Annotated in this window: 112 protein-coding genes, 1 pseudogene and 1 riboswitch (2 of these 114 cut by a window edge); of the genes and pseudogenes, 32 read left to right on the top strand and 81 right to left on the bottom strand. The window is 72.7% G+C overall.

All coding sequences use genetic code 11. The features are described from left to right. Both ACIO9K_RS15210 and ACIO9K_RS15205 read right to left on the bottom strand, forming a co-directional pair. Positions 1 to 531: the start of a hypothetical protein gene (locus ACIO9K_RS15210; protein WP_400329987.1), read on the bottom strand. It extends 2076 nt beyond the left edge of the window; 531 of the gene's 2607 nt are visible here — the first part of the coding sequence; the start codon lies at positions 529 to 531; its stop codon lies beyond the left edge, outside the window. A gap of 760 nt (positions 532 to 1291) precedes the next feature. After that, positions 1292 to 2110, bottom strand: a complete 819-nt coding sequence (locus tag ACIO9K_RS15205; RefSeq protein ID WP_363585919.1) for an SAM-dependent methyltransferase — start codon at positions 2108 to 2110, stop codon at positions 1292 to 1294. Between the two features lie 422 nt (positions 2111 to 2532). On the opposite strand from ACIO9K_RS15205, the gene ACIO9K_RS15200 reads away from it, so the two are divergent. Both ACIO9K_RS15200 and ACIO9K_RS15195 read left to right on the top strand, forming a co-directional pair. Beyond that, the gene (locus tag ACIO9K_RS15200) at positions 2533 to 3093 is read left to right on the top strand and encodes an RNA polymerase sigma factor (RefSeq protein WP_400329983.1); all 561 of its coding nucleotides are present in this window, start codon (positions 2533 to 2535) and stop codon (positions 3091 to 3093) included. Further along, a complete protein-coding gene (locus tag ACIO9K_RS15195) occupies positions 3090 to 3752 on the top strand; it encodes a hypothetical protein (RefSeq protein WP_363585917.1) in 663 nt (220 codons plus the stop codon). The genes ACIO9K_RS15200 and ACIO9K_RS15195 overlap by 4 nt, the downstream gene beginning before the upstream one ends. Before the next feature lie 25 nt (positions 3753 to 3777). Here the strand turns inward: ACIO9K_RS15195 and ACIO9K_RS15190 are convergent, their stop codons facing one another. Further along, entirely contained in the window at positions 3778 to 4737 is a 960-nt protein-coding gene (locus ACIO9K_RS15190; RefSeq protein WP_363618363.1) for a pirin family protein, read from the bottom strand. Positions 4738 to 4938: 201 nt separating this feature from the next. Further along, positions 4939 to 5622 carry a ribulose-phosphate 3-epimerase gene (gene rpe, locus ACIO9K_RS15185; protein WP_350887277.1) on the bottom strand — a complete coding sequence of 228 codons (684 nt, stop codon included), beginning with the start codon at positions 5620 to 5622 and terminating at the stop codon, positions 4939 to 4941. Positions 5623 to 5886: 264 nt separating this feature from the next. On the opposite strand from rpe, the gene ACIO9K_RS15180 reads away from it, so the two are divergent. After that, positions 5887 to 6738 (top strand): SCO6745 family protein, encoded by an 852-nt coding sequence (locus tag ACIO9K_RS15180; protein WP_363583215.1) that lies wholly within the window; start codon positions 5887 to 5889, stop codon positions 6736 to 6738. Between the two features lie 66 nt (positions 6739 to 6804). Here the strand turns inward: ACIO9K_RS15180 and ACIO9K_RS15175 are convergent, their stop codons facing one another. The 3 genes from ACIO9K_RS15175 to ACIO9K_RS15165 form a co-directional block, all read right to left on the bottom strand. Then, positions 6805 to 7596, bottom strand: coding sequence for a C39 family peptidase (locus ACIO9K_RS15175; RefSeq protein WP_400329977.1), 792 nt, complete (start codon positions 7594 to 7596; stop codon positions 6805 to 6807). A 69-nt stretch (positions 7597 to 7665) separates the two neighbouring features. Further along, positions 7666 to 8274: a DUF4188 domain-containing protein gene (locus ACIO9K_RS15170; protein ID WP_363618503.1), complete on the bottom strand. Its 609-nt coding sequence runs from the start codon at positions 8272 to 8274 to the stop codon at positions 7666 to 7668. 112 nt (positions 8275 to 8386) lie between these two features. After that, entirely contained in the window at positions 8387 to 9025 is a 639-nt protein-coding gene (locus ACIO9K_RS15165; RefSeq protein ID WP_400329974.1) for a TetR/AcrR family transcriptional regulator, read from the bottom strand. 88 nt (positions 9026 to 9113) lie between these two features. Here ACIO9K_RS15165 and ACIO9K_RS15160 point away from each other — a divergent pair, with 88 nt between their 5' ends. Beyond that, complete coding sequence (locus ACIO9K_RS15160; protein ID WP_363618357.1) at positions 9114 to 9572, top strand: hypothetical protein; 459 nt, start codon at positions 9114 to 9116, stop codon at positions 9570 to 9572. Positions 9573 to 9589: 17 nt separating this feature from the next. On the opposite strand, the gene ACIO9K_RS15155 is transcribed toward ACIO9K_RS15160, so the two are convergent. Beyond that, on the bottom strand, positions 9590 to 10306 hold the full coding sequence (locus ACIO9K_RS15155; protein WP_363583207.1) for a cyclic nucleotide-binding domain-containing protein: 717 nt from the start codon (positions 10304 to 10306) through the stop codon (positions 9590 to 9592). Positions 10307 to 10543: 237 nt separating this feature from the next. Between ACIO9K_RS15155 and ACIO9K_RS15150 the strand changes: the two genes are divergently transcribed. From ACIO9K_RS15150 to ACIO9K_RS15130, 5 genes are all read left to right on the top strand, one after another. Continuing rightward, on the top strand, positions 10544 to 11323 hold the full coding sequence (locus ACIO9K_RS15150; protein ID WP_400329970.1) for a hypothetical protein: 780 nt from the start codon (positions 10544 to 10546) through the stop codon (positions 11321 to 11323). Continuing rightward, a complete protein-coding gene (locus ACIO9K_RS15145) occupies positions 11314 to 12066 on the top strand; it encodes a hypothetical protein (RefSeq protein WP_363618355.1) in 753 nt (250 codons plus the stop codon). The genes ACIO9K_RS15150 and ACIO9K_RS15145 overlap by 10 nt, the downstream gene beginning before the upstream one ends. Further along, entirely contained in the window at positions 12063 to 12359 is a 297-nt protein-coding gene (locus tag ACIO9K_RS15140; protein WP_363583201.1) for a DNA-binding protein, read from the top strand. The genes ACIO9K_RS15145 and ACIO9K_RS15140 overlap by 4 nt, the downstream gene beginning before the upstream one ends. Continuing rightward, positions 12356 to 13393 carry a hypothetical protein gene (locus ACIO9K_RS15135; RefSeq protein WP_400329965.1) on the top strand — a complete coding sequence of 346 codons (1038 nt, stop codon included), beginning with the start codon at positions 12356 to 12358 and terminating at the stop codon, positions 13391 to 13393. The genes ACIO9K_RS15140 and ACIO9K_RS15135 overlap by 4 nt, the downstream gene beginning before the upstream one ends. A gap of 74 nt (positions 13394 to 13467) precedes the next feature. Then, entirely contained in the window at positions 13468 to 17691 is a 4224-nt protein-coding gene (locus ACIO9K_RS15130) for a hypothetical protein (protein WP_400329962.1), read from the top strand. A gap of 70 nt (positions 17692 to 17761) precedes the next feature. Here ACIO9K_RS15130 and ACIO9K_RS15125 read toward each other — a convergent pair whose 3' ends face one another. From ACIO9K_RS15125 to ACIO9K_RS15115, 3 genes are all read right to left on the bottom strand, one after another. Further along, a complete protein-coding gene (locus tag ACIO9K_RS15125) occupies positions 17762 to 18748 on the bottom strand; it encodes an aldo/keto reductase (protein WP_400329959.1) in 987 nt (328 codons plus the stop codon). 147 nt (positions 18749 to 18895) lie between these two features. Continuing rightward, positions 18896 to 19717: an ABC transporter permease gene (locus ACIO9K_RS15120; RefSeq protein ID WP_350887249.1), complete on the bottom strand. Its 822-nt coding sequence runs from the start codon at positions 19715 to 19717 to the stop codon at positions 18896 to 18898. Further along, positions 19717 to 20688, bottom strand: coding sequence for an ATP-binding cassette domain-containing protein (locus tag ACIO9K_RS15115; RefSeq protein ID WP_400329956.1), 972 nt, complete (start codon positions 20686 to 20688; stop codon positions 19717 to 19719). Before ACIO9K_RS15115 ends, ACIO9K_RS15120 begins: the two co-directional genes overlap by 1 nt. Before the next feature lie 100 nt (positions 20689 to 20788). On the opposite strand from ACIO9K_RS15115, the gene ACIO9K_RS15110 reads away from it, so the two are divergent. Further along, a complete protein-coding gene (locus tag ACIO9K_RS15110; RefSeq protein ID WP_363583190.1) occupies positions 20789 to 21523 on the top strand; it encodes a TetR/AcrR family transcriptional regulator C-terminal domain-containing protein in 735 nt (244 codons plus the stop codon). 21 nt (positions 21524 to 21544) lie between these two features. On the opposite strand, the gene ACIO9K_RS15105 is transcribed toward ACIO9K_RS15110, so the two are convergent. The 4 genes from ACIO9K_RS15105 to ACIO9K_RS15090 form a co-directional block, all read right to left on the bottom strand. Continuing rightward, positions 21545 to 22993 (bottom strand): pyridoxal-phosphate dependent enzyme, encoded by a 1449-nt coding sequence (locus ACIO9K_RS15105; protein ID WP_400329953.1) that lies wholly within the window; start codon positions 22991 to 22993, stop codon positions 21545 to 21547. A gap of 240 nt (positions 22994 to 23233) precedes the next feature. Further along, positions 23234 to 23974 (bottom strand): hypothetical protein, encoded by a 741-nt coding sequence (locus tag ACIO9K_RS15100; protein ID WP_400329950.1) that lies wholly within the window; start codon positions 23972 to 23974, stop codon positions 23234 to 23236. An 18-nt stretch (positions 23975 to 23992) separates the two neighbouring features. Next, entirely contained in the window at positions 23993 to 24184 is a 192-nt protein-coding gene (locus ACIO9K_RS15095) for a hypothetical protein (RefSeq protein ID WP_350887235.1), read from the bottom strand. Next, positions 24181 to 24624, bottom strand: a complete 444-nt coding sequence (locus ACIO9K_RS15090; protein WP_400329946.1) for an ATP-binding protein — start codon at positions 24622 to 24624, stop codon at positions 24181 to 24183. The genes ACIO9K_RS15095 and ACIO9K_RS15090 overlap by 4 nt, the downstream gene beginning before the upstream one ends. Positions 24625 to 24797: 173 nt before the next feature. On the opposite strand from ACIO9K_RS15090, the gene ACIO9K_RS15085 reads away from it, so the two are divergent. The 5 genes from ACIO9K_RS15085 to ACIO9K_RS15065 all read left to right on the top strand — a co-directional run bounded on the left by ACIO9K_RS15085 (position 24798) and on the right by ACIO9K_RS15065 (position 29566). Beyond that, the gene (locus tag ACIO9K_RS15085) at positions 24798 to 25658 is read left to right on the top strand and encodes a helix-turn-helix domain-containing protein (protein ID WP_400329943.1); all 861 of its coding nucleotides are present in this window, start codon (positions 24798 to 24800) and stop codon (positions 25656 to 25658) included. After that, complete coding sequence (locus tag ACIO9K_RS15080) at positions 25655 to 25888, top strand: DUF397 domain-containing protein (protein ID WP_400329940.1); 234 nt, start codon at positions 25655 to 25657, stop codon at positions 25886 to 25888. The genes ACIO9K_RS15085 and ACIO9K_RS15080 overlap by 4 nt, the downstream gene beginning before the upstream one ends. 206 nt (positions 25889 to 26094) lie before the next feature. Beyond that, a complete protein-coding gene (locus tag ACIO9K_RS15075) occupies positions 26095 to 27618 on the top strand; it encodes a glycosyl hydrolase family 18 protein (RefSeq protein WP_400329937.1) in 1524 nt (507 codons plus the stop codon). 188 nt (positions 27619 to 27806) lie between these two features. Next, positions 27807 to 28949, top strand: coding sequence for a serine hydrolase domain-containing protein (locus ACIO9K_RS15070; protein WP_400329934.1), 1143 nt, complete (start codon positions 27807 to 27809; stop codon positions 28947 to 28949). After that, positions 28937 to 29566, top strand: a complete 630-nt coding sequence (locus ACIO9K_RS15065) for a hypothetical protein (RefSeq protein ID WP_400329931.1) — start codon at positions 28937 to 28939, stop codon at positions 29564 to 29566. Before ACIO9K_RS15070 ends, ACIO9K_RS15065 begins: the two co-directional genes overlap by 13 nt. A gap of 78 nt (positions 29567 to 29644) precedes the next feature. On the opposite strand, the gene ACIO9K_RS15060 is transcribed toward ACIO9K_RS15065, so the two are convergent. Beyond that, a complete protein-coding gene (locus ACIO9K_RS15060) occupies positions 29645 to 30454 on the bottom strand; it encodes an alpha/beta fold hydrolase (protein ID WP_400329928.1) in 810 nt (269 codons plus the stop codon). 145 nt (positions 30455 to 30599) lie between these two features. Next, positions 30600 to 32114 carry a PQQ-binding-like beta-propeller repeat protein gene (locus ACIO9K_RS15055; protein ID WP_400329925.1) on the bottom strand — a complete coding sequence of 505 codons (1515 nt, stop codon included), beginning with the start codon at positions 32112 to 32114 and terminating at the stop codon, positions 30600 to 30602. A gap of 171 nt (positions 32115 to 32285) precedes the next feature. On the opposite strand from ACIO9K_RS15055, the gene ACIO9K_RS15050 reads away from it, so the two are divergent. The 6 genes from ACIO9K_RS15050 to ACIO9K_RS15025 all read left to right on the top strand — a co-directional run bounded on the left by ACIO9K_RS15050 (position 32286) and on the right by ACIO9K_RS15025 (position 36771). Further along, complete coding sequence (locus ACIO9K_RS15050; protein WP_400329922.1) at positions 32286 to 33743, top strand: serine/threonine-protein kinase; 1458 nt, start codon at positions 32286 to 32288, stop codon at positions 33741 to 33743. Positions 33744 to 33933: 190 nt separating this feature from the next. Further along, entirely contained in the window at positions 33934 to 34635 is a 702-nt protein-coding gene (locus tag ACIO9K_RS15045; protein ID WP_400329919.1) for an alpha/beta hydrolase, read from the top strand. 84 nt (positions 34636 to 34719) lie between these two features. Then, positions 34720 to 35073, top strand: a complete 354-nt coding sequence (locus ACIO9K_RS15040; RefSeq protein ID WP_363583164.1) for a DUF6204 family protein — start codon at positions 34720 to 34722, stop codon at positions 35071 to 35073. Positions 35074 to 35145: 72 nt separating this feature from the next. Further along, positions 35146 to 35679, top strand: coding sequence for a MarR family winged helix-turn-helix transcriptional regulator (locus ACIO9K_RS15035; RefSeq protein ID WP_400329915.1), 534 nt, complete (start codon positions 35146 to 35148; stop codon positions 35677 to 35679). A 152-nt stretch (positions 35680 to 35831) separates the two neighbouring features. Next, the gene (locus ACIO9K_RS15030) at positions 35832 to 36164 is read left to right on the top strand and encodes a sulfurtransferase TusA family protein (protein WP_400329912.1); all 333 of its coding nucleotides are present in this window, start codon (positions 35832 to 35834) and stop codon (positions 36162 to 36164) included. A gap of 136 nt (positions 36165 to 36300) precedes the next feature. After that, positions 36301 to 36771: a hypothetical protein gene (locus ACIO9K_RS15025; protein ID WP_363618307.1), complete on the top strand. Its 471-nt coding sequence runs from the start codon at positions 36301 to 36303 to the stop codon at positions 36769 to 36771. Between the two features lie 68 nt (positions 36772 to 36839). Here the strand turns inward: ACIO9K_RS15025 and ACIO9K_RS15020 are convergent, their stop codons facing one another. From ACIO9K_RS15020 to def, 3 genes are all read right to left on the bottom strand, one after another. Next, positions 36840 to 38273, bottom strand: coding sequence for a transcription antitermination factor NusB (locus tag ACIO9K_RS15020; RefSeq protein ID WP_363618305.1), 1434 nt, complete (start codon positions 38271 to 38273; stop codon positions 36840 to 36842). Positions 38274 to 38341: 68 nt separating this feature from the next. Then, positions 38342 to 39286, bottom strand: a complete 945-nt coding sequence (gene fmt / locus ACIO9K_RS15015) for a methionyl-tRNA formyltransferase (RefSeq protein ID WP_363583154.1) — start codon at positions 39284 to 39286, stop codon at positions 38342 to 38344. A 40-nt stretch (positions 39287 to 39326) separates the two neighbouring features. Further along, positions 39327 to 39872: a peptide deformylase gene (gene def, locus ACIO9K_RS15010; protein ID WP_063346750.1), complete on the bottom strand. Its 546-nt coding sequence runs from the start codon at positions 39870 to 39872 to the stop codon at positions 39327 to 39329. Between the two features lie 312 nt (positions 39873 to 40184). Between def and ACIO9K_RS15005 the strand changes: the two are divergent. Further along, positions 40185 to 40530, top strand: a pseudogene (locus tag ACIO9K_RS15005) (hypothetical protein); the annotation flags it as partial. 357 nt (positions 40531 to 40887) lie between these two features. Here the strand turns inward: ACIO9K_RS15005 and ACIO9K_RS15000 are convergent. The 14 genes from ACIO9K_RS15000 to pyrR form a co-directional block, all read right to left on the bottom strand. Next, the gene (locus tag ACIO9K_RS15000) at positions 40888 to 42984 is read right to left on the bottom strand and encodes a primosomal protein N' (protein ID WP_363618303.1); all 2097 of its coding nucleotides are present in this window, start codon (positions 42982 to 42984) and stop codon (positions 40888 to 40890) included. A gap of 94 nt (positions 42985 to 43078) precedes the next feature. Continuing rightward, the gene (metK, locus tag ACIO9K_RS14995; protein WP_350877833.1) at positions 43079 to 44287 is read right to left on the bottom strand and encodes a methionine adenosyltransferase; all 1209 of its coding nucleotides are present in this window, start codon (positions 44285 to 44287) and stop codon (positions 43079 to 43081) included. Between the two features lie 150 nt (positions 44288 to 44437). Further along, a complete protein-coding gene (gene coaBC / locus ACIO9K_RS14990; protein WP_063346753.1) occupies positions 44438 to 45685 on the bottom strand; it encodes a bifunctional phosphopantothenoylcysteine decarboxylase/phosphopantothenate--cysteine ligase CoaBC in 1248 nt (415 codons plus the stop codon). Between the two features lie 151 nt (positions 45686 to 45836). Next, positions 45837 to 46103: a DNA-directed RNA polymerase subunit omega gene (rpoZ, locus tag ACIO9K_RS14985; protein ID WP_030240625.1), complete on the bottom strand. Its 267-nt coding sequence runs from the start codon at positions 46101 to 46103 to the stop codon at positions 45837 to 45839. 37 nt (positions 46104 to 46140) lie between these two features. Further along, positions 46141 to 46698, bottom strand: coding sequence for a guanylate kinase (gmk, locus tag ACIO9K_RS14980; RefSeq protein ID WP_400329905.1), 558 nt, complete (start codon positions 46696 to 46698; stop codon positions 46141 to 46143). 48 nt (positions 46699 to 46746) lie between these two features. Beyond that, positions 46747 to 47073: an integration host factor, actinobacterial type gene (gene mihF, locus ACIO9K_RS14975; protein ID WP_063346755.1), complete on the bottom strand. Its 327-nt coding sequence runs from the start codon at positions 47071 to 47073 to the stop codon at positions 46747 to 46749. 365 nt (positions 47074 to 47438) lie between these two features. Further along, complete coding sequence (pyrF, locus tag ACIO9K_RS14970; RefSeq protein WP_350877835.1) at positions 47439 to 48272, bottom strand: orotidine-5'-phosphate decarboxylase; 834 nt, start codon at positions 48270 to 48272, stop codon at positions 47439 to 47441. 101 nt (positions 48273 to 48373) lie between these two features. After that, positions 48374 to 49489 (bottom strand): quinone-dependent dihydroorotate dehydrogenase, encoded by a 1116-nt coding sequence (locus ACIO9K_RS14965; protein WP_400329901.1) that lies wholly within the window; start codon positions 49487 to 49489, stop codon positions 48374 to 48376. A gap of 106 nt (positions 49490 to 49595) precedes the next feature. Beyond that, positions 49596 to 52904, bottom strand: a complete 3309-nt coding sequence (gene carB / locus ACIO9K_RS14960) for a carbamoyl-phosphate synthase large subunit (RefSeq protein ID WP_363618297.1) — start codon at positions 52902 to 52904, stop codon at positions 49596 to 49598. After that, positions 52897 to 54114, bottom strand: coding sequence for a glutamine-hydrolyzing carbamoyl-phosphate synthase small subunit (gene carA / locus ACIO9K_RS14955; protein ID WP_363583144.1), 1218 nt, complete (start codon positions 54112 to 54114; stop codon positions 52897 to 52899). The genes carB and carA overlap by 8 nt, the downstream gene beginning before the upstream one ends. Continuing rightward, positions 54111 to 54677 carry a hypothetical protein gene (locus ACIO9K_RS14950; RefSeq protein ID WP_363618295.1) on the bottom strand — a complete coding sequence of 189 codons (567 nt, stop codon included), beginning with the start codon at positions 54675 to 54677 and terminating at the stop codon, positions 54111 to 54113. Before ACIO9K_RS14950 ends, carA begins: the two co-directional genes overlap by 4 nt. Beyond that, the gene (locus ACIO9K_RS14945; protein ID WP_363618293.1) at positions 54674 to 55978 is read right to left on the bottom strand and encodes a dihydroorotase; all 1305 of its coding nucleotides are present in this window, start codon (positions 55976 to 55978) and stop codon (positions 54674 to 54676) included. Before ACIO9K_RS14945 ends, ACIO9K_RS14950 begins: the two co-directional genes overlap by 4 nt. Then, positions 55975 to 56949 (bottom strand): aspartate carbamoyltransferase catalytic subunit, encoded by a 975-nt coding sequence (locus ACIO9K_RS14940; RefSeq protein ID WP_363583140.1) that lies wholly within the window; start codon positions 56947 to 56949, stop codon positions 55975 to 55977. Before ACIO9K_RS14940 ends, ACIO9K_RS14945 begins: the two co-directional genes overlap by 4 nt. Before the next feature lie 5 nt (positions 56950 to 56954). Further along, positions 56955 to 57602 (bottom strand): bifunctional pyr operon transcriptional regulator/uracil phosphoribosyltransferase PyrR, encoded by a 648-nt coding sequence (gene pyrR, locus ACIO9K_RS14935; RefSeq protein WP_363372728.1) that lies wholly within the window; start codon positions 57600 to 57602, stop codon positions 56955 to 56957. Positions 57603 to 57930: 328 nt separating this feature from the next. On the opposite strand from pyrR, the gene ACIO9K_RS14930 reads away from it, so the two are divergent. Then, positions 57931 to 58434: a transcriptional regulator gene (locus ACIO9K_RS14930; RefSeq protein WP_031072501.1), complete on the top strand. Its 504-nt coding sequence runs from the start codon at positions 57931 to 57933 to the stop codon at positions 58432 to 58434. Positions 58435 to 58558: 124 nt separating this feature from the next. Here the strand turns inward: ACIO9K_RS14930 and ACIO9K_RS14925 are convergent, their stop codons facing one another. From ACIO9K_RS14925 to rpmB, 10 genes are all read right to left on the bottom strand, one after another. Further along, positions 58559 to 59500, bottom strand: a complete 942-nt coding sequence (locus tag ACIO9K_RS14925; RefSeq protein WP_363618289.1) for a hypothetical protein — start codon at positions 59498 to 59500, stop codon at positions 58559 to 58561. A 220-nt stretch (positions 59501 to 59720) separates the two neighbouring features. Beyond that, a complete protein-coding gene (locus ACIO9K_RS14920) occupies positions 59721 to 60548 on the bottom strand; it encodes a thioesterase family protein (RefSeq protein WP_363618287.1) in 828 nt (275 codons plus the stop codon). Positions 60549 to 60707: 159 nt separating this feature from the next. After that, positions 60708 to 61145, bottom strand: a complete 438-nt coding sequence (nusB, locus tag ACIO9K_RS14915; protein ID WP_063346766.1) for a transcription antitermination factor NusB — start codon at positions 61143 to 61145, stop codon at positions 60708 to 60710. A 4-nt stretch (positions 61146 to 61149) separates the two neighbouring features. Further along, positions 61150 to 61713 (bottom strand): elongation factor P, encoded by a 564-nt coding sequence (gene efp / locus ACIO9K_RS14910; protein ID WP_350877845.1) that lies wholly within the window; start codon positions 61711 to 61713, stop codon positions 61150 to 61152. 79 nt (positions 61714 to 61792) lie between these two features. Next, positions 61793 to 62899, bottom strand: a complete 1107-nt coding sequence (locus ACIO9K_RS14905) for an aminopeptidase P family protein (protein ID WP_363618285.1) — start codon at positions 62897 to 62899, stop codon at positions 61793 to 61795. A 90-nt stretch (positions 62900 to 62989) separates the two neighbouring features. Continuing rightward, complete coding sequence (gene rpmF, locus ACIO9K_RS14900; RefSeq protein ID WP_063346769.1) at positions 62990 to 63163, bottom strand: 50S ribosomal protein L32; 174 nt, start codon at positions 63161 to 63163, stop codon at positions 62990 to 62992. Between the two features lie 54 nt (positions 63164 to 63217). Further along, positions 63218 to 63454 carry a 30S ribosomal protein S18 gene (gene rpsR / locus ACIO9K_RS14895; protein WP_363618284.1) on the bottom strand — a complete coding sequence of 79 codons (237 nt, stop codon included), beginning with the start codon at positions 63452 to 63454 and terminating at the stop codon, positions 63218 to 63220. Between the two features lie 12 nt (positions 63455 to 63466). Beyond that, on the bottom strand, positions 63467 to 64633 hold the full coding sequence (locus tag ACIO9K_RS14890; protein WP_400329889.1) for a CobW family GTP-binding protein: 1167 nt from the start codon (positions 64631 to 64633) through the stop codon (positions 63467 to 63469). A gap of 5 nt (positions 64634 to 64638) precedes the next feature. Beyond that, entirely contained in the window at positions 64639 to 64944 is a 306-nt protein-coding gene (gene rpsN, locus ACIO9K_RS14885) for a 30S ribosomal protein S14 (protein WP_363583126.1), read from the bottom strand. Further along, on the bottom strand, positions 64944 to 65180 hold the full coding sequence (gene rpmB / locus ACIO9K_RS14880; protein ID WP_350877850.1) for a 50S ribosomal protein L28: 237 nt from the start codon (positions 65178 to 65180) through the stop codon (positions 64944 to 64946). The genes rpsN and rpmB overlap by 1 nt, the downstream gene beginning before the upstream one ends. A gap of 125 nt (positions 65181 to 65305) precedes the next feature. Between rpmB and rpmG the strand changes: the two genes are divergently transcribed. Further along, a complete protein-coding gene (rpmG, locus tag ACIO9K_RS14875) occupies positions 65306 to 65470 on the top strand; it encodes a 50S ribosomal protein L33 (protein WP_400329882.1) in 165 nt (54 codons plus the stop codon). A gap of 112 nt (positions 65471 to 65582) precedes the next feature. Here rpmG and ACIO9K_RS14870 read toward each other — a convergent pair whose 3' ends face one another. Beyond that, positions 65583 to 66698, bottom strand: a complete 1116-nt coding sequence (locus ACIO9K_RS14870) for a HoxN/HupN/NixA family nickel/cobalt transporter (protein ID WP_400329879.1) — start codon at positions 66696 to 66698, stop codon at positions 65583 to 65585. A 29-nt stretch (positions 66699 to 66727) separates the two neighbouring features. Beyond that, a riboswitch (cobalamin riboswitch) is annotated at positions 66728 to 66942 on the bottom strand. Between the two features lie 81 nt (positions 66943 to 67023). Here ACIO9K_RS14870 and ACIO9K_RS14865 point away from each other — a divergent pair. Then, entirely contained in the window at positions 67024 to 67407 is a 384-nt protein-coding gene (locus ACIO9K_RS14865; RefSeq protein ID WP_363618278.1) for a metalloregulator ArsR/SmtB family transcription factor, read from the top strand. 65 nt (positions 67408 to 67472) lie between these two features. On the opposite strand, the gene ACIO9K_RS14860 is transcribed toward ACIO9K_RS14865, so the two are convergent. The 8 genes from ACIO9K_RS14860 to mltG (ACIO9K_RS14825) all read right to left on the bottom strand — a co-directional run bounded on the left by ACIO9K_RS14860 (position 67473) and on the right by mltG (ACIO9K_RS14825) (position 75088). Beyond that, complete coding sequence (locus tag ACIO9K_RS14860) at positions 67473 to 68282, bottom strand: DNA-formamidopyrimidine glycosylase family protein (RefSeq protein ID WP_363618276.1); 810 nt, start codon at positions 68280 to 68282, stop codon at positions 67473 to 67475. 80 nt (positions 68283 to 68362) lie between these two features. Beyond that, entirely contained in the window at positions 68363 to 69217 is an 855-nt protein-coding gene (locus tag ACIO9K_RS14855; protein ID WP_400329875.1) for an AAA family ATPase, read from the bottom strand. 79 nt (positions 69218 to 69296) lie between these two features. Next, complete coding sequence (gene aroQ / locus ACIO9K_RS14850) at positions 69297 to 69725, bottom strand: type II 3-dehydroquinate dehydratase (RefSeq protein ID WP_063350970.1); 429 nt, start codon at positions 69723 to 69725, stop codon at positions 69297 to 69299. A gap of 8 nt (positions 69726 to 69733) precedes the next feature. Continuing rightward, positions 69734 to 70843, bottom strand: a complete 1110-nt coding sequence (gene aroB / locus ACIO9K_RS14845) for a 3-dehydroquinate synthase (RefSeq protein ID WP_363583114.1) — start codon at positions 70841 to 70843, stop codon at positions 69734 to 69736. Then, on the bottom strand, positions 70836 to 71357 hold the full coding sequence (locus tag ACIO9K_RS14840) for a shikimate kinase (RefSeq protein WP_350877857.1): 522 nt from the start codon (positions 71355 to 71357) through the stop codon (positions 70836 to 70838). Before ACIO9K_RS14840 ends, aroB begins: the two co-directional genes overlap by 8 nt. Continuing rightward, positions 71354 to 72538, bottom strand: coding sequence for a chorismate synthase (gene aroC, locus ACIO9K_RS14835; protein ID WP_350877858.1), 1185 nt, complete (start codon positions 72536 to 72538; stop codon positions 71354 to 71356). Before aroC ends, ACIO9K_RS14840 begins: the two co-directional genes overlap by 4 nt. A 209-nt stretch (positions 72539 to 72747) precedes the next feature. Continuing rightward, positions 72748 to 73578 carry a shikimate dehydrogenase gene (locus ACIO9K_RS14830; protein ID WP_400329870.1) on the bottom strand — a complete coding sequence of 277 codons (831 nt, stop codon included), beginning with the start codon at positions 73576 to 73578 and terminating at the stop codon, positions 72748 to 72750. Positions 73579 to 73612: 34 nt separating this feature from the next. Beyond that, complete coding sequence (gene mltG / locus ACIO9K_RS14825) at positions 73613 to 75088, bottom strand: endolytic transglycosylase MltG (protein ID WP_400329867.1); 1476 nt, start codon at positions 75086 to 75088, stop codon at positions 73613 to 73615. A gap of 6 nt (positions 75089 to 75094) precedes the next feature. On the opposite strand from mltG (ACIO9K_RS14825), the gene ACIO9K_RS14820 reads away from it, so the two are divergent. Further along, the gene (locus ACIO9K_RS14820; RefSeq protein WP_400329864.1) at positions 75095 to 75568 is read left to right on the top strand and encodes a hypothetical protein; all 474 of its coding nucleotides are present in this window, start codon (positions 75095 to 75097) and stop codon (positions 75566 to 75568) included. 160 nt (positions 75569 to 75728) lie between these two features. On the opposite strand, the gene mltG (ACIO9K_RS14815) is transcribed toward ACIO9K_RS14820, so the two are convergent. The 5 genes from mltG (ACIO9K_RS14815) to ACIO9K_RS14795 all read right to left on the bottom strand — a co-directional run bounded on the left by mltG (ACIO9K_RS14815) (position 75729) and on the right by ACIO9K_RS14795 (position 81176). Next, positions 75729 to 76997 (bottom strand): endolytic transglycosylase MltG, encoded by a 1269-nt coding sequence (gene mltG, locus ACIO9K_RS14815; RefSeq protein WP_400329861.1) that lies wholly within the window; start codon positions 76995 to 76997, stop codon positions 75729 to 75731. A 94-nt stretch (positions 76998 to 77091) separates the two neighbouring features. After that, positions 77092 to 77562 carry a Holliday junction resolvase RuvX gene (ruvX, locus tag ACIO9K_RS14810; protein WP_244293307.1) on the bottom strand — a complete coding sequence of 157 codons (471 nt, stop codon included), beginning with the start codon at positions 77560 to 77562 and terminating at the stop codon, positions 77092 to 77094. 17 nt (positions 77563 to 77579) lie between these two features. Then, complete coding sequence (gene alaS, locus ACIO9K_RS14805; RefSeq protein ID WP_363618264.1) at positions 77580 to 80249, bottom strand: alanine--tRNA ligase; 2670 nt, start codon at positions 80247 to 80249, stop codon at positions 77580 to 77582. After that, positions 80249 to 80692, bottom strand: coding sequence for a DUF6167 family protein (locus ACIO9K_RS14800; protein ID WP_363583102.1), 444 nt, complete (start codon positions 80690 to 80692; stop codon positions 80249 to 80251). The genes alaS and ACIO9K_RS14800 overlap by 1 nt, the downstream gene beginning before the upstream one ends. Positions 80693 to 80696: 4 nt before the next feature. Next, positions 80697 to 81176 carry a DUF948 domain-containing protein gene (locus tag ACIO9K_RS14795; RefSeq protein WP_363583100.1) on the bottom strand — a complete coding sequence of 160 codons (480 nt, stop codon included), beginning with the start codon at positions 81174 to 81176 and terminating at the stop codon, positions 80697 to 80699. Between the two features lie 252 nt (positions 81177 to 81428). On the opposite strand from ACIO9K_RS14795, the gene ACIO9K_RS14790 reads away from it, so the two are divergent. Continuing rightward, the gene (locus ACIO9K_RS14790; RefSeq protein ID WP_400329856.1) at positions 81429 to 83657 is read left to right on the top strand and encodes an ATP-binding protein; all 2229 of its coding nucleotides are present in this window, start codon (positions 81429 to 81431) and stop codon (positions 83655 to 83657) included. A 56-nt stretch (positions 83658 to 83713) separates the two neighbouring features. Further along, entirely contained in the window at positions 83714 to 84034 is a 321-nt protein-coding gene (locus tag ACIO9K_RS14785) for a tetratricopeptide repeat protein (RefSeq protein WP_380377234.1), read from the top strand. A gap of 110 nt (positions 84035 to 84144) precedes the next feature. Here the strand turns inward: ACIO9K_RS14785 and rpsD are convergent, their stop codons facing one another. The 3 genes from rpsD to ppk2 form a co-directional block, all read right to left on the bottom strand. After that, the gene (rpsD, locus tag ACIO9K_RS14780) at positions 84145 to 84759 is read right to left on the bottom strand and encodes a 30S ribosomal protein S4 (protein ID WP_063346792.1); all 615 of its coding nucleotides are present in this window, start codon (positions 84757 to 84759) and stop codon (positions 84145 to 84147) included. 324 nt (positions 84760 to 85083) lie between these two features. Beyond that, on the bottom strand, positions 85084 to 86433 hold the full coding sequence (locus tag ACIO9K_RS14775) for a replication-associated recombination protein A (RefSeq protein WP_363583096.1): 1350 nt from the start codon (positions 86431 to 86433) through the stop codon (positions 85084 to 85086). Between the two features lie 49 nt (positions 86434 to 86482). Continuing rightward, positions 86483 to 87322 carry a polyphosphate kinase 2 gene (gene ppk2 / locus ACIO9K_RS14770; protein ID WP_363618260.1) on the bottom strand — a complete coding sequence of 280 codons (840 nt, stop codon included), beginning with the start codon at positions 87320 to 87322 and terminating at the stop codon, positions 86483 to 86485. Positions 87323 to 87531: 209 nt separating this feature from the next. On the opposite strand from ppk2, the gene ACIO9K_RS14765 reads away from it, so the two are divergent. Continuing rightward, positions 87532 to 88518: a LysR family transcriptional regulator gene (locus ACIO9K_RS14765; RefSeq protein WP_400329851.1), complete on the top strand. Its 987-nt coding sequence runs from the start codon at positions 87532 to 87534 to the stop codon at positions 88516 to 88518. A 4-nt stretch (positions 88519 to 88522) separates the two neighbouring features. On the opposite strand, the gene ACIO9K_RS14760 is transcribed toward ACIO9K_RS14765, so the two are convergent. From ACIO9K_RS14760 to ACIO9K_RS14745, 4 genes are all read right to left on the bottom strand, one after another. Further along, positions 88523 to 89032 carry an N-acetyltransferase gene (locus ACIO9K_RS14760; protein ID WP_363618256.1) on the bottom strand — a complete coding sequence of 170 codons (510 nt, stop codon included), beginning with the start codon at positions 89030 to 89032 and terminating at the stop codon, positions 88523 to 88525. A 92-nt stretch (positions 89033 to 89124) separates the two neighbouring features. Then, positions 89125 to 90906 (bottom strand): aspartate--tRNA ligase, encoded by a 1782-nt coding sequence (aspS, locus tag ACIO9K_RS14755; RefSeq protein ID WP_363618254.1) that lies wholly within the window; start codon positions 90904 to 90906, stop codon positions 89125 to 89127. Then, a complete protein-coding gene (hisS, locus tag ACIO9K_RS14750) occupies positions 90903 to 92165 on the bottom strand; it encodes a histidine--tRNA ligase (protein ID WP_350877873.1) in 1263 nt (420 codons plus the stop codon). The genes aspS and hisS overlap by 4 nt, the downstream gene beginning before the upstream one ends. Positions 92166 to 92176: 11 nt before the next feature. Further along, positions 92177 to 92884: an MBL fold metallo-hydrolase gene (locus ACIO9K_RS14745; protein ID WP_063346799.1), complete on the bottom strand. Its 708-nt coding sequence runs from the start codon at positions 92882 to 92884 to the stop codon at positions 92177 to 92179. A gap of 274 nt (positions 92885 to 93158) precedes the next feature. On the opposite strand from ACIO9K_RS14745, the gene ACIO9K_RS14740 reads away from it, so the two are divergent. Next, positions 93159 to 94001 carry a peptidylprolyl isomerase gene (locus tag ACIO9K_RS14740; protein WP_363618250.1) on the top strand — a complete coding sequence of 281 codons (843 nt, stop codon included), beginning with the start codon at positions 93159 to 93161 and terminating at the stop codon, positions 93999 to 94001. 263 nt (positions 94002 to 94264) lie between these two features. Then, positions 94265 to 95494, top strand: coding sequence for a DUF349 domain-containing protein (locus ACIO9K_RS14735; RefSeq protein ID WP_363618248.1), 1230 nt, complete (start codon positions 94265 to 94267; stop codon positions 95492 to 95494). Positions 95495 to 95556: 62 nt separating this feature from the next. Here the strand turns inward: ACIO9K_RS14735 and ACIO9K_RS14730 are convergent, their stop codons facing one another. From ACIO9K_RS14730 to pgsA, 16 genes are all read right to left on the bottom strand, one after another. Next, positions 95557 to 97974, bottom strand: a complete 2418-nt coding sequence (locus ACIO9K_RS14730) for a RelA/SpoT family protein (RefSeq protein WP_400330135.1) — start codon at positions 97972 to 97974, stop codon at positions 95557 to 95559. A 190-nt stretch (positions 97975 to 98164) separates the two neighbouring features. Continuing rightward, positions 98165 to 98716, bottom strand: a complete 552-nt coding sequence (locus tag ACIO9K_RS14725; protein ID WP_363618246.1) for an adenine phosphoribosyltransferase — start codon at positions 98714 to 98716, stop codon at positions 98165 to 98167. Between the two features lie 25 nt (positions 98717 to 98741). Further along, positions 98742 to 99839: a protein translocase subunit SecF gene (secF, locus tag ACIO9K_RS14720; protein WP_400329844.1), complete on the bottom strand. Its 1098-nt coding sequence runs from the start codon at positions 99837 to 99839 to the stop codon at positions 98742 to 98744. Positions 99840 to 99843: 4 nt separating this feature from the next. Beyond that, positions 99844 to 101634, bottom strand: a complete 1791-nt coding sequence (gene secD / locus ACIO9K_RS14715; protein WP_400329841.1) for a protein translocase subunit SecD — start codon at positions 101632 to 101634, stop codon at positions 99844 to 99846. A gap of 146 nt (positions 101635 to 101780) precedes the next feature. Beyond that, complete coding sequence (yajC, locus tag ACIO9K_RS14710; protein WP_363583076.1) at positions 101781 to 102188, bottom strand: preprotein translocase subunit YajC; 408 nt, start codon at positions 102186 to 102188, stop codon at positions 101781 to 101783. A 259-nt stretch (positions 102189 to 102447) separates the two neighbouring features. Then, the gene (gene ruvB / locus ACIO9K_RS14705; RefSeq protein ID WP_363618242.1) at positions 102448 to 103524 is read right to left on the bottom strand and encodes a Holliday junction branch migration DNA helicase RuvB; all 1077 of its coding nucleotides are present in this window, start codon (positions 103522 to 103524) and stop codon (positions 102448 to 102450) included. 46 nt (positions 103525 to 103570) lie between these two features. Continuing rightward, a complete protein-coding gene (gene ruvA / locus ACIO9K_RS14700; RefSeq protein ID WP_063346808.1) occupies positions 103571 to 104182 on the bottom strand; it encodes a Holliday junction branch migration protein RuvA in 612 nt (203 codons plus the stop codon). Beyond that, the gene (ruvC, locus tag ACIO9K_RS14695; protein WP_363618240.1) at positions 104179 to 104721 is read right to left on the bottom strand and encodes a crossover junction endodeoxyribonuclease RuvC; all 543 of its coding nucleotides are present in this window, start codon (positions 104719 to 104721) and stop codon (positions 104179 to 104181) included. Before ruvC ends, ruvA begins: the two co-directional genes overlap by 4 nt. A gap of 165 nt (positions 104722 to 104886) precedes the next feature. Next, a complete protein-coding gene (locus ACIO9K_RS14690) occupies positions 104887 to 105645 on the bottom strand; it encodes a YebC/PmpR family DNA-binding transcriptional regulator (protein WP_363583070.1) in 759 nt (252 codons plus the stop codon). A gap of 80 nt (positions 105646 to 105725) precedes the next feature. After that, a complete protein-coding gene (gene pdxT, locus ACIO9K_RS14685) occupies positions 105726 to 106343 on the bottom strand; it encodes a pyridoxal 5'-phosphate synthase glutaminase subunit PdxT (protein ID WP_063350971.1) in 618 nt (205 codons plus the stop codon). Between the two features lie 90 nt (positions 106344 to 106433). Then, positions 106434 to 107345 carry a pyridoxal 5'-phosphate synthase lyase subunit PdxS gene (gene pdxS / locus ACIO9K_RS14680; protein ID WP_063346811.1) on the bottom strand — a complete coding sequence of 304 codons (912 nt, stop codon included), beginning with the start codon at positions 107343 to 107345 and terminating at the stop codon, positions 106434 to 106436. A gap of 128 nt (positions 107346 to 107473) precedes the next feature. Further along, positions 107474 to 107974: a hypothetical protein gene (locus tag ACIO9K_RS14675; protein WP_363618497.1), complete on the bottom strand. Its 501-nt coding sequence runs from the start codon at positions 107972 to 107974 to the stop codon at positions 107474 to 107476. Between the two features lie 74 nt (positions 107975 to 108048). Continuing rightward, positions 108049 to 108414 carry an isomerase gene (locus ACIO9K_RS14670; RefSeq protein ID WP_363583066.1) on the bottom strand — a complete coding sequence of 122 codons (366 nt, stop codon included), beginning with the start codon at positions 108412 to 108414 and terminating at the stop codon, positions 108049 to 108051. Between the two features lie 84 nt (positions 108415 to 108498). Further along, entirely contained in the window at positions 108499 to 109683 is a 1185-nt protein-coding gene (locus ACIO9K_RS14665) for a glycosyltransferase family 4 protein (protein ID WP_363583064.1), read from the bottom strand. A gap of 40 nt (positions 109684 to 109723) precedes the next feature. Next, a complete protein-coding gene (locus tag ACIO9K_RS14660) occupies positions 109724 to 110710 on the bottom strand; it encodes a phosphatidylinositol mannoside acyltransferase (RefSeq protein ID WP_400329832.1) in 987 nt (328 codons plus the stop codon). A gap of 16 nt (positions 110711 to 110726) precedes the next feature. After that, positions 110727 to 111374: a phosphatidylinositol phosphate synthase gene (pgsA, locus tag ACIO9K_RS14655; protein ID WP_363583060.1), complete on the bottom strand. Its 648-nt coding sequence runs from the start codon at positions 111372 to 111374 to the stop codon at positions 110727 to 110729. Positions 111375 to 111629: 255 nt separating this feature from the next. Between pgsA and ACIO9K_RS14650 the strand changes: the two genes are divergently transcribed. After that, positions 111630 to 112713, top strand: the 5' portion of a protein-coding gene (locus ACIO9K_RS14650) for an elongation factor G-like protein EF-G2 (RefSeq protein WP_400329828.1). The gene runs 965 nt beyond the window's last position; the window shows 1084 of its 2049 coding nt (coding positions 1-1084); it begins with the start codon at positions 111630 to 111632; its stop codon lies beyond the right edge, outside the window.

Genomic DNA, 112713 nt, shown 5'->3' with positions numbered 1-112713 from the left:
ACCTCCCAGACCACCCGGGTCGACCTGCTTCACGGCCTCCGCGATCTGGTCGCCCAGCGCGATGCTCCGCGAGGCGCGCCGCAGCGCCGGCGAGGCGTCCAGGAACTCCTGCAAGGCCTCGCCGGGGTGAGCGCGAGCCCAGTAGGAGGCCAGGGCCAGGTCGAAGGCCGGCCAACGGCTCCCCAACTGGCCCAGGGCGGCCCTCAGACGCAGCAACAGGCTCTCGATGTCGCCGGCGCCCTCCTCCGAGAGGTCGATCCGCACGGTCACCACGTCGTCGCGCTCCTTCTCCCGCGCTTCGGCGAGGAGGCGGCGCTCCAGCTCGTGGGAGAGCGTCGTCTTGCCTATGCCACCCACGCCGTAGAAGGTCAGCACATTGCGGCGGCCCTGCCCGCGGTCCACGACCGGCGAGACCTCGGCCTCGTCCAGCATCCGGTGAAGCTCGTCGACCGACCGGGCGAATGCGGCCACTTCGTCGACCCGGTTGGTGAAGACCTGCTGAGCCGTGACGGTGGACGAAAGGCCGCTCATGAATGCAGCCCTCAGGTTCACCCGTGCCATGCGGCCTCCAGACGTGCGTCGAGCCACGGTCGGTTCGGCGGCATCTCCCGCGACAGGATGCCGTGCTGAAATCTTGTCAGTGATTGCTGCGGCGCCACAATCTCGTCCATGGGGTTTTCAGACGGCCGACCCCGCGCGTTCCTCGGCCACGACGACGGGGCGCGGCGGGGCCTCGGGGAGGCTCCCCGAGCGTGTCTCGACCTGCGTGGCGTGCCGCATCCGCCGACTGGTCGATCCGTTGGGGTGCGGCGTCGAGGAGTTACGGTTCGTCAAGGAGCCTGATACCGGCGCCATATGCCGTACGCGTCGGACTGGATCGTGGCGCTCGCACTCCCGGAGTGGGACCGTCCGATTCCGGCAGGAGTGCCTTTCCCGGGCGTGCGACCCGATGACCACGCCGGCCGTGGAGGAGATCGTCACGCCGCCGTTGCGGCTCGCGGGCGAGCCGCAACGGCCCGCCTCGGGGCAGGTCGCGGCGCGCGTGACGTACCTGGGCGCGTGGTGATCCGCCGCGTCCGACGGCTGGTCCGCCTCGTGGTGCCGGACCGCAAGGGCCTGTCACTGGCCTGGAGCACGATCAGGGGGCGCAAGGGCGGCTTCGTCGGCTCCTTCGTCGCGATCGCCGCGGGCTCGGCGGTGATCACCGCCTGCGGGATCCTGCTGATGTCCGGGCTTGAACATCCGGGCTTCGAAGCTGCCAGACTGGAAGCTGCCGGACTGGGAGGACGGCTCAGGGGCGGATGGCGACGGCCCCGTAGCAGGAGGCCGCTGCGTCGGTGATGTGCTCGGTGTCGTCCGCAGGCGCCGCCGGGTGCCAGCGCGGAGTGGCCGCGACGCCCGGCTCCAGGAGGTTCCAGCCGGTGAAGAACTGCGCGAACTCGTCACGGGTGCAGGCGGCGACGGGGGTTCCCGCGGCGGTGTAGACCTGGATGAGCCGGGCGGTCTCCTCGGCGGCGAAGTCCTGCGTGAAGTGGCTGACCACCAGCGCGGAACCGCTGGGCAGTTGTGCCTTGAGGCCTTCGGTGATCCGCTGGGCCTCGAACGGCACGAAGTGCAGCAGGGCGTTCATGCTGAGCGCGATCGGCTGGGTGAAGTCCAGGATCGCCCGGGCCGAGTCCAACAGGTCTCCGGGCTCGCGCACATCGGCCTGCACGTAGGCGGTGACGCCCTGCTCGGTACCGCGCAGGAGCGCCTGCGCGTGGAGGAGCACGATCGGGTCGTTGTCGGCGTAGACGACCTTGGCGTCCGGTGCGACCGACTGCGCGACCTCGTGCAGGTTCGGCGAGGTGGGGATCCCGGTGCCGATGTCGAGGAACTGCCGGATCCCGGCCTCGGCGAGCAGTTGCGTCGACCGGCGCATGAAGGCACGGTTGGCGCGCGCGGCGGAGCGGGCGTAGGGGAAGACCGCCAGGGCCCGGCCGGCGGCCTCACGGTCGGCGGGGAAGTTCGTCGTGCCGCCGAGGTAGTAGTCGTACATCCGTGCCGAGTGGGCCAGGTGTATGTCGAGGTTGACCTCTACGTCGTCGGTCCTGGCGGTGCCGTCCGTCATGCGTTCCCCCTGATACGTCATCGACTCGCCCTGCGCAGGACAGGACCGATCCGCGCCCGCGCCACAGTGGCGAGCGGTGGCGGACCCTGGCGCGGCCCCTTCCACTATGCCCACACGCCCGAACGGCCAAGCAAGGGCCGCCACCGGTGACGACGCGACCGTGAAGCAGGACGACCGAATCAGAGCATGTAGTGACTCACTCTGACCATGTTCCGCACGGTATCTCCATCATCCGCCGCACCTTATGTCTGATCTCGAAACACCTTGTCGCGGTTTAACATCTCGGCATCCAATCCGCCTTAATGTTCCTACCAGGGAAGCGAGTTCCCACTGTGACCGCCGCACGGCCGTGGGGCTCAGCCACGGTCGACGGCCCGCGCCGGACGGCAGCCGACAGGCGTGCCGCAGGGGAGGAATGGGACGTGACCGAGAGCGACTGGGTGGTCGGAGACCGGGACCGCCTGACGTTCGACGCGTTCTGCGACACGCACGAGGGGGCGTGGACCGGGTTCGCCCGCGCGCGCCTTCGCGACGACACCGCCGCACACAGAGCGGTGGAGATCGCGAAGGTCCGCGTGTGGAAGGAGTGGCCGCGCATCCTGCGGGAGAAGATCCCACCGTTCCACGCCTGGACGATCCTCAAGGAGGAGATCGGCGCCACCCTGGCGGAACTGATGATGAACGGCGAGCCGCTGCCCACCCAGGCGAGCGTCCCCGGGTGGGTCTACGCCGTGCGGATCGCCGCCGAGCGGGCGCAGCACCTGATGGAGACCGGGGGCACTCACGAGCAACTGTACGTCGCGCTGCGGCGGTTGTCCGAGCGGCGGCACGACGTGATCGTGCTGCGCTACCTGCTCGACCTGCCGGACGAGCAGATCGCCGACTGCCTGGGGACGACCGAGGCCAACGTCCGTTCGACCGCGAGCCAGGCTCTCGACCGTCTGGCCGCGGCGCTCGGCGGCCGACGCGGGGAGAGCCGGTGAGCACCGAGCACGACCGGGCCCTGCACCCGAACATGGCCGGCATCCACCTGCCCACCCGGGCCCCCCGGCCGCAGCCAGGGGGCACGGGCGTCTCCTGGGAGCGGCTGCTGACCGCCCCGAGTCCGCTGTCCTCCGAGCACAAGCAGGCGGCCCACGAACTCGACCTCGCCGCGTCCCTGGTCCTCTCGATGCCGTCCGCCGCGGCCTCCCTGGGCCTCCTCGTCAACGCCGAGCAGATCCACCCCGAGGGCGCCCTCGTCCTCGGCGCGCTGCTGTACGTCGCGGGCCATCGCGACGGCGCCCAGTTCTGGTGGCAGTTCGCGGCCGGCGGCGGTTCCTACACCTCCGCGTCGTTCCTGAGCCTGTTGCACCGCAGCCTCGGGGAGTTCCTGGACGCGGAAGTCTGGCGCCAACAGGCCGAAGCACTGGCCACCAACCCCCGCCCGCCACAGCGCGTCCTGAGCACTCCTCACGCACTGCTGCCGGCCCAGGTGCTCACCGACATCCTCGCCCGGTGCCACTACGGCCTCGACGTGAAGCTGCCCCCCCGCCTCGCGGCCGTCATCCACCAACTCCCCGTCGCCGGCGACGACCCCGAGTACGGCGAACTCCCCCAGATGAGCAGCACCCTCGTCCGCGACCTCACCGACGAACGCTAGCGACCGCGAACCCCGTCTCCCCGCCTCAGCGCACGCGCCCCCGCGCCTTCAGCGGAAGGGCGGGGAGCTCCGGAGCCCGCAGCCGGTCGCCGGCGTAGCCGTGGACGTCACCGAAGCGGGCGGTGGACATCCAGTCCTCGCGGGCCCGGGTGATCTCCTCACCGGACCGGCCGATGAAGTTCCACCACATGAGGATCTGCTCGTCGAAGGGTTCGCCGCCGAGGAGGAGGACGGCGGCGTCGGTGCGGGCGTGGAGGGGGAGTTCGGGGCGGCCGCAGCCGAGGTAGAGCATGGAGCCGGGTTCGACGCGGACACCGTCGACGTCGACGCTGCCGGACATGGAGAGGACGGCGTACTCGAAGTCGGGGACGAGCGGGAGCTTGAGGTCGGCGCCCTCGGTGAGGGCGAGGTCGGCGCCGACGAGGGGGGTGTAGGCGGTGCCGGGCGAGGTGGCGGTGTCGAGGGTGCCGAGGATGACGGTGCCGTGCAGGCCGGGGGCGGTGACGACGGGCAGGTCGGCGTGGTGCTCGAAGGTGGGGGCGGTGTGCCGGTGGGCGTCCGGGAGGGCGACCCAGAGCTGGGCGCCGTGCAGGTAGCGGGCGTGCGGGCGCGGGGATTCCTCGGAGTGGGAGATCGCCCGGCCGGAGGTCATCAGGCCCAGTTCGTACGGGCGGACGGTCTGGAGGCTGCCGAGGCTGTCGCGGTGCAGCACCTCGCCCTGGTGGAGCCAGCTGACCGTCTGGAGGCCCATGTGGGGGTGGGGCGGGACCTGCATGCCGGGTTCGTCGGCGATGTCGTCGGGTCCGTAGTGGTCGACGAAACACCAGGCGCCGACCATCCGGCGGCCCAGATTGGGGAGCAGTCGGCGGACCATCGTGCTCTCGCCGAGCTGGACCTGGCGTCCGGTCAGCAGGTCCTTGACCGGTCCGGTGTCGGCCTCGCGGCCGCAGGTGGTCGGGGAGGGCTTGCGGTCGAGGTTGCTCATGTGCGGTTCCACCACCGTGCGGAGAGGGGCCGGGCGAGGGGCGTTCGCCAACGATCATCCCTGACGACCGCCGGATCCTCCACCCCTCGCCGGGCGGGGCCAGGCCGGGCCGGGCCCCTGAACGGCCCGGCCCCTGAACAGCCCCGTCTCTGAACGGTCCCGCCCCTGAACGGCTCCGCCTCTGAACGGCTCCGCCCGGGCTCAGTGCCCGCAGGCCCACCAGGCGTCCGCCGAGGCCTTGGTCGCGAGCTCCCGCAGCTTGCGCACGGCCTCGGCCGGGTCCTCGGCCCCGTACACCGCCGAGCCGGCCACGAACACGTCGGCGCCGGCCTCGGCGCAGCGCTCGATGGTGGCGGCGGAGACGCCGCCGTCGACCTGGAGCCACAGTTCCAGGTCGTGCTTGGCGATCAGCTCCCGGGTGCGGCGGATCTTCGGCAGCATGATGTCGAGGAACGCCTGGCCGCCGAAGCCGGGCTCGACGGTCATGATCAGCAGCATGTCGAGCTCGGGCAGCAGGTCCTCGTACGGCTCGATGGGCGTGCCCGGCTTGAGGGCCATGGAGGCGCGGGCGCCCTTGGCGCGGATCTCGCGGGCGAGGCGGACGGGCGCGGCGGCGGCCTCGACGTGGAAGGTGACGGAGCCGGCGCCGGCCTCGACGTACTGGGGGGCCCAGCGGTCCGGGTCCTCGATCATCAGGTGGCAGTCGAGCGGGATGTCGGTGGCGCGGGCGAGCGACTCGACGATCGGGATGCCGAGGGTGAGGTTGGGGACGAAGTGGTTGTCCATCACGTCGACGTGCAGCCAGTCCGAGCCCCTGACGGCCTCGGCCTCGTCGGCGAGCCGGGCGAAGTCCGCGGACAGGATGCTGGGGTTGATCTGCGCCATTACCGACTACCTTCACACGAGGGTTCACTGGAGGGCTGCGGCGTCCCGGGAGCGGGCACCTCGTCCCATCATCTCGCGCCGCCGCCCCGCCGGGCGCACACCGGGACCTCCCCGTGACCGTCATCACACCCGGTGCGGGATTACCGTGGCCGCCGCCGTGGTCATCAGCACTGAAGCGGCCCGCGCGCGCCCGATCCGTCGGCGCCCGCCGAGCCGCCCCGTCCGGCCGGGTTCGCCCCGCCCCTCTCCGAGGAAGGTCCTTCGATGGCCGATCTCGTCCACCCCGCCCGTGCCCTGTGGTGGCTCTTCGAACCGGTGCACTCCGTCACCTACTTCCTGCCCGAGAGCCGCGAGGCCTACGAGGCGGCCGGACTGCACGGCGGCTGGCGCGGCTACTTCGCCAGCCGGTCGGCACCGCTGGGTGCGGTGGACGCGCCGCCGGTGATCGCCGCGTTCTTCAGCTTCTCCCCGGCGATGGTCGAGCGCGCGCTGCCGGAGGTGTGGACGCACGCCAGCCCGGAGGAGGCGCTGGCCGCCCGGCTGAAGGGCTCGGCGGGGGCGCTGGCCCGGCTGCTGGAGCACGTGGACCCGGCGCAGGTCGAACTGGTGGTGGAGGCCCTGGAGCGGGCCGCTGGCCGGCTCGACTGCGTCGGCCGGGTGCTGGCCGCCGCCAACGCCGCGCTGCCCCGCCCCTCCGGCCTGTACGAACGGCTGTGGCAGGCCGCCACGGTGATGCGCGAGCACCGCGGGGACGGCCACGTGGCGGCCCTGGTGGCGGCCGGCCTGGACGGCTGCGAGGCGCTGGTGGTCCGGTGCGCGATGGACGTCCGGCGCGAGATGCTCCAGCCGATGCGCGGCTGGACGGACGAGGAGTGGGACGCGGCCGCGGCGCGCCTGGTCGAGCGGGGCTGGCTGACCACGGCGGGCTCGGTGACCGAACTCGGCCGGATCCGGCACCAGTCCCTGGAGGCCGCCACCGACCTGGCCGCCGCACGGGTCTGGGAGGACTACCCGCGCGCCGAACTCGACCGCCTGGCCGCCGCGTTGAAGCCGATATCGGCGCTCTGTCGCAGCCAGCTCCCGGTCAACCCGGCCGGCCTGCCGGACAACCCCTGATCAGCCCCCGATCGGCCCCCGATCAGCTCCTGATCAGGGGCTGATGAGGTCCCGACCAGCCGCCGGTCAGCTCCCGACCGGTTGCTGGTCGGGAACCGATCGGGCGCCACCCGCGCCACCCGTGCCCGGCGGGCCGAGGACGATCCCCCGCCCGGCGTAGAAGCGCTCGAACGACCGCCACGGCACGTGCGCGAAGGACTGCGACTCCCCCGGGAATCCGGACGGGTTGTGGATCACCACCGCCGTGTCCGTGGCGCCCACCACCAGCACCAGGTGTCCGCCCCGCCGCACCGGTGCCGGACCGGCCGGCTCCCGGATCGCGGGATGCACCGACACCATCACCAGCCGCCCGCCGGCCACCTCGGCCGCCAGCTCCGCGGGCGCCAACTCCCTTGCCTGTGCGGCCAGTCCCCACCGCCGCCGGACGTAGTCGGCGAACGGCGTGTGGATCAGTCCGCGCAGGCTCTCGCCGTCCCGGACGTAGGCCCCCGCCGCCACGCACTCCCCGGCCAGCGTGAGCGCCGGCGGCGCCAGGCCCCACCAGTGGTCGAGCGCCATCCGCAGGCAGGCCACCCCGCACAGCCGCCACGACCACCACGCGTACTCCTCCGGGGTGGCCGCACCGGACTGCCCCCACCGAGGGTCCTCGGCCGCGTCGACCTGCCCGTCGATGATCACCCGCACCAGTTCGGCCGATTCCCACTGCGCGTGGTACGGCACCTCGTGCACCACCGGCCCGCCCGTGGGTGCGCCGCCCGTCTGTGCGCCCGCCGGTGCTCCGGTCGATGCGCCGGTCGGCGCGCCCGCCCGTACACCTCTCGGCGTGCCCGCCGGCATCCCGCCCTGCTCCTCCGCCATCCCCCGACGCTCTCACGCCGCGGCGCCCGGGCCGACCCGCGACACTCCCTGAGCGCCCGGTGAGCACCCCTACTCGGGCACGCGCTCCCCCGAGACCTCCTTCAAGCCCTCCTTCGAGCCGCCCTGCGGGCCTTCCTTCGCGCCCTCCTGGCGACCCTCCTTCGAGCCGCCCTGCGGGCCCTCCCCCGACCGGTAGGCCAGCCGCTGCGACGCGCGGCGCCCGCGCGCCTCGAGCGGCAGGGAGCCGGTGGCGCCCGCGAGACCGAACGGCGGCATGTCGAAGTAGATCGACTCGTACCCGCCCTCCGGCACCACGTACGTCTCGTGCCACAGCCCGACGTGCCGACGGGCCTTCCCCTCCCGCAGTTTGCGGTTGACGATGCCCCAGACGCTGTGGTGGAAGCCGTCCGGCGCGCTCGCGTAGCCGTACAGCTTCTCCTTCGACTCCCAGTACTGGACGACGTAGTACGTGCGCGGCGAGGCGGTGAGCAGGATCCGCCCGCGCAGGCCGCGTTCGGGGCTGCGCCCCAGTTCGTACAGCATCCGGAACATCGCGAACATCACCGGGCCCCAGTGGTGGACGGCCCAGAAGCGGTTGATCCGCATGCCGATCAGCAGCACCACGGTGTCGCCGGTGGCGCCCGCGGTGGTGTAGCCCGGCGTCGGCTTGGCGAACATCGATCGGACGAACGTCGTTCCCATGGACATCTCAGCCTCCCGCACCCCATGTAATCGGTGATTACATCAGGGCCGGGAAACCCGGTCAAGGCTCACTGCACGCACAAATCGGTTACTGCGAAGGAAGGTTGGCGATTCCCTGGCCGAAGGTGTCGAGCACCTTCCCGGCCAGATCCTCCGCCTCCTCCTCCGGCAGGTAGCCGTCCACGATCATCTGCGCCAGCCCGAACACCAGCGCCTGCCCGGCCAGCCCCATCAGCCCCGGATCCCCCGGGCGCAACCGGCCCGCCTCCTGGTCCGCCACGATCAGACCGGTGAACGCCCTGTCCATGCCGTCCAGTTGATCCCGCAGCTCCGGCTCCCGCGAGGCCACGAACACCCGCGAACGCACCAGATCGAACCGGTGCGGATGGTGCAGCGCGTACCGGACGAACCCGAGCCCGACCGCCCGCATCACCGACCCCCCGGCCGACCCCCCGGCCGGATCCACTGCCGCCACCGCCGCCACCTCGGCCTCCTGGCACCGCGCGAAGTCCGCCAGCACCCGGTCCGCCAGCGCCGTCAACAACGCCTGCCGGTCCGCGAAGTGGCGAAACGGCGCCCCCGCCGACACCCCGGCCCGCCGCGCCACCTCCCGCATGCTCACCTTCTCCTGCCCGTACTCGTCCAGCAGCTCGAACGCCGCGGCGACCAGCGCCTCCGGCAGCGATCCGTGGTGGTACGAGCTACGCCCGCCAGGCCGTTCCGTCATGCCTGCCTTGCTACCACAGCAGGCCGCCCCACCAGGAAACCTTCACCCCACCGATCGGAGCCCCATGCCCACGCCCGCACCTACGCCCATGCCCGTGCCCACGCCGGCCCCCACCCCCCAACCTGCCTCCCGCGCCGCCGCCTTCGCCGCCGCCTACGCCCTCCTCCGCGCCTCCGCCACCCTCGCCGACCACTGGATCCAGACCGACCACCAGGCCGGCACCAAGGGCCGGCCCACCCCGGCCGGCCGCCGCGCCTGCACCGCACACGTCGCCGCCTACACCGCCACCCAGGCCGCCGCCCTCCTCCTCGGCACCCGCGCCCTCGGCCTCCGCCCCAAACCCCGCCGCCTCCTCGCCGCCCTCGCGCTGTCCGCCGCCACCCACTACCTCGCCGACCGCCGCGAACCCCTCCGCCGGGCGGCCGACTTCACCCGGCGGGGAGACTTCGTGCGGCTCGCCGACCACGGCATGAACGGCGCCTACCTCCTGGACCAGGCCTGGCACCACGTGTTCGAGACCGGCGCCGCCCTGATCGCCGCGACGTGACAACGACCGTCAACCGCTCACGACAGTCCGCCGAGCCGCGCGGCGGCCGCGCGCAGACCCTCGGGGTCCTCGACCACGAGCCGCCCCCGCCGACCGGCCAGCGTCCCGCCGAACGGCGTCACCGACACGACCTGCCGCACCTGCTTGGCGCCGATGCCCAGGCAACTTGCGAGATCCCTTTGGACAACCGGAAGTTGGACGTCATTCGCCACACTCCGCGTAATCCCCTCCTCGTGGTCGAGCAGCGGCACAAGGACCCATGCGACCCGAGCCCGGTTGTCGCCGGGCTGCGCCAGCATCTGGGCCTCCCAGTGTCGGCCGGCGATGTACGACGAGATCGCCAAGCCGTAGTCGCGCTGGAAACCGGGGCTCCGAAACGTCTCCCCGGGCACAATCGCCACCTCACAGTCGGTGTACGCCGTCACCGTGGCCGTCCGCACGCCGAAACCGAGCACGGCGAGGTCCCCGATGAGGTCGCCGCCACGCCGGAAGGCGAGCAGCCGCTTACCCGCACCGGCACGACCCCCGATCTGGTCGACCCTCACCACACCTCTGATCACGACGATCACGAAGGCGCCCACGTCGCCCTGCCCCACCAGCTTCCGGCCCGCCGGAAGCTTCCTCCGCTCGGTGCCCTTGAGGACGCCGTTCCACGCGGCCGGGCCCACGAGCGCCTGAAAGGTCCGGTTCGGGCCCATGAGCAGCCCCGACGAGGAGTTGTTGCACAAGTTCATGGCGGGAGATTAGGGGAGCGATCGCCAACCAAGGCCCGGGTAGGACGAGTTGGCGCGTGAGGCGCGATCCGCCCGGCACCGGCTGCTACCCTGCCGCGCCCCTTCGCCGGCCACGAACCAGGTGTGGCGCAGGACACACCGCTAAGGGGTCGCGGGCCCCCTAATCCTCGCCGGCCGACCGCAGACTCTTCGTCGTCAGCCCGGCGACCGCCGAACCTTGCGTTCCTGGAGACCGCCATGCCCGAACCCCCGTCACTCCCCGGCATCGTCAGTCGGCCCCTGCCGCCGCTCTCCGGCCTGCTCTGCGTCGACCTGAAGGGCTTCACCAGTTTGCCCGGCGCCGTCCACGCACCGGTCAGTGCCTACCTTGAGGAGATCCTGGACGCCGCCCTCACCGCTGCCGGCCTCGACGACCTCCGGACCACAAAGCGGTTCCCCGTCAACTCCGGCGACGGGGTCACGTTCGGCTTCGATCCCACACTGCTGGGATTCGTCGTCCACCCCTTCCTCGACCGCCTCGACGAGAAGCTCGCCAAGCACAACGCCGATTCGGGCCACGTCCGACTGCGGATGCGGGTCAGCGTCCACTCCGGCCACGTGGCGCCCGAAGGCGTACCCGGCGAGGGGAACGGGCCTGCGAGGAACGAACTGCACCGACTGCTCGACTCCCAGGAGGTCAAGGCCGTCCTGGCCAAGGCCAGTGAGGAGACGACGCACCTGGTGGCGATCGTCTCCGACCGGGTGTACGAGGACGCGGTCGTGTCCCGGCACACCGGCCTGCACCCCGACCGGTTCCGCCGCATCCTGGCGACCGTCCCCGACAAGGAGTTCGCCCGTCGGGCGTGGCTGTACATCCCCACCCCCTCAGGCAACCTCCTCATCGCCCCCGACAGCGCCCCACACCAGCCGCCCAGGGAAGTCGGAAGGCTTTCCCGAGCGATCAACCGCTTTCACTCGGCGCTCAAGCCCTACATCGACCCGCACCGTTCGACTGGAGGAACCGGCCCATGGCTCTGATCACGTACAACAGTGTGCTCGACGTCATCCACCAGCGGGTGACCAGCGCCGCCCATTTGCGGCCGAACGCTCTCCAGGTCGAGGTCGGCGGAGCAACCCGCCTCCTCGAGCTGCCGCAGGCGCGCGCAGCCCTGTACGAGCAGCCGGTTGACGAGTCGCTGCGCCGCGAGATCTGGCGTCGTGCCGTCGCACTCGCTCAGCACGACTCGCTGGCCATGGCCATCGGCTCGACGGAGGTAGCCGGGTGGGTCGAGGCCGTGGTCTGGCTCGCCCTGCCTCGGCTTCAGCGGGTCGCCCGCCAGGCCTCGGCCCGGCTGGGCGCGGACCGGCGCGATGTCGAATCCGAGGTCATGCTCGCCCTGATCGAACGGCTGGCCGAGGTCTCCCCGGACGACCCCGACGTCGGCCCGCAGCTGCTCAAGGCTGCGGGCCGCCGGGGATGGGACTTCGCCCGCCGCTCGGCCTCGGGCGGACGGCCGGTCGAGGACATCGTCGCGGTGGCCGACGCCCGCACCTCGGAGTCGGCCGAGGACCTGTGGGATCTCGCGATCACCCCGCCGGACCGCCCGGACGGCCTGACCGCACCGCTGCGCCTCTCCTCCCGCTCGGCGATCGAGGGCGCGCGGCTCGGCGAACTCGCCGACCACCTCGGCCTGCGCGAGGTCGTCCAGCACGCCCATCGGCGCCGCCGGGGCCCGCGGCTCGGGACGCTCCCCCTCCGCCCGGCGGGGGCCGACCGATGACCACCCACGCCCAGGGGGCACTCACCTTCCCCGAGCTGTTCGGGCTCCCGCTGGCCGTCGACCTGCGGACCGCCGCGCGCGCGTTCGGCATCTGTCTGGGCACCGCTTACAACCTCGTTCACCGCGGAGTCTTCCCCTGCCCGGTGGTCCGCGCCGGGCACCGCTACCGGGTGCCCACCGTCGGACTGCTCAGCGCCCTCGGCATCGATGAACTCCCCATCTATGAGGATGACTTGTCCCACCTGACAATTGCGCCACCGCTCCCGGGGCTCAGCTGGAAGGACCTCGCATGATCGCTGCGGCCACGGTACCCAAGCCCAGTGTCCCGGAGCCTTCCCAGGGCCACCTGACCTGTGTCGTGATCGGTCCCGCCGGGGACCGCAACGCGTACGACGCCGGCCTGGAGGTCTACCAGCGGATCGTCCGCCCCGCCTGTACCGCCCTCGGTCTCCGGCCACTCCGCTCGGACCCTGCCCAGCCGGACGAGCTGCGCTACCGGCAGGTACTCGGGGCCGACATCGTCATCGCCGACGTGACCGACGGCAGGCCGTCCGTCATGTACGAGCTCGGTCTGCGCCACACCACCGGGCGGCCCACCCTCCAGATCGGTGAACGCAATCGGCAACCGCCCGGCCTTCCACGCACTGGCAGGGTCGTGTTCGAGCGATCCGAGACCGGTCTCGCACACGCCCGCCGGGATCTCCAGGGCGCACTGGCCCGAGCCCTCCGGGACGGCTTCACGCCGTTCCTCCCCGTGCGGATCCTGCTCGGCCTCCGTTCCCGGCAGGAGCCGACGCCGACCGCCGTCACCACCCCGACCGACCTCTTCGCCACGTTCCAGACGACCATGCCCCCACTGACCGAGGGCCTCAAGGCGGTCACCGGGCTGGTGAACGACATCGCCGCGCTCGCCGAGGAGCTCGTGCCGGACCTGGCCACCGCACCGGACGGCACGGCAGCCGAACGCCTCAGCACCGCGATCGCCCGCCCCGCCGTGGAACTCAGGTCCTGCGCTGCGGAGTTCGCCGCGCTGATTCCCGACATCGATGCCGCCGTACACACCGCGCTCAGCAGACTCGACCACCACCCGCAGACCCGCGACAACATCCAGAACCGTGACGTCGCACGCCAGCTCACCGACATGTCCCGGTTCGCCCGCGAGGCTCTCGAAACCCTCCGGCTCCTCCGCATCACCCTGGACTGGCTCACCACCACCGCTCCCACTCTCCACGGGCCGGGCCGAGACATCGCCGCCGCGCTCGACCTCGTCACCGATGCGATGGCCCAGGTCGAGACCTGGGACCGCATCGCCCGTTCTCTGGCGTGACCTGAGGCGCGGGGGCCGTCGGTTCCCCGCGCCGTCCCCCTCCACAGGCCAAGCTCCGCGGAAAGGACTGCGAATTGCCTCTCGGAGTAGATCTCACCCGGCTCCGTAGCGACCTCGGGGCCGCACCGGCCCAGGTGTTCGAGAAGCTCTGCGTCCATCTCTTCCCCGCGATCCTCGAACGCGACTTCGCCCCCGCCATCGCCGGGACGCTGCTGGCTCTCCGGCCCCCGGACGGCGGACTGGAGGCCTGCGCGCGGCTCGCGGACGGTCGGATGGTCGGGATCCAGGCGAAGTACCACGGAAAACTGAGCTCCGCACTCGGTGCCGTGGACGAGTCCGTCAAATCGGCCCTCACCCACCACCCTGACCTCACCGACCTCCTGGTCTTCCTCCCGCAGGACCTCACCGCCGGGGGAGGCGCCGCACCTGGCACGAAGCAGTGGCGGGCGGCGGCCGAGCGGTGGGCGGCGCAGGTCGACCGTGCGCGCCCCGGTGCGCCCATGCGGTTCCTCGCCTACACCAGAAGCGATATCGAGCGCGCCCTCGTATCGCTCGCCGAGGAGGCCATTCCGGCGTACTTCGACCCCGCCTACCTGCGGCTGTCCGACCTTCACCGGCACGCCGTGGCCGCCGCCCGCACCGTTCGCCGCCATCGGGGGCGGGTCGACATCCAGCCTCCGCCGCTCGCCACCTTCCTGTCCGACGCCCTCGCCGAGCTCGACGACCCTTCGGCACTCGCGAACCGGCTTGCCGAGACCGCATCCGTCCTTCGGGTATGGGACGGCTGGCGCCCGGCGCTCGACGACCTGCCCGCACCGTCCGCCGGTCCGGCAGCGCAGGCCGGCCGGAGATGGACCCGTTCCGACAGCGACCGCGCCCTCTGCGCCGAACAGCTGGACGCGACCGCGAACCTGCTCAACACGGAGAGCCGAACCGACCCGCAGTCCGTTCGCAGACAGATCGACCAGGTGCTCCGACTCTGCGGCCGGGTGACCGGGAGCATCACCGCCATGTACGACGAGCTGCTGGCCGCCGTGTGCGCCGCCAAGCCGTTCGACTCGCTCCCGTACGTGCAACGCGATTCCGCGGGCCGTCTGCTCGCCGCGCTCGACGACCTCCAGACCTGCGGGCACCGGCTCCGGACCGTATGCGACGACCCCGCCCTCGCGGCCCGACAGACCGGCGCCCTCCTCGTCGGAGGCGGTTGGGGAACCGGCAAGTCCTACGGGCTGGGCGGCTGGGTCCAGGAACGCATCACGGACGGCGCGCCCACGGCCTTCGTCTGTGGACACGAGTTCGGTCCGGACGAGGCTTTCGAGGCCCAACTCCCCCTTCGGGTCTCACCCGGCACCCGGGCCCACGGCCTGCGCGACCTGCTCGCGGCCCTCCAACAACAGGCCCTGCTGACCGGCCGTCGCGCCGTGCTCGCAATCGACGCGTTGAACGAGGCCCGCTGCCTGCACGGGGACGTCCGGACGGCGTTCGCCTCCCTGGCCGAACTGGTGCGGTGCTACCCACTGGTGACTCTGGTCGGCACCGTCCGGATGGACACCCGACCGGCCGGCCCCGTGGGCACCTCGGAGGCGGCCGGCACCCTGGTCCATGGCTTCCTCTGGAATCCCGGGATCTCCCGCCCAGGCCAGGCCTGGCGGGTGTACCAGGACATGTACGGGCTCCCGGAACTGCTGCTCCCGCCAGACGTCTCCGAACTGCGCCGACCGCTGATGCTCGCCGTGCTGGCCTGGTGTCTGCACCGCTCCCCTCAGCCGGCCCCCGGGCCGATCGTCACACCGACCGTCGGCGACCTCTTCCAGTCCTGGCTGCTCATCCTCGACGGCGACTACGCCGCACACCTGGACGAGGCGCACGCGCTCCGCGCCGGTCCGTCGCCGGCCCCGCCGCCCCTGGTCACCCTCGCCTGCGAGGTCCTGTCCGAACGGGTCGGCGAGGAGGGCACCCTCGAATACCGCGCCGCCTGCCAAGCCCTGTCAGACACACCCGGATTGAGCGATCCGGCCGTGCTCCTGCGCTGGCTGGAGAACGCGGGCGTACTGGCCCTGGATCCGAACACCCGGCGCGTCCGCTTCGCGATCCAGCGGTTCGCCGAACACGTCCGAGCCGTGAACCTGCTTCGTGGCCGACGTCCCTCCAGGGCCGTCGCCCGGATCGTTCACGCGGTGCACCGGGCGCGCGACGGCGATCCGGAGTCCGGCCAACGTGCCGACCATCAGAGGATGCTGGAGGCGCTGGCGGGTGCGGCACCGCATGTCGTCGAGGGCGCCGAGCTGTCGGACCTGGTGCCCCGTCGACATCGGTCCCTCGTCGCGGGCGCGGTTCTGGAGTCACTGGAGGGCCGGGACCCGAAGCGGGCCGGCCGCTCATCCCGGGCCTTCCTGATCCGGCAGCTCCGCGACCCCGGGCCCGCCCCGAGTGCGCTGTACTCCATCCTGGTGAACGCGACCTGCCACAAGCACCCGCTGGGCGTGGAGTTCCTGCAGGATCAGCTGACCGCCTGGCGCCGTAGCCGGTTTGAGCGCCGATTCGCGGGGCCCATCGTCGACCTCCTCGCCGATCCGAACGGAATCGCCCTTCTCCGCAGGCTCGTCCACTGGGCCGAATCCATCGGCCCTCGGGGCGACGCAGTGGTCGAAGAGGTCACCTCGCTGCTGCTCTGGCTCTCCGGCGTCGGCCACCACAGCTTCCGCGACGCCTGCATTCGCACGGCGGCGGACCTCTGGGTGAACCGGCCGGAACTGATCGGCCGACAGCTCACCCGATCGGGCCACCACCGGGACGAACTCGTGGCGGAGGCGACTTGGCTCGCCGCATACGGGGCCCTCGCCCGCAGCTCGCCCACGGGCTCGGACCACCGGATCACGGATCCGATCACAGCTGCGATCACGCGTGCGATCGCTCGGCCGCACCTGCGCATCCACGACGCGGTCCTCTCCGTCCGGGGGGTGCTCCGCCCGGACGCCATCGCAGACAGCACCTTCCCCGCCGTCCCTCTGCGCCGCCCGCGTGTAGCGGTCCTCCCCTTCGGAAGCCGAATCATCGCGCGGGCGGCCTCGACGCTCTCCTGGTGTCCGTTCGAGGAAGAAAGCCCGAGGCCCCGTCAGTCCTGGCTGGCCTCTCGGGCGTGGTTCCTCACCCTCGGACTGCCCAGCCGACTTCTCCACAGAACCGACGCCGGGGAGTTCGACACCTCCAGCCCCGCCGTGGCCAAGGCCCTCCAGCGTGCTCAACAGGAGTGGTTCGCCGAACAGGCCACCCGTGTCCTGCAGACGGCGTCCCCGCCGGATCCGGAAGAACAGGAGGAGGCCCGATACTGTCGGCGCGCCGTCGATCCGACCCTTGGCGCAGGGTGGAGGACCCAGCTCAACACCTCTGCACGATCAGGGAACTGGTGGACACCGCCGTTCTCGGCCGCCGAGGCGGTGGCCTCGACGGTCGGACCTCCGGCATCTCTGGCAGAGGTGCTCATCCGATCCGATCCCAACGGCGCACCATGGCTGCTGCTCAACGGTCTCCACCACCTGCGCAGCGACGAGGACCAGCCGAAGGAGGACCTGCCACGCCTGCATCTACCGCCACACATCATCCGCCCCACCGACTCCTGGCGGCGTGCCTCGCCCGCGCACCGGATCCCCCGGATCCCTCCCGTGCTGCGGGTCGAGTCACACCTGGTGCCACGGAGCGCACTCAGCGGGGCGTTGACGCAGGGCGACGGCGTGCCGAGGCGGCTGCGGCCTCTGGAGAACTGGCCGGGCCAGAGCTTCCTGGCGGAGTACTACACCCGACCCGAGTTCGGCGTGCCGCGCGTCGACTGGTCCGTCCCACTGCCGACCGTCGTCAATCACCCGGGGAGCCACGCCGGACCGCCGGCGTACGGGCGCTTCGCCGACCCGGTCTCCCAGCCCGTCCCAAGCCGCCGGCTCACGGAGGCGCTCAGGGGTCACTGGACCGGCCACCATCTGGACTTCACCGACCCGTCCACCGGTGACCTCCTACTGACCGATCCCGGGTTCGCCGGCGGAGGGCCCAACGCCATCCTCCTCGCAGGATCCGCCGTCGACCGCCTGCCCGGGGACGACAACGTGCTGCTCTGGGCCGTGACGCTGGTCGACCCAGGTGAGGCGCGGGCAGCGAGCTGGTCGTCGTACTGCGTCCTCGACTCGGGTTCGGTCCACACACTGCCGTGCCCCGGGCCATCGACTAACCGGAGGGTACCGGCGACGAGATGGCCGCAGCTGGGCCTGACCGACTGGCCCGACGCCTCCTCGAACGGCGCCGGTTGACCTCGCCGATGTCCTGCCCCGCTGTCCTGCCCCGGTCGTACCGCCGGGGCAGGACAGCGCCCGTGCGCGGCTACCAGGCGTAGTCCTCCGGGGCCGGCTGGTGGCCGGGGAAGAGTTCGTCGAGACGGTCGAGGGTCTTCTGGTCGAGCTTCAGGTCGAGGGCGGCGACGGCGGCGTCGAGGTGGGCGGGGGTGCGGGGGCCGATGATGGGGGCGGTGACGGCGGGGCGGGTGAGGAGCCAGGCGAGGGCGAGGTCGGCGGGCTCGGTGCCGAGGTCGGCGGCGAGGTCCTCGTAGGCCTGGAGGCGGTCGCGGTGGGTGGCGAGGAGTGCGTCGGCCTGGGGCAGGGCGCCGCGGACGCGGGTGCCTTCGCGTTCCTTGCGGAGGATGCCGCCGAGGAGGCCGCCGCGCAGCGGGGACCAGGGCAGCAGGCCGAGGCCGTAGTGCTGGAGGGCGGGGATGACCTCCAGTTCGATGGTGCGGTCGAGGAGGTTGTAGAGCGACTGTTCGCTCACCAGGCCGAGGAAGTGCCGGGAGCGGGCGGCCTCCTGGGCCTGGGCGAGGTGCCAGCCGGCGAAGTTGCTGGAGCCGACGTAGATGATCTTGCCCTGGGCGACCAGGACCTCCATCGCCTGCCAGATCTCCTCCCAGGGCGTGTCCCGGTCGATGTGGTGCATCTGGTAGAGGTCGATGTGGTCGGTGTTCAGGCGCCGCAGGCTGGCCTCGACGGCGCGGCGGATGGCGAGGGCGGAGAGCTTGCCCTCGTTGGGCCAGTCGCCCATCGCCCCGTACACCTTGGTGGCGAGGACGGTGCGTTCGCGGCGGCCGCCGCCCTGGGCGAACCAGCGGCCGATGATCTCCTCGGTCCGGCCCCTGAGGTTGCCCTCGCTGTCGCGGCCGTAGGCGTTGGCGGTGTCGAAGAAGTTGATGCCCCGCTCGTGGGCGGTGTCCATGATGCGGTGGGCCTCGGACTCCTCGGTGTGGGGGCCGAAGTTCATGGTGCCCAGGCAGAGTCGGGAGACGGTCAGGCCGGTGCGGCCGAGGTGGGTGTACTCCATGGCGCCCACCTTCGGCCGTACCGGCGTCGGTGTCCAGCACATTCCGTCAGACGAAACAGGCGAACGAACGGACGGACCGACAGACTGACGGACTGACGGACTGACAGACGGACGGACGGACGGACGAACGAACAGCCGACCGCCCGCTCAGCGTCCGTGCGTGGCGAACTTCCGTACGGCGAGCGGCACGCAGAGCGCGAGCAGCAGTCCGCTCCAGAGCAGCGCGACGAGGACGGCGTGCTGCATGGGCCAGGCGTCGCCGGCCGCCGAGGGGTTGCCGAAGAGTTCGCGGCAGGCCTGGACGACGGCGCTGACCGGGTTCCAGTCGGCGACGACCCGCAGCCACCCGGGCATGCCGCCGGTGGGGACGTAGGCGTTGGTGACCATCGCGATCGGGAAGACCGCGACGGAGAGTTGCCCGGCGGCGTCCTCCTTGCCGATGGCCAGGCCGAGGCAGGTGCCGACCCAGGTCATCACGAAGCGGAAGAGCAGCAGCAGGGCGAACGCGCCCGCCGCGTCCCCGGCGCCCTCGCGCACGCGCCAGCCGGCGGCGAGGCCGACGAGCGCGAGGAGGGTCAGGACGACGACGCTGACCAGCAGGTCGGCGAGGGTCTGCCCGAGCAGCAGTCCGGTGCGGGAGACGGGCATGGAGCGCAGCCGGTCGGTGATGCCGCGGCCGACGTCGCGGGCGGCGCCGACCATGGTCACCATGACGCCGTTGGTGGCGACCATGGCGAACAGGCCGGGCATCAGGAACTCGCGGTAGTCGCCGCCGCCCGGGATCCGCATGGCGCTGCCGAAGACGTACCCGAAGACCACCACCATGATCACGGGGACGCCCAGCGAGGCGGCCAACAGGCCGGGCGAGTGGCGGTAGTTGAGGAGGATGCGGAGCATCGACGTCCAGGTGTCGACGGCCAGCCGGGCGGGGCGGGACGGCATCGGCGCGGGGGCGTACACGGCGGCCATCAGGCGGCCCTCCTCAGGGTTTCGGCGGATTCGCGGGTGAGCGCGAGGAACACGTCGTCCAGCGAGGGGGCCCGTACGGCGGCGTCCTCGGCGGTGATCCCGACGGTGTCCAACTCCCGTACCAGCGAGGGCAGCAGGACGGACACGCCGGGCTGGGTCAGCACCGTCACGGTCCGTTCGGCCGCGTCCACGTGCGCGTCGCCGCCCGAGAGGGTGGACAGCACCACGGCGGCGGCGGCGAGTTGGGCCGGGTCGGCGAGGGTGACGGACAGCTGACTGCCGATCGCGGCCTTGAGCCGGGCCGGTGGGCCGGTGGCGATGGCGGCGCCGTGATCGACGACGACGATGTCGTCGGCGAGCCGGTCGGCCTCCTCCAGGTACTGGGTGGTGAGCAGCACGGTGGTGCCCCCGTCGGCCAACTCCTTGACGGTGTCCCAGATTTCCTGACGGCTGCGCGGGTCGAGCCCGGTGGTCGGCTCGTCGAGGAAGAGCACCGGGGGGCTGGTGACCAGGCTGGCGATGAGGTCGAGGCGTCGGCGCATGCCGCCGGAGTAGGTGCGGACGAGCCGGTCGCCGGCCTCGGTGAGGTCGAAGCGTTCGAGCAGTTCGTCGGCGCGGGCACGGGCGCGGCGGGCGCCGAGGCGGTGCAGCCGGCCGAACAGGTGGAGGTTGTCGCGCCCGGTGATGCCCTCGTCGACGGCGGCGTACTGCCCGGCGAGGCCGATGGCCCGGCGGACGTCCTCGGCGGCGCTGACGACGTCGTGGCCGGCGACGCTGACGGTGCCCCGGTCGGGGGCGACGAGGGTGGCGAGGACGCGGACGGCGGTGGTCTTGCCGGCGCCGTTGGGGCCGAGCAACCCGCAGACGGTGCCGGCGGGAACGGCGAGGTCGAGGCCGCGGAGGGCCTCGGTGGTCCCGAATCGCTTCTCCACGCCTGCCATCTCGATGGCGGGTCGGGCGGTGTCGGACATGGCTCTGCCCCTTCTCTAGGTACAGCATACGTAGAAGCGTGGGTCAGATGCTACTACGTACGTCGTACGTATCTAAGATGGGGGGCGAGGTGATCACCCAGTGCCGTCCAACGAACCCCCCAGCACCAGCGAGCGCCCGGCCGCCCCCGAGGCGCCCGAACTGATCTGGCTGCGCCCCGAACGCACCGGCCGCGGACCGAAACCGGCCCACAGCCGGACGTCCATCGCCGCCGCGGCCGTCGAGATCGCCGACGCGGAGGGCCTGGACGCCGCCTCCATGCGCCGGGTCGCGGCCGCCCTCGGGGCGGGCACCATGTCGCTCTACAACTACGTGCCGAAGAAGGAGCACCTGCTCGACCTCATGCTCGACGCCGTCACCGCCGAGTACGAGCTGCCGGCCGCGCCGAGCGGCGACGTCCGCGCCGACCTGGCGGCGCTCGCCCGCCAGCAACTCGCCATCTTCCGCCGCCACCCCTGGCTGCCGGCCCTGGTGCTCGCCCGCCCGGGCATCGGCCCCAACGCCCTGCGCTACACCGACCACTTCCTCGCCGTCACCGCCTCCACCGGCCTGGACGGCGGCGCCCGGATGGAGGCCATGGCCCTGTTCAACGGCTTCGTCTGCCAGTACGCCCAGTACGAGCAGACGGCGGCCTCAGGCGCCAAGTGGCAGGCGGAGCTGGTCGGTTACCTCACCCGGGCCGCCATGAGCGGCGAATACCCGCACCTGGCCCAGGCGTTCGCGGCGTCCGGACCGCCCTCCGATCCGGACGCCGCCTTCGACCGCTCGCTGGACCGGGTGATCACGGCCATCCTGGCCCCGCCGACGCCCCGCTGAGCCCGCCGAACGGCCCCGCCCTCAGGCCCCGCCCCCAAGCCGCGCCCGCGACAGCACCGCCACCGCCCGCCCGTCGACCAGCACCAACACGGCCTCGTGCGCGCCCCCCAGCGCCGCCCGCGCCTCGGCCGGCGACTGCCCGACGCCCACCGCCGGCAGCGCCGGCCCGAGCAGTGCGCCCAACGGACCACCCGGCGAATCACCCGGCGAATCACCCGACGGACCACCCAACGGATCGCCCGGCTTGGCACTGCCGTCCGCGAGCGCCGCCGCCAGCACCGCCCGCGACACCGAGCCGACCACCTCCGTCGCGCTCACCCCGTACGGCCTCGCCGCCCGCGCCAGCACCACCGGCGCCACCCCGCCGGGCACGGCACGCAGCGCCTCCAGTGCCTCGCCGACCGTCGCGCCGGCGTCGACCGCGACCAGCGGGCCGGCCCCGGCGAGCAGCGACCGAAGGCTGTTCGCCGCCTCCGACCCCGATTCCGCCTCCAGGAAGCCCCACTGCCGCATCCAGTCGTCGCTGTGCACCTTGGACAGGTACGAGCGCCCGGAGTCCGGCAGCAGCACCACCACCAGGTCGTCCGGCCCGAGCCGCCGCGCGACCCGCAGCGCCGCCGCCACCGCCGTGCCCGAGGAAGGACCGGCCAGGATGCCCTCCTCGCGGGCGAGCCGACGGGCCGTCAGCAGCGACTCGCGGTCCGGGATGCGCTCGAAGGCGTCCACCACCTCCGACCGGTAGGCCTGCGGCCAGCGGTCCTCGACGGTGCCGGGGTGGAGGAAGTGCCCGATGCTCTCGACGAACCACGGGCTGCCGTCCCCGCCCCCGTACATCGAGGACTCCGGGTCCGCGCCGACCACGGTCACGGAGCCGCCGGACACCTGCTGGAGGTACCCGCCGGTGCCGGTGACGGTCCCGCCGGTGCCGACGCCCGCGACGAAGTGGGTCACCCGGCCGCCGGTCTGCTCCCAGATCTCGGGACCGGTGGTGCGCACATGGGCGTCAGGATTGGCCAGGTTGTCGTACTGGTTGGCGAGCCAGGCGCCGGGGATCTCCTCCACCAGCCGCTGCACGACGTTGAACAGGTGCGCCGGGTCCTCGGCGGGCACGGCCGTCGGGGCGAGCACCACCTCGGCGCCGTACGCCCGCAGGATGTCGGACTTCTCGGGCGCCGACTTGTCGGACACCCCGGCGATCACCCGGTAGCCGCGCTGCCGCCCGACGATGGCCAGCCCGATGCCGGTGTTGCCGGAGGTCGCCTCGACGATCGTCCCGCCCGGCCGCAGCAGGCCGTCCCGCTCGGCGGCCAGCACCATGGACAGCGCGGCGCGGTCCTTGACGCTGCCTCCGATGTTGAGGAACTCGGCCTTGGCGTAGATCGGCGCGGGCAGCCCGGCGCCGAGCCGGGCGAGGCGGAACAGCGGTGTCCCGCCGATCGCGTCGAGTACGGATTCGTGCACTGCGGCCATCACGGCCTCCTTCGATCGGTGTCCGCCCGAGCCTGCCCGAACGCGCGGTCAGATAGTCGCTGGCAGCCCCGGATCGTCGAGGCCGGGCACGCGAGGGTTCTCGACCGTAAAGGGGCGCGAACAAAGGCGCGTGGTACCTCTTGCGCGCCCCTCGGATTTGCCGCGCTCCAAAGTGCGCAACGGTGCGGCCCGCGCCCGCCCCACCGATCGGGGTGTGTGCGGAGAGTGATCGGCGCGCGATCAGATCAGCGGGTCGAAGAGGTCGCGCCCCCAGTGGCCGAGCCAGGACGCGGTGGTGGACCACCGGCCCTGACCTTCCACACCTTCCGTGGACTCGTCGTACGGCAGCACGGCGGTCGGGGCGAGCCAGCCCTCCCCCGGGTCGATGCGGACCCGCAGCAGCTTGAGCGGCTTGCGCAGGGCGACGAACATCCGCAGGTCGTCGGTGTGGGGGCAGTGGGTCTCGTAACGGTCGTGGACGGTACGGCAGATGGACTTGATGTCGGTGTCCGCGAGCAGGAGGTAGCGGCTGCCGGGGCCGAGGTTGACGCAGAGGCGGCGGCGGGCGGTGTCGCGGTCCGGGTACGGCAGGTTCTGGTGGTTGTCGACATGCAGGCCGAGGCACAGGCCGTTCTCGGGCAACCGGTGGGTGACCAGTTCGCCGGGCGGGTCGTCGGCCTCGTCCAGGGCGACGTGCAGCGGATCGCCGAGGAGGCCGACGAGCGCGGCGACGGTGTGGACGTCGGTGACGGTCCCGGGGAGGCGGAAGAACTCGACCAGGCCGCTGTCCTTGGTGAAGGAGCCCGGCGTGTAGCGCTCGGGGTGGTCCTCGGGGAGCGGGGACCAGTCGCCGGCGGGGACGACGGCTCCGTTCTCGTAGTCGGGCTCGCCGTGGACTCTGCGGACGTTGCCGATGTCGCAGCGGGCGCGGAGGGCCGCCGGGTCGCGGAAGGCGATGGCGGCGGGGTGCATGGTCGTCATGGGGTGAGCGGCCTCGGTTCAGTCGTTGTCGTCGTCGGAGTTGTCGCTGTGGCGGTTGATGCCGGTCATCAGGGCGGCGGCCAGGGTGGTCCACCAGACGACGTCGGCGGTGGCCGGCTCGCGCGGCGGAACGAGGTCCGAGGCGAAGCAGGCGAGGGCGAGGCTGGCGGCGGTGATCGCAGCCGTGGTGGCGAGCTTGATGACGCTCAACTTTCGGGCGAGGGAACGTTGCTGTTCGCGGTACGGAGGACGCGCGCCCAGACGCGCTTGCCCGTGCCGCACCGCGCGATCACCCCGAAGTCGACGGCGAGCCGGCGGGCGAGTTCGATCCCACGGCCGCACTCGTTGAAACGGCCCGGACGCCGCTCCAGGAGCGGGAGGTCGCTGCGGGGGTCCCAGACTTCGAGGCGGCAGTCGCCGTCGAACTCCTGGAGGTAGAGCCGGACTTCGCCGTCGCCGTGACAGGCGTGGACGACGGCGTTGGTCACGAACTCGGAGGCGATGAGGACGAGGTCGTCGACCGGGCCACCGGCCCAGCCCCAGGAGGTGAGCTGGTCACGGACCAGGCGGCGGGCGGTACGGACCGAGGTCTCGTGCTCGGTGAGGGTGGTCTCCCAGGTTCGGAGGACCGGGTTACGCAAGGTGGACATGAGTCACCCCACACCTTCAGTGGCGTGTTCGTGCGGTCACAGTGAGTGTGGGGCCTCGAAATTCGAAAACGCAACCTCAATGCCAAATAAATTAATTGATCATGGTTTGGGCTTGAGCCCAGGCCTACGAACTGGCGAGACTGGACCCCACACATCGCAGGGAGGGGCGCCACTTGAGCAAGGACCTATCGGCCATCAGGCAGATCCGCCTTGGCGACGAACTGCGCGCCTGGCGGCTGGAGAACAACAGAACGCTCACCGACATGACGGCCGGCCTCAAGGGGTGGAGTCCCGGTCGGCTCAGCAGAATCGAACGAGCCCTACAGCCAATCAGTGCGGCCGACCTGGCCACGCTGCTTGACCACGCCGGGGTTACTGGTCAGGAGCGGGAGGATCTCGAAGCGTTCCTCGGTTCCGGACCTCCGAAGCAGTGGTGGCGCGACCTTGACTACTCCGAGACGATCACGCCGGCGTTCGCCGAGTACATCGCCCTCGAAGCCGACGCTTCACGCATGCTGAACTACTTTCCCTCAGCGTTCCCTGGCTTGGTCCAGACAATGGACTACGCCAAGGAGATGATCGCCGCTGGAGTTGACGCTCCGAACGAGGAGCTGATCGAGGCCGGAGCCGAGGTCCGCGTGCTCCGCCAACGGCGCCTGACCGATGAGCCGACTCTCGACTACGACGCCTACTTCGGCGAAGTCGCACTGCTCGTTGCTGGAGACCCAGAAGTGCTGATCGGCCAGATCAAGCACGCCATCAAGGTAGCCAAATACCCGAACGTCTCACTGCGCATGGTGCCGTTGAGCGCAGGACGACCCGGAATCCTGGCGTCAGGCGTCACGGTCATGCGATTCCCGGACGATCCCGACAACGGCTTCGTCTTCGTTGAAGCCGTCGGCGGTATGCTCCCGCGTAGAGCGGGACGCGAAGTGCGCCGAGCCGAAAGGGCGTTTGCCCGAGTCAAGCGGTGCTCGCTGTCTCCGGAAGACACCATCGCCGCCCTTGAACGCAAGTTGGAAGAGTTGACGTGAGCAACAGGCACGACCCCTACGATCACAACCCCGCCGACGCCGACTGGACCAAGTCCCCCTTCTCCGCAGAAGGCAACGGCGACTGCGTGATCATCGCGCGCTTCGACAACGGTGACGTCTGGCTCGGCGACGACAAGAACCCCGGCCACCCCCACCTCGCCTTCGACCAGGCCGAATGGACCGCCTTCGTCCAGGCCATCGAAGCCCGCGACCCCCGCTTCACCGCCTGACCACCCACCGCCCCGCACCACCCTGCGCCGCTCACCGCATGCCCTGCGGTGAGCGGCGTCGGCATTACCGCTCATCTGATCGACCGTCAACCAGTTCGTCCGAACCGCCCCACACGCACAGCTCCCGCCATTACGCTCCCAAGCGTGATCACGCCCGGCGTCGATCCGGGCGCATTCCGTCATCCCCACCACAGGGAGCGCATGCCATGAGCGAGCTGGTGTACCCGTCCGACCCCGGCCTCAACGGCCAGGCGGTGGACGCGGCCGAGCGCACGTACGAGATGAACGGCTTCGACCCGGCGCGGGAGGACTCGAAGCTCTCCTTCACCCCCTGCCGGGTCGCCAAGCCCGCCTTCAACACCTACCGGCGCAGCGGCGAGCAGACCGTGTCCGGCTTCCTGGACACCACCTGGGCCTACGACAGCCGCCTGACCGACGACAGCGGAGGCCCCACCGGCGGGCCGGGCGCGGACGTCACCCGGCTGGAGGCCGCGAACGGCGCCTTCGACGAGATCGTGGTCGGCCTGGTCGGCCTCGTCGGCGGCCGGGGCAGCCTGGGGCCCGCCACCGCCCAGGCCGCCCAGGACTTCGGCATCGCCGCCTCCGAGCGCGGCGCCGTGACCTTCATCGACGCCTGGAGCGCGGCGGCCGCCTACCTCGGCTACGGGTTCGACGGCTGGGTCTCCAACGACTACCAGGACCTGTTCACCCAGCAGCAGGCCCAGGGCCTGCTGGGCGCCGCCCGTCGTCTCAAGGAGCGCAACCCGGACCTCGCGGTCGGACTGCACATCGGCGGCTGGGACCTGAGCGAGGCCTTCCACGCCATCGCGCAGGAGCCCGCCTCCCGGCGGAGGTTCGCCCAGTCCGTGGTACGGATCTTCCGCGCCTTCCCGATGTTCTCCACCCTCCACCTGGACTGGCGCTGGCCCGGCTCGGCCGGCGCCCCGGAGGCCGGGTACGGCCCGGAGGACGCCGGGAACTTCGCCGAGCTCATCCGCGAGACCAGGGCCGCGCTGTCCGCCGCCGACCGGAGCGCGACGATCGCCGTCGCGGTGCCGGCCTCCGCCGCCCAACTGGACGCGATGAACGTCCCGCTCCTGGTCGAGGCCGGCGCCGACCGGCTGGACCTGATGTCCTTCGACTTCTTCGGCAGCCCCTGGTCCGCCGGGCTCGGGCACCACACCTCGCTGCGCCGCGACCCGAGCAGCAGCCAGACGGACTGCGTCGACAACGCCGTCACCCACCTGATCGAGCACGCCGGCGTGGCCCCGCACCGCATCCACCTCGGCTACGCCACCACCACCCGCAACGCCAAGCGGGCCCGGCTCACCCGCAGCTCGCCCCTGCGCGGCACGTACGACACCGCGTCGGGCCAGACGGTCGGCTCCTTCGCACCCGGCACGAGCACCTACGCCGACGTGCTGCGCAACTACCTCGACCTGGAGCAGGGCGAGGGCCGCAACGGCTTCGAGCTGTACACGGACATCTCCGCCGACGCCGACTACCTCCACAACCCGAGCACCGGCGTCTTCCTCTCCCTCGACACCCCGCGCTCCGTCCGCGCCAAGGCCGAGTACGCCCGCGCCCGGGGCCTCGGCGGCCTGTTCGCCGAGCACGCCGAGGCCGACCCCGGCGTGCTCACCAACGCCGCCCGCGAGGGCCTGGGGCACACCGCCACCGCGACGGCCGTCGACATGAAGCCCCTCTACGTCAGCGGCCGCAGTCAGTAGCCCGCCCCCCTGGTGGAGTGGGAAGTCGGCCGGCCCGACTTCCCACTCAAGCCTCGTGACTCCCCCTGCCCCGTAGGACCCGGCCTACGAAAACCCCTCGTCGCGACCGCCCCGACGCCGTACCGTGGTCCGGTCGACGATCTTGGGGTCAGCGGCTCCACGTGAACGAAGGAACGGGGCGGAACACCATGCAGCAGTACCAGGGCTGGACCGACGAACGGTTCGGCGCCGTGGCGGACGTCTTCGCCCGCAACTTCGACGAGTTCCCCGAACTCGGCGCCGCCGTCACGGTGTTCTCCGGCGGCCGCAAGGTGGTCGAGCTGTGGGGCGGGACGGCCGACGAACGCACCGGCCGGGCCTGGACGCAGGACACCCTCGTCCCGGTCTTCTCCTGCGCCAAGGGTGCGGTGAGCATCAGCGCCCACCTGCTCGCCCAGCAGGGCCGCCTCGACCTCGACGCGCCGATCGCCCGCTACTGGCCCGAGTTCGCCCGCCACGGCAAGCAGGACATCACCACCCGCATGGTCCTCGGCCACCGCGCGGGCATCCCGGCCCTGGACGCGGTGCTCTCCTTCGAGGAGATCGCCGGCTGGGCTCCCGTCGTCCGCGCGATCGAGGCCCAGGAGCCGCTCTGGGAGCCCGGCACGGCCTACGAGTACCACGGCCACGTCCTGGGCTTCGCGGTCGGCGAGGTGATCCGCCGGATCACCGGGCTCACGCCGGGCGAGTTCCTCCGCAAGGAGATCGCCGAACCGCTCGGCCTGCCGGTCCGGATCGGCCTGTCGGAGAGCGAACTCCCGCGCCTGGCCCGGCTGGTGGAGGCGGAGGGTCGCCGTCCGATGCCCGGCCCGGAGCACCTGCTGACCCGGATCGTGACGATGAACGGCGCCCTGGTCTTCCCCGGCCTGGACGTGCCGCACGGCTGGAACGACCCGGCCCTGCACGCGATCGAGCTGCCCGGCGCGGGCGCGGTCGCCTCCGCCACCGGGCTGGCGGGGCTGTACGCGGCGGCCGCCACCGGCCTGGACGGCGGCCCGCGCCTGCTCTCGCACGAGACCGTCACCGACGCGGTGCGCGAAGTCTCCTCCGGCGCGGGCTTCCTGGGCTTCGACATGGGCGCCCGCTGGGGTTCCGGCCTGCTGCTCGACTCCCCCGCCTTCCGCCCGCTGCTGGGCGCGCGCAGCTTCGGCAACGACGGCGCGGGCGGCCAGTTCGCCTTCGGGGACGACGAGTTCGGCGTCGGCTTCGGCTACGTCGCCAACCGGATGATCGGCCACGGCGACGCCCGCGCCAACCGGCTGATCGAGGCGGTGCGCGGATGCCTGGGGTGACGGACTTCCTCGCGCGGCTCACCGCGCTGGCGGCCACCGGCGGCCTGGACGGTCCGGACGGGCTGCGCTACAACGCCTCGCTGCCCGAACTCGCCGCCCACTACGGCGATCCCTGGGACGGCGGGCGGATCCACCGCGAGTCCCGCTGGCCGCACGGCTTCAGCTGGGGCGACGTGCAGACGGTGTTCTGCCACTGCCGCCGGCTCCAGTCGCTGTCCCTGCCCGTGTGGCACGGTGAACTCGAACTCCCGCTGGCCGGTGGCGGGTTGGTGACACTCGACACACACGTCACCGAGTCGGCCCTGATCGCCGCGCTGACCGCCGCCGGCTGCCGCTGGGAGACCGTGACGTACGAGAACGTCCCCGATCAGCGCACCCTGGAGGTGGCGGTGGCCGAGGAGGTCCGGGTGGCGTTCGTCCTCACCGACCGCGACGGCCACGCGGACCACGACGGTCACCAGGCCCGCGACGGCCACGCGGACCGCGACGGCCATGACGCGCCGCCGCCCGAGGACTGGCTGCTGAACAAGGCCCTGCTGTGGGGCTACGACCACACCGACTGCCCCGAGCCGGACCGCACCCTCCCGGACGACGGCTGGGGCGCCTCGCCCAACTGACGCGTGCGGTCGGCCCGTTGCGCCCGGCCCGTTACGCCCCAACGCGCAACGGGCCGGGCGCGCTCCCGGAGTGGGGGCTCACGCCAGGGCGCGCGGCAGCACCACCCGCACCCACTCCTCCGGCTGCGACAGGTGCGGTGCGTGACCGGCACCCCGGTACAGGTGCCGTTCCGCCTTCGACAGGGTGAGGTCGATGATGTCCAGCACCTCGCCGTACATCGGCGGACTGTTGTCACTCTGCGTGAGCAGAGCCGGTTCCGTGAAGCGGGCCAAGGCGTTCAGGTCGAGGTCCAGGGCGTCCGGGTCCCGCAGCTCGTCCAGGTAGGTCGGCGCGTTGCGCACGTACGTGTGCCGCACCGGCGCGGGCAGCTGCGCCCAGGCCCCCGGCCCGAAGGTGACCGTCTCCACGAACAGCTCCGCCGCCGCGGCCGACTCGGCCTGCTCCAGCAGCTCCCGGACGGCGGTGATCCGGTCGGCGAGCGCGGTGGCGACCGGCCTCAGCTCGGGGTCGGCGAGCAGGATGCCGGCGCCGGGCGGCTCGTGCACGGCGATCCCCCGCAGCAGGTCGGGCCGGGCGGCGGCGAGCCGCAGCGTGATCAGCGAACCGTACGAGTTCCCGCAGACGAACGCCGGCGCGAGTCCGAGCCCGTCGATCAGCCCGGCCAGGTCGGCCGCGTCCTCGTGGACCGAACCCTGGGTGAGCGGGTCCTCACTGCGGCTGTGGCCCCGCCGGTCGTAGGCGACGACGGTGGTCGACTCGGCCAGGCCCGGCATCACGCGCGCCCAGCTGTCGGCGTCGCTCCACGAGCCGTGCACCAGGACGACGCCGGGCCCCTCGCCTCGGGCCTCGTAGTGCAGCGACACCCCGTTCACCCTGATCTCGGCCATCACGAGCCTCCCGATCTCGGCGGTGCTCCCCCACCAGCCTGACACAGCCGCTCGGGGCGGCACCCCCGGGCCGTGGCCGTGACCGAGCGTGACGAACAACGGGCGATCAAGCGCCTCGCAGGCTCAGCTCAGGCCCCGAGCCGGCTCAGCCCATGCCCCGGGCCGGCGGCTCGTCCCGCGTGCCGTCCTCCGCCACCACCGTGAACCGGCCGGGCCCGGAGACCGACAGGTCCACCGGGTGGACGGACTTGGAGTCGTTGACGTCCAGTTCACTGCTCTTCCGCCCGGTCGCGGCGTCGACCCGGGTCAGCTTGTCCCGGGTCAGCGCCCACACCGACGCGCCGTCCACCAGCAGCCCCGTCACCTGGTCGTCCAGCCCGGACGTCCAGCGCTTCCCGCCGTCGGCGAGCGAGTAGGCGACCAGGCGCCCGGTGGCGATGCGGCTGGGGTTCTTCCCCCCGCTGATCCGGACGTCGTCCGGCTTCTCGCCGGGGACGATCAGCTGGTCGCCGACGACCACCCCGCCGAACAGCGGGCGGGCGGCGAACGCGTCGTACGCGTGGGCGCCGCCCAGCATGACGTCGAGGTCGTACTCGTCCCCCGCGACCGGGATCGACGCCCGCTGCCGCCCCGCCCCGTCGAAGCTGAGCACGGCGTGCGTCCCCCGCTCGCCCTGCGCGTCGACCCAGACCGCGAGGGGCTCGGTGGAGACCACCGCGACGTCCTTCAGCCCGCCCGTGACCGGCAGGGCGACCCGGGTCCGCTCCCGCCCGTCCGCCGGGGCCAGCGACCGCAGCACCGGCGCGGCGTCGCCGCACTGCGCGACCGTCACCACCTCCGCCGCCCCGCCCGCCACCTGCAACGGCGTGCAGCCGGCATCCGCGTCGCCGCGCCAGGAAGCGCGCCCGTCGGCCAGGTGCACCGCGCGCCAGCCGGTCCGCTCCTGGAGGACGGCCTCGTCCCCGGCGACGGCGAGCAGATCGGGCGCCGCCGTGTCCCCGACGCGGCCGGGCGCGTCCGCCGCGGCGGTCCAGGCGGCCTTGCCGTCGGCGAGGTTGAGCGCCGTCACCGCCGCGCACGGCCGGTCGTGCGGGGAGTGGCCGAGCAGTCCGAGGCCGTGGCCCGTCCCGCGGCTCATGGCGCAGACGGAGTCCTCGCCCGGCGGCGTCCACCGCCACGCGACCTGCCCGGTGGTGCCGCGGTAGGCCACCACCTGGTCGGGCCGGACCCGCACCACCACGTCCCCGCTGGTCCAGCTGCCGACGGCGCGGATCGACGACGGCCGGTCCAGCGGCGCCTCCCAGGCGTCGTTGAGGCCGGTCCCGGCGAAGGAGACGAACGCGGCGAGCCCGAACAGGATCCCGACGGCGACCGCGGGGAAGCCGCGCCGGGGGTGGAGCAGCGCCCACAGCAGGCCGGCCCCGCAGGGCATCAGGCCGAGGATGCTGACGATGCCCATGAAGTCGAGGCTCTCGCCGCCGTACCCCTGGGACGGCCCGATCAGCACGGCCAGGCCCATGCTCGCGAACATGGCCCCCAGCACCCCGCCGGAGACCACCATCCAGGCCTCCTTGTCCATGGCGAACCCGCCCCTGGCGAGGCGGACGGACCTGCGGGCCCGCCCGGCCCCGGCGGCACTGTCCACGGGCCCCTCGGCCATGTCGGTCACTCCCCCGTCAAGCGCCGCCCACGCACGAACGACGATCATCGGATGATCGCAGAGCCTGGCTCGATCCTGAACAAAGACAACGGAAAACTCCCGGCCCCGGCGACGGACGGTAGGTTGGCCCGGGGGGCCGGGGCGCGGCACCGGGGCGTGAAAGGGGCGGGGATGCAGCCGGGCGACGTACTCGACGGGCGGTACGAGCTGGTCGAGCAGATCGGCGAGGGCGCCTTCGGCGCGGTGTGGAAGGCCCGCGACGCGCGGATCCAACGGCTCGTCGCCGTCAAGGTGATGCTCCCGGGCAGCAACAACACCCCCAAGGACGCGGCCCGGTTCGTCCGCGAGGTGGCCACCGCGGGCGCGCTCAACCACCCGTCCATCGTCACCGTGCACGACTTCGGCCGGCACGACGAGGCCGGCCGGCCGCTCTACTTCCTGGTCATGGAACTGCTCGACGGCGCCCCGCTCAGCCGCCACCTCGGCGACGGACCGCTGCCCCTGCACCAGGCCCTCACCTGGGCCGTCCAGATCTCCCAGGCCCTCGCCACCGCCCACCGGGCCGGCGTCGTCCACCGGGACGTCAAGCCGGCCAACGTGATGATCCAGTCGTCCGGGGAGGTCAAGGTCGTCGACTTCGGCATCGCCCGGGTCGGCACCGCCGACGACGGCATCACCAGCACCAACGTCATCGTCGGCACACCCGCCTACATGGCCCCCGAACGCTTCGACAGCGGCGGCCTCGACGCCCGCTCCGACCTCTACGCCTTCGGCTGCCTCCTGTACGAACTCCTCACCGGCCGCACCCCGTTCCGCGGCACCCTCTACGAACTCATCCGCCAGCACGGCGAGGTCCACCCGGCCGCCCCCGGCACCCTCCGGCCCGGCCTGCCCGCCGACGTCGACACCCTCGTCCTCGAACTGCTCGCCAAGGACCCCGACCGACGGCCGCCACACGCCGACCAGGTCGCCGAACGCCTGCTCCACCTCGCCGAGCAGGCCGAACGGCCCCCGGCCGGCTACCACGCCACCGTCCGGGACGTCCCCGCCGCCGAGGAGGACCCGTACGTCCTCGCCCGCCGGCAGGAGGCGGACGCGCTGTTCCAGCGCACCCGCGACCAGGCCGCCCAGGTCGCGCTGCAATTCGAGACCAGCATCGCCCAGCGGCGCCGCCGGCTCGACCAGGACCTCGCCGACCAGCGGGCCCGCGCCGAGGCCCGGGCACAACAGATCGTCGCCGAAGCCCAGCAACGCGGCGAGGAGCTCGAACGGGAGGCCGCCGCCCGGGCGGCGGCCAGCCTCAAGCAGCTCACCGAGGCCGAACAGCGCACCGACCTGCTGCGCCGGCAGACCGACAAGCTGCGCAACGACGCCGAGAGCCTGCGCCGCACGGTCGACAACGCCCGCCGCCAGGCCTCCGACTTCCTCGCCGACGCGGCCGCCAAGGCCGGCCTCGGCCCGGCCCCCGAACCCCGCCGCTCGATCGCCCCGCCCGCCAGCGCGCCGGCCGGCTCTCAGAGCGGCCCGCAGACCGGCTCGCAGCGCCGGAAGCTCCCGAGCATGCAGGAACTGCTCTCCGGCCGGAGCCGCTCCACCGGCGGCGGCGACCAGCCGGGCCGCCGCTCCTGACCTCGCCCCAACGCCTCGCACCCGCAGGCGAGTTGGCCCGCCCACCCAACGCCCTCCCCCGGCCCGCCAGGCCGAGTCCACGGGGCCCCGCACCCGCTCCACCGGCTGGGCCCTGCGACCCCCGCACCCGCACCGCGACCCGCCCGCGGAACCGTAGAATCCGCAGGTAGACACCAGGGAGGGATTTCGCGTGTTCCAGGCGCAGCGGCCGCGCACCGCACAACTGACCCCACGACTCGGCGACGACGGGACGGGGCGGGTCGACGGCGTCGCCCTGCTGCTGCCCGGCGGGTTCCTGCGCAGCCGGCGCGGACCGCTGAAGGTCGCCGAACTGGGCCTGCGCGACCTCACCGCCGAACTCGCCGCCCGCGGACGCCCGCACGGCCTCGCCGTCCACCTGCTGCGCTACCGCTACAGCGGCTGGAACGGCGCCGACGCCGACACCGCCGTCGACACCCGCTGGGCCCTCGACGAACTCGCCCGCCGCTACGGCGACGTACCCGTCGTCCTCATCGGCAACTCCCTCGGCGGGCGCGCCGCCTTCTGGTGCGCCGGGCACCCGAACGTCGTCGGCGTCGCCGGCATCGCGCCCTGGCTGCCCAGCGGCGACCCCGTCGACCACCTCGCCGGCCGGCGCGTCCTGATCGTCCACGGCACCGGCGACCACAGCGCCGCCAACGCCAACCAGTCCCTCGAATACGCCCTGCGGGCCCGCCCGGTCGTCCCCGACCTCGCCCGCTACGAAGCCCCCGGCGCCAACCACTACCTCATCCGGCAGACCGCCGACATCAGCGCCCTCACCACCGACTTCACCCTCGACGCCCTCAAGGCCGAACCGGCCCCGCTCGCCTCCGGCACCGTCTGCACCCGCCTGCCCGGCAGACGCGCCTAGGTCCGCCCGGGAACCCACTGTCGACCAGCGAGCGGCATGAAATCGGGTTGGCGGTCGACCGCCCGTCCTGCCTATGGTCGGGGGATGACCACTCGAACCTTCCGCATCATGGTGCGCGGCGTCTTCGACGACCTCAGCGTCGAGCAGCACGCCGAACTCCTCGCCCGCGCGCCCGAACACGACGTGCTGCGCGCGGCCTTCACCCGCGAGGGACACCTCAGCTACGACCTCGGCGCGCGGGCCGCCTTCACCTTCCGCTTCCTCGACTCGGGCGAGGCGGAGGAGGACATCCTGGCGGCCGCCGAGCGGGCCGAGCAGGCGGCGCGGGCCTGGCTGGCCGAGCGCGGCTACGGCTACAAGAACCTGCGGTCCCAGGCCGAGGACCTCTCGCAGGCACCGCTCGGCAAGCGGCAGCGCCGCGCCGCCAACGCCGGCTAGCCCCCTCCCCCCTCCCGCTACCTCCTTGACGGCTCGCCGCACCGGTATGCTTGAGTAGTCAAGGAGGTAGCAATGACAGATCCGCACACCGGCCCGCACACGAACCCACAGGTCGACCCGCAGGCCGACCCGGGCACCCGACCCGACCCGCTGGACACCGCCCTGCGGCTGGTCCGCGCCCAGGCGGCCGTGACCAAGCGCTTCGACGCGAGCCTCGGCGGCCTGCACGGCGTGAGCCTGTCCGACTTCACCCTGCTGCTCCACCTCGGCCACGCCCCCGGCGGCCGGATGCGCCGGGTCGACCTCGCCGGGGCCCTCGGCCTCACCGCCTCGGGCGTCACCCGCGGACTGGCACCGCTGGAGCGGATCGGCCTGGTGAGCCGGGAGGCGGCGGCCCGCGACGCCCGGGTCGCCTACGCGGCCCTGACGCCGACCGGCCGCGAACGGCTCGCCGAGATGCTGTACACGGCCCGGAAGGTCGCCGCCGACCTCTTCGCGGCCGACCAGTGGAGCCCCGACGACCTCGACCGCCTCGCCGTCCTGCTCGCCCGCCTCGGCGGCACCGCCCCCGACCAGCGGCCGGGGGCGGCCACAGCCCGCGACTAACGGACTGTTGAACCGTCGGACTGTCGGACTATGAAACCGTCAGATCCCGAACGGCGCCGCGTACCGCACCGTCCCGGCGCCTAGGCTGAGCCCGGCACCCCTGCACCCATGCACCCAGGCACCGCCGCACCACCGCGAAGGGCAGCAACCCCATGACCCACACCCCCGGACAGCAGCCCGGCCAGGAACCCGCCCCCGACCTGGCCGTCGACGGCACCGGCCTGCTCTGCGTCCAACTGCTGCTGCGACTGCGCGCCCGGATCGCCGACCTGCCCGCCGGCGCGGTGGTGCACATCCACACCACCGACCCCGCCGCCCCCCTCGACCTGCCCGCCTGGTGCCACCTGACCGGCCACGACTACCTCGGCCCCGTCCCGCACCCGGCCACCGACCGCGAGGTGTACGCCCTGCGCCTCACCGCCGCGGCCCGCCCGACCCGCGCCGACCGCCCCTGGCACCCCGCGCCGACCCCGGCCACCGACTGACCACCCCGGCTCCCGCCCTCGGCCCGAAAGCCCCACGCGCCCCCGCCCACCGCCGGCCGCCCGGATCCCTTCGGCGGTCCGGTGTGCCACGATGGGGAGAGCCGAACGGCCAAGCCTCACAGGGAGGTTGACCACCATGGATCCGATCCTCAGCTGCCACTGGCACGACCAGGACGGCGAGTGGGCACTGTCCGTCAGCCGCAACGGCGACGGCTGGGAGCTGCTCGCCGCCGCGCCCCGCTGGTCCGAGTCGCTCCCGTTCGCCGGGCCGGACGACGTCCGCCGGCTCGCCCAGGCGCTGCTGGACCTGCCGTCCGATCCGGAGCCGTACGAGTTCGAATGGCGGCTCTCCCGGACGGAGTTCGAGCGCACCGAGAACGAGCGCACCCACTTCGCGACGCTCGCCGTCGGGCTGGACCCCACCGACGGCCACCGCCCCTACCTCGCCTACCAGTCGTACTACCACTGGGGGCAGGCGAGCGGGCTCGGCCTGGAGGTGATCTGCGAGGACCCCCCGGTCGACCGCCTCCGCGCCCAGGCCCACGCCCTCCTCACCGACCTCCCCGGCCCCACGCCCGCCCGGCCGCAGCCCCCCTCACCCGGCTGAGCGCACCGCCCTCCCCAGTCCCCCCGGATCACCGGATCACGGGATCACGGGATCACGGGATCACGGGATCACGCCGTCCGCCGCAGCAGCGCCAGGTACATCGCGTCCGTCCCGTGCAGGTGCGGCCAGAGCTGCACGTCCGGCCCGTCCCCGAGCGCGGGGACGCCCGGCAGCAGCGGGCGCGCGTCGATCCACTCGACCCGGCCACCCTCCGCCCGCAGCACGTCGTCCACGACGGCCCGGGTCTCCGCGAGGTGCGGCGAGCAGGTCGCGTACCCGACCACCCCGCCGACCCGGGTGGCGTCGATCGCCGAGCGCAGCAGGTCCCGCTGGAGCGGGCCGAAGGCCGCGACGTCGGCGGGGCGGCGGCGCCAGCGCGCCTCCGGGCGGCGGCGCAGGGCGCCCAGGCCGGAGCACGGCACGTCGACCAGCACCCGGTCGAAGCCTCCGGAGCGCCAGGCCGGGCGGGTGCCGTCCGCGGTGATCACCGTGTACGGGCCGGGGTTGCCCTCCAGCGCCCGGGCGACCAGCCGCGCGCGGTGCGGCTGCTTCTCGCTCGCGACCAGCCCGGCACCGCGTTCGGCGGCCAGCGCCGCGAGCAGCGCGGCCTTGCCGCCGGGGCCGGCGCAGCCGTCCAGCCAGAGCCGGTCCGGGCCGTCCAGCGGGGCGTTGGCCAGGGCGAGGGCGACCAGCTGGCTGCCTTCGTCCTGGACGCCCGCCCGGTTGTCCCGGACGGCCTCCAGCGAGCCCGGGTCGCCGCCTTCGGCGAGCCGCAGCGCGAACGGGGACCAGCGGCCGGGCTCGGCCTCGGGCAGCGCGTCGGCGAGTTCGCCGACGTCGACCCGGCCGGGGCGGGCGACGAGGGTCACCTCGGGCCGGGCGTTGTCGGCGCGCAGCAGGTCCTCCAGGGCGCTGCGCCCGGAGGCGTCGGGCTGCCAGCGGCCGAGCGAGTCCCAGAGCGCGGAGACGACCCAGCGCGGGTGCGAGTGGACGACGGCGAGGTGGTCCTCGGCGTCCTTCTCGTACGGCGGGGCGACCTTCTCGATCCAGGCGTCCAGGTCGTGGGCGCTGATCCGGCGCAGGACGGCGTTGACGAACTTGGCCTTGCCGTCGCCGAGCACCACCCGGGCCAGCTCGACGGTGGCCGAGACCGCCGCGTGGCTGGGGATGCGGGTGGTGAGCAGCTGGTGGGCGCCGAGCGAGAGCACGTCCAGGACCGGCGGGTCGACCTTGCCGAGCGGCCGGTCGATGCAGGCGGCGATGATCGCGTCGTAGGTGCCCTGAAGGCGCAGGGTGCCGTAGACGAGCTCGGTGGCGAGGGCGGCGTCGCGCCGGTCCATGCCCTTCTGCTCGGCTTCGCGGAGCAGCGACGGCAGGATCAGGTTGGCGTACGCGTCGCGCTCGTCGACGGCGCGCAGCGCGCGGAACGCGACGATCCGGGCCGGGTCCTTCTTCGGGCGGCGGTGCGGGCGGGGGGCGCGCTGGGCGCTGGGGGTGGTCACAGGGTGCCTCAAGGTGCTGCGGTGGTTATCGGTGGTTATCAGACGAACAGTAACGCTAAACCTGAGCCTCAGCCCTCGGAGCCGAAGCGCTCCCCGGACTCCAGCCGCGCCCCGCGCGCCCAGTCCGCCGCCCGCATCTCCTTCTTCCCCTGCGGGCGGACCTCCCCGAGTTCGACCTCGTGGCTGCCCGTCCCGACCCGCACGCTGTTCTTGCCGACCACGGCCAGCTCCCCGGGCGCCAGGGCGGACGAGTCGGTCAGCAGCTTCACCGGCCCGGTGATCTTCAGCCGCTCGCCGCGGAACTCCGTCCAGGCGCCGGGCGCCGGGGCGCAGCCGCGCACCACGCGGTCGATCCGCAGGGCGGGGTGGCTCCACTCGACGCGTGCGTCCTCGACGGTGATCTTCGGGGCGAGCGTGACGCCCTCGGCCGGCTGCGGGAGGGCGTGCAGGGAGCCGTCCTCGATGCCGTCCATGGTGGCGGTGAGCAGGCGCGCGCCGGACACCGAGAGGCGGGTGAGCAGTTCGCCGCTGGTGTCGGTCGGGCGGATCTCCTCGGTGATCACGCCGTAGACCGGACCGGAGTCCAGGCCCTGCTCGATCAGGAAGGTGGCCGCGCCGGTGACCTCGTCGCCGGCCAGCACGGCGTGCTGGACGGGGGCCGCGCCGCGCCAGGCGGGCAGCAGCGAGAAGTGCAGGTTGACCCAGCCGTGCTTGGGGATCTCCAGGGTGCCGGGGCGCAGGAGCGCGCCGTAGGCGACCACCGGGCAGCAGTCGGGGGCGAGTTCGGTGAGCCGGGCGACGAACTCCGGGTCGCTGGGCTTCGCCGGCTTGAGGACCTCGATCCCGGCCTCCTCGGCGCGCTGGGCGACGGGGCTGGCGACCAGCTTGCGCCCTCGCCCGGCGGGGGCGTCGGGGCGGGTGACCACCGCGACGACCTCGTGCCGGTCGGAGGCGAGCAGGGCGTCCAGGGCGGGAACGGCGACCTCGGGGGTGCCGGCGAAGACGAGACGCATCAAGTGCCTTTCTGCAAGAGAACGTTGGAGATCAGAGGGTTCAGCGCGCGGCGCCGAACGTGCTGTGCGGGGAGACCTTGACGACCGGCGCGGGCGCGCCGCCCCAGTCGGTGTCGCGGATCGCCTTCAGCGCGGCCTTGCGCTGCTCGCGGTCGAGCCGGTCGATGAAGATGATGCCGTCGAGGTGGTCGGTCTCGTGCTGGATGCAGCGGGCGAGCAGCTGGGTGCCCTCCAGGGTGACCGGATCCCCGTACATGGTGAAGCCCTTGGCGACCACGCCGTAGGCGCGCTTGGTGTCGTAGCGCAGCCCGGGCAGCGAGAGGCAGCCCTCGGGGCCGTCCTGCTCCTCCTCGGTCAGCGACAGGTCCGGGTTGATCAGGTGCCCGGTGACTCCGTCCACGTGGTAGGTGAACACCCGCAGGGAGACGCCGAGTTGGGGCGCGGCGAGGCCGGCGCCGGGGGCGTTGAGCATGGTTTCGGTGAGGTCGCCGACCAGGGTGCGCAGTTCCTTGTCGAACGTGGTCACCGGCTGGGCGGTGGCCCGCAGGACGGGGTCTCCGAAGAGCCGGATCGGCTGGATCGCCACGGGTACGGGCTCCTGTCCGTCGAGGGTGCGGGGCTGCGGGCAACTACGGGTTTCCGGCAAGTCTATGCAACGCACCGCGCCCGCCGCCCATGCCCTCGCACCGCCCCTCACAGCGCCCCTCGCACCACGCTTCGCGCGGCCCCGGACGCCCCTCCCCCACCCCGGCACCGGCTTCTGGCATATCCCGAGTGTGCCCGGCGGCGTTACCCCGGCCCCCGCTTCGGCGTTGGTCAAGTGAGATTGACCGGGGCCGGGCGCACGGGACACCGCGCCCCGGCCGAGCCGAACCGTACGGAAGGTGGCACGTAGGCCATGGCCGAGCAGATCAACCACGACGCCCGGGCGCGGGCGAGCCTGCACCTGCTGGTGCGGGACATCGAGCGGGTGAGGCGGCAGGTCGACGCGCTGCGGACGCTCACCGCCCAGTTGGGCAACGTCTACCGTCCGCGCCGGCCCAGCACGTCGGCCGGCTTCGTCGTGTACGGGCGGGCGCCCGCGCCGACCGTGCGCCTGGCGCAGGAGCTGAGGGAGAGCGTGGAGACCCTGGTCGCGGCGGCGGTCGAGTTCGACCGGGCGCTGGGCTTCTCCTGGGACTCGGTGGGCTCGGCCCTCGGGGTCACCAAGCAGGCCGTGCACCGCCGGTACGGGATGCGCCGCCCGACCAGCGAACTCCTCGCCGCCAGCGGCGCCGTCCCGGGCCAGAGCCGCCCGGACCGCTCGGAGGAGCTGCCCGCCGCGCCGTCCGTCGGCCTGGCGGCGACCGTCCCGGCGGCCCGCCAGGGCGGCTTGGACCGCAGCAGCCTCGACCGCACCGCCCTGGAGCGCGGCAACCTCGACCGCACCGCGCTCGACCGCACCACCCCGGAGCGCGGCCCCCTCGACCGCCCCCCGGTCGACCGCACCACCCCCGAGCGCACCCCGGTCGACCGCACCGGCATCCCGCTGCGCGGCTGACGCCGCCGTCCGACCAGCGCCATCCGGGGCGGGGTGGCCACTCACCCCGCCCCCGCCGGCCTCACCCGATGTCGGTCGGATCCACCCGCACCCGTACCGCCTCCGGCGTCCGCAGCGCGATCCGCGCGATCTGCGCCGCCTTGAGGGCCGCCGCCAGCGCCGCCCCCTGCCCGGGCGGCACCCGCAGCAGCGCGCGCTCCTGTTCCTCCCCGCGCAGGGCCGGGGCCGGTACCGGCCCGAGCACGTCCGCCTCCGAGGGCAGCCGGATCAGCCCCAGCAGGTCGGCCACGGCCGCCGGGCTGCCGCTGACCGACGCCATCCGCGACACCGGCGGGAAGTGCAGCTGCGCCCGCTCGTCGCGTTCCAGCCCGGCGTGGCCCAGCGGGTCCCAGCGGACCAGGGCCTGCACCGGCCGCGCCGACGGCTCGGCGACCACGACCACCGAGCCGCCCTCCTCGGCGGACCGGACCAGCGCGGCGGCCGCCAGCCAGAGCCGCAGCGTCTCCTCCCCGGCCCGCAGGTCGGGCCGGCCGAGCAGCGCCCAGCCGTCCAGCAGCAGCGCGGCCCCGTACCCGCTGCCGCCGTCCACCACCGGCTCCGCACCGGGCGTGGAGATCACCAGCGACGGCTCGTCCGGGACGGTGGCCAGCACCGCGTCCCGCCCGGAGGTGCGCACCGGGATGCGCGGGAACGCCTTGCCCAGTTCCTCCGCCGTGCGCCGGGCGCCGACCACCTGGGCGCGCAGCCGGAACGAGCCGCACTCGGGGCAGTGCCAGTCCGTCTCCGCCTCCCCGCACCAGCCGCAGTTCAGCGCGGCGTCGGCCGCGGGCGCCTCCAGCGGGCCCTCGCACCGCCGGCACCGGGCGGGGGTGCGGCAGCGCCCGCAGGACAGCCGGGGCACGTAGCCGCGCCGGGGCACCTGGATGAGCACCGGGCGCCCGGCGGCCAGCGACTCCCGGGCGGCCTCCCAGGCCACCGAGGGCAGCCGGGCGGCCTGGGCGGCGCCGTCGCGGTGCTGGTCCTGGTCGGTGACGGTCCGCACCCGCGGCGCGATCCGGCGCACGGTCTCCCGGTCGGCGGTCAGCGGGCGGGCCCACCCGGTGCTGACCAGCTGCGCGCCCTCCACCGTGACGGCGTGGCCGCCGAGCAGCACGGCCGCGCCCTCGTCGGCGGCGCGCAGCAGCGCGACCTCGCGCACGTGCGGGTGCGGGGCGCGCGGGTCGCTGTGGCTGTTGTCGCCGTCGGACCAGACGACGACCAGCCCGAGGTCGCGCACCGGCGCGAACATGGTGGCGCGGGTGCCGATCACGGCGTGCACCGAGCCGCGGCTCACCGCCAGCCAGCGCCGGTAGCGCTCGCGCGGGCCGAGGTCGGCCTCCAGGGCCACGTGCCGCCCCGCGCCGAGCAGTTCGGTGAGCGCCTGGTCGACCCGGGCCACCGACCGCCCCTCGGGCAGCACGACGAGCGCGCCGCGCCCGCCCGCCAGCGTGGCGGCGACGGCGCGCGCGATCTCGTACGGCCAGCCGGGGCCGGGCAGCGCCGCCCAGACGGCGCGCGGCGAGCCGCCGTCGGCCAGCGCGGCGAGGAAGTCGGGCCCGGCCGGGTAGCGCTGCCAGCCCCCGGGGGCGGGGGCCGGGGGGCGCGGGAGCGCCGGCGGCGAGGGCTCCGCCTCGGCCTTGGCGTGGCGGGGCGGGACGGCCAGCTGGAGGACGTCGGCGAGGGTGCCGGCGTAGCGGTCGGCGACGGTCCGGCAGAGCCGGAGCAGCTGGGGGGTGAGCACGGGCTCGGGCGACAGCACCTGGGCGAGCGGGGCGAGCGGGCCGGGGAAGTCGCTCTTCTCCAGCCGGGCGACGATGAACCCGTCGTGCAGCTCCCCGCCCTCGCGCTGGCCCTTCACCACGCGCGCGCCGAAGCGCACCCGCACCCGGGCGCCCGGGCGGGCCTCCTCGGCCATCGCGGCCGGCACCTCGTAGTCGAAGAACTTGTCGATGGTGAGCACGCCCTTGTCCACCACGACCCGGGCCACCGGCAGGTGCTCGGCCCGCTTGGCGCCGCGCCACGTCCGGGGTTTGGCCCGCTTGACCGTCTCCCGGATGAATGCCAGCTGCTCCGGCTCGGCCCCGTTCTCCGTGTTCTCCGTCTCCCCTGTGCTGCTCATCGCTCCCAGTACTACCAGGTCACACCGACAGAACGCACAGAAGCGGCGCCCACCCCGCCCGGGGGTAGGCGCCGCTTCCGGACGATCAGGCCGTTCAGTCCTTCACGGCCGCCTTCAGCTGCTCCACCCGGTCGGTGCGCTCCCAGGTGAACTCGGGCAGCTCACGGCCGAAGTGGCCGTACGCCGCGGTCTGGGAGTAGATCGGGCGCAGCAGGTCCAGGTCGCGGATGATCGCGGCCGGGCGCAGGTCGAAGACGTCGGTGACGGCCTTCTGGATGGTCAGCACCGGCACGGTCTCGGTGCCGAAGGTCTCGACGAACAGGCCCACGGGCTCGGCCTTGCCGATCGCGTACGCGACCTGCACCTCGGCGCGGCGGGCGAGGCCGGCGGCGACGATGTTCTTCGCCACCCAGCGCATCGCGTACGCGGCCGAGCGGTCGACCTTGGACGGGTCCTTGCCGGAGAAGGCGCCGCCACCGTGGCGGGCCATGCCGCCGTAGGTGTCGATGATGATCTTGCGGCCGGTGAGGCCGGCGTCGCCCATCGGGCCGCCGATCTCGAAGCGGCCGGTCGGGTTCACCAGCAGGCGGTAGCCCTCGGTGACCAGCTTGATGCCCTGCTCGGCGAGCGCCTTCAGCTCGGGCTCGACCACGAACTCGCGAATGTCCGGGGTGAGCAGCGACTCCAGGTCGATGTCACTGGCGTGCTGGGTGGAGACCACCACGGTGTCGAGGCGGACGGCCTTGTCGCCGTCGTACTCGATGGTGACCTGGGTCTTGCCGTCGGGGCGCAGGTACGGGATGGTCCCGTTCTTGCGGACCTCGGTCAGGCGGCGCGAGAGGCGGTGCGCGAGGGTGATCGGCAGCGGCATCAGCTCGGGCGTCTCGTCGGACGCGTAGCCGAACATCAGGCCCTGGTCGCCGGCGCCCTGCTTGTCCAGGTCGTCCTCGTCGCCTTCGACCCGAGCCTCGTACGCGGTGTCGACGCCCTGGGCGATGTCGGGCGACTGCGCGCCGATGGACACCGACACGCCGCAGGAGGCGCCGTCGAAGCCCTTCTTGGAGCTGTCGTAGCCGATCTCCAGGATCTTGTCCCGGACGAGCTGGGCGATCGGCGCGTACGCCTTGGTGGTCACCTCGCCGGCCACGTGCACCTGGCCGGTGGTGATGAGCGTCTCCACGGCGACCCGGGAGGTCGGGTCCTCCCGGAGGAGAGCGTCAAGGATCGTGTCGCTGATCTGGTCAGCGATCTTGTCGGGGTGTCCCTCGGTGACGGACTCCGAGGTGAACAGGCGGCGAGACACAGCGCTCCCTGGGGTTGCAGCGGCTGCTGACTGAAGGCCCCCGGCGAACCGGGGACATCCGGAAAGACTTGATTCCTGGAGTCTAACGGGATGCCTCCGCCGAACGTCACCCGCTTCCGGAAATCGCGACCGATCTCCAGCAGGGCTTGATCAGTCGCCGACCGTTTCCAGCCGCTTGACGACCAGGTCCCAGACCACGTCCGCCAACGCCTCCTTCGGGCCCACCGGAACGGCCGTCTCACTGCCGTCCGAGCCCAGTACCACGGCCTCGTTGACGTCCGTCCCGAAGGCCTTGCCGTTGCCCACCTCGTTGACGACCAACAGGTCGCAGCCCTTGCGGGCGAGCTTGGCGCGGCCGTTGGCGAGCACGTCGTCGGTCTCCGCCGCGAAACCCACCACGAGTTGGCCCGAACGGGCGCGGTGCGCCGCCAGCTCGGCCAGGACGTCGGGGTTGCGGACGAGGGCGACCGGCGCCGGCTCGACCCCCTCGACCTTCTTGATCTTGCCACTGGCGTACTCGGCGGGCCGGAAGTCCGCCACGGCCGCGGCCATGACCACGGCGTCGGCCGACGCAGCCGCCTTCAGCGCCGCCTCGCGCAGCTCCAGCGCGGTCGAGACGTGCACCACGTCGACCCCGGCCGGGTCGGCGAGCTCCGCGTTGGCCGAGACCAACGTCACGCGCGCCCCACGGGCCGCGGCCGTCACGGCGAGCGCGTAGCCCTGCTTGCCGGAGGAGCGGTTGCCCAGGAAGCGCACCGGGTCCAGCGGCTCGCGGGTGCCACCGGCCGAGACCACCACGTGCCGGCCCGCCAGGTCGGTCGGGGCGGCCCCGCCCCGGCGCAGCACGGCCCGGCAGGCGTCGAAGATCGCGGACGGCTCGGGCAGCCGCCCCTTGCCGGTGTCCTTGCCGGTGAGCCGCCCGACGGCCGGCTCCAGCACGATCACGCCCCGGCGGCGCAGCGTGGCGACGTTGTCCCGGGTGGCGGGGTGCTCCCACATCTCGGTGTGCATGGCGGGCGCCAGGACGACCGGACAGCGGGCGGTGAGCAGGGTGTTGGTGAGCAGGTCGTCGGCGAGGCCGTGGGCGGCCTTGGCGATCAGGTCGGCGGTGGCGGGGGCGACCACGACCAGGTCGGCCTGCTGGCCGATCCGCACGTGCGGCACCTCGTGCACGCGCTCCCAGGTCTCGGTGGCGGCCGGGCGGCCGGAGAGCGCGGCCCAGGTGGCCTCGCCGACGAAGTGCAGCGCGGCCTCGGTGGGCACCACGGTGACCTGGTGGCCGGACTCGGTGAACCGGCGGAGCAGCTCGCACGCCTTGTAGGCGGCGATGCCGCCGCTGACGCCGAGGGCGACGCGCGGCGCGTCCGCCGACCCGCTCCGGTCCGAAGTCGCGCTCATACTCCCGCTCTCCTCCACTCCTGGGACGTGCACACCCTACGGCCCCTCAGCCGCCGCGCGCACCGTGGTCGGTCCCACAGCCCCCGGGAACGCCGAAGGGCCCGGCGGAAACGATTCCGCCGGGCCCTTCCACAAGCTTCGGAGCACCGCCTCAGGCGGCTTCGATCGCCTCGGCGGTCAGCATGCCCGCGTTGATCTCGCGCAGCGCGATCGACAGCGGCTTCTCGTGCACGTGGGTGTCGACCAGCGGGCCGACGTACTCGAGCAGGCCCTCACCGAGCTGGGAGTAGTACGCGTTGATCTGGCGCGCGCGCTTGGCGGCGTAGATCACGAGGCTGTACTTGGAGTCGGTGGCCTCAAGCAGCTCGTCGATCGGCGGGTTGATGATGCCCTCGGGCGCGGTCATGGAAGAGGACACGCGAAAACCTTCCGAAAGGGTGGAAAAGACAGACAGGTCAGGCTACACCGAGCAAGGCTAGCAGTTCGGCCGCTACCTGCTCGACGGAGGTGTTGACAAGGGTCGCGTCGAACTCGGGCTCGGCCGCGAGTTCGACCTTGGCCGCCTCCAGCCGCTTCGCGATCACGTCCTGCGACTCCGTGCCCCGACCGGTCAGCCGCCGGACCAGCTCGTCCCAGCTCGGCGGGGCCAGGAAGACCAGCTGCGCCTCGGGCATCGACTCGCGCACCTGGCGGGCGCCCTGGAGGTCGATCTCCAGCAGGACGGGCTCGCCGCGCTCCAGCTTCTCCAGCACCGCCGAGCGCGGGGTGCCGTAGCGGTTGCCGGCGAAGACGGCCCACTCCAGCAGCTCGCCGTTGGCGATCAGCTTGTCGAACTCGTCGTTGTCGACGAAGTGGTACTGGACCCCGTTCTGCTCGCCCGGCCTCGGGTGCCGGGTCGTCGCCGACACCGAGAGCCAGACCTCGGGGTGCTGCTTCCTCATATGAGCGACGACCGTGCTCTTGCCGACCCCCGAAGGGCCGGAGAGCACGGTCAGCCGCGGACGCTCACTCATGCACCGATTATCCCGGATCGCGGACGGTCCCGGGACCACGGGGCACGGTCAGGCGGCACCGCCGCCGAACTCCCGCTCCAGGGAGGCGATCTGGTTCGTACCGAGGCCGCGGACGCGCCGGCTCTCGCTGATGCCGAGGCGTTCCATGATCTGCTTGGCACGGACCTTGCCGACGCCGGGAAGGGACTCCAACAGTGCGGAGACCTTCATCTTGCCGATGACGTCGTTCTCGGCCTTTCCGGCCTTGATCACCTCGTGCAGGGAGGCGCCGGAGTGCTTGAGCCGGTTCTTGACCTCGGCGCGCTCCCGGCGAGCCTCGGCGGCCTTGGCGAGCGCGGCGGTGCGCTGTTCAGGGGTAAGGGGCGGAAGAGCCACGCCGTTCACCTCAGGGTGTGGAAGGAAGGGATTGAGCTATGACTGGTTTGGATCCCAGGACACCGTCCGCAAGGGGAACCAGAGGGCCCTTGACCTGCGGGAGCTACGGGTTTCGCGGCTCGCCGATGACCTATCGCCGGACACTACCCGGATTGCGGCGCCACGTCAGGAAAAGAACACGAAAAGTCCTGGTCAGCCAAGGCCGACCAGGACTTTCCAGGGCAAAATGACCGCGATTGCGAAACTTTGACACCGCCAATGTGACGGCGCTCACGTCAACTCCGGGGAGGTCCGGGGACCCTCGCCGGGCTGCGCACACTGCGCAGGGTCATCGCCCCGCTACGCGCTCGCGCCCTCGATCGCCGCTACTTCACCGCGTCCGCGTACTCGCCGACGAACCGCTCGGCCGCCGAGCGCAGGGCCGCCACCGACGGACCGTGCTTGAGCACGTCCCGGCTGACGCTCGGCACCACGTTGATCACCGCGGCGCCGAACACCCGCGGCAGGTCGGCCATCGTCGCGCCCTGGGCGCCGATCCCGGGGGCCAGCAGCGGGCCGTTGATGGCCAGTTCCACGCCCGCGTCGGCGAGCGTCGCGCCGACGACCGCGCCGAAGGAGCCCAGCGGGGCGGCGTCGCCGTTCTCCGCCGCCAGCTGCCGCAGCACCGAGGCCGCGACCGACTCGCCGTCCGCGCCGACCGCCCGCTGCACCTCGTGGCCCTCCGGGTTGGAGGTGAGCGCCAGCGCGAACACGCCGCAGCCCTGCGCGCGGGCCAGGTCGAGGGCCGGGCGCAGCGAGCCGAAGCCCAGGTACGGGCTGACCGTGACGGCGTCCGAGAACAGCGGGCTGCCGGGCGACAGGAAGGCCTCCGCGTAGGCGGCCATGGTGGAACCGATGTCGCCGCGCTTGGCGTCCATCAGGACCAGCGCGCCGGCCGCCCTGGCCTCCTCGACGGACTTCTCCAGCACCGCGACGCCCTTGCTGCCGAAGCGCTCGAAGAAGGCGGCCTGCGGCTTGAGCACGGCCACCCGGTCGGCCAGCGCCTCGACGACGGTGCGGCTGAAGGTCTCCAGGCCGGCGAGGTCGTCGCCGAGCCCCCAGGCGGCGAGCAGGGAGGCGTGCGGGTCGATGCCGACGCAGAGCTGGCCGCGGGTGTCGAGGGCCTGGCGCAGCCGGGCGCCGAACGGGGCGAGGGTCATGTCGTCCTTCCGGAAGGTCGTGGGGAGGCCGCACGGAGGCCGTACGGAGGTCGTGCGCGGCTCGTACGGGGCGTCGTACGGGCCGGGGCCGCACGGTGGGTTCAGGAGGCGGCCCTGGTGCCGTCGACGGCGCTGCCGACGGCGGCGGCCAGGTCGCGGAAACCCGCGGCCCGGATCCGGGCGGAGAGGCCCCGGTGGATCCGGCGGCACCAGAACGGGCCCTCGTAGATGAAGGCGCTGTAGCCCTGGACGAGGTCCGCGCCGTGGACGATCCGCTGCCAGGCGTCCTCGGCGGTCTCGACGCCGCCGACCGAGACCAGCGTCAGCCGGCCCCCGGTCCGGGCGCGCAGGCGCTGGAGCACCTCCAGGGCGCGGGCCTTGAGCGGGGCGCCGGACAGGCCGCCCATGCCGATCTCCTCGACCCGGGAGGCGTCGGCGCGCAGGCCTTCGCGGCCGATCGTGGTGTTGGTGGCGATGATGCCGTCCAGGCCCAGTTCCAGGGCGAGGTCGGCGACCGCGTCGACGTCCTCGTCGGCCAGGTCGGGGGCGATCTTGACCAGCAGCGGGACGTGGTGCGCGGTGGTGCGGTCGGCGGCCTCGCGGACGGCGGCGAGCAGCGGGCGCAGGTGGTCCACGGCCTGGAGGTTGCGCAGCCCGGGGGTGTTCGGCGAACTGACGTTGACGACCAGGTAGTCGGCGTACTTGGCCAGCCGCTCGGTGGACTTGACGTAGTCGGCGACGGCGTCGGCCTCCTCGACCACCTTGGTCTTGCCGATGTTGACACCGATCACCGGGGTGGAGCTGGTGTGCGGGCGGGCGGCGAGGCGCGCGGCGACCCGGGCCGAGCCCTGGTTGTTGAAGCCCATCCGGTTGATCAGCGCGCGGTCCTCGACCAGGCGGAACAGCCGGGGCGTCGGGTTGCCCGGCTGGGGCTCGCCGGTGATGGTGCCGATCTCGACGTAGTCGAAGCCGAGCATCGCCAGGCCGTCGATGCCGACGCCGTTCTTGTCGAAGCCGGCCGCCAGGCCGAACGGCCCCGGCAGGTCGAGGCCGAGGGCGGTGGTGTGCAGCGCCCGGTCACGCGGGGCGAGCACCAGCCGCACCAGCGTGCGCAGGCCGGGCACCGAGGAGGCGAGCCGGATCCAGAAGAAGGCGAGGTGGTGGGCCTTCTCGGGGTCCATCTTCTTGAAGACGAGGTCGAACAGCAGCTTGTACAAAAACCCAACTCCCGGATCAGGGCCCGGATCTGAGCGTGAGCACCCGGATCAGGGCATGGAAGTGGGGGGCACCCGGCCGGCCTCGGTGCCCCCCACTGCGGTGGTGCTACTTGCGGCCGGCGTTGATCAGCGCGGCGTGCTCCTGGAGCGACATCACCCCGACCTCGTCGCGCAGCAGCGCGTCCATGCCCTGGACGGCCGCGCCCATCGCCTGGACCGTGGTCAGGCAGGGCACGCCGCGGGACACGGCGGCGGTGCGGATCTCGTAGCCGTCGAGGCGCCCGCCGGTGCCGTACGGCGTGTTGATAATGAGGTCGACCTCACCGTCGTGGATCAGCTGGACGATGGTCCGCTCGCCGTTGGGGCCCTCGCCCTCGCTGTGCTTGCGCACCAGCGTGGACGGGATGCCGCCGCGGTGCAGCACCTCGGCGGTGCCGGCGGTGGCGAGCACCTCGAAGCCGAGGCCGACCAGCGCGCGGGCCGGGAAGACCAGGTTGCGCTTGTCGCGGTTGGCGACCGAGACGAAGACCTTGCCCTTGGTCGGCAGCGCGCCGTAGGCGCCGGCCTGGGCCTTGGCGTAGGCCGTGCCGAAGACCTTGTCGATGCCCATGACCTCGCCGGTCGAGCGCATCTCCGGGCCGAGCACGGTGTCCACGCCGCGGCCGTGGATGTCGCGGAAGCGGCTCCACGGCATCACGGCCTCCTTGACCGCGATCGGCGCGTCGGCCGGCAGCGTGCCGCCGTCGCCCTCGGCCGGGAGCAGGCCCTCGGCGCGCAGTTCGGCGATGGTGGCGCCGAGCGAGATCCGGGCGGCGGCCTTGGCCAGCGGCACGGCGGTCGCCTTGGAGGTGAACGGCACGGTGCGGGAGGCGCGCGGGTTGGCCTCCAGCACGTACAGGATGTCCCCGGCCAGTGCGAACTGGATGTTGATCAGGCCGCGGACGCCGACGCCGCGCGCGATGGCCTCGGTGGAGGTGCGCAGGCGCTTGATGTCGTAGCCGCCGAGGGTGATCGGGGGCAGCGCGCAGGCGGAGTCGCCGGAGTGGATGCCGGCCTCCTCGATGTGCTCCATGACGCCGCCGAGGTAGAGCTCGGTGCCGTCGTAGAGCGCGTCGACGTCGATCTCCACCGCGTCGTCGAGGAAGCGGTCGATGAGCACCGGGTGCTCGGAGATCAGGCCGGCGTGGCGCTCCAGGTAGGAGGCGAGCGAGGCCTCGTCGTAGACGATCTCCATGCCGCGGCCGCCGAGCACGTACGACGGGCGGGCGAGCACCGGGTAGCCGATCTCGTCGGCGATGGCCTTGGCCTCGGCGAAGGAGAAGGCGGTGCCGTGCTTGGGGGCGGGCAGGCCGGCGTCGCGCAGCACGCGGCCGAAGGCGCCGCGCTCCTCGGCGAGGTCGATCGCCTCGGGCTGGGTGCCGACGATCGGCACGCCGTTGTCCTTGAGCGCCTGGGCCAGGCCGAGCGGGGTCTGGCCGCCGAGCTGGACGATCACGCCGGCCAGCGGGCCGGCCTGCTGCTCGGCGTGGACGATCTCCAGCACGTCCTCCAGGGTGAGCGGCTCGAAGTAGAGCCGGTCGGAGGTGTCGTAGTCGGTGGAGACGGTCTCCGGGTTGCAGTTGACCATCACGGTCTCGTACCCGGCGTCGGCCAGCGCGAAGGAGGCGTGCACGCAGGAGTAGTCGAACTCGATGCCCTGGCCGATGCGGTTCGGGCCGGAGCCGAGGATGATCACGGCCGGCTTGGTGCGCGGGGCGACCTCGTTCTCCTCGTCGTAGGACGAGTAGAAGTACGGGGTCTTGGCGGCGAACTCGGCGGCGCAGGTGTCGACGGTCTTGAACACCGGGCGGATGCCGAGCGCGTGCCGGACCTCGCGGACGACGTCCGGCTTCAGGCCGCGGATCTCGCCGATCTGCTGGTCGGAGAAGCCGTGCCGCTTGGCGTGGCGCAGCAGTTCGGGGGTGAGCTCGGCGGCCTCGGTCAGCTCGCCGGCGATCTCGTCGAGCAGGAAGAGCTGGTCGACGAACCACGGGTCGATCTTGGTGGCCTCGAACACCTCCTCCGGGGTGGCGCCGGCCCGGATGGCCTGCATCACGGTGTTGATCCGGCCGTCGGTCGGCACGACCGCCTTGACCAGTAGCTCGGCCTTGTCGCCGACCGGGCCGGTCCAGGAGAACTGGGAGCCCTTCTTCTCCAGCGAGCGCAGCGCCTTCTGCAGCGCCTCGGGGAAGTTGCGGCCCATGGCCATGGCCTCGCCGACCGACTTCATGGTGGTGGTCAGCGTGGCGTCGGCGCTCGGGAACTTCTCGAACGCGAACCGGGGGACCTTCACCACGACGTAGTCGAGGGCCGGCTCGAAGGAGGCCGGGGTCTGCTCGGTGATGTCGTTGGGGATCTCGTCGAGCGTGTAGCCGACGGCCAGCTTGGCGGCGATCTTGGCGATCGGGAAGCCGGTCGCCTTCGAGGCCAGCGCGGAGGAGCGCGACACCCGCGGGTTCATCTCGATGACGATGACCCGGCCGTCGTCGGGGTTGACGGCGAACTGGATGTTGCAGCCGCCGGTGTCGACGCCGACCTCGCGGATCACGGCGATGCCGATGTCGCGCAGGATCTGGTACTCACGGTCGGTGAGGGTCATCGCCGGGGCGACGGTGATCGAGTCACCGGTGTGCACGCCCATCGGGTCGAAGTTCTCGATCGAGCAGACGACCACGACGTTGTCGTTCTTGTCGCGCATCAGCTCCAGCTCGTACTCCTTCCAGCCGAGGATGGACTCCTCCAAGAGCACCTCGGTGGTCGGCGAGAGGGCCAGGCCCTGGCCGGCGATGCGGCGCAGGTCCTCCTCGTCGTGGGCGAAGCCGGAGCCGGCGCCGCCCATGGTGAAGGAGGGGCGCACGACGACCGGGTAGCCGCCGAGCGTGTCGACGCCGGCCAACACGTCGTCCATCGAGTGGCAGATGACCGAGCGGGCGGACTCGCCGTGGCCGATCTTGGCGTTGACCGCCTCGACGACGCCCTTGAACAGCTCGCGGTCCTCGCCCTTGTTGATCGCCACCACGTCGGCGCCGATCAGCTCGACGCCGTACTTCTCCAGCGTCCCGGCCGAGTGCAGGGAGATCGCGGTGTTGAGCGCGGTCTGCCCGCCGAGGGTCGGCAGCAGCGCGTCGGGGCGCTCCTTGGCGATGATCCGCTCGACGAACTCCGGGGTGATCGGCTCGACGTAGGTGGCGTCGGCGATCTCCGGGTCGGTCATGATCGTGGCCGGGTTGGAGTTGACCAGCACGACCCGCAGGCCCTCGGCCTTGAGGACGCGGCAGGCCTGCGTGCCCGAGTAGTCGAACTCGGCGGCCTGGCCGATCACGATCGGGCCGGACCCGATCACCAGGACGGACTTGATGTCAGTGCGCTTAGGCACGCTGGCCCTCCATGAGCTTCACGCTGTGCTTGTCGTCGCCTCGCATGAGCTCGACGAACCGGTCGAAGAGGTAGGCCGCGTCGTGCGGGCCGGCCGCCGCTTCGGGGTGGTACTGCACGCTGAAGGCGGGGACGTCGAGCGCCTGGAGGCCCTCGACCACGTCGTCGTTGAGGCAGACGTGGGAGACCTCGACCCGCCCGAAGGGGGTGTCGCTCACCCGGTCCAGCGGTGCGTCCACGGCGAAGCCGTGGTTGTGCGCGGTCACCTCGACCTTGCCGGTGGTGCGGTCCTGCACCGGCTGGTTGATGCCGCGGTGGCCGTACTTGAGCTTGTAGGTGCCGAAGCCCAGCGCGCGGCCGAGGATCTGGTTGCCGAAGCAGATCCCGAAGAACGGGGTCCCGCGCTCCAGCACGCCCTGCGCGACGGCGACCTGGTGGTCGGCGGTGGCCGGGTCGCCCGGGCCGTTGGAGAAGAACACGCCGTCCGGCTGGACCGCGTAGAGGTCCTCCAGGGTGGAGTTGGCCGGCAGCACGTGCACCTCGATGCCGCGCTCGGCCATCCGCTGCGGGGTCATCCCCTTGATGCCGAGGTCCAGCGCGGCGACGGTGAACTCCGCAGTGCCGATGGGCAGGGCTTCGCCGCCGGGACCGATCGCGGGCACGACGTACGCCTCGGTGGTGGCCACCTCGGCGCACAGGTCGGCGCCCTTCATCTCGGGCGACCGCTGCACCCGGGCGAGCAGTTCGGCCTGGTCGGTCAGCGCCTCGCCGGAGAAGATGCCGCAGCGCATCGCGCCGCGCTCGCGCAGGTGGCGGGTGAGCGCCCGGGTGTCGATGCCGCTGATGCCGACGACGCCCTGGCGGACGAGCTCCTCGTCCAGCGAGCGGGTGGAGCGCCAGTTGGACGCCACCCGGGCGGGGTCGCGCACGACGTACCCGGCGACCCAGATCCGCTTGGACTCGTCGTCCTCGTCGTTCCAGCCGGTGTTGCCGATCTGCGGGGCGGTCATCACGACCACCTGGCGGTGGTACGACGGGTCGGTGAGGGTCTCCTGGTAGCCGGACATGCCGGTGTTGAAGACGGCCTCGCCGAAGGTCTCGCCGGTCGCGCCGTAGGCCTCGCCGCGGAAGGTCCGGCCGTCCTCCAGGACGAGCACGGCGGGGGTGCGCTCCCGCCGTCGGCGCTGCGTGGTGGGGGCAGGTGCGGTCATTGAGCGGCCTCTTCCGTCTTCGTCTTCGTACGTGTTGCGAGTTGGGCGATCGCCTCGACCCAGGCGGCGTGCTCGTCCGGGTGGTCGGCCCGGAAGCCCGAGTCCAGCTCGGTGCCCTCGTGCGTCCAGGTGACGACGAGCAGCCCGGCCGGGACGACCTTGCCGGCGATCCCGGAGTCCGTGCGGGCACCGGTCAGGTGCTCGGCCGGGATCCAGAGGTCGACGTCACCGGGGCGCCGCACCAGCAGGCCGTCCTCGCCGAGGGTGAGGTCGGCGCGGCTGCGGGTGCCCAGGCCGTGCGCGACGACCCGGTCGAGCCAGTTCCCGGCGGTGGTGGAGCCGTGGTAGCGCCCGCTGGTCTCCAGGATGGTCCGCCCGGCGCCGGCCGGCACGGCGGGCAGCGGCGGGATGCCGGACTGGAGGGTGCGCCGCCAGTTCCAGCCCTGCCGCATCAGCCAGTAGACGAGCCCGATGACGATCAGCAGGCCGACGGCCCAGCCGATGTACCCGGGCCAGTTGGTGACCTTGGCCTGCTCCTGGGCGAGCGCGGCCGGGCCGGTCACGCCGCCCCGCCCTGCTCGGCCAGCTCGCCGGCCAGCACGGTGGCGCGCCCGCGCAGGAAGGTGGCGTGCACCCGTCCGGGCAGGTCAAGGCCCTTGTAGGGGGTGTTGCGGCTACGGGTGGCGAAGCTGTCCGGGTTCACGGCACCACGGTACGCGGGATCGAACAGCACCAGGTTGGCCGGCTCACCGACCGAGACGGGACGGCCCTGTCCGGCGAGACGGCCGATCCGGGCCGGGCGGTGCGACATGCGGTCGGCGACGCCCTCCCAGTTCAGCAGGCCGGTGTCCACCATGGTCTGCTGCACGACCGACAGCGCGGTCTCCAGGCCGACCATGCCCATCGCGGCGACGGCCCACTCGCAGTCCTTGTCCTCGTCCGGGTGCGGCGCGTGGTCGGTGGCGACGGCGTCGATGGTGCCGTCCGCGAGCGCCTTGCGCAGCGCCTGGACGTCCTCGGCGGTGCGCAGCGGCGGGTTGACCTTGTAGACCGGGTCGTAGGAGCGGACCAGCTCGTCGGTGAGCAGCAGGTGGTGCGGGGTGACCTCGGCGGTGACGTCCCAGCCCTTGGCCTTGGCCCAGCGGATGATCTCGACCGAGCCTGCGGTGGAGACGTGGCAGACGTGCAGCCGGGAGCCGACGTGCGCGGCGAGCAGCACGTCCCGCGCGATGATCGACTCCTCGGCGACGGCCGGCCAGCCGCCGAGCCCGAGCTCGCCGGAGACCTGGCCCTCGTTCATCTGGGCGCCCTCGGTGAGCCGCGGCTCCTGGGCGTGCTGGGCGACGACGCCGTCGAAGGCCTTCACGTACTCCAGGGCGCGGCGCATCAGCACCGCGTCGTCCACGCACTTGCCGTCGTCGGAGAAGACCCGCACGTTCGCGGCGGACTCGTGCATCGCGCCCAGCTCGGCGAGCTTGTTGCCCTCCAGGCCGACGGTGACGGCGCCGACCGGCTGCACGTCGCAGTAGCCGGCCTCCTGGCCGAGCCGCCAGACCTGCTCGACCACGCCGGCGGTGTCGGCCACCGGGGTGGTGTTGGCCATCGCGTGCACGGCGGTGAAGCCGCCCATCGCGGCGGCCCGGGTGCCGGTGAGCACGGTCTCGGCGTCCTCGCGGCCGGGCTCGCGCAGGTGGGTGTGCAGGTCGACGAGACCGGGCAGCACGATCAGGCCGCCGGCCTCGATCTCGATGTCCGCCTCGACCGCCAGGTCGGTGCCGATCGCCTGGATCACACCGTCGGCGAGGTGGAGGTCCTGCGGGGCACCGCCGAGGATCTGGGCGTTGCGGATCAGGTAGGTGGTCACTGAGCGGTCTCCACGGAGTCGGTGCGGGCGTCGTTGAGGGTGGCTCCCCCGAGCAGCAGGTACAGGACGGCCATCCGGACCGACACGCCGTTGGCGACCTGCTCGACCACGGTGCAGCGCGGCGAGTCGGCGACCTCGGCGGTGATCTCCATGCCGCGCACCATCGGGCCGGGGTGCATCACGATGGCGTGCTCGGGCAGCTGGGACATCCGGGTGCCGTTCAGGCCGTAGCGGCGGCTGTACTCTCGCTCGGTCGGGAAGAACGCGGCGTTCATCCGCTCGCGCTGCACCCGGAGCATCATCACCGCGTCCGTCTTGGGGAGCACGCGGTCCAGGTCGTAGCTGACCTCGCAGGGCCAGTTCTCGATGCCGATCGGCAGCAGCGTCGGCGGGGCGACGAAGGTCACCTGGGCACCGAGGGTGGTCAGCAGGTGCACGTTGGAACGGGCGACCCGGCTGTGCAGGATGTCGCCGACGATGGTCACCCGGCGCCCGGCGAGGTCGTGGCCCAGCCCGGCGTTGAGGTGGCGGCGCATGGTGAAGGCGTCGAGCAGCGCCTGGGTGGGGTGCTCGTGGGTGCCGTCACCGGCGTTGATCACGCTGCCGTGCAGCCAGTCGGACTGGGCGAGACGGGCCGGCGCGCCCGAGGCGTGGTGCCGGACGACGACCGCGTCGGCGCCCATCGCCTGGAGGGTGAGCGCGGTGTCCTTGAGGCTCTCGCCCTTGGAGACGGAGGAGCCCTTGGCGGAGAAGTTGATGACGTCGGCGGAGAGCCGCTTCTCGGCGACCTCGAAGGAGGTCTTGGTGCGGGTCGAGTCCTCGAAGAAGAGGTTGACGACGGTCCGGCCGCGCAGCGTGGGCAGCTTCTTGACGGCCCGTCCGGAGAGCTGGGCCAGCTCCTCGGCGGTGTCCAGGATCAGCAGCGCGTCGTCGCGGGTGAGATCGGCGGCGGAGACGAGGTGGCGCTTCACGCGGGTTACTCCGGGAGGTGCGGTTCGGACGGCTGGGAGGCCAGGGCCTGCGAACCCTGTTCATCGCGCGCGGAGCGCGACGCATCGGTGTAGTCGCGGTCGCCGACCAGCACGGCGTCCACGCCGTCGCTGTCGGACAGGCGCACCTGCACGGCCTCGCGCAGCGAGGTGGGGAGGTTCTTGCCCACGTAGTCGGCCCGGATCGGCAGCTCGCGGTGGCCGCGGTCGACCAGGACGGCGAGCTGGACGGCGCGCGGGCGGCCGATGTCGTTCAGCGCGTCGAGCGCGGCCCGGATGGTGCGGCCGGAGAAGAGCACGTCGTCGACGAGGATGACGAGCTTGCCGTCGATGCCGCCGGACGGGATCTCGGTGTGCTCCAGGGCGCGGGCGGGCTTGAGCCGCAGGTCGTCCCGGTACATGGTGATGTCCAGGGCCCCGAGCGGGATCTCGCGCCCGGTGATCTGGGCCAGTCGGCCGTGCAGGCGGCGGGCGAGGTGGACGCCCCTGGTGTGGATGCCGAGCAGCACGACGTCCTCTGCGCCCTTGGCGCGCTCGACGATCTCGTGCGCTATCCGGGTGACGACCCGGGCGATGTCCGTGCCGTCCAGCACCTGGTGCGGCGGTCGCGGCGTCGAATCTTGGTGTGTGGTCATGCCGAAGCGGACCTCCTTCCCCGCCTCACTGGACGGGCCTTAAAGGATGTCTGGGACTGCCCCCGCCGACCGGGCGCGGGCTTCGAGCCATCCTAGCAGCGGGCCGGGAGGCAACCGGACACGCACCATTCCGCTTCGCCGGGTTCACGCCCCGGACGCCGCGGATGCGGGCCATTCGCACGACTGCCCCATTCGGCTTGACGCAGCTACCTTACTCTACGTAACCTCACAGTGAGTTACGAGACGGACGTCGAACCCACCGGTAACGGCGTCGGCAATCGTCCGTGACCCACCACTGAACGCGAAGCAATCTCGTCCGGGGAGATCAATGTCCAGCGACTACGCGAAGCAACTCGGAGGCAAGCTCCGAGCGATCCGCACTCAGCAGGGTCTCTCCCTGCACGGTGTCGAGGAGAAGTCCCAGGGGCGCTGGAAGGCAGTCGTCGTCGGCTCGTACGAGCGCGGCGACCGTGCGGTCACCGTGCAGCGGCTGGCCGAGCTGGCGGAGTTCTACGGCGTCCCGGTGCAGGAGCTGCTGCCCGGCGGCACCCCCGGCGGCGCGGCCGAGCCGCCGCCGCGCCTGGTGCTCGACCTGGAGAGACTGACCCAGGTCCCGTCCGAGAAGGCCGGCCCGCTGCAGCGCTACGCGGCGACGATCCAGAGCCAGCGCGGCGACTACAACGGCAAGGTGCTGTCGATCCGCCAGGACGACCTGCGCACCCTGGCGGTCATCTACGACCAGTCGCCGTCGATCCTCACCGAGCAGCTGATCTCCTGGGGCGTGCTGAACCCCGACGCGCGCCGCGCGGTGCGCGAGGAGGAGGCGAGCTGACGCTCGCCGCACCGGCTCCCGCCGGCTCGGTCCGCGGTCCGGGCCACGCCCCGGGCCGTGCAGAAACGTCACGGCGCGGCACCCCGCATCCCGGGGGCCGCGCCGTCGCGCGTCCACGGCCGGCTCAGCAGACCGTCCCCAGGCTGTAGCCGGGCTGCGCCGCCACGCCGTCCAGCCGCACCGGCCCGGCAGCCGGCGCCCAGTCCTGCCCGCCGCTCGACCAGGCCCAGGAGGCCGGCAGGAAGTGCTCGTCGGCGGCTCCGCCACGGGCGCCGCCCGCCGCCACCGAGCCCTGCGAGCCGTGCAGCACCGCCACCCCCGGCAGCTCCAGCGCCAATCCGGCGCACAGCACCGCGCAGACCAGCTCCAGGTCCTCGTCGTTGATCCGGACCACGCCGTCCTCCCACTGCAGCACCCGGGCCGCCGCGGTCAACCGCCCGCCCGGCGCGTCCACCCGCAGCCGCAGCTCGTACACCCCGGCGCCCGCGCCGACCAGCATCCGGCGGAACACCTCGGCGCCGCGCTGGCGGGCGGCGCGCACCCAGCGGGCGTGCTCCTCGTCGACCTCGCCCGCGGCCCCGGACAGGCCGCCGTCCAGCAGCAGGTCGGCGTGGCAGAGCGTCAGCCCGTTCTCCCGGGCCCGGACCAGGCGCGGCACGAAGTCCCCGGCCAGTTCCTCGCCCTGATAGGCCAACAGCTGGGTCTGCAACGGCGGATTGACCAGGTAGCGGTCGCGGGCGAGCGGCTCGGCCGGGTCCAGCCCGTGCAGCACGCAGAACTCCGCGAAGTCCTGCGGGTGGAACATCCGGGCCCGCACGGTGTCGAAGCGGTCCAGGGCGTCGGCCAGCAGCTCGGCGGTCTCGGCCAGGTAGTGCTCGTGGTCGGCGGCGTTCGACAGCCCCCAGGCGCGGGCCCGGGCGAAGTCGGCCGCGCTGGTCAGGATCCCGATGACGAACGCCTGCTCGGCCCCCTCGGCCCGCCGCCGCTGGTGCGGCGCCCGCACCGTGGGTCGCGGGCCGCCGGCGATGCAGTCGGAGTTGCGGCGGGCACGGCCGTTGCGGCTCATGCGCCCACCTCGCTGCGCTCGGCACGGGCCTGCGCCCCTGCGCGCCTCTCGGTGGTTCGCTCGCTGCGCTCGCTCACGGGATGGCTCCTGGCATCGACGGGTACCGTCGGCGGGTGACGGTCAGCGGCCGGCTCGCCGCTGACCGTCTATCTCCCCATCCGCGCGCGCCGCACACGTACGGCGTGTCACAGAAATGTAACCGACGGTAAGACGATGTGATTCACGCCGTCCGCGGCACCCGGGCGAGCTGGCGGGACTGCGCGACCAGGCGGCCGGACTCGTCCCAGACCTCGGCGTCCTCCTCGAAGTACCCGCCGGCCACGTTGCGGGTGGCGTGGGTGACCCGCAACCAGCCCGGGACCGGCCTGGCCCGCAGGTGGACGGTCAGTTCGACGGTCGGGGCCCACCCGGGCATGCCCAGGTCGAAGGTCACCGGCGGCAGCGCGTCGGCGACCAGCAGGAGCAGCAGCGGGTCGGGATCGCGGCCGTCGGCGAGCCGGAACCAGCCCTGGATCCGCCCGTTGCCGGACGGCTGCCCGAGCGCCCAGCCGATGGTGGCCGGGTCCAGCCGCAGGTCGAAGCGCTCCAGCAGCTCGGCCTGGGCGATCAGCTCCCGGGGCGCGTGCTCGACGCCGACGCACTGGTCCGGCGGCGGCAGCTGCGGCGGCACGGCGCTGGTGCGCACCTCGCCGTCGGCGGTGGAGAGGTCGCCGTGGCTGGCGACCACCCGCAGCCGCTCCACGCCGTCCTGGCTGAGCGAGGCGGTGCCGGTGGAGAGCCCGCGGCCGGTGCGCAGCACCTCGGTGCGGACGGTGGCCGGGCCGGGCGTGGAGGCGGACAGGTAGTAACCACTGATCGACACCGGGTCGGGGTGGTCACCGTGCTCCAGCGACAGCGCGTGTCCGGCGACGGCGAGCAGCAGCCCGCCGTTGACCCCGCCGCCGATCTGCCAGCCGGCACCGAGTTCGGCCTCGTAGCGGCCGGGCTCGTCAGGGTGCCGGGTCAGGGCGATGCCCTGGTCGAACTCGCTGCGGGTCGCGGTGGTCATGGGGGTGGCCTGCCCTTCACTGCGGGTTTCCGAACGCCAAGTTACTGGCGAGTAGGGCACCACCTTACGCCGCCCGGGTGAAACGCGCGACGGCCGCCGGACCCGGAATCCGGGTCCAGCGGCCGTTCTGCGGGTCTCACCGCCACCGGTGGTCGGGACCTACCGGCGGATGCTCGGCTTCAGCTCCAGGAAGCGGGCGAGCAGGCCGTTGACGAAGGCCGGGGAGTCGTCCGTGGAGAACTCCTTGGCGATCTCCACGGCCTCGTCCAGGACGACCGCGTCCGGGACGCCGTCCTCCCAGATCAGCTCGTAGGCGCCGAGCCGCAGGACGTTGCGGTCCACGATCGGCATCCGGTCGAGGGTCCAGCCCACCGCGTACTGCGAGATCAGGTCGTCGATCCGTCGAGCGTGCTGGACGTACCCCTCGATCAGCTCCATGGTGTACTCGCCGACCTGCGGGGTGCCCTCGTCGGGCTTCGGCTCGCGGGCGCGGGCCACCCAGTCCGCGAGGACCCGCTGCGGGTCGACCCCGCGGTGGTCGGCCTCGAAGAGGATCTGGAAGGCCCGGGTGCGGGCCTTGCTACGTGCGGCCGACACGGACTTACTTCACCCGGCCGAGGTAGCTGCCGTCGCGGGTGTCGACCTTGATCTTCTCACCGGTGACGATGAAGAGCGGCACGGCGATCTCGGCACCGGTCTCCAACGTGGCCGGCTTGGAGCCGCCGGTGGAGCGGTCGCCCTGGACGCCCGGCTCGGTGTGGGAGATCAGCAGCTCGACGGAGGCCGGGAGCTCGATGTACAGCGGGGAGCCCTCGTACATGGCGACCAGGGCCTCGAAGCCCTCCAGCAGGTACTTGGAGGCGTCGCCGACGACGGCCGGCTCGACCACGATCTGGTCGTAGGTGTCCGTGTCCATGAACACGAAGTTCTCGCCGTCCTTGTACGAGAACTGCATGCCGCGCTTGTCGACGTTGGCGGTCTCGACCTTGGTGCCGGCGTTGAAGGTCTTGTCGACGACCTTGCCGGTCAGGACCTCCTTGAGCTTCGTGCGCACGAAGGCCGGGCCCTTGCCGGGCTTGACGTGCTGGAACTCGACGACGGACCAGAGCTTGCCGCCCTCCAGCTTGAGGACCATGCCGTTCTTGAGATCGTTCGTGGAAGCCACGGGCGCACTTACTCCTGGATATAGCTGTCAAGGAACCAAGGCTTGCGTCCTGCCGCCGACGGCCGACGGGCGGCCGCGGTCACAGGGCGAGGAGCTCCTTGGTGGTGATGGTGAGCAGCTCCGGCCCGCCCTCCTCTGGGGGACGCACCACGAGCGTGTCCTCGATCCGGACACCGCCCTTGCCCGGGAGGTGGACCCCTGGGCCGACGGTGACCGGCACGCGGCTGTCCAGTTTACCCATGTCCGACGGACCGAGGCGCGGCGCCTCCCGGATCTCCAGCCCGATGCCGTGGCCCACCGGGTGCGGGGAGGTCTCGGTGTGGCCGGCCGCCTCCAGGATCTGCCGCGCGGCCCGGTCGGGCACGCACTGCTCCACGCCCGGCCCGAGCGCCTCCCGGGCGGCCCGCTGGGCCCGGAACACCAGCCGGTGCAGCTCCACCTGCCAGGGCGCGGGCGCGGCGCCGATCACGAAGGTCCGGGCGGTGGAGACGCCGTAGCCCCGGTACTGGGCGCCCATCACCACGGTGAGGAAGTCGCCCTCCTCCACCCGGCGGTCGGTCGGCTGGTGGGCGGGCTGGCCGGAGTGGCTGCCGGTGCCGACGGACACCGGGTAGGCCGCCCGGTCCGCGCCGTGGTCGATCATCCGGCGTTCCAGCTCCATCGCCAGGTGCCGTTCGGTGCGGCCGACCAGGATCGACTCCAGCAGCTCGCCGAGCGCCTGGTCGGCGATCTCGGCGGCGATCCGCAGGTCGGCGATCTCGTGCTCGTCCTTGACCACCCGCAGCCGCTCGACCACCTGCCCCAGGTCGGCCAGCCGGGCCCCCTCCGCCAGGCCCGCCACCGCGCGGTGGCGGCTGACGGTCAGGTCGTGCTCCTCCACCGCCAGGTCCGCCACGCCCAGTCGCACGGCGGCGGCGGCCGCCGCCAGGGCGGTGTCCGCCGCCGCCGCCACCGGTACCTGGGTGACGTCCGGCGCGATCAGGTGTTCCCCGGTGTCGTCCGCCGGCAGATCGTCCGGCACTGCCAGCAGCACCCGCTCCCGGGTCAGCAGCAGCGTCGCCCCGCAGGGCGCGCAGCCCGTCAGATACCGCACGTTCGCCGCCCGGGTGATCAGCGCCGCATCGGCCCCGGCCGCACTGCAGTGCTCCCTCACCCGCTCCCGCCGACCCGCGTACGCATCAGACATGCGTCGAGCCTACGAACCCCCACTCCGATCCGCCCGCCGAGCACCCCCGACAGGGCGCGCCCCCACCCCCGCACGCCCCCTCCGTGGTCGCTACGCCCCCTCCGGGTCGATCAGGCCGCGGCGGTAGGCGGGGACCAGGTTCTGGGGGACGAGCAGTTCGCGGCCGTTGAGGGTGATCGGGACGAGCTTCGGGGCCTTGCCCTTCCACTGGGCCCGGCGGTGCCGGGTGTTGCTGCGGGACGTCTTGCGCTTGGGGACGGCCATCGGGGGCTCCTTGACGGGTGGTGACGGTGGTGGCAGTGGTGACGGTGGGACCGGTTACCGGGTGGTGCCGGCGGCGTACGGGAGGAGGGCCATCTCGCGGGCGTTCTTGACGGCCCTGGCCACGGCGCGCTGCTGCTGGACGGTGAGCCGGGTGACGCGGCGGCTCCGGATCTTGCCGCGGTCGGAGACGAAGCGCCGCAGCAGGTCGGTGTCCTTGTAGTCGAGGTACTCGATGCCGGCCGCGAACAACGGGTTCGGCCGGGCCTTGGGCGGGTTCGGTCGCTTACGCACAGTGACGGCTCCTCAGTGAACGGGGTCGAGCAGGTCCCGGAAGGCGTCCGGCAGGGCCTTCCAGCCGGGTTCGCCCGCCGCGAGTTCGGCGTCGGTGAGCAGACAGGAGTCGAGCAGCCCGGTGACGCCGTCGACGTCGAGGCCCTCCGCGGTGAAGCTGAGCTGCTGCACCCGGTCGCCGTGCAGAGGGTGCCAGTCGAGGGCGGCGGCGGCCCGGCGGGCGGGCGGGTAGAGCTCCCAGGCGGCGTCGGGCAGGGAGGTGAGCCAGGGGCCGCACTCCTCGACGGCGAGGTTGGCCCCGGCGGCGTCCCAGGCGAGCATCAGGTCGGGCCGGTTGGCCAGCCAGAAGCGGCCGCGGCTGCGCTGGGCGGCGGGGACGAGCAGTTCCAGCGCCCGGTGCAGCCGCTCGGGGTGCAGCGGGCGGCGGCGCTCCCAGACCAGCGTGGTGACGCCGGCCTCGTCGCTCTCCTGCGGGAGCAGCGCGATCGCCGGGTTGACCCGGTCGCGGGCGGCGGCGACGTCGAAGCCGCCGAGGGCGGCCCGGGTGAGCGCCCCGGTGCCGAGCCGGACGACCCGGGCGGTGGGGTGGAGCTGGCGGAGCAACGCGAGCCCGGGCGCGTGCGCCGTCGCGCGCGGGACGGCGAGGGTGGTGGCGTACTCGACCTGGTGGGCGAGCGCCTCCGCGCGGGTCCGCTGGTCCTGGCGGGCGGTGTGCTCGCCGTGCTCCACCAGGTCGTCGGAGACGGAGAGTTCGCCGATCAGCCGGTCCGGGTCGACGGCCGTGACCACGCCCGCGAGTTCGACGGCGTCCTCCAGGTGGCGGCCGTCCGCCTCTCCCCCGGCGATCACCTCGACGGCCGGGTGCGGGTCGCTGCCGCCCCACAGTTCGACGATCGCGAGCCCGTACCGGCCCTCGTCGGCGATCCGCAGCAGTCGCGGCAGCAGGTCCTCGCGCAGGGCGCAGCAGGGGCAGTCGTTCACCAGCGGGACGTCGGCGGCGTCGAACCCGCCTCCCGCGTCGCGCAGTTCACGGTGGACGACGCCCTGCGAGGCCTCCCGCAGGTCATGGTGGAGGACCACCGCGTCCACCGCGGCCGCCGCCAACTCCCGGACGGCGGCGCGGCGTTCGTCGGCGTGCAGTCCGGCGACGACCACCACGGGCAGTTTGATCCCGTCCACGCCGCTCACCAGCTGGCCTTGCGGACGCCGGGCAGGTGGCCGGCGTGGGCGTGGACGCGGAGGTTGACCCGGGAGAGGCCGAAGGCGCGCAGGTAGCCGCGGGGGCGGCCGTCGACGGCGTCGCGGTTGCGGATCCGGGTGGCGCTGGCGTCGCGGGGCTGGCGGGCGAGTTCGGCCTGGGCGTCCGCGCGTTCGGCGGGGGCGGTGCCGGGGTGGGCGATGATCCGCTTGAGCTCGGCGCGGCGCTCGGCGTACCGGGCCACGACGGCGCGGCGCTGCTCGTTCTTGGCGATCTTGCTCTGCTTGGCCATCAGACCTTCCCCCCTCGGGCGCGGATGCGGGCGACGGCGGCCTCGATGCCGATCGTGTCGATGGTGCGGATGCCCTTGGCGCTGAGGGTGAGCCGGACGTACCGGCCCTCACCGGGCAGCCAGTAGCGCTTGTGCTGGATGTTGGGGTCGAAGCGGCGGCGGGTGCGGCGGTGCGAGTGCGAGATCGCGTTGCCGAATCCGGGCCGGCGGCCGGTGAGTTGGCAGTGGGCGGACATGGGTGCTCCCTGACGTCCGGGAATGGGCGGGACGGAGCTCACGTTACACCAGATGAAAATGACTTCCATTTCGGTGTACGGTTTCGCCCCAGCCCCGAACACCCCGCCAACCCGGGAGGACACCCATGGCCCGCAGCGAACTGCGCCCCGTCATCAAGCTCCGCTCCACCGCCGGCACCGGCTACACGTACGTGACCCGCAAGAACCGCCGCAACGACCCTGACCGGATGATCCTGCGCAAGTACGACCCGGTCGCGCGCCGGCACGTCGACTTCCGCGAAGAGCGCTGAACCCCGCCCGCCCGACGACCGGCACCGACCCGCAGCGACGAAACGGCGCCTCCCCCGGGATCCCGGGGGAGGCGCCGTCGCTGCTCGCTGCCGTCGCTGATCGCAGCCGTCGCTACTCGGCGGCCACCCAGCGCTTCTCCACCCGGGCCAGCTTCCAGTAGGCGATCGCCGCGGCCCAGACCACCACGAACAGCCCGGCGATCGCGTAGCCGACGTTGTCCAGCGAGATGCCCGCGATCCAGCCGGTGACCGGGTCGGTCAGATCGAGCTTCTCGTGCAGCACGCCGACCAGTTCGATGGTGCCGATGACGAAGGCCACCGCGATCGACAGCCCGGTGATCGTCAGGTTGTAGTACACCTTCCGGACCGGGTTCGCGAAGGCCCACTGGTACGCGAAGTTCATGAACGTCCCGTCCAGGGTGTCGAACAGGCTCATCCCGGCCGCGAACAGCAGCGGCAGGCAGACGATCGCGTACCAGGGCAGCCCGGCCGCCGCGCCCGACCCGGCCATCACCATCAGGGTGACCTCGGTCGCGGTGTCGAAGCCCAGCCCCAGCACCATGCCCACCGGGAACATCTGCCCGGGCCGGGTGATCGACCGGGTCGCCCGGTTCAGCACCCGGGCCATGAAGCCGCGCGAGTTGAGGTGCTCCTCCAGCTGCGCCTCGTCGTACGACCCGGCCCGCATCGCCCGGAACACCTTGAGTATGCCGAGCAGCGCGGCCAGGTTGAGCGCGCCGATCAGGTAGAGGAACGCGCCGGAGGCCGTCGTGCCGACCATCCCGAGCCACTTGTGGGTGGCCGAGTCGTCGTCCATCAGCGTGCTGGCCAGCTGCGCGCCGCCCGCCACCAGGGCGGCCATCAGCACCACCATCGAGGAGTGCCCGAGGGCGAACCAGAAGCCGACCGAGACCGGCCGCTTGCCGTCCGCCATCAGCTTGCGGGTGGTGTTGTCGATCACCGCGATGTGGTCGGCGTCGAAGGCGTGCCGCATGCCGAGGGTGTACGCGGTGATCCCGAGGCCCACCCCGAAGACCTGGGTGCCGACCGCGTAGTTGTGGGGCGCGACCAGGAAGACGAGCGTCCCGAAGGCCACCACGTGCATGGCCAGGATCACCCCCATCAGCCCGGCCGTGCGGACGGTGTCCTCGCGCTTCCAGCGGAACGTGGGCAGCACGGACGGTGTCGCCGGCGCCTCGGCGGCGGCGGCGGTTTCGGGCAGGGTCATTCGGGTCACGCTCCAGCACCTCGTGGAAACACTTCGTGAGATGCCGTGGCCGGTCTCCTGGCTTACGGGGGTCCCGTACCCGCCTTCCCAGGTGCGCGAGGCTCCCAGTGGCGTCGTGGGTACGGACGTCTCTCCATCGTCGACGATCACGATGGCCCGATCACAGTGGCGAGGGCCGCTCCGGACTGGGACCCCTGAGGATCCGTCACCGGTCTTCCCGAGCACCACGGCGGGGAACACCGTAGGGGCCAGGACCCACCCTTGCAAGGCTGCGCACCTGCGCAGGTGTCCAGGATCACAGGCCCCCTCCTGCAACAATGTGCGCATGCATCTCGTACCGGCCGACCGCGCGGGCCACCGCACCATCGACGGACACCGGGTCTGCGAGGCCATCGCCGCGATCGGCGACCCCGCGCACGTCCGCACCTGGGCCGAGCGGTTCTCCCTGCTCGCCGACCCCGGGCGGCTCGCCCTCCTGCTCGCCCTCCACCGGGCCGGCCCGCTCGCCGTCTCCGACCTCGCCGTCGCCACCGGCATGCGCGACCCCGCCGTGTCCCAGGCCCTGCGGCTGCTCCGCACCGCGGGCGTGGTCACCGGAGACAAGGACGGGCGGGTCGTGCGCTACCGGCTCGTGGACGAGGCCCTGCGCCCCCTCCTCGACGCGTGCGCCGCCGCCGAACACCACGAGCCCAACACGGCCGTCGGCTGACCGGCTCCCCCCCCCCCCCCCCGGAGGACGCGCCGGGGCCCGGCCGGAGCAACCCTCGAACGCGGTCAGGCCGCCTGGCAGGCGGGGCACCAGAAGAGGTTGCGCGCGGCGTGCTGCTCCGTCCGGACGTCGGTGCCGCAGACCAGGCAGGGCATCGCGGCCCGCCGGTAGACGTACACCTCGCCGCCGTGGTCGTCGACGCGCGGCGGGCGGCCCATCGCCTCGGGGGTGTGCTCGGGGCGGACGGTGTCGATCCGGCCCGCGCCGACGCCCTCGTGCATCAGGGCGACCAGGTCGGCCCAGATCGCGTCCCACTCGCCCCGGGTGAGGTCGCGGCCGGCGCGGTGCGGGTTGATCCCGTGGCGGAACAGCACCTCGGCCCGGTAGACGTTGCCCACCCCGGCCAGCACCTTCTGGTCCATCAGCAGCGCGGCGACGGTCGTCCGGCTGGCCGATATCCGGCGCCAGGCGGCCTGCGGGTCGGCGTCGGCGCGCAGCGGGTCGGGGCCCAGCCGGGCCGCGACGGCGGCCTTCTCCGCGCCGGTGACCAGCGCGCAGGTGTTGGGGCCGCGCAGGTCTGCGTAGCCGTCGTCGTTGGCCAGCCGCAGCCGGACCAGGCCGACCGGCTCGGGCGCGGGCCCGGTGCCGAAGGCGAAGCCGCCGTAGAGGCCGAGGTGGACGTGCACCCAGGCGCCCTCCTCGAAGCCGAGGAACAGGTGCTTGCCGACGGCTTCGGCCGCGGTGAGCAGCTGCCCGTCGATGGCCTTGGCCTCGTCGGCGAACCGGCCCTGCGGGCTGGACACCTCGACCGGGCGGCCGCCGAAGGCCTTCCGGTTCTCGGCGGCGAGGCGGTGGATGATGTGGCCTTCCGGCACGGGCGTCAGCTCCCCCGGGGTGGTTCGACAGGACCCGCACATCATCGCAGCCGGCACCGACACCGCCGGATCGTCGCAGGTCAGCGCACCGGCATGCCCATCAGCCGGGCCAGGATGACGCGGTCCAGCTCGGCGGCGGTGCCGGCCACGTCCAGGTACGAGTTGTCGATGATCGGCAGCCCGGAGTTGTACCAGCCGGCCATCCGGCCGTGGATCCGCGCCACCTCCTCGTCACCGAGCCGCCGGGTGCCGCCGCGCCGGGCGTTGCGGTGCAGCACGGAGTCCAGGCTGGGCAGCAGCACGACCGGGATCATGCCGGGGCCGATGTGCCGCTTCCAGCCGCCGAGGCCGATGGCCGGGCGGTCCGGGAAGACGGCGTCGTCGATGATGCAGGAGATGCCGTTGGCGAGGTAGTTGCGGCAGGCGAAGCCGCAGGTGCGGCGGGCCAGCCGGTACTGCGCCTCGGAGGCGTCGTTCCAGCCGGACTGCGGGTTGGCGAAGCCGGACTGCACCCACTCGCGGACGTCGTCCAGGCTGATGTGCGCGGTCGGGCTGGGCCGGCGCTCGGCCCAGTACCGGGCGACGGTGGTCTTGCCGGCCCCGGCCGGGCCGATCAGCAGGACGGCGATCGGACTGGTGGGCGCGTGCCGCTGCGGCGGGTGGGCGGGGAGTTGCACGGGCGTGCCGGAGGGCAGCACGAAGTGCCCGGTGGACCCGACGGGGACCGGCGCGCCGGGCGCGGGTGCGGCCGGGGCGGGCGCGGCAACAGGAGCGGGCGGCACCGGAGCGGCCGGAACCGGCGGCGCGGCGGCGGGAACAGGAGCCGGAGCGGGCGGCACCGGCGGCGGCGCGGCGGCCCCCGACGGCTGCGGCCCCGGCGGAGCGACGGGACGCGGCGGGACCTGCCCGCCCCCGGCGTACTGCGTCACGGTCACCTCCCGACACCTCTCAGCGGGGAGACTACACGGCGGCCCGGCGGCGGGCACAGTCCGCCACCGGGCCGCTGACCAGGCGTCAGCGCGTGGTGAGTTGCTCGGCCAGGGCGCGCAGGGCCAGCTCGTACGAGCCGAGCCCGAACCCCGCGATGGTGCCGGAGGCCACCGCGGCGATCACCGAGGTGTGCCGGAAGGTCTCCCGGGCGTACGGGTTGGAGATGTGCACCTCGATCAGCGGCGCGGTGCGCTGCGAGGCGGCGTCCCGCATCGCGTACGAGTAGTGCGTGAACGCACCCGGGTTGATCACCACGGGCACCTTGCCGTCGGCCGCCTCGTGCAGCCACTCCACCATCTGCTGCTCGGAGTTGGTCTCGTGCACCTCGACCTCGAAGCCGAACTCCTTGCCGAGCGCGGTGCAGCGCTCGACCAGCCCGGCGTAGGAGGTGGCGCCGTAGACGTCCGGCTCGCGGCTGCCGAGCCGCCCGAGGTTGGGGCCGTTGAGCACCATGACCCTGGTCACGCCGAGACCTCCGCGTAGGCGGCGACCAGCAGGGACGGGTCGGGGCCCTCCAGGACGGAGGTCTTGCCGAGGCCGTCCAGGACGATGAAGCGGATCAGGTCGCCGCGCGACTTCTTGTCGATCTTCATGGCGTCCAGCAGCTTCGGCCAGGCGTCCGCCTGGTAGCGCAGCGGCAGGCCGACGGAGGCCAGCACGGTGCGGTGCCGGTCCGCCGTCTCGTCGTCCAACCGGCCCGCCAGGCGGCCGAGTTCGGCGGCGAAGACCATGCCGATGGAGATCGCGGCGCCGTGCCGCCACTTGTAGCGCTCGTTGCGCTCGATGGCGTGGCCGAGGGTGTGGCCGTAGTTGAGGATCTCGCGCCGGCCGGACTCCTTGAGGTCCCCGGAGACCACGTCGGCCTTGACCTGGATGGCGCGGCGGATCAGCTCGACGGTGTGCGTGCCGTCCGGGGTCTTGGCGCCCTCCGGGTCGGCCTCGATCAGGTCGAGGATGGCCGGGTCGGCGATGAAGCCGCACTTGATGACCTCGGCGAGGCCGGAGACGTAGTCGTGCTTGGGCACGGTCGCCAGGGTGTCGAGGTCGGCCAGCACGCCCACCGGCGGGTGGAAGGCACCGACCATGTTCTTGCCCTCGGCGATGTTGATGCCGGTCTTGCCGCCGACGGCCGCGTCGACCATGCCGAGCAGCGTGGTGGGCATGGAGATCCAGCGGACGCCGCGCAGCCAGGTCGCGGCGACGAAGCCGGCCAGGTCGGTGGTGGCGCCGCCGCCGAGGCCGACGACGACGTCGCTGCGGGTGAAGCCGGTCTGCCCGAGCACCGACCAGCAGTACGCGGCGACCTCGGCGCTCTTGGCGTCCTCGGCGTTGGGCACCTGGAGCGCGATCGCCTCGTAGCCCTCGCCGAGCAGGTCCTCGCGGATGGCGTCGGCGGTGGCGGCCAGCGCCTCGGGGTGGATGATCGCGACCCGCTTGGCGCCTCTCGTCCCCAGGCTGGGAGGACTGATCAGCGCCGACAGCTCGCCGAGCAGCTGGTGCCCGATCAGCACGTCGTACGGGTCGTGGCCGGCGCTGCCGCCGACGTGAATCCTGACGATGGGGTCAGTCATGGGGGGTCTTCAGCTCCAGTGCTTCCAGTACGGCGTCCGCGACCTGCTCGGGGGTGCGGCCGGCGGTGTCGACGACGGCGGTGGCCACCTCCAGGTAGAGGGGCCGGCGGGCCTCCATCAGCTCGCGCCAGCGGGCCCGCGGGTTGATGGCCAGCAGCGGGCGCGGGGCGTCCAGGCCGACCCGCTTGACCGCGTCCGCCAGCGGGACCTCCAGGAAGACGACCGGCAGCTCGCGCAGCAGGGCGCGGGTGGCCTCGGCCATCACCGCGCCGCCGCCGAGTGCCAGCACGCCGTCGTGCTCCGTGGCGCCCGTGCGCACGGCCCGGACCTCCAGCTCGCGGAAGTGCGGCTCGCCCTCGTCGACGAAGATCTCCGGGATGGGCTTGCCGGCCAGCGCCTCGATGTCGGCGTCGGTGTCCCGGAAGCCGACGCCCAGGCGCTCGGCCAGGGCCCGCCCGACGGTGGACTTGCCACTGCCGGGCGGGCCGACCAGCACAACGACCGGAACGGTCATCGGATGATCAGGTTGTCGAGGTAGCCCTGCACGTTGCGGCGGGTCTCGGAGACGTGGTCACCGCCGAACTTCTCGTTCACCGCGTCGGCCAGCACCAGCGCGACCATCGCCTCGGCGACGATCCCGGCGGCCGGCACGGCGCAGACGTCCGAGCGCTGGTGGTGCGCCTTGGCCGGCTCGCCGGTGCGCACGTCCAGGGTCTGCAGCGCCCGCGGCACGGTGGCGATCGGCTTCATGGCGGCACGCACCCGCAGCACCTCGCCCGTGGTCAGGCCGCCCTCGGTGCCGCCGGAGCGGCCGGAGGTGCGCTTGACGCCCTCGGGGGTCGGGACGATCTCGTCGTGCGCCTGCGAACCGGGCACCCGGGCCAGCTCGAAGCCGTCGCCGACCTCGACGCCCTTGATCGCCTGGATGCCCATCAGCGCGGCGGCCAGCCGGGCGTCCAGCCGGCGGTCCCAGTGCACGTGCGAGCCCAGACCCACCGGCACGCCGTACGCGAGCACCTCGACCACGCCGCCGAGGGTGTCGCCGTCCTTGTGGGCCTGGTCGATCTCGGCGACCATCGCCTTCGAGGCGTCGGCGTCCAGGCAGCGGACCGGGTCCGCGTCCAGCCGCGCCTCGTCCGAGGGCAGCGGCAGCACACCGGCCGGGGCCTTGGCGGCGGCCAGCTCGACCACGTGGCTGACGATCTCTATCCCGCAGGTCTCCTTCAGGTACGCGCGGGCGACGGCACCGAGCGCGACCCGGGCGGCCGTCTCACGGGCGCTGGCGCGCTCCAGGATCGGACGGGCCTCGTCGATCGAGTACTTCTGCATGCCGGCCAGGTCGGCGTGGCCGGGGCGGGGGCGGGTGAGCGCCTCGTTGCGGGCCAGACCGGCCAGCACCTCGGGGTCGACCGGGTCGGCCGACATGACCTGCTCCCACTTCGGCCACTCGGTGTTACCGACCATGACCGCCACCGGGCTGCCCATGGTCTCGCCGTGCCGGACGCCGCCGAGGAACGTCACCTCGTCCTGCTCGAACTTCATCCGTGCGCCGCGACCGTAACCGAGCCGGCGGCGCGCCAGCGCGTCGGCCACCACCGCGGTGGTGACCGGTACACCGGCGGGCAGGCCTTCCAGCGTCGCGACGAGTGCGGGGCCGTGCGACTCCCCCGCCGTCAGCCAGCGCAACGTACCCAACGGAGCTCCTTCATCAGCGGACCGGCCTCGGCACCTGCCGGGGCCCGCCCGGGCGTGCCTTTTCCCCTGAATCCTTTCACGTCCCGGCGGCACCCGGAGGCCCAGTCCGCGTGACGGACGGCAACCGGCCAGTCGGCGGGACGGTGGTCGGCACGATTCCGGCCACCCGGCCGGGCGGTGGTCGGCGCGATCCGGCCACCGGCCCGGCCTCAGCGCCCGGCGAGGGCCTTCTCGCCCGCCTCGCGCATCGCCGCCAGCGGCCCCGGCGCCCGCCCGGTGAAGGCCTCGCTCTGCAGCACCGCCTGGTGCACCAGCAGGTCCAGCCCGCCCAGGACGGTCGCCCCGCGCGCGGCGCAGGCCTCGGCCAGCGCCGTCGGCCACGGGTGGTACAGCACGTCGAACAGCGCCCCCGGCGCCGCGGGCAGCGCCCCGGCGAAGGCGTCGGTCGCACCGACCGGCGTGGTCGAGACGGTCAGCGGCCGCGCCAGCGCCTGCGCGCCGCGCTCCCAGTCGGCGGTGCGCACGGCGACGCCCAGCCGCTCGCCCAACTCGGCCATCTCCCGGGCCCGCTCCGCGCTGCGCACGTAGACGGTCACCTCGCCGGTGCAGACCTGGGCCAGCGCCGCCAGCGCCGAGGAGGCGGTGGCCCCGGCACCCAGCACGGCCGCGGCCGGCACCTCGGTGATGCCCCGCTCGCGCAGCGCGTTCACCAGCCCGGGGACGTCGGTGTTGTCCCCGGTGCGCCGCCCGTCGGCGGTGAACACCACGGTGTTCACCGCGTCCACCGCGCGGGCCGTCGCGCTGACCTCGTCCAGCAGCGGGATGATCGCCCGCTTCAGCGGCATGGTCAGCGACAGCCCGGCCCACTCGGCCTCGTCCAGCCCGGCGAGGAAGCCGGGCAGGCCGGCCTCGTCGACCTCGAAGCGGTCGTAGCGCCAGCCGTCCAGCCCGAGCGCCGCGAAGGCGGCCCGGTGCAGGTCCGGCGAGAGCGAGTGGGCGATCGGCGAGCCGAGGACGGCGGCCCGGTGCTTGCTGGTCAACGCTGCTCCTCCGTGAACGGCGGTGCGGTGGCGGCTACTTGGTGGTGCAGTGGAGACCGACCTTGTCGAAGCCCTGGCCCGCCGCCCGGCAGTACGCCTCGACGTTGGCCGCGTGTTCCTTGTCCGTGTCGGCGTACAGGGTGTTGCCCGGGGACATCGCGATGAAGTACAGCCACTTGCCGTCCGCCGGGTTGAGCACCGCCTTGAGCGCGTCGTCGCCGGGGTTGGAGATCGGCGTCGGCGGCAGGCCCGGGTTGATGTAGGTGTTGTACTTGTTGGACCCGTCGTTGATGTCCTTCTTGTCGAGGTCCTTGCGGCCCAGCGAGTACTGCAGCGTGGTGTCCATGCCGAGCGTGTGGCGCACGGTGTCGCTCGCCAGCCGGTTCTGGATGGTCCTGGCCATCTTGGCGAAGTCGGCCGGGGTGTTGCCCTCGCGCTGCAGGATGCTCGCCTCGATGACCACCTCGTACGCGTTCTTGAGGCCGGCCTTGGAGGCGTCGGCGTCCAGGGTCGCGTACTTGTCGGTGGCGTTCTTCACCATCTGCTTGAGCAGGTCCTCGGGCTTCATGCCGTCGGCGATGTTGTACCGGGTCGGCCAGAGGAAGCCCTCGACGTTGCCGTTCGCGTACGCCGGCAGGCCGAGGCTGCCGACCTGGGCCTTGGCGACACCCGCCGTGGTGCCCTGAGGCAGCTTCAGCTTCCCGTCGATCAGGGTGTAGATGTCGGCGGCGGTCTTGCCCTCGGGGATGACCAGCGCCGCACCGCCGGCCCCGTTGAGCAGTTCGCTCAGCGCGGTGGCGGCCGGCAACTCCTTCTTCAGCGAGTAGAAGCCCGGCTGGACGCTCTTGCACTTCGGCTCGGCGTCGCAGGCCTTGCTGAAGGCGTCGACGCTCTTGACCACGCCGGCGCTCTTCAACGCCAGGCCGATCTGACCGCCGACCGCACCCGACTTGACCTCGACCTGGACGGGGCTGCCGCCCTCGCCCGTGAAGTCCGGCGGCGGGCCGAAGTGGTCCTGGTAGAAGCCGTAGCCCCACCAGCCGGCCCCGCCCAGGGCGCCGACCAGCACCAGCGCGACCAGCAGGCAGGCCCCGCCGTTGCGGCGGCCGGACTTCTTGCCCTTCTCCTTGCGCTTCTTCTGCGCGTCGCGGGAGGAGTCCTCCTCGCCGAGGAAGCCCTCCTGCTCGGCGTGGCCGTCCTCGTCGCGGTGCTCGGCGTCCTCGTGGTGGCCGTCCTCCTGGAAGCCGTCCGGGTGGCCGTCCCACTCGTCGGTCTCGGGCGCGCGCCCGCCGACCGGGTCGGCACCGGCCTCCAGCGCGGCGGCCTCGGCCTCCCAGTCGATGCCGTCCGGGCCGGGGCCGCTGACGGGCGCGACCGGCTCGGGCTCCGGCGCCGCGCGACGCCGCCGCCCGGGCTGCGCGCCCTGCTGCGGGATGCCCGGCTGCTGCTGCGCACCGGGCTGCTGAAGCTGTTGGGGCTGCTGTGGGGCCATCCCCTGCTGCTGTGCCATACCCGGTTGCTGCGCCATACCCGGTTGCTGCTGACCGTCCGGGAACCCCTGTTGCTGATACCCCTGCGGGTACCCCTGCTGCGGCATCTGCTGCATCTGCTGCTGTTGCTGCGGGTACCCCTGCTGCGGGTAGCCCTGCTGCTGCATCTGCTGCTGGGGCACCTGCTGCTGCGGGTACTGCTGCTGTCCGCCCGGGAACCCCTGCTGCTGATACCCCTGCGGGTACCCCTGCTGCGGCATCTGCTGCATCTGCTGCTGTTGCTGCGGGTACCCCTGCTGCTGCATGTCTCCGTACGGCTGCTGGACCGGCTGGCCCTGCTGCTGGGGATACTGCTGGACCGGCTCGCCCTGCTGGGGATACTGCTGCCACTGGCCGTCCTGCTGGCCGGGGACCGGCTGCTGGCCGCCGTACCCGGGGTCACCGGGGTGCCACGGCTCAGAGCCCTGGGGGCCGTAGCCCCGACCCAGATCGGTCATTGATCCCCTTAACCGACGAAGACGGCCGGAGGATCGGACCGGCCGTCCGGGACGCGGTCCCGGCTGATTCTCGAACCGGCGTGCTAGCGCAGCGCCTGGGAGGAGACGTTACCGTACCGCACACGTGCCCCCGGCAGGGCGGACGTGCCGTCAGTGTCCGACCTCACCCGCCCGCGCTCGGCTCGGGCGCCGGCGCCGGCGCCGGCGGCCCGGAGGCTTCGGCCGACGCGTCGGCCGAAGCCTCCGGCAGGGCCGAGGCACTCGGCTTCGCCGACGCCCGGTTGGCGTTGAACTCGGCGACGTTGCGCTGCTGCACGTCGAAGCTGTCGGTGAAGCGGGTGTCCCCCGGTTTCACGGTGACGAAGTAGAGCCAGTCCCCCTGCGCCGGGTCCAGCGCCGCCATGATCGCCTGCCGCCCCGGGTTGGAGATCGGCGTGGGCGGCAGCCCGGGGTGCAGGTAGGTGTTGTACGGGGAGTCCAGCCGGGTGTCGGTGACGGTGGTGTTCAGGGTCGACCGGCCGAGCGCGTAGTTGATCGTGGAGTCGAGTTGCAGCGGCATGCCCTTGGCGAGCCGGTTGTAGATGACCCGCGCCACCTTGCCCATGTCCTCGTTGTTGTCGGCCTCGCCCTGGACCATGCTGGCCACGGTGACCAGCCCGTACAGGCTCTGCCCGAGGTTCTGCGCGACGACGTTCGCGTCGTCCCGGCTGAACTCCTTGCCGGCCCGCTCCACCATCTGTTTCAGCAGGTCGATCGCGGTGGTCCCGTCGGTGACGCTGTACGTCGCGGGGAAGAGGTAGCCCTCGGGGCTGCCCTTGGCGAAGTCCGGCAGGCCCAGTTCGGCGCCCTGCTCCTGGGCGGTGCGCTGGGTGGTGCCCTCCGGCAGGCGCAGCTTGTGGTCGATGGCCACGTAGATCTGGTAGCCGCGCCAGCCCTCGGGGATGGTCAGGCCGTTGGCGTTGGCCGGGTCGATCAGCACGGTCAGCGCGGCCGCGGCCGACATCCGCTGCTTCAGGGTGTAGGTGCCGGGCTGGATCCGCCCGGCGGCCGCGGCGCTGCCCTTGGCCGCCCGGGTGAAGGCGAGCGAGCTGGCCACCACCCCGTTGCGGACCAGGGCGGACGCGATCTGGGACAGGCCCGCGCCCTCCGGCACCGAGACCTGGACGCTGCCGGTGCCCTGCCCCGCGAAGTCGGCGGCGGCCGGGGGTGTGCGCTGCCCCTGGAGCCAGGTGTACCCGGCGAGGCCCGCCCCGCCGAACACCGCGACCAGGGCGAGCGCGGTGAGCGCGCAGGCCAGTCCGTTACGCCGTCGGTGCGGATCGGGCGCATCGGGGCGCATGCGGGGCGCGCCCGGCGGCCGGCCCTCCGGCTCCAGCACCGGCGCACCCAGGTGCCCGGGCGTGAGCCCCGGGTGGAAGTCCTGGTCGGTCATCGCTCGCGTCCCCTCGGCAGTGCCGAAACGTTCGAAAGGGGTCCGTGCGGACGCGTCCGCACGGACCCCTCGACGGGACGTTAGATCAGGCCGGTCAGCCGACCGCCTCGACGCTCTCACCGGGCGGGTTCCCGCTCACCCGTTCGGACTCAAGGGCGGTCTGCAGGATCACCACCGCGGCGGCCTGGTCGACCACCGAGCGGCCCTTCTTCGCCTTGACGCCCGAGGCGCGCAGCCCGTGGGTGGCGGTGACGGTCGACATCCGCTCGTCGACCAGCCGGACCGGCACCGGGTACAGCCGGTTGGCCAGCCGCGTCGCGTAGGCGCGGACCTTCTCCGCCGCCGGGCCCTCCTTGCCGCTCAGCGAGCGGGGCAGCCCGACGATCACCTCCACCGCGTCGTACTCCTCGACGATGGCGGCGATCCTGGCCTGCGACTTCACCCCGGCCGGAACGGTCTCCACGGGCGTGGCGAGCACCCCGTCGGGGTCGCAGGACGCGACCCCGATCCGGGCGTCACCGACGTCGACGGCGATCCGCCGCCCCCGCCGGAAGGGCCGCTCCACCTGAGGCTCCTCGACCATCAGCTGGCGCGCTCCGCGACCAGGCCGCGCACCGCGGCGACGGCCTCGCCGACCGCGGCCGGGTTGGAGCCGCCGCCCTGGGCGACGTCGTCCTTGCCGCCACCGCCGCCGCCGAGGGTCTTGGCGGCGACCCGGACCAGCTCGCCGGCCTTGATGCCGCGGGCGCGGGCGTCCTCGTTGGTGGCGATCACGGTCAGCGGGCGGTCGTTCGCCACGGTGAAGGCGGCGACCACGGCCGGGCGCGAGCCGAGGCGGCCGCGCACGTCCAGCACCAGCTTGCGCAGCTCGTCCGCGCCCACGCCGTCGGCGACCTGCGCGGCGACCACCGAGATGCCGTGCACGTCCTCGGCCGAGTCGGCCAGACCCGCCGCGGCGGCCAGCACCTTTTCGGCGCGGAAGCGCTCGATCTCCTTCTCGGCGTCCTTGAGCTTGGCGAGCATGCCCGAGATCTTCTCCGGCAGCTCCTCCGGGCGCCCCTTGACCAGCTCGGTCAGCTGGGAGACCACGGTGTGCTCGCGGGCCAGGAACTTGTACGCGTCGACGCCGACCAGCGCCTCGACGCGGCGCACGCCGGAGCCGATCGAGGACTCGCCGAGCAGCTTGACCAGGCCCAGCTGGGCGGTGTTGCCGACGTGCGTGCCGCCGCACAGCTCCTTGGAGAAGTCACCGATGGTGACGACCCGGACCTCGTCGCCGTACTTCTCGCCGAACATCGCGATGGCGCCGGCCTTGCGGGCCTGATCCATCGTCATGACCTCGGCGGTGACGTCGAGTTCACGGCCCAGCACGTCGTTGATCTTCTGCTCGACGTCGACCAGCACGGTGCCCGGGACGGCGGCGGGCGAGCCGAAGTCGAAGCGGAAGCGGCCGGGGGCGTTCTCGGAGCCGGCCTGGGCGGCCGTCGGGCCGAGCGCGTCGCGCAGCGCCTGGTGGGTCAGGTGGGTGGCCGAGTGGGCGCGGGCGATCGCCCGGCGGCGCTCGGTGTCGATCGTGGCGTACGCCGAGGCGCCGAGCACGACCTCGCCGAACAGCACCCCGCCGGAGTGCACGATGACACCCGGGACGGGCTGCTGCACGTCGCGGATCTCCACCACCGCGCCGGACTCCAGCCGGATCCGGCCGTGGTCGGCGAGCTGGCCGCCGCCCTCGGCGTAGAACGGGGTGCGGTCGAGGATGATCTCGACCTCGTCGCCCTCGGAGGCGGCCGGCGCCGGAACGCCGTCCACCAGCAGGCCGACGACGCTGGCCTCGCCCTCGGTGAGGTTGTAGCCGGTGAAGACGCTCGCGCCGGACTTGTCGGCGACCTCGCGGTACGCGGCGACGTCGGCGTGGCCCATCTTCTTGGCCTTGGCGTCCGCCTTGGCGCGGTTGCGCTGCTCCTGCATCAGGCGGCGGAAGCCGGCCTCGTCCACCTGGAGGCCCTGCTCCTCGGCCATCTCCAGGGTGAGGTCGATCGGGAAGCCGTAGGTGTCGTGCAGCTTGAAGGCCTGGTCCCCGGAGAGGACCGCGCCGCCGGCCTGCTTGGTCTCGGTGACCGCGGCGTCCAGCAGGCTGGTGCCGGCCTTGAGGGTCTGCAGGAAGGCCGCCTCCTCACCGACGACGACCGTCTCGATGCGCTTGCGGTCGCTCTCCAGCTCCGGGTACTGCGGAGCCATCGCCTTGATGGCGATGTCGGTGAGGTCCTTGGCCACCACGCCGGTGGCGCCCAGCAGGCGCATGTTGCGGATGGCGCGGCGCAGGATGCGGCGCAGCACGTAGCCGCGGCCCTCGTTGCCGGGGGTGACGCCGTCGCCGATCAGCATCAGCGCGGTGCGGATGTGGTCGGTGACCACGCGCAGCGAGACGTCCGACTTGTGGTCGGCGCCGTAGGTGTGGCCGGTGAGCTCGGCGGCGCGGTCGAGGATCATCCGGCTGGTGTCGATCTCGAAGAGGTTGTCGACGCCCTGGAGGATGGCGGCGAGGCGCTCCAGGCCGAGGCCGGTGTCGATGTTCTTGCTCGGCAGGTCGCCGAGGATCTCGAAGCCGTCCTTGCCGTCGCCGTGGCCGCGCTCGTACTGCATGAAGACCAGGTTCCAGATCTCCAGGTAGCGCTCGCCGTTGACGGCCGGGCCGCCCTCCTCGCCGTACGCGGGGCCGCGGTCGTAGTTGATCTCCGAGCACGGGCCGCAGGGGCCGGGGACGCCCATCGACCAGAAGTTGTCCTTCATGCCGAGGCGCTGGATGCGCTCGGACGGGACGCCGATGACGTCACGCCAGATCAGCTCGGCCTCGTCGTCGTCCTGGTAGACGGTGATCCAGAGCTTCTCCTTCTCCAGGCCGTAGCCACCGTCCGCGACGGAGCTGGTGAGCAGCTCCCACGCGAACTTGATGGCGCCTTCCTTGAAGTAGTCGCCGAAGGAGAAGTTGCCGCACATCTGGAAGAAGGAGCCGTGTCGGGTGGTCTTCCCGACCTCCTCGATGTCCAGGGTGCGCACGCACTTCTGGACGCTGGTGGCGCGCGAGAACTGCGGCTTGACCTCGCCCAGGAAGTAGGGCTTGAACGGCACCATGCCGGCGTTGACCAGCAGCAGGGTGGGGTCGTCGGCGACCAGGGACGCCGACGGAACGACGGTGTGGCCGCGCTCCTCGAAGAAGCGCAGCCAGCGGCGGCGGATCTCAGCCGACTCCATTATTGGTCCTTCCGGTTCGGGGTGCCGCCCCGCTGCGGCAGGGCGCGGCGGGGCGTTTCTTCAATGGCTCGGGTGGTGGTGCGGGCCCCACGGGATACGGGGCGGGGGCCGGACGGGGGCAGGGCGGCGGCCGGGCTGCCGGGCGCCGCCGAGATAGCTCGGTACTGCGGCTCGCCGCGCAGGACCCGGCGGGTGCTCCCGGGCTCGACGACGGCGGTGCCGTGCAGTCCGAGGTCGTCCTTCAGCTGCTCCTCGCGCTCGGCCATGCCGGCCCGCACGTCCTGGGCGAACTGCTTGGCCAGGTCGCCCAGGTGCAGCGCACCGCGCGTGGCGGTGCCGGAGAGGCTGTCCGGGGTGAGCCGGTGCACGGCCTCGTTGGCCTTGTTCATGGCCCACACGGTCGCACCGGCGCCGACCGCCATCCAGAAGACGCGTCGCACCATGCCGTCAGCCCCTCACCGCGCGCCGGACCCGGGAGAACAGGCCGTTCCTGGGCGCGGTCGCGGCGCGCACCTCGGCCCGGATCAGCCGGGCCAGCTCCTCGCGCTCGCCGCTCTGCGACGGCACGGACGGCTGGCCGCCCTGCTGCTTGGCGACGGCCTTGCGGACGCCGTAACTGAAGGCCGCGACCTTCACCAGCGGCCCGCCCAGGGTGGCGGCGACGGTGGAGGAGAGCGCGTTGGCGTTGGCGGCGGCGTCCTGCACGTTGGCGGTGATCTCGTCCACCCGCTCCAGCTGCTGGTTGGCACTGCGCACGGCGGCGCCCGCGTCGCTCAGCAGCGGGACGGCCTGCTCGGTGACGGCGGAGACGAGGACGGTGGCCTCCTTCAGCACTCGCGAGAGGCGGACCAGCACCACGGCGAGCAGGGTGACCAGGACCGCCCAGAACACGGCGACGAGCAACCCGGCCAGCTCTCCCACGGACACCTTTGCGCGCTCCCTCGCCTTGCTGTTCTCCAAACGGAACCCTATCGCGCCCACGCCCGGTTTCCGGACCGGGTTGTCGCCGGGCCCCGGGGTCCGCCGTCGCGTCGGCCCCCGGCCGAACCGGTCGGATGTGCGAACCGCGCGCGTAACCTACCGGCCGGTCACCTCGTTCTGCCAGGCGGGCCGTCGCCCGTACGGCCCGACGAACGTCCGGGCCCCGAGGGTCCGGGCCAGGAACACGGGGAGCAGCGCTTGGCCGGCGACTGGAGAGCACGGTCCGGGGAACCCGCGGCGCGGCCGCGCGAGCCGGAGCCCGGCCGGCTGCCGGCCGAGGTGACGGGCTTCGTCGGGCGGCAGCGGGAGCTGGCCGAGCTGGCGGGCCTGCTGGCCGGCGCCCGGCTGGTGACGGTGACCGGGCCGGGCGGGGTGGGCAAGAGCCGACTGGCCCTGCGCGCCGCCGCCCGGGCGGCCGGCGCCTTCCCGGACGGCACCTGGCTGGTCGAGCTGGCCCCGGTGCAGGACCCGCTGCTGCTCGGCCGCGCGGTGCTGGAGGCGCTGCGGCTGGCCGACGGCACCGCCCGCCCGCCGCTGGACCTGCTCACCGAGCGGCTGTCCGGCCGGTGCACGCTGCTGGTGCTGGACGGCTGCGAGCACCTGGTGCAGGCCTGCGCCGAACTGGCGGACGCACTGCTGCGGGCGCTGCCCGGCCTCCGGGTGCTGACCACCAGCCGCGCCGCGCTGCGGGCCTCGGGCGAGCACCTGCTCACCCTGGCCCCGCTGCCGGTCGACCCGCGGCCGAGCGGTCCGGGCGGTCCGGGCGGACTGCCGGACGCGGTGCGGCTGTTCGCCGAGCGGGCCCGGGCGGTGCTGCCCTCCTTCGCGCTGACCGAGGCCGACGCCGAGGCGGTGAGCCTGCTCTGCCGCCGTCTGGACGGCCTCCCGCTGGCGGTGGAGCTGGCGGCCGGACGGCTGCGCGCGCTGTCGGTGGAGCAGATCACCGCCCGGCTGGACGACCGGTTCCGGCTGCTCACCGGCGGCTCCCGGACGGCCCTGCCGCGGCACCGGGCGCTGCGCACCACGATCGGCTGGAGCCATGAGCTCTGCACCGTGCAGGAACGTTTACTCTGGGCCCGACTGTCGGTCTTCGCCGGCAGTTTCGACCTGGAGGCCGCCGAGTACGTCTGCGCCGGTGACGGCCTGGAGGCCGAGGACGTGCTCGACCTGCTCGACGAACTGGTCGGCAAGTCCGTGGTGCTGGGCGAGGACAGCGCCTTCGGCGTCCGCTTCCGGCTGCTGGACACCCTGCGCGACTACGGCGGCCAGTGGCTGCGGGCCGCCGGCGAGGACCAGCGGCTGCTGCGCCGCCACCGCGACTGGTACCTGGGCGTGGCCACCTGGGGCGAGGTCGAGTGGTTCGGGCCCCGGCAGGCCGAGACCGCCGAGCGCACCGAACTCGCCCACCCCAACCTCCGCGCGGCGCTGGAGTTCTGCCTCGCCGAGCCCGGCGAGGAGCAGATCGCCCTGCTGCTGGCGGGCACGCTGTGGTTCTACTGGGTCGGCTGCGGCCACCTCGGCGAGGGGCGGCACTGGCTGGACCGCGCGCTCGCCCTGGACCGCGAGCCGACCGAGGCCCGCGCCAAGGCCCTCTGGGTGACCGGCCACCTGGCCACCCTGCAAGGCGACCTGGAGACGGCCCGCCCGGCACTGGAGGAGTGCCGCCGCCAGGCCCTGGACACCGGCGACGACCGGGCGCTCGCCTACGCCGTCCACCGGCAGGGCAGCGCGGCCCTGATCGGCGACGAGCCGGACCGCGCCGCCGAGCTGTTCGAGGAGGCGCTCTGGCACTACCGGACGATCGGCGAGCTCAACAGCAACGTCGTGCTGGCCATGGTCGAGCTGGGCCTCGCGTACCTGTTCCAGGGGGATCCGGAGAGCGGGGAGCTCTGGTTCGGCCAGGCCCGCGAGCTGTGCGAAGAGCACGGCGAGCAGTGGGCGTACGCGTACGTGCTGTACGCGACGGCGTACGCGCACTGGATGGACGGCGCCGTCCGGGCGGCCCGCGCCCTGGCCCGGGAGGGCCTGCGGCTGAACCACCTGTTCCACGACCTGCTGGGCATCGCGCTGGCGATCGACCTGCTGGCGCTGCTGGAGACCGAGCCGGGCGACCCGGGCGCGCCGGGCGACCTGGGCGGGGCCCGGGTGCTGCAGGGCGCCGCGCACCGGATCTGGGGCGCGGTCGGCCTGCCCTTCCTGGGCTCGCGGTCCTTCTTCGGCCCGCACCAGGAGTGCGCGGAGCGGGCCCGGGCGGGGCTGACCGCGCAGGAGTACGAGCGGTGCTACCAGGCCGGGGCCCGGCTCGACCTGGACGCGGCGGTCTCCCGGGCGCTGGGCGGCAGCGGGTCGGCGGGCGGCCCGGAGCCCGGGTCCGGGCCCTGCGCGGTGCCGTCCGCACCGACGCCCGCACCGGCCAGGAATAGCTGAAACTTGCCGATTGCTTGAGGAGGCAAGGAACCACCCGGAAGGAGCACCCCGTGGCCGTGACCACCGCCGCCGACGAGTACCGCCTCGCGACGTTCCACTTCGAGTCCAAGGCCTACGCCGACGCCGCCCGCATGCTGGAGGGCGTGCTGGCCGAGGAGCCGGCCAACCTCTCGGTCCGGCTGCTGCTGGCCCGCAGCTACTACCACTCCGCCCAACTCGGGCGCGCCGAGGCCGAGTTGCTCCGGATCCTGGACACCGACCCGGCCGAGGACTACGCCCGGCTGATGCTCGGCCGCACCCTGGAGCGCCAGGGCCGCGCCGAGGAGGCCCGCCCGCACCTGCGGCTGGCCGCGGCGATGACCGGCGAGAACCGCTAGGTCCTGTCCGACCGGCACCAGGAAGCGCCACCGGAAAAGGGGCGAGCCCCCGCCGCCTCGAAAGGCGACGGGGGCTCGCTGAGGTACCGCAGATGCGGAACCGCCGCGGGTCAGCGCGAGTAGTACTCGACCACCAGCTGCTCGTCACAGATCACCGGGACCTCCTTGCGCTGCGGCGCACGGTCCAGGCGGAAGGCCAGGGCCTTCAGGTTGACCTCGAGGTACTTCGGGGTCTGGCCCTCGCCCGCGTAGCCACCCTCACGGGCGACCTGGAACGGGACCTTCTCCTTGCTGCGCTCGCGGACGGTCACCACGAAGCCCGGCTTCATCTGGTACGACGGCTTGTTGACCTTGCCACCGTTGACCTCGATGTGGCCGTGGACGACCATCTGGCGGGCCTGGTAGATGGTGCGGGCAATGCCCGAACGCAGCACCAGCGAGTCCAGACGGGTCTCCAGCTCGGCGACGAGCGCCTCACCGGTCTTGCCCTCGGCCTTCTTCGCGCGGTCGAACGCGCGCGCCATCTGCTTCTCGCTCAGGTCGTACTGGGCGCGCAGACGCTGCTTCTCGAGCAGACGGACCTTGTAGTCCGAGTTCTGCTTGCGACCACGGCCGTGCTGGCCGGGCGGGTACGGGCGGGCCTCGAAGTACTTGACGGACTTCGGGGTCAGCGGCACGCCGAGCGCACGCGCGATCTTGACCTTGGGACGCTTCTGGTTCGCCATGAACCAAACCTTCCTTGCTTACGAATACGGCTTCACCAGGTGTTGACGGAGGTCGCATCTCGCGACCCGGAGACAACCCATCGCCGAGGCGATGCGGTCAGCCGCTCTCCGGAGCCGGGCACAAAAGTGCTGGTCACACGGAACAGCCCGGAAACCCGGGCCGTCCGCGACACCGAAACGGTGCGCGACGCTCCTGGTGCGGGCCTCCCGGAGGAGGCCTACGGCCGATGCCCCGCTGGTGTGGCCGGTCGGTGGGGTCTCCCCCGCCGCCGTCCCGGGACGTGGCACTCCGACCGATTGTACCGGGTGCTCGACCGCCCCTTCTCACTCGCCCCTGAGCCGGCCCCGCGTCCACTCCACGACGTCCGCGTAGCGGGCCTCGCCGCCGCGCCGGGTCGGCTGGTAGTAGTCCTTGCCGTGCACCGCGTCCGGCGCGTACTGCTGGGCCGCGATGCCCTCCGGCAGGTCGTGCGGGTACTGGTAGCCCCGGCCGTGGCCGAGCTTGCCCGCGCCGCCGTAGTGCGCGTCCCGCAGGTGCGGCGGCACCGCGCCCGCGAGCCCCTGCCGGACGTCCGCCAGCGCCGCGTCGATCGCCAGGTAGGCCGCGTTGGACTTGGGCGCCAGGGCCAGCGCGATCGCCGCCTGGGAGAGGATGATCCGCGCCTCCGGGAAGCCGATCAGGGCCACCGCCTGGGCCGCCGCGACCGCCGTCTGGAGCGCCGTCGGGTCGGCCAGGCCGACGTCCTCGCTGGCCGAGATCATCAGCCGGCGGGCGATGAACCGCGGGTCCTCCCCCGCCTCGATCATCCGGGCCAGGTAGTGCAGGGTGGCGTCCACGTCGCTGCCCCGGATCGACTTGATCAGCGCGCTCGCCACGTCGTAGTGCTGGTCGCCGTCCTTGTCGTAGCGCACCGCCGCCTGGTTGACGGCCGTCTCCGTGGTGGCCAGCGTGATGCTCGCCTCGCCCTTCTCCAGCGCCGCCCCGGCCGCGGCCTCCAGCGTGGTGAGCGCCCGCCGGGCGTCACCGCCGGCGAGGCGCACCAGGTGGTCCTCGGCCTCCGCCGTCAGGTCCAACGCGCCCCCCAGGCCGCGCTCGTCGGCCACCGCGCGGCGCAGCAGGGCGCGGACGTCCTCGTCGGTCAGCGACTCCAGGGTGAGCAGCAGCGAGCGGGACAGCAGCGGGGAGATCACCGAGAAGTACGGGTTCTCCGTGGTCGCCGCGATCAGGGTGACCCAACGGTTCTCCACGGCCGGCAGCAACGAGTCCTGCTGGGCCTTGGAGAAGCGGTGGATCTCGTCCAGGAACAGCACCGTCTCCCGGCCGGACATGCCGACCGCCCGCCGGGCGCCGTCGATCACCGCCCGGACCTCCTTGACCCCGGCGGTGATCGCGGACAGCTCGACGAAGCGGCCCTCCACGGCCTGGCTGATCACGTGCGCGAGGGTGGTCTTGCCCGTGCCGGGCGGGCCCCAGAGGATCACCGAACTGGTCGCCGCCGGCCCGCGCGAGCCCGAGACCAGCCGCCGCAGCGGCGACCCGGGCTTCAGCAGCTGCCGCTGCCCGGCCACCTCGTCCAGGGTGCGCGGACGCATCCGTACGGCCAGCGGCGCCCGGCCGGGCTCCCTGCTCTGGCGTTCCTCGGCGGCGGCGGTGAAGAGGTCCGGTTCGTCCACACCGGAAGCCTATGCGAGGCCGCCGACACACCCGCCGGAGCAGCCGGCCTCATCGCGCCCGGCCCTCCCGCCGATCGAGGCGGGCCGCGTGGTCCGGGACGTACTTCTGCAGGTCGCGCGGGGGCCGCTGGTAGCCGCGCGGGGCCGGGCGGGGCGGCAGGTCGATCTGCGGGGCGGTGATCTCGCGGTACGGCACGGTGGAGAGCAGGTGGGCGATCATGTTGATCCGGGCCCGCCGCTTGTCGTCGCTCTCCACCACGTGCCAGGGCGAGTCCGGGGTGTCGGTGTAGACGAACATCTCGTCCTTGGCCCGCGAGTAGTCCTCCCAACGGGTGATCGACTCGACGTCCATCGGGGAGAGCTTCCAGCGCTTCATCGGATCCTCCAGCCGGTCCCGGAAGCGCCGTTCCTGCTCGGTGTCGCTCACCGAGAACCAGTACTTGCGCAGCAGGACGCCCTCCTCGATCAGCATCCGCTCGAAGGTCGGGCACTGGTGCAGGAACTGCCAGTACTGCTCGTCCGTGCAGAAGCCCATGACCCGCTCGACGCCGGCCCGGTTGTACCAGCTGCGGTCGAACAGCACGATCTCCCCCGCGGCCGGCAGCTGCTCGACGTACCGCTGGAAGTACCACTGGGTCTTCTGCCGCTCGGTCGGGGTCGGCAGCGCCACGACCCGGGCGATGCGCGGGTTCAGGTACTCCGTCACCCGCTTGATCGCGCCGCCCTTGCCGGCGGCGTCGCGCCCCTCGAAGACCACCACCAGCCGGGCGCCCTCGACCCGCACCCACTCCTGGAGCTTCACCAGTTCCTGCTGGAGCCGCAGCAGTTCCCGCTCGTACGGCTTCCTCGCGAGTCGTTCCGGCTTCGCGGTCCGCTGCTCCTCGGCCACCTGGGGTCCTCCGTCCGGCTGCTGCTGATGAGCACTCACCGTAGGCGCTGGAGGCCGCCCCCGCAGGTCGGCGGACGGGTGGGCGGCAGCGGCGGCCCCCTGAACCGCCGCTGCCGCGCTCCCCCGTCCGGTCGGCGTGAACGCCGAACGACCAACCTTGACCCACACCTGCCGGACGGGTCCAATATCCGGTTCCATAACCTTGGGGCATGGATGTCGACACCCGCCTGCTGCGCAGCTTCGCCGCGGTCTGCGAGGAGGGTCAGCTGACCGCCGCCGCGGCCCGGCTGTTCGTCTCCCAGCCGACGCTCACCAAACAGATCCGCCAGCTGGAATCGCTGCTCGGGGTCGCGCTGTTCGAGCGCTCGCGGCGCGGCATGGCGCCCACCCCGGCCGGGCGGGCGCTGGCGGACTACGCCGGGGCGATGCTGGCCGGCTGGGAGGACGCGCTGCGTGCCACCCGGGCGGCCGCCGCCGAGCAGGGCTCGGTGCTGCGCGTGGGGTTCGAGGGCGGCATCATCAACCTGATGACCCGCAGCACCGTCGCCGACTTCGCCCGGCGGATGCCCGGCTGGCAGGTGGAGCTGCGGCAGAACAACTGGTTCGACCCGACCTCGGGCCTGGCCACCGGCGAGATCGACCTGACGCTCTGGCACGGCCCGGCGTGGCTGGTCGAGCACTACAACGTCGCCGTGCTCGGCGAGGAGGCGCGGGTCGTGGCGCTGCCGACCGGGCACCGGCTGGCGGACCGGGCCGAGCTGTCCGTCGAGGACCTGCTGGACGAGCCGTTCGTGGCGATACCGCACGAGGCCGGGCACTGGCGCGAGTACTGGCTGGCGGGCCGGGAGCGGGGCGGGCGTCCGGTGCGGATCGGCGCGGTGGCGCACAACACCGACGAGTGGCTGGCCGCGGTGGTGTGCGGTCAGGGCGTCGGCTTCGCACCGGAGACGATGAGCCGGCTGGCCGTACGGGATGACGTCGCGTACCGGCCGGTGCGGGGGCTCAGCCCGAGCCTGGTCGGGCTGTACTGGCCGAAGGACCGCGAACTCACGCCGGCGATGGCCGCGTTCGTGTGCAGCTGCCGGGTCACGGTCCCCTTCGGCCGGCTGGGATCGTCGGGTGGGACGGAGCCCCGGGTCGGAACGTCGGGCGGAGCGGAGCCCCGGGTGGGAACGCGGTCGCTGGAACCGACCTGACGGTCTACACCGCCACGAAGGCCTCGGGGTAGCGGCAGAGCCCGCGCGGAGCGCCGTCGTACGCGGGCAGCGGCAGCGCCTGGAAGTAGGCGTCCGGCACCTCGAACGGCCCGCTGACCTCGTGCCGACCGGCCGCGCTGAAGCCGAACCGCCCGTAGTACTCCGGGTCGCCGAGGACGACCACGAGCTTCTCCCCCGCTTCCTCGGCCGCCGACAGCGCGGCCCGGACGACGAGTTCGCCGACGCCCTTGCGCTGCCACTCGGGCGCGACGGCGACCGGCGCGAGCGCGAGGCCCGCACCGTCCTCGCCGACCCGCAGCCGGGTCAGCAGCGCGTGCCCGATCACCAGCCCGGTCTCGTCGACCGCGACCAGCGACAGCCCGGGCAGCCAGGCCGGATCGCGGCGCAGCGCGTCGACCAGGTCCGCCTCGTCGGGGCCGGGGAACGCGGCCATGTGGACGCGTCTGGTCGCCGGGGCGTCATCCGGACACTCGACCCTTGTGATCACCTGCATGAGTCAACCCTCCTTGTGTCACACGTCATTGTGGACCGGCCCCGGACGGTGGGTGGACCGTCCGGGGCCGTTGAAGGTTAGCGGATCCGGTGTCAGGCCTCGGACTTCGCGGCGTCCTCGCGCAGCTTCGGCTTGGCGTCCACGCCGGCCTCCCGGCGCTGGGCCGGGGTGATCGGGGTCGGGGCGCCGGTCAGCGGGTCACCGCCGGTGGACGTCTTCGGGAAGGCGATGACGTCGCGGATGGTGTCGTACCCGCCGAGCAGGGTGACGATGCGGTCGAGGCCGAAGGCGACGCCACCGTGCGGCGGCGGGCCGTAGTTGAAGGCGTCCAGCAGGAAGCCGAACTGCGAGGCCGCCTCCTCCTCGGAGAGGCCGATCGCGTCGAACGCCCGCTTCTGCACGTCGCGCTGGTGGATACGGATCGAACCGCCGCCCAGCTCCGAGCCGTTGAGGACCAGGTCGTAGGCGTTGGACAGGGCCGAGCCCGGGTCGGTGTCGAAGGTGGCGAGCGACTCGGCGGTCGGGGCGGTGAACGGGTGGTGCACCGCGTGCCAGCCCTGGAACTCGCCCTTGTCGTCCTCGATCGGCTCGAACATCGGGAAGTCGACGACCCAGAGGAAGGCCCACTGCGACGCGTCGATCAGCTCGCAGCGGCGGCCGATCTCCAGGCGGGCGGCGCCCAGCAGCTCCTGCGAGGGGCGCTGCTTGCCGGCCGCGAAGAAGATCGCGTCGCCGTTCCTGGCACCCGCGGCGGCGGCCAGGCCGGCCAGGTGCTCCTCGGACAGGTTCTTGGCGACCGGGCCGCGCAGCTCGCCGGTCTCGGCGTCGATGACGACGTAGGCCAGGCCGCGGGCGCCGCGCGCCTTGGCCCAGTCCTGCCAGGCGTCGAGCGCCTTGCGGGGCTGCGAGGCGCCGCCGGGCATCACCACGGCGCCGACGTACGGGGCCTGGAAGACGCGGAACTCGGTGCCCTTGAAGTACTCGGTGAGGTCGGTGAGTTCCTGTCCGAAGCGGACGTCCGGCTTGTCGGAGCCGTAGCGGGCCATGGCGTCCGCGTAGGTCATCCGGGGCAGCGGGTTGGGGAGCTCGTAGCCGTGCACCTCGCGCCAGATCGAGCCGACGATCTTCTCGCCGAGGGCCAGGACGTCCTCCTGGTCGACGAACGAGGCCTCGATGTCGAGCTGGGTGAACTCCGGCTGCCGGTCGGCGCGGAAGTCCTCGTCGCGGAAGCAGCGGGCGATCTGGTAGTAGCGCTCCATGCCGGCCACCATCAGCAGCTGCTTGAACAGCTGGGGCGACTGCGGCAGCGCGTACCAGTGGCCGGGCTGCAGGCGGACCGGGACGAGGAAGTCGCGGGCGCCCTCGGGGGTGGAGCGGGTGAGGTACGGCGTCTCGATGTCGAGGTAGTCGTTCTCCTCCATCACCCGGCGGATGATGTTGTTGACCTTCGAGCGCAGCCGCAGGCCCTTGGCCGGGCCCTCGCGGCGCAGGTCCAGGTAGCGGTAGCGCAGCCGGACCTCCTCGTTGACCGTGCCCGGCTCGTACTCGGCGACCGGGAAGGGCAGCGGGGCGGCCTCGGAGAGGACCTCGATCTCGCTGACGACGACCTCGACCGCGCCGGTCGGGATGTCCGGGTTCTCGTTGCCGTCGGGGCGCACCCGGACGTCGCCGACGACCTTGACGCAGTACTCGGCGCGAAGGCCGTGCACCGAGTCGAGGTCGCGGACCACGATCTGCACGGTGCCGGAGGCGTCGCGCAGATCGATGAAGGCGACACCGCCGTGGTCGCGGCGGCGGGCGACCCAGCCGGCCAGGGTGACGGTGGTGCCTGCGTGCTCCGGGCGGAGCGTGCCCGCGTCGTGCGTGCGGATCACAGCTGCTTCTCCTTCAGGGTGGTGACGAGTGCGTCGAGGGCGACGGGGTTCTGCTCGCCGGTGGTCAGGTCCTTGAGCTGGACGACGCCGTCGGCGAGGTCCCGGTCCCCGGCCACGAGGGCGAAGCGGGCGCCGGACCGGTCGGCGGACTTCATGGCGTTCTTGATGCTCTTGACGCCGAAGGCGAGGTCGGTGGCGACGCCGGCCCGGCGCAGCTCGACCACCTTGGCGAACAGGACGTTCTTGGCCTCCTCGCCGAGCGCGACGGCGTACACGGAGGTCGCGGCGGGCAGGTCGAGGACGATGCCCTCGGCCTCCATCGCCAGGAAGGTGCGGTCCACGCCGAGGGCCCAGCCGACGGACGGCAGCGCCGGGCCGCCGATCATCTCGGACAGGCCGTCGTAGCGGCCGCCGCCGCCGATCGCGGACTGGGCGCCGAGGCCGTTGTGCACGAACTCGAAGGTGGTGCGGGTGTAGTAGTCCAGGCCGCGGACCAGCTTCGGGTCGTCGACGAAGGCCACGCCGTTCGCGGTGAGCAGCTCGCGGACCTTCTCGTCGTACGCCTTGCACTCCTCGCACAGGTAGTCGCGCAGCTTGGGCGCGTCGACCAGCTGGGCCTGCACCGACTCGCGCTTGTCGTCCAGGACGCGCAGCGGGTTGATGTCGGCGCGGCGGCGGGTGTCCTCGTCCAGGTCCAGGCCGGCGAGGAACTCGACCAGGGCGGCGCGGTAGACCGGGCGGCACTGCTTGTCGCCGAGGCTGTTGAGCAGCAGCGAGTAGTCGCGCACGCCCAGCGAGCGGAAGGCGTCGTCGGCGAGGATGATCAGCTCGGCGTCCAGGGCCGGGTCCTCGGCCCCGATCGCCTCGGCGCCGACCTGGGAGAACTGGCGGTAGCGGCCCTTCTGGGCGCGCTCGTAGCGGTAGTACGAGCCGGAGTACCAGAGCTTGACCGGCAGGTTGCCCTGCTTGTGCAGGTTGGCCTGGAGGGCGGCGCGCAGCACCGAGGCGGTGCCCTCCGGGCGCAGCGCGAGCTCGTCGCCGCCGCGGGTGGTGAGGTTGTACATCTCCTTGCTGACGATGTCGGTGGACTCGCCGACGCCGCGGGAGAAGAGCTTCACGTCCTCGAAGACCGGGGTCTCGATGTAGCCGTAGCCGGCCCGGCGGGCGGGCGCGGCGATGCGCTCGCGGATCGCCAGGAAGGTCGCGGAGCTGGGGGGCAGCAGGTCGTAGGTGCCCTTGGGGGCGGTGAAGGTGCTCAACTTCTCTTCCGTCACATTCCTCGTCGCGGGAAAGCCTGGGCGCCGGCCGCCCCTGCTGCCTGTCGGAGGTAGGGGTTGGTGGCGCGCTCGTGGCCGATGGTGGTCTGTCCGCCGTGGCCGGAGAGGACCACGGTGGTGTCGTCGAGGGGCAGGCACACCCGGGCCAGCGACCGCATGATCGCCTCGCTGTCCCCGCCCGGGAGGTCGGTACGCCCGATGGAGCCGGCGAACAGCAGGTCGCCCGAGAACAGCACCGGGGGGAGGTCCTCGGCACCGGGCGTCCGGAAGGTCACCGACCCCCCGGTATGGCCCGGGGCGTGGTCCACGGTGAGCTGCAGGCCGGCGAGCTCCAGCACGGCGCCGTCGGTGAGCTCGCGCACGTCGTCGGGCTCGCCGACGGTGAGCTCGCCCATCAGCTGGGTGCCCAGGGCGCGGCCGAGGGCCTTCTCCGGGTCGGACATCATGTACCGGTCCTCGGGGTGGATCCAGGCCGGGACGCCGCGGGCGCCGCAGACCGGGACCACCGAGGCCACGTGGTCGATGTGGCCGTGCGTGAGCACCACGGCGACGGGCTTGAGCCCGTGCTCGCGGACCATCTCCTCGACACCGCGCGCCGCCTGGTGGCCTGGATCGACGATGACGCACTCCTCGCCCGCCGCCGGGGCGACCAGGTAGCAGTTGGTGCCCCAGGCTCCAGCGGGGAATCCGGCGATGAACACGCGCGTCCTTCGTGATGCGGTCGGCAGTGGCGGCTACGGTCGCGGCTGCCGGGTCGGATGCAGCCACCAGTCATGCAGCAAACCAGTGAGGTAAAGGCAGCCTACCGGCGGTGCGGGTGCGGTTGCGAACCAGATAGGGGTGGCGCGCGCGGTTCGCACTGACAGGTTCACCGCGTTCTTACAGGCCCGGTCCCTACACTTGGCCGCCGATGGATGCGATGATCCGCTTCGGTACCCATCCACTTTCCCAGCACATCCGTAGGAGACACGGCCGGTGGTCAGCAGCGAACAGCGGCGGCGGCAGCTCGCCCGAGAGAAGTACGAGCGCCAGATGGAGCGGCGGGTCGCCGCGCGGTCCGCGCGCAGGCGCCGCAACACGATCCTGGGCGCCGCGCTCGCCGTCGTGGTGCTGGCCGGCGGCGGTGCGCTGGTCGGCACCGGCGCGTTCAGCTCGGACAAGGACAAGTCGGCTTCGGCCGCCTCCTCCGCCCAGGCCGCGCCGAGCCAGAGCGCCGAGCCGACCACCCCGACCCGCAAGCCGGTCGAGGGCTGCGCCGATCCGGCGCCGGGCGCGCCGAACGGCAAGCAGTGGCAGGCCGAGCCGGCCATGGCGATCGACGCGGGCGGCTCGTACACCGCGACGCTGGACACCAACTGCGGCAAGGTGACGCTCGCGCTCGACGCGGCCAAGGCCCCGCACACGGTGAACTCCTTCGTCTTCCTGGCCGGGGAGAAGTACTTCGACCACACCAAGTGCCACCGCCTCACCACCGACGGCATCTTCGTGCTCCAGTGCGGCGACCCGACCGCCAGCACGACCGTCCCGGGCGGCACCGGCGGCCCCGGCTACAAGTTCGCGGACGAGAACCTGACCGGCGCGACCTACCCGGCGGGCACCGTGGCGATGGCCAACTCCGGCCCCGGCACGAACGGGAGCCAGTTCTTCCTGGTCTACAAGGACACCCAGCTGCCCCCGAACTACACCCCCTTCGGCAAGATCACCGGGGGCCTGGACGCGGTGCAGAAGATCGCCGCCGCGGGCACCCTGGAGGGTGCCCCGGACGGCCACCCGATGGCCGACGTCACCTTCAACTCGGTTACCACCGCGAAGAGTTGACATCTCCCGGGGCCGCCCGCGAGGGGCGCCCGAAGCGCCTCGGCGCGGCCCCGGCCCGAAATCGCCCGGCCCGGATGCGGACAGCACCGGGGCTGGTCGCCTATGTTGGCGTTGTATCAGGGTGCCCGCACCCGCCTGGCCGTCACCCTCGGCAGCAAGTCACGGCGGACGGGGACGGCGGACTCATCGGTCCGCCGCACATCAACTGTGGACGACGGACGCGCGCCGCCCCGGCGCGCGCGACGTCATGTGGAGGACGCGCTATGAGCAGCGACCCGTGGGGCCGTGTCGACGAGCAGGGCACGGTCTACGTCAGGACGGCCGACGGCGAACACGTCGTGGGTTCCTGGCAGGCCGGCTCGCCCGAGGAGGCCCTCGCCTACTTCGAGCGCAAGTACCAGGGCATCGAGGTGGAGATCGGCCTGCTGGAGAAGCGGGTGCGCACCACCGACCTGGCCGCCAAGGACGCCCAGGCCGCGCTGGACCACCTGCGCGCCCAGGTGACCGAGGGGCACGCGGTCGGCGACCTGGCCGCCCTGGCCAAGCGGCTGGACACGCTCGCCGGCGAGATCGAGAGCCGGCGCGAGGAGCGCAAGGCCGCCCGCGCCAAGGCCCAGGACGAGACCCGCACCGCCAAGGAGGCGCTGGTCTCCGAGGCCGAGCAGCTCGCCGAGTCCACCCAGTGGCGGGAGGCCGGGGACCGGCTGCGCGCCCTGGTGGACACCTGGAAGGGCCTGCCCCGGCTGGACCGCAAGAGCGACGACGAGCTGTGGCACCGCTTCTCGCACGCCCGCTCGGTCTTCTCCAAGCACCGCAAGGCGCACTTCGCGACCCTGGACGCCGAGCGCGAGCAGGCCCGGCAGACCAAGGAGGCGCTGGTCGCCGAGGCCGAGGCGCTGTCCTCGTCCACCGAGTGGGGCGACACCGCGGCCGCCTACCGCGACCTGATGGCGCGCTGGAAGTCCGCCGGCCGGGCCCAGCGGGACATCGAGGACGAGCTGTGGGCGCGGTTCCGCGGCGCGCAGGACGTCTTCTTCCAGGCCCGTTCCGCGGTGTTCAGCGAGCGGGACGCCGAGCAGGTGGCCAACCAGAAGCTCAAGGAGGCGCTGGCCGCCGAGGCCGAGGCGATCCTGCCGATCACCGACCTGAAGGCCGCCAAGGCGGCGCTGCGCGAGGTCAACGAGCGCTGGGAGGCGATCGGGCACGTGCCGCGCGACGCCCGTCCGAAGCTGGACGGCCGGCTGAACACGGTCGAGCGGGCCATCCGCGAGGCCGAGGACGCCGAGTGGAGGCGCTCCAACCCGGAGGCCAAGGCGCGCGCCGCCGGCATGGTCGGCCTGTTCGAGGCGAAGGCCGACAAGATCCGGGCCGATCTGGACAAGGCCCGCGCCGCCGGCAACGCCGGCCGGATCGCCAAGCTGGAGAACGAGCTGGCCGGCGTGCAGACCCTGCTGGAGCAGGCGCACCGCAGCCAGGAGGAGTTCAGCGGCTGATCCGCCGAACGCGCGAGAGAGGGCCCCGGGATCTCCCGGGGCCCTCTCTCGCGCTCGGGGCGCTACTTGCGGGCCGAGGTGACGCGGTAGACGTCGTAGACGCCCTCGACACCGCGCACGGCCTTGAGCACGTGGCCGAGGTGCTTCGGGTCGCCCATCTCGAAGGTGAAGCGGCTCATCGCGACCCGGTCGCGGGAGGTCTGCACCGCCGCCGACAGGATGTTGACGTGCTGGTCGGAGAGCACCCGGGTGACGTCCGAGAGCAGCCGGGAGCGGTCCAGCGCCTCGACCTGGATGGCCACCAGGAACACCGAGGACTGGGTGGCGGCCCACTCGACGTCGATCATCCGCTCGGGCTGCTGGCTCAGCGACTCGACGTTGACGCAGTCGGCGCGGTGCACCGAGACGCCGTTTCCGCGGGTCACGAAGCCGACGATCGGGTCGCCCGGCACCGGGGTGCAGCAGCGGGACAGCTTGACCCAGACGTCCTCGACGCCCTTGACGATCACGCCCGGGTCGCCCTTGGCCCGGCGGCGCGCCGCCCGGCGGTTGTCGTGCGTCGGGGTCGCGGTCTCGGCGAGGTCCTCGGTGGCGCCCTCCTCGCCGCCGAGCGCCTGGACCAGCTTCTGCACGATGTTCTGCGCGGTGACGTGGCCCTCGCCGATCGCGGCGTAGAGCGAGGAGATGTCGGGGTAGCGCATCTCGTGGGCCAGGGTGACCAGCGAGTCGCCGGTCAGGATCCGCTGGATCGGCAGGCCCTGCTTGCGCATCGCCCGGACGATCGCCTCCTTGCCGTGCTCGATCGCCTCCTCGCGGCGCTCCTTGGAGAACCAGGCGCGGATCTTGTTGCGGGCACGCGGCGACTTGACGAAGCCCAGCCAGTCCCGGGACGGTCCGGCGTTCTCCGCCTTGGAGGTGAACACCTCGACGGCGTCGCCGTTCTCCAGCGTCGACTCCAGCGGCACCAGCCGCCCGTTGACCCGGGCCCCTATCGTCCGGTAGCCCACCTCGGTGTGCACCGCGAAGGCGAAGTCGACCGGGGTCGCGCCGGCCGGCAGGGCTATCACGTCGCCCTTGGGCGTGAAGACGAAGACCTCGTTGCTGGCCAGGTCGAAGCGCAGCGACTCCAGGAACTCGCCCGGGTCGGCGGTCTCCTTCTGCCAGTCCAGCAGCTGCCGCAGCCAGGCCATCTCGTTGACGGCGCCGGCCTTGTCGTCCTTGCGGACCTGGGTCGGGGTGTCGGTGCGGACCTTGGACGCGCCGGCCACGGCGCGCTGCTTGTACTTCCAGTGCGCGGCGATGCCGTACTCGGCCCGGCGGTGCATGTCGAAGGTGCGGATCTGGAGTTCGACGGGCTTGCCGCCGGGGCCGATCACCGTCGTGTGCAACGACTGGTACATGTTGAACTTGGGCATCGCGATGTAGTCCTTGAACCGTCCCGGCACCGGGTTCCACCGCGCGTGGATGGTGCCCAGCGCCGCGTAGCAGTCGCGGACGGTGTCGACCAGGACCCGGATGCCCACCAGGTCGTAGATCTCGGCGAAGTCCCGGCCCCGGACGATCATCTTCTGGTAGACCGAGTAGTAGTGCTTCGGCCGGCCGGTGACGGAGGCGGTGATCCGGGCGCCGCGCAGGTCCCCCTGGACCTGGTCGATGACGGTCGCCAGGTACTCGTCCCGCTTGGGGGCGCGCTCGGCGACCAGCCGGACGATCTCGTCGTACATCTTGGGGTAGAGGATCGCGAAGGCGAGGTCCTCCAGCTCCCACTTGATGGTGTTCATGCCCAGCCGGTGCGCCAGCGGGGCGTAGATCTCCAGCGTCTCGCGGGCCTTCTTCTCCTGCTTCTCCCGCTTGAGGTAGCGCATCGTGCGCATGTTGTGCAGGCGGTCGGCCAGCTTGATCACCAGGACCCGCGGGTCCTTGGCCATCGCGACGACCATCTTGCGGACGGTCTCGGCCTGCGCGGCCTCGCCGAACTTGACCCGGTCCAGCTTGGTGACGCCGTCCACCAGCAGCGCCACCGAGTCGCCGAAGTCCTTGCGCAGGGTCTCCAGGCCGTAGTCGGTGTCCTCGACGGTGTCGTGCAGCAGCCCGGCCATCAGGGTCGGGGCGTCCATCCCCAGCTCGGCCAGGATGGTGGCCACCGCCAGCGGGTGGGTGATGTACGGGTCGCCGCTCTTGCGCTTCTGCCCGCGGTGCCACTTCTCGGCGACGGCGTAGGCCCGCTCGATGTCCCGCAGCAGCGCCGGGTCGGCCTTCGGGTCGTTCGCCCGGATCGACCGGAACAGCGGCTCCAGCACGGGGTTGAGCACGCTGGAGCGCTGGCCGCCGAGGCGGGCCAGGCGGGCGCGCATGCCACCCGAGGAGGAGCCGCGCCCGGTGGGGCCGGTCGGTCGCGAGGAGGTCGGCGCCGGGCGTGCCGGGGTGGCCCCCGAGGGCGTGGGACGGTTGTCGGGGGCGGCCGCTTCGGCCGTGGGCACAACCTCGTCGGGCAAGGACTCTCCTCGGGGCACCGGGGCCGACCCCTGCCGCGGCCCGTACGGTCGGACGCAACCGGGAGGGGGTGAATCTTCATGGTACCGAGCCGGGCGCCCCGGCGTTCATCCACCCGGGCCGGAAACGGAAGGGCGGCGGTCGGATGATCCGACCGCCGCCCTTCGTTCAGGTCCCTCAGACCGTGACCAGCGTCTCCAGCGGGGCGCCGTTCAGGTGCCCGGACAGCCGTTCCCGGCCGTCCAGGAAGCCCAGCTCCATCAGCACCACGACGCCCACCAGCTCGGCGCCGGCCTCCTTCACCAGGTCCAGCGAGGCGCCGATGGTGCCACCGGTGGCCAGCACGTCGTCCACCACCAGCACCCGCTCACCGGGCGCGAAGGCGTCGCACTGCACCTCCAGCGTCGCCGAGCCGTACTCCAGCTCGTACGAGCGCCGGAACACCTCGCCGGGCAGCTTGCCCTGCTTGCGGATCGGCACGAAGCCGAGCCCGGCCGCGAAGGCCGCCGGAGCCGCCAGCACGAAGCCGCGCGCCTCCAGGCCCACCACCTTGGTCGCCCCGAGCTCCCGCGCCCGGTCCGCCAGCGCCCTGGTGAGGGCGCCGAAGGCCTCGGCGTCGGCCAGCAGCGGCGCGATGTCCTTGAACAGCACACCCGGCTTCGGGTAGTCCGGGACGTCCCGGATCCGGCTGTTCAACAGCTCGGCCAGTGCGGTGTCGGCGGTGGTCACGGCGTGTCCTTACGGTCGGGTCGGTTCAGCGCTTGGTGGACGGACGGCCCTTGGCACGCGTGGTGCCGGCCGCCCGGCCGCGCTGACCGACCATACCCGCAGGCAGGTCCTCGTCCGCGATCTCCTCGTCCGCCGGCACCTCGCCGGCGGCCTTGGCAGCGGCCGCGGCCCGGTGCTGCAGGACCCTCTTGCGCAGCGCCTTCATCTCCGGCTGCTCCTCCTTGAGCTGCGCCAGCAGCGGGGTGGCGACGCAGATCGACGAGTAGGCACCGGCCGCGAGGCCGATGAACAGCGCCAGCGAGATGTCGTTCAGCGTGCCGGCGCCCAGGATGCCGCCACCGATGAACAGCAGCGCGGCGACCGGGAGCAGGGCGACCACGGTGGTGTTGAGCGAACGCACCAGGGTCTGGTTGAGGCCCGCGTTGGCCGCCTCGCTGTAGGTGCGCTTGTTCTGCTTGGTGAGGTCCTTGGTGTTCTCCTTCACGGTGTCGAAGACGACGACCGTGTCGTAGAGCGAGTACCCGAGGATGGTCAGGAAGCCGATCACCGTACCCGGGGTGACCTCGAAGCCCACCAGGGCGTACACGCCGATGGTGATCAGGAGGTCGTGGATGAGGGCGACCAGGGCCGCCACCGCCATCCGCCACTCGAAGGCGATCGCCAGGTAGACCGTCACCAGGACCATGAAGATGATCAGGCCGGTGAGTGCCTTCGAGGAGATCTGCTTGCCCCAGCTGGGGCCGATCACCTGGGCCTCGACGGTGTCCAGCGGCACGCCCAGCTTCTCGGAGAGCTGAGCGCGGATCTCGTCCGAGCTCTTCGACTCCTCGGTGCTGACCTGGATGCGGATCTTGCCGTTGTCGGTCGACTGCACCAGCGGGTGCGAGGAGACGATCTGGTTGGACGTCTCCTGCGCCTGCGAGACGGTCAGCCCCGGCTTGGCCACGGTGTAGACCGAGCCGCCCTTGAACTCGATGCCCAGGTGCAGGCCCATCGCCAGACCGATCGCCGCGATCAGCACGATCACGCCGGAGATGGAGTACCAGAGCTTGCGGCGCCCGACGAAGTCGAAGCTGACCTCGCCCTGGTAGAGCCGGTGTCCCAGATTGGAGAAGCGTGACACGGTGTCAGGCCTCCTTCACGGCGGCAGAGGAGGGGCTACGACGACGGCTGCTGCGCAGCGGCGGGCGGGCGCCCAGCCGCTTCGGGTCCAGGCCGGACCACGGGTGACCGTTGGCGAAGAACTTGCGCCGGGCCAGCAGCGTGATCACCGGCTTGGTGAAGAGGAAGATCACCACGACGTCCAGCGCGGTGGTCAGCCCCAGGGTGAACGCGAAGCCCTGGACCTTGCCGACCGAGACCACGTAGAGCACGGCGGCACAGAGGAAGGACACGAAGTCCGAGACCAGGATGGTGCGCCGGGCGCGCGGCCAGGCCCGCTGGACCGCCGGGCGCAGCGGGGCGCCCTCGCGGACCTCGTCGCGGATGCGCTCGAAGTAGACGATGAAGGAGTCGGCGGTGATGCCGATCGCGACGATCGCACCGCAGACCGCGGGCAGGTTCAGCGCGAAGCCGATCCCCGCGCCGAGCAGGCTCATGATCGAGTAGGTCAGGGCCGCCGAGACGAGCAGACCGGCGATCGAGACCAGGCCGAGGCCGCGGTAGTAGACCAGCGAGTAGAGCACGACCAGCAGCATGCCGATCGCGCCGGCGACCAGACCGGCCTCGAGCTGGTCGCTGCCGAGCGCCGGGGAGACGGTGGTGATGTCGCTCTTGCTGAACTCCAGCGGCAGGGCGCCGTAGCCCAGCACGTTGGACAGGTCCTGCGCCTCGGCCTGGCTGAAGCGGCCGGTGATCACGGCGCTGCCGCCGGGGATCACGTTCTTGACCTCGGGGTGCGAGACGACCTGGTTGTCCAGCACGATCGCGAACTGGTTGTTCGGCGGGGTCTGGGTGGCGAGCTGGCCGGTGACCTTGGTGAAGGCGTCGGTGCCGGCGCCGTTGAACTGCAGCTGGACCTGCCAGCCGGCACCCGTCTGGGTGTCGAGGCTCGGCTGCGCCTTGGAGACGTCCGAGCCCTTCACGGCGACGGGGCCGAGGGCGAGCTTCTCGTAGTAGCCGTTCTCGGGCTTCTGCGAGCAGGCGACGACGGCCTTGTCCTCGGGGCCGGTCTGGGCCGCGCGGACCTCAGGCTTGGTGCAGTCGAGGGCGGTGAAGGCCGCGGCCAGCTCCGGCGGCACGGTGCCCTGGGTCATCGCGGCGCTGACGTCCGCGGCGCTGGGCGGGGTGGCGGGCGCGGACGGCGTGGTCGCGGCGCTCGGGGCGGTGCTCGCGCCCGTCGCGGCGGCGCTCGGGCTGGCGTCGGCGGCCAGCGCCTCACCGGCCGGGCGGCCCTGCTTGGTGCCGCTCGCGCTGGGCGTGCCGGACGCGCTCGCGCCGGGCGAGGCGGTGGACCCGGCGGACGGGGCCGCGCTCGGGGTGCCGGTGGCCGAGGGGGAGCCGGTGGGCGCCGGCGGCGTGAAGCCGCTGGGCGCCACCGCCAGGACCGGGCGGAAGAACAGCTTGGCGGTGGTACCCACCTGGTCCGCCGCGTTCTGCTGGTTGCCGCCCTTGGGGATGTTCACGATGATCGTGTTGTCGCCCTGGGTCTGCACCTCCGCCTCGGAGACACCCATGCCGTTGACGCGGCGCTCGATGATCCCGGTGGCGATGTCCATGTTGGACTTGGTGATCGCCTTGGGGTCTGTCGACTTCGCGGTCAGCGTGATGCTGGTGCCACCGGCGAGGTCGATTCCGAGCCGGGGCTTGGTGTGGCCCGTCCCGAACATGAGGGCGACCAGTCCGACGGTGACGACCAGGATGAGGGCCAGCGCCCGCCCTGGGTAGCCGTCGCGCGGGCGCGACTTGGGTGTTGCCACCTTGCTCGTTTCTCCCTGTCCATGCCACTCCCCCAACCGGACCCCCGTCCGGCTTGTGGCGGGACGGGGGCATGGCGGTTCTGCGGCCCTGAGGTCCTGTGGGCTCGCGGCACTGGGCCGCGCGGCCGGGCTGGTGCCCGACCGTACTACTTGCTCGCGGGAGCCCCGCCCTCGACGTCGCCCTTGGCGCCGCCGTCCTTGGTGAGCGTCAGCGGCTTGTCCTCGACCGGCTCGGCGTCGGCGTCCTCGGCCTCCGGCTCGGCCAGCTCGTCATCGGCGGGGCGACCGTTGATGATCGCGTCGTACTCCTGGGGGTCCAGGACAGCGGCGATCGCGCTCTTGGTGAAGTGGGTGACCACGCCGGGCGCGATCTCCAGCTCGATGGTCTCCTCGTTGACCGCCTTCACCTGGGCGTACAGGCCGCCGATGGTGCGCACCCCCGCCCCTGGCTCCAGCGAGGTCTGCATCTGCTGCATCTGCGACTGGCGCTTCTTCTGCGACCGGAACATGAGCACGATCGCGATGATCGGGAGGAGAAGGATGATGAAGTTCACTGCAGCCAGGGTCCTTTACGGGCCGCCGACCGGCGGCCTGTGTGGTATTGGTCGGCCCGTCAGGTGAGCGGGGCGGTCCGGCGGAGTCTAGGCGACCCCGAACTGATCGGACAACGCCAAGCATCGCATCCTGCCGCCGAAAGTGGCGACCCTCCGCCTGCACAGTTTCCCCGGACTTCGCCCCCGGCTCGCACGCGGGCCGCTCACCGGGGTGGCGCATCGGACGCCTCCCGGGAACCGGCGGGCGGCGATCACCCGTTCAGCCCTCGTCGGCCCGGAGGAGTTCGGATTGCGCGGGCACGGCGCCCCGGGTGGTCTGGACCGGCGGGGTCAGCCCGAGGTGCTGCCAGGCCGCCGCGGTGGCGATCCGGCCGCGCGGGGTCCGGGCGAGCAGGCCCTCGCGGACCAGGAAGGGCTCCGCCACCTCCTCGACCGTCTCGGACTCCTCCCCCACCGCGACCGCGAGAGTCGACAAACCGACCGGTCCGCCGCCGAACAGCCGCAACAGCGCGGTCAGCACCGCGCGGTCCAGCCGGTCCAGACCGCGGGCGTCCACCTCGTAGACGTCCAGCGCCCGGGCGGCGATCTCCGCGGTGACCTGGCCGTCGTGGCGCACCTGCGCGAAGTCGCGGACCCGGCGCAGCAGCCGGTTGGCGATGCGCGGCGTCCCCCGCGAGCGGCCGGCGATCTCGGCGGCGCCGGCCGGGTCGATCTCCACGTCCAGCAGGGTGGCCGAGCGGCGCACCACCCGTTCGAGCTCGGCCGGGGCGTAGAACTCCATGTGCCCGGTGAAGCCGAAGCGGTCGCGCAGCGGGGGCGGCAGCAGGCCGGCCCGGGTGGTGGCGCCGACCAGGGTGAAGGGCGGCAGCTCCAGCGGGATGGCGGTGGCGCCCGGGCCCTTGCCGACGATCACGTCGACCCGGAAGTCCTCCATCGCCATGTAGAGCATCTCCTCGGCCGGCCGGGACATCCGGTGGATCTCGTCGAGGAAGAGCACCTCGCCCTCGGCGAGCGAGGAGAGGATCGCCGCGAGGTCCCCCGCGTGCTGGATCGCCGGACCGGAGGTGATCCGGATCGGGGCGCCCAGCTCGGCGGCGATGATCATGGACAGGGTGGTCTTGCCCAGCCCGGGCGGCCCGCTGAGCAGCACGTGGTCGGGCGCGCTGCCGCGCTTGCGGGCCGCCTGGAGCACCAGGGACAGCTGCTCGCGCACCCGCTCCTGACCGATGAACTCGTCCAGCAGCTTGGGGCGCAGCGCCGCCTCGACCGCCTGGTCCTCCCCGTCGGCGGCGGCCGTCACCAGCCGGTCGCCCGGGTCCGAGTCGTACGGACTCATCAGCACATGCTCCAAAGTCGACAAGAGGACAGATCGCCAGATGGCTTTAGCGGGATCGGTTGAGGCCGCGCAGGGCGAGCCGGAGCAGTGCGCCGACGTCCGGCGTCTGCTGGGCCTCCGCCTCGGGGGTGACGGCCACGACCGCCTCGTCCGCCTCGCGCGGAGCGTAGCCGAGACCGGTCAGCGCCGAGTGCAGCTGCTCGCTCCAGGGGGCCGGACCGCTCGCGATCGGCTTCTGCGCCGGCACCGCGCCGTGCGGGGCTCCCAGCTTGTCCTTGTACTCCAGCAGCAGCTTGGCAGCCTTCGCCTTCCCGATGCCGGGCACGGCCACCAGCGCCTTCTCGTCGCCGCCGGCCACCGCGGCCCGCAGCGCGTCGGGGCTGTGCACCCCGAGGATCGCCTGCGCCAGCTTCGGGCCGACGCCCGGCGCGGCCTGGAGGATCTCGAAGACGGCGCGCTCGTCGTCGTCCGCGAAGCCGAACAGGGTCAGCGAGTCCTCCCGGACCACCAGCGAGGTCGCGAGCCGGGCGGGCTCACCCAGCCGGAGCCCGGCCAGCGTGTTCGGCGTGCACTGCACGGCCATGCCGACCCCGCCGACCTCGACCACGGCGAGTCCGGAGGAGATGGCCGCCACGGGCCCTTGCACGAAGGCGATCACCGGCTGCTTCCTTTCAGGGGGGTGGCGCGGGCCGCCCGTACCGCGGCCTCCAGGCGGTTGACCGCCCCGCCGCGCCAGATGTGGCAGATGGCCAGCGCCAGCGCGTCGGCGGCGTCGGCGGGCTTGGGCGGGGCGTCCAGCCGCAGCAGGCGCTGCACCATGGCCGTGACCTGCGCCTTGTCGGCCCGGCCGGAACCGGTGACGGCGGCCTTGACCTCGCTCGGGGTGTGCAGGGTGACCGGAATGCCGCGCCGGGTGGCGCAGAGCATCGCGACCGCGCTGGCCTGGGCGGTGCCCATCACCGTCCGGACGTTGTGCTGGGCGAACACTCGCTCGACGGCGACCAGCTCCGGCTCGTGCTCGTCGAGCCAGGCCTCCATGCCCTGCTCCACCAGCAGCAGCCGCCGCCCGATCTCGTCCTCGGCGGGGGTGCGCACCACGCCGACCCCGACCATCCGCAGCGGCCGCCCCGGCGCACCCTCGACCACGCCGATCCCGCACCTGGTCAGCCCCGGGTCCACGCCCAGTACCCGTACCACAGCCCCGCCTCTCGTTGGTCGCCGCCCGCCTCCGGGCGCTCCGGCCCGGGCCCGCCCTCCGGCCCACGGCGGGCGACCTGCGAAGGCTACCGTCCGGGTCCGACAGCGCCCGCAAAGACACCGGCCCGGCGGTCGGAAGACCGCCGGGCCGGGGAGTGAGAACGATCACTCGGCGTCGAGCTGCGCACCGACCTCGTCGGAGATGTCGAAGTTGGCGAAGACGTTCTGCACGTCGTCGCTGTCCTCCAGCACGTCGATCAGCTTGAGGATCTTGCGGGCGCCGTCGACGTCCAGCTCGACCTGCATGCTCGGGAGGAAGTTGGCCTCGGCCGAGTCGTAGTCGACGCCGGCGTCCACCAGCGCGGTGCGCACGGCGACCATCTTGGCGGCCTCGGAGACGATCTCGAACGAGTCGCCGAGGTCGTTGATCTCCTCGGGCTCCTGGTCGAGGACGACCTCGAAGAGCTTGTCCTCGTCCACGCCGTCAGCCTTGGGGACGATCACGACGCCCTTGCGGGTGAACAGGTACGACACCGAGCCCGGGTCGGCCATCGAGCCGCCGTTGCGGGTCATCGCGACGCGCACGTCGGAGGCGGCGCGGTTGCGGTTGTCGGTGAGGCACTCGATCAGGACGGCGACGCCGTTCGGGCCGTAGCCCTCGTACATGATGGTCTGGTAGTCGGCGCCGCCGGCCTCCAGGCCGCCACCGCGCTTGACGGCGCGGTTGATGTTGTCGATCGGGACCGAGCTCTTCTTCGCCTTCTGGATGGCGTCGTAGAGGGTCGGGTTGCCGGCCGGGTCGGGACCGCCGGTGCGCGCCGCCACCTCGATGTTCTTGATCATCTTGGCGAAGAGCTTGCCGCGCTTGGCGTCGATCACGGCCTTCTTGTGCTTGGTGGTAGCCCACTTAGAGTGGCCGGACATTCGCCAGCTCCTTTACGTCGCCAAAGGGAAATGAAACAGATGAGATCTTACCGGTGTCGTCACCGGAAAGGCGCACACGGTCAGCGCCGCCCCAGGTGCTCCTCGACCATCGCGACGAAGTAGGCGTGCACGCGGTGGTCGCCGGTGAGTTCCGGGTGGAAGGAGGTCGCCAGCAGGTTGCCCTGGCGCACGGCCACGATCCGGCTCTCCGGACCGTCCGCGGCGGGCAGCTCGGCCAGCACCTCGACACCCGCGCCGACGCCCTCGACCCAGGGGGCCCGGATGAAGACGCCGTGCACCGGCGCGTCGCCCAGGCCCTCGAAGGCGACACCGGACTCGAAGGACTCGTTCTGGCGGCCGAAGGCGTTGCGGCGCACGGTCATGTCGATGCCGCCGACGGTCTCCTGGTCGTCCCGGCCGTCCAGGATCTTGTCGGCCAGCATGATCATTCCCGCGCAGGTGCCGTACACCGGCATCCCGGCGGCGACCCGCTCGCGCAGCGGGTCCATCACGCCGAACAGCAGCGCCAGCTTGGACATGGTGGTGGACTCCCCGCCGGGGATCACCAGCGCGTCGACCTCGGCCAGCTCCTCGGCACGGCGCACCGGGCGGGCGAGCGCGTCGGCCTCGGCCAGCGCGACCAGGTGCTCGCGGACGTCACCCTGGAGGGCGAGGACGCCGATGACTGGAGTGCTCACGGTCTTCAACCTCGTTAGATCGTTCTACGGATGTACGTGACGCGGCCCGCCGCGCGCCGAGGCGCTGCGACGGGCCGGCACAGGGGGCGACTACCAGCCGCGGTTGGCGTAGCGCTCGGTCTCCGGCAGGGTGTCGCAGTTGATGCCGACCATGGCCTCGCCGAGGTTGCGGGAGGCGTCCGCGATGATCTTCGGGTCGTCGAAGAAGGTGGTGGCCTTCACGATGGCGGCGGCGCGCTTGGCCGGGTCGCCCGACTTGAAGATGCCCGAACCGACGAAGACGCCCTCGGCGCCGAGCTGGCGCATCAGCGCGGCGTCGGCCGGGGTGGCCACGCCACCGGCGGAGAACAGCACGACCGGCAGCTTGCCGAGCTCGGCGACCTCCTTGACGAGCTCGTACGGGGCGCGCAGCTCCTTGGCGGCGGCGTACAGCTCGTTGTTGTCGAAGCCGCGCAGCTTGGCGATCTCGTTCTTGATCTGGCGCAGGTGGCGGACGGCCTCGACGACGTTGCCGGTGCCGGCCTCGCCCTTCGAGCGGATCATGGCCGCGCCCTCGGCGATGCGGCGCAGGGCCTCGCCCAGGTTGGTGGCGCCACAGACGAAGGGGGTGGTGAAGGCCCACTTGTCGGAGTGGTTGACCTCGTCGGCCGGGGTCAGCACCTCGGACTCGTCGATGTAGTCGACGCCGAGCGACTGGAGGACCTGGGCCTCGACGAAGTGACCGATCCGCGACTTGGCCATCACCGGGATGGAGACCGCCTCGATGATCTCCTCGATCATGTTCGGGTCGGACATCCGGGCCACGCCGCCGTCCTTGCGGATGTCGGCCGGAACCCGCTCCAGCGCCATGACGGCCACCGCGCCGGCGTCCTCGGCGATCTTGGCCTGCTCGGCGTTGACCACGTCCATGATCACACCGCCCTTGAGCTGCTCGGCCATGCCGCGCTTCACCCGGGCGGTACCGATCTGCGGCTGGTCTGCGGTGGTGGGGGTGGTGGACACGTGAGACCTCACTCGAAGATGAACCAGTGCTATCGCCCTATGGTAGGCGGAACGGGTGACGCAACCATGCGCCACCAAGTCCAGCCCGGACGACGGGATGCGACAAACGGGCCGTATCCGAGCACAGCCTAGGCGGGTGCCCCTTCGGGCGTGAGCGCGGGCGGCGGGGCATCGTCCATCTCGAACGCCAGCGGGAACGGGGCCTTCCCCGCCAGCCGGAAGTACCGCACCAGACGGTGCTCGCGCACCGCCCGGGCCGCCCGCACCGCGTCGTTGTGGAACCGGCGCGCCATCGGCGCCCGGCGCACCGCCGCCGTCAGGTCGCGCACCGCGTCCCCGCCGCCCGGCTCCGCCACCAGCGCCGCCACCTGCTCCGGCTCGGCGAACACCGCCCGCAGCGCCAGGCTCAGCTGGCTCTCCGCCACCTCACGCTGGTCGTCCTCGGCCTGCCGGGCCGCGTGCGCCGCGTCCAGCAGCAGCAGCGAGGCCGCCGGGTCCAGCAGCGAGGACGTGGCCAGCTCCATCGCCACCGAGGCCCGACGGACCAGCTGCGCGTCCAACGCGGCCCGCGCGGCGTCGATCCTGGCGTGCAGCCGGTCCAACCGACCGGCCGTCCAACTCAGGTACATGCCGAAGAGCACCACGGCCACGCCGGCCCAGATCCAGGTAGTCACGGGGCGCAACGCTACCGGGTGTCACCGGCTCAGCCCTCCGCGCTCGCGCTCCGGTAGGACCCGCGGTCGATGTCGGAGACGTTCACCGCGGTGTGCAGCCGGGTGCCCGGAGCCGGCGCGACGTGCTCCGCCAGCAGCGCCAGCACGCCCTCGCTGAGCGCCGCCTTCGCCTCCGGCGTACGGCCCGGGAAGATCTGGAACTCGACGTACACCTGCGCGGCGGCCCCCTCGCCCTCCCCCACCACGAAGTCGTCGTTCTGCCGGAACAGCGTCTTGCACGCCTCCGGCTTCGCGTCGATCGTCCCCACCGCGAGCCGGTTGATCGCCACGCCCAGCGCCCGGCGGTCGAAGGAGCCGGCCAGGCTCGGCGAGTAGTCGACGGAGATCTGCGGCATCGGTGCCCCCATGCGTCGTGCCCGAATACGGTCGACCGACCCTAACGCCGCCGACACCCCGGAAAAGTCCCGGGCCAGCCGGGCTCAGTCCCGGGCCAGCCCGAACCGGCCGCGCCGGCCGCCGCGCACGTCCTCCTCGACCACCGCCGCGGCCCCCGCCGCCACCGTCTCGTACACCGCCAGGATGTCCGCGCCGACCGTCGACCAGTCGAACCGCCGCACGTACCGCGAGGCGGCCTTGCTCAGCTCCCCCAGCCGCCCCGGATCGCCCAGCAGCCGCAGCGCCGCAGCGGCCAGCGCGTCCGCGTCCTCCACCGGGAACAGCTCGCCCGCGTCCCCGCCGTCCAGCACCTGCTTGAACGCGTCCAGGTCACTGGCCAGCACCGGGGCGCCCGCCGACATCGCCTCGACCAGGATGATCCCGAAGCTCTCGCCACCGGTGTTCGGCGCCACGTACAGGTCCACGCTGCGCAGCAGCCGGGCCTTGTCGCGGTCGCTCACCATGCCGAGGAACTCCACCTGACGGCGGACCTCCGGCGCCAGGCCGGCGACGGCCTCCTCCTCGTCCCCCTTGCCCGCCACCAGCAGCCGCACGCCCGGCCGCTCGGCCAGGATCTTCGGCAGCGCCGCCAGCAGCGTCGGCAAGCCCTTGCGCGGCTCGTTGATGCGGCCGACGAAGCCGATCGTGCCCGGCTCCCCGGCCGCCGCACCGCCGCACCAGCGCTCATCCGGCTCGGCGTCCGCGAAGAAGCCGACGTCCACGCCGTTCGGGATCACCACCGCGTCGCCGCCCAGGTGCTCCACCAGCGTCCGCCGGGCGTACTCCGACACCGCGATCCGGGCCCGCATCTTCTCCAGGCCGGGCTGCAGGATCGGCGAGGCCGCGATCATCGCCCGCGAGCGCGGGTTGGAGGTGTGGAACGTCCCCACCATCGGCCCGGACGCCGACCAGGCGGCCAGCATCGACACGCTCGGCGCGGCCGGCTCGTGCACGTGCAGGATGTCGAACCGGCCCTCGTGCAACCACCGCCGCGTCCGCGCCGCCGACAGGACGCCGAAGCTCAGCCGCGCCACCGACCCGTTGTACGGCACCGCCACCGCCCGCCCGGCGCCGACCACGTACGGCGGCAGCGCCTCCTCGTCCTCGGCCGGCGACAGCACCGAGACCTCGTGGCCCAGACCGATCAGGTGCTCGGCCAGGTCCCGGATGTGGAACTGCACCCCACCGGGGACGTCCCAGTCGTACGGGCAGACGATGCCGATCTTCACGGGTTCCTCATGCTCCTTCGGGTACTCCTGCTGGCCGGGATCAGGACCCGGAGGCCTCGGCCGCCGGCTCGCCGGCCGGCTCCGGCGCGGCCGCCCGGGCCGCCTCGGAGTGCGGCGCGGCCGCCTCCTCCACCGTCTCACGGACCGGGAGGTCGGCCAGCCAGAACCGCTGCAGCATGTGCCAGTCCTCGGGGTGCTCGCGGATCGCCTCCTCCCACACCCGCGCCAGCGCCTGCGTCATCACCTGCGTCCGCTCCTTGCGGTCGCCCTCCTGCGGCACCGGCACCTCGGGGTGGATCCGCGCCCGCATCACCGGGCCGTCGTACCAGAGCGTCACCGGCAGCAGCGCCGCCCCGGTGCGCTGGCACAGCGCCGCCGGACCGGCCGGCATCCGGGTCGCCTCCCCGAAGAACGACACCTCCACGCCCGCCTCCGAGAGGTCCCGGTCCCCCACCAGGCAGACCAGCCGGCCCTCGCGCAGCCGCCGCGCCAGCGTGCCGATCACGTTCGCCCCGCCCCCGGTCAACGCCAGGACCTCCATGCCCTGGCCCTCCCGGAACTCCACGAACCGGTCGAACAGCCGCTCCGGCTTCAACCGCTCCGCGACCGTGGTGAACGGGAAGCCCAGCTGCGCCACCCAGGTGCCCGCCAGGTCCCAGTTGCCCATGTGCGGCAGCGCGATCACCGCGCCCCGACCGGCCTCGATCGGCGCGCGCAGGTTCTCCAGACCCTCCGACCGGACGTCCCGGGCCACCCGCTCCCTGCTCCAGACCGGCAGCCGGAACGACTCCATCCAGTACCGCAGGTACGAGCGCATCCCGGCCCGGGACAGCGCCCGCAGGCCCGCCTCGTCCAGTCCCGGACGGACCCGGCGCAGGTTCGCCTCCAACTGGAGCACCCGCTTGCCCCGCCGGCGCCAGGCGTAGTCCGCCAGTCGGTCGAACAGGCCCCGCGCCACCCGCTCCGGCAGGTGCTTCAGCACCGCCCAGCCCAGCGCGTACGCCCAGTACACCAGTCGGTCCGTCACCGCAGGACGCCCCCCATCAGCTCCCGGCCGCCGCTCGGTCGGCCTCGAACGCCTCCCGGCGCACGGTCAGCATGCGCTGGAACACCGTCACCAGACTGCCCACCGCCACCAGCCACAGCGCCACCGGCAGCAGCCACTCCACGTACGGCACCCCGAACTTGTGCAGACCCGCGACCCCGGCCGCCACCAGGCTGGCCACCAGCCGCTCGGCCCGCTCCACCAGCCCCGACACGTCGCACGGCAGTCCCTGGCTCTGCGCCCGCGCCTTGGTGTACGACACCACCAGCCCGCTCGCCAGGCAGCAGATCGCCACCGCGCACAGCAGGTTGTCGTCACCCTTGCCCGCGTACCACATCGCCAGACCACCGAAGATCGCCGCATCCGCGACCCGGTCCAGCGTGGAGTCCAGGAACGCCCCCCACCTGGTGCTCCGGCCCAGCTGGCGGGCCATGTTCCCGTCCACCAGGTCCGAGAAGATGAACAGCGTGATCGTGATGGTGCCCCAGAAGAACTCCCCGCGGGGGAAGAACACCAGCGCACCGGCCACCGAACCGGCCGTACCGATCAGCGTCACGGCGTCCGGGCTCACGCCCAGCCGGATCAGGAACGCGGCGAACGGGGTCAGAACACGTGTGAAGAAGGCACGCGCGTATTTGTTGAGCATGGCCTTCCCGACCGCTCCGATCTCCCTGGTACCCGCCTGGCGCAACACGCGCGGCAGACGGCCGGACGGATCAGCCCGTCCGGCCCACCCATCGTAGCCAGGCCGGAGGCACGCTCCGTCGCACGCACCGCCCGACGACACCCCGGCCACGTCCCACACACGGACGGTCACCGCCCACCCGTACGACACGCGCCGCCGCAGCACCCGCACCTACACTTTCGAAGGACAGCCCCGGCGCGACGGGAGGAGACCCCGATGCCCGACCGCAGCACGGCACGAGCCGCCCAGGCACCCGCCGTCACCGCCCCCCGGGACCTGCGCAACGTCGTCCTCATCGGCTCCAGCGGTGTGGGCAAGACCACGCTCGCCGAATCCCTCGCCCTCGCCGCCGGCGCCACCGGCCGGGCCGGTCGCGTCACCGACGGCACCACCGTCTCCGACCACGAGGACATCGAGCACCACCAGCAGCGCTCCGTCCAGCTCTCGCTGCTCCCACTCGAATGGAAGGGCGTCAAGATCAACCTGATCGACCCGCCCGGCCACCCCGACTTCACCGCCGACCTGCGCGCCGCCCTGCACGCCGCCGACGCCGCCGTCTTCGTCGTCTCCGCCACCGACCCCGTCACCGCCCCCACCCGCGCACTCTGGCGCGAGTGCGCCGCCGAAGGCATCCCGCGCGCCATCGCCGTCGCCAAACTCGACCTCGCCCGCACCGGCTTCGACGACATCCTCACCGCCTGCCACGACGCCTTCGACCTGGGCCCCGACACCCTCCGCCCGCTCTTCCTGCCCGTCCTCCACGACGGCCGCCCCGACGGCAGCGTCGACCTGCTCACCGGCGACACCTACGGCCGGGCCGCCCCGCTGCCCGACACCGGGCCGGCCCACGACAGCCTCGTCGAGGCCATCTCCGGCCAGGACGACACGCTCATGGAGCGCTACCTCTCCGGCGACACCCTCGACACCGACGCCCTCGAAGCCGGCCTGCGCCGCGAAGTCCTCAGCTGCGCCCTCCACCCCGCCGTCCCCACCAGCGAGAACGGCCTCGGCGCCACCGAACTCCTCGACCTGATCGTCCACACCTTCCCCGACCCCGGCGAACGCACCCGCCCCGCCCCCGACTGCGACCCCGACGCCCCGCTCGCCGCCCAGGTCGTCCGCGTCACCGGCGACACCTACGTCGGCCGGATCAGCCTGCTGCGCCTGTACGCCGGCACCCTGCGCCCCGACACCCGCATCCACCTCGCCGGCCCCGCCCACAGCGCCGACCAGAACGGCGACGAACGCGTCACCGCCCTCAGCAGCCCCTTCGGCAAGCTCCAGCGGCCCGTCCCGCACG

It is taken from the genome of Kitasatospora sp. NPDC087271 (assembly GCF_044744605.1).
In the GTDB taxonomy this organism is placed as follows: domain Bacteria; phylum Actinomycetota; class Actinomycetes; order Streptomycetales; family Streptomycetaceae; genus Kitasatospora.
The sequence above is the reverse complement of the archived record's forward strand: the minus strand, read 5'-3'. Positions and strand labels throughout refer to the sequence as shown.

Bases quoted from the DNA above. Each gene is read 5' to 3' on its own strand.
- rpsN (WP_363583126.1), bottom strand. From the start codon at position 64,944: ATGGCCAAGCAGAGCAAGATCGCCAAGAACGAGCAGCGCCGCGCCGTC.
- ACIO9K_RS14675 (WP_363618497.1), bottom strand. From the start codon at position 107,974: ATGTACCTGAGTTGGACGGCCGGTCGGTTGGACCGGCTGCACGCCAGG.
- ACIO9K_RS15105 (WP_400329953.1), bottom strand. From the start codon at position 22,993: ATGGCCGCAGTGCACGAATCCGTACTCGACGCGATCGGCGGGACACCG.
- ACIO9K_RS15150 (WP_400329970.1), top strand. From the start codon at position 10,544: ATGCCCGAACCCCCGTCACTCCCCGGCATCGTCAGTCGGCCCCTGCCG.
- ACIO9K_RS14865 (WP_363618278.1), top strand. From the start codon at position 67,024: ATGCATCTCGTACCGGCCGACCGCGCGGGCCACCGCACCATCGACGGA.
- ACIO9K_RS15025 (WP_363618307.1), top strand. From the start codon at position 36,301: ATGGATCCGATCCTCAGCTGCCACTGGCACGACCAGGACGGCGAGTGG.
- rpmB (WP_350877850.1), bottom strand. From the start codon at position 65,180: ATGTCCGCCCACTGCCAACTCACCGGCCGCCGGCCCGGATTCGGCAAC.
- ACIO9K_RS14925 (WP_363618289.1), bottom strand. From the start codon at position 59,500: ATGAGCCGCAACGGCCGTGCCCGCCGCAACTCCGACTGCATCGCCGGC.
- pyrR (WP_363372728.1), bottom strand. From the start codon at position 57,602: ATGACCACACACCAAGATTCGACGCCGCGACCGCCGCACCAGGTGCTG.
- ACIO9K_RS14930 (WP_031072501.1), top strand. From the start codon at position 57,931: ATGTCCAGCGACTACGCGAAGCAACTCGGAGGCAAGCTCCGAGCGATC.
- aroQ (WP_063350970.1), bottom strand. From the start codon at position 69,725: ATGGTGCTCAACGGCCCCAACCTCGGGCGGCTCGGCAGCCGCGAGCCG.
- ACIO9K_RS14800 (WP_363583102.1), bottom strand. From the start codon at position 80,692: ATGGTGCGACGCGTCTTCTGGATGGCGGTCGGCGCCGGTGCGACCGTG.
- ACIO9K_RS15065 (WP_400329931.1), top strand. From the start codon at position 28,937: ATGCCTGGGGTGACGGACTTCCTCGCGCGGCTCACCGCGCTGGCGGCC.
- ACIO9K_RS14765 (WP_400329851.1), top strand. From the start codon at position 87,532: ATGGATGTCGACACCCGCCTGCTGCGCAGCTTCGCCGCGGTCTGCGAG.
- ACIO9K_RS14920 (WP_363618287.1), bottom strand. From the start codon at position 60,548: ATGACCACCGCGACCCGCAGCGAGTTCGACCAGGGCATCGCCCTGACC.
- ACIO9K_RS15140 (WP_363583201.1), top strand. From the start codon at position 12,063: ATGACCACCCACGCCCAGGGGGCACTCACCTTCCCCGAGCTGTTCGGG.
- mltG (WP_400329861.1), bottom strand. From the start codon at position 76,997: ATGACCGACCAGGACTTCCACCCGGGGCTCACGCCCGGGCACCTGGGT.
- ACIO9K_RS15040 (WP_363583164.1), top strand. From the start codon at position 34,720: ATGACCACTCGAACCTTCCGCATCATGGTGCGCGGCGTCTTCGACGAC.
- gmk (WP_400329905.1), bottom strand. From the start codon at position 46,698: ATGAGTGAGCGTCCGCGGCTGACCGTGCTCTCCGGCCCTTCGGGGGTC.
- ACIO9K_RS15075 (WP_400329937.1), top strand. From the start codon at position 26,095: ATGAGCGAGCTGGTGTACCCGTCCGACCCCGGCCTCAACGGCCAGGCG.
- ACIO9K_RS15135 (WP_400329965.1), top strand. From the start codon at position 12,356: ATGATCGCTGCGGCCACGGTACCCAAGCCCAGTGTCCCGGAGCCTTCC.
- ACIO9K_RS15120 (WP_350887249.1), bottom strand. From the start codon at position 19,717: ATGGCCGCCGTGTACGCCCCCGCGCCGATGCCGTCCCGCCCCGCCCGG.
- ACIO9K_RS15050 (WP_400329922.1), top strand. From the start codon at position 32,286: ATGCAGCCGGGCGACGTACTCGACGGGCGGTACGAGCTGGTCGAGCAG.
- rpmG (WP_400329882.1), top strand. From the start codon at position 65,306: ATGGCCCGCAGCGAACTGCGCCCCGTCATCAAGCTCCGCTCCACCGCC.
- mltG (WP_400329867.1), bottom strand. From the start codon at position 75,088: ATGGCACAGCAGCAGGGGATGGCCCCACAGCAGCCCCAACAGCTTCAG.
- ACIO9K_RS14760 (WP_363618256.1), bottom strand. From the start codon at position 89,032: ATGCAGGTGATCACAAGGGTCGAGTGTCCGGATGACGCCCCGGCGACC.
- ruvB (WP_363618242.1), bottom strand. From the start codon at position 103,524: ATGAGTCCGTACGACTCGGACCCGGGCGACCGGCTGGTGACGGCCGCC.
- carA (WP_363583144.1), bottom strand. From the start codon at position 54,114: ATGACCGCACCTGCCCCCACCACGCAGCGCCGACGGCGGGAGCGCACC.
- ACIO9K_RS15000 (WP_363618303.1), bottom strand. From the start codon at position 42,984: ATGAGCAGCACAGGGGAGACGGAGAACACGGAGAACGGGGCCGAGCCG.
- alaS (WP_363618264.1), bottom strand. From the start codon at position 80,249: ATGGAGTCGGCTGAGATCCGCCGCCGCTGGCTGCGCTTCTTCGAGGAG.
- pyrF (WP_350877835.1), bottom strand. From the start codon at position 48,272: ATGACCCTCGCCCCGTTCGGCGCCCGGCTGCGCCAGGCCCTCGACACC.
- ACIO9K_RS15165 (WP_400329974.1), bottom strand. From the start codon at position 9,025: ATGACGGAACGGCCTGGCGGGCGTAGCTCGTACCACCACGGATCGCTG.
- ACIO9K_RS14735 (WP_363618248.1), top strand. From the start codon at position 94,265: ATGAGCAGCGACCCGTGGGGCCGTGTCGACGAGCAGGGCACGGTCTAC.
- ACIO9K_RS15205 (WP_363585919.1), bottom strand. From the start codon at position 2,110: ATGACGGACGGCACCGCCAGGACCGACGACGTAGAGGTCAACCTCGAC.
- ACIO9K_RS15100 (WP_400329950.1), bottom strand. From the start codon at position 23,974: ATGACGACCATGCACCCCGCCGCCATCGCCTTCCGCGACCCGGCGGCC.
- coaBC (WP_063346753.1), bottom strand. From the start codon at position 45,685: ATGAGCGCGACTTCGGACCGGAGCGGGTCGGCGGACGCGCCGCGCGTC.
- ACIO9K_RS15090 (WP_400329946.1), bottom strand. From the start codon at position 24,624: ATGTCCACCTTGCGTAACCCGGTCCTCCGAACCTGGGAGACCACCCTC.
- ACIO9K_RS15060 (WP_400329928.1), bottom strand. From the start codon at position 30,454: ATGGCCGAGATCAGGGTGAACGGGGTGTCGCTGCACTACGAGGCCCGA.
- ACIO9K_RS15170 (WP_363618503.1), bottom strand. From the start codon at position 8,274: ATGTTCGCCAAGCCGACGCCGGGCTACACCACCGCGGGCGCCACCGGC.
- ACIO9K_RS14870 (WP_400329879.1), bottom strand. From the start codon at position 66,698: ATGACCCTGCCCGAAACCGCCGCCGCCGCCGAGGCGCCGGCGACACCG.
- ACIO9K_RS15115 (WP_400329956.1), bottom strand. From the start codon at position 20,688: ATGTCCGACACCGCCCGACCCGCCATCGAGATGGCAGGCGTGGAGAAG.
- ACIO9K_RS14905 (WP_363618285.1), bottom strand. From the start codon at position 62,899: ATGTCTGATGCGTACGCGGGTCGGCGGGAGCGGGTGAGGGAGCACTGC.
- rpmF (WP_063346769.1), bottom strand. From the start codon at position 63,163: ATGGCCGTCCCCAAGCGCAAGACGTCCCGCAGCAACACCCGGCACCGC.
- ACIO9K_RS15030 (WP_400329912.1), top strand. From the start codon at position 35,832: ATGACCCACACCCCCGGACAGCAGCCCGGCCAGGAACCCGCCCCCGAC.
- ACIO9K_RS14670 (WP_363583066.1), bottom strand. From the start codon at position 108,414: ATGCCGCAGATCTCCGTCGACTACTCGCCGAGCCTGGCCGGCTCCTTC.
- ACIO9K_RS15035 (WP_400329915.1), top strand. From the start codon at position 35,146: ATGACAGATCCGCACACCGGCCCGCACACGAACCCACAGGTCGACCCG.
- ACIO9K_RS15155 (WP_363583207.1), bottom strand. From the start codon at position 10,306: ATGAACTTGTGCAACAACTCCTCGTCGGGGCTGCTCATGGGCCCGAAC.
- ACIO9K_RS14840 (WP_350877857.1), bottom strand. From the start codon at position 71,357: ATGACCGTTCCGGTCGTTGTGCTGGTCGGCCCGCCCGGCAGTGGCAAG.
- ACIO9K_RS14690 (WP_363583070.1), bottom strand. From the start codon at position 105,645: ATGTCCGGCCACTCTAAGTGGGCTACCACCAAGCACAAGAAGGCCGTG.
- rpe (WP_350887277.1), bottom strand. From the start codon at position 5,622: ATGGCGCAGATCAACCCCAGCATCCTGTCCGCGGACTTCGCCCGGCTC.
- pgsA (WP_363583060.1), bottom strand. From the start codon at position 111,374: ATGCTCAACAAATACGCGCGTGCCTTCTTCACACGTGTTCTGACCCCG.
- ACIO9K_RS15070 (WP_400329934.1), top strand. From the start codon at position 27,807: ATGCAGCAGTACCAGGGCTGGACCGACGAACGGTTCGGCGCCGTGGCG.
- ACIO9K_RS15145 (WP_363618355.1), top strand. From the start codon at position 11,314: ATGGCTCTGATCACGTACAACAGTGTGCTCGACGTCATCCACCAGCGG.
- ACIO9K_RS15190 (WP_363618363.1), bottom strand. From the start codon at position 4,737: ATGAGCAACCTCGACCGCAAGCCCTCCCCGACCACCTGCGGCCGCGAG.
- ACIO9K_RS15175 (WP_400329977.1), bottom strand. From the start codon at position 7,596: ATGGCGGAGGAGCAGGGCGGGATGCCGGCGGGCACGCCGAGAGGTGTA.
- ACIO9K_RS15180 (WP_363583215.1), top strand. From the start codon at position 5,887: ATGGCCGATCTCGTCCACCCCGCCCGTGCCCTGTGGTGGCTCTTCGAA.
- ACIO9K_RS15160 (WP_363618357.1), top strand. From the start codon at position 9,114: ATGCCCGTGCCCACGCCGGCCCCCACCCCCCAACCTGCCTCCCGCGCC.
- rpsD (WP_063346792.1), bottom strand. From the start codon at position 84,759: ATGGCGAACCAGAAGCGTCCCAAGGTCAAGATCGCGCGTGCGCTCGGC.
- ACIO9K_RS15125 (WP_400329959.1), bottom strand. From the start codon at position 18,748: ATGGAGTACACCCACCTCGGCCGCACCGGCCTGACCGTCTCCCGACTC.
- ACIO9K_RS15055 (WP_400329925.1), bottom strand. From the start codon at position 32,114: ATGGCCGAGGGGCCCGTGGACAGTGCCGCCGGGGCCGGGCGGGCCCGC.
- aroB (WP_363583114.1), bottom strand. From the start codon at position 70,843: ATGACTGACCCCATCGTCAGGATTCACGTCGGCGGCAGCGCCGGCCAC.
- fmt (WP_363583154.1), bottom strand. From the start codon at position 39,286: ATGCGTCTCGTCTTCGCCGGCACCCCCGAGGTCGCCGTTCCCGCCCTG.